General features: G+C 71.2%; 106 protein-coding genes and 1 pseudogene (2 of these 107 running past the window's edge). 71 read left to right on the forward strand and 36 right to left on the reverse strand.

The features are described 5' to 3' along the window. The 14 genes from ACZ67T_RS05945 to ACZ67T_RS06010 all read left to right on the forward strand — a co-directional run. Positions 1–1,596: the 3' portion of a peptidoglycan D,D-transpeptidase FtsI family protein gene (locus ACZ67T_RS05945; RefSeq protein WP_469981757.1), read on the forward strand. 372 nt of this gene lie to the left of the window's left edge; only the last 1,596 of its 1,968 coding nucleotides appear in the window; its start codon lies off the left edge, out of view; it ends in the stop codon at positions 1,594–1,596. 31 nt (positions 1,597–1,627) lie between these two features. Then, entirely contained in the window at positions 1,628–3,292 is a 1,665-nt protein-coding gene (locus ACZ67T_RS05950; RefSeq protein ID WP_469981758.1) for a UDP-N-acetylmuramoyl-L-alanyl-D-glutamate--2,6-diaminopimelate ligase, read from the forward strand. A 4-nt stretch (positions 3,293–3,296) separates the two neighbouring features. Then, complete coding sequence (locus ACZ67T_RS05955; protein WP_469981759.1) at positions 3,297–4,724, forward strand: UDP-N-acetylmuramoyl-tripeptide--D-alanyl-D-alanine ligase; 1,428 nt, start codon at positions 3,297–3,299, stop codon at positions 4,722–4,724. Further along, positions 4,721–5,794, forward strand: a complete 1,074-nt coding sequence (mraY, locus tag ACZ67T_RS05960; protein ID WP_100592220.1) for a phospho-N-acetylmuramoyl-pentapeptide-transferase — start codon at positions 4,721–4,723, stop codon at positions 5,792–5,794. The genes ACZ67T_RS05955 and mraY overlap by 4 nt, the downstream gene beginning before the upstream one ends. Next, complete coding sequence (gene murD / locus ACZ67T_RS05965) at positions 5,776–7,215, forward strand: UDP-N-acetylmuramoyl-L-alanine--D-glutamate ligase (protein ID WP_469981760.1); 1,440 nt, start codon at positions 5,776–5,778, stop codon at positions 7,213–7,215. The genes mraY and murD overlap by 19 nt, the downstream gene beginning before the upstream one ends. Positions 7,216–7,301: 86 nt before the next feature. After that, complete coding sequence (gene ftsW, locus ACZ67T_RS05970; protein ID WP_469981761.1) at positions 7,302–8,615, forward strand: putative lipid II flippase FtsW; 1,314 nt, start codon at positions 7,302–7,304, stop codon at positions 8,613–8,615. 6 nt (positions 8,616–8,621) lie between these two features. Beyond that, positions 8,622–9,716: an undecaprenyldiphospho-muramoylpentapeptide beta-N-acetylglucosaminyltransferase gene (murG, locus tag ACZ67T_RS05975; protein WP_356283418.1), complete on the forward strand. Its 1,095-nt coding sequence runs from the start codon at positions 8,622–8,624 to the stop codon at positions 9,714–9,716. 91 nt (positions 9,717–9,807) lie between these two features. Next, the gene (locus ACZ67T_RS05980; protein ID WP_469981762.1) at positions 9,808–10,650 is read left to right on the forward strand and encodes a cell division protein FtsQ/DivIB; all 843 of its coding nucleotides are present in this window, start codon (positions 9,808–9,810) and stop codon (positions 10,648–10,650) included. 285 nt (positions 10,651–10,935) lie between these two features. Further along, positions 10,936–12,147, forward strand: coding sequence for a cell division protein FtsZ (ftsZ, locus tag ACZ67T_RS05985; protein WP_469981763.1), 1,212 nt, complete (start codon positions 10,936–10,938; stop codon positions 12,145–12,147). 35 nt (positions 12,148–12,182) lie between these two features. After that, positions 12,183–12,914 carry a peptidoglycan editing factor PgeF gene (gene pgeF / locus ACZ67T_RS05990; protein ID WP_469981764.1) on the forward strand — a complete coding sequence of 244 codons (732 nt, stop codon included), beginning with the start codon at positions 12,183–12,185 and terminating at the stop codon, positions 12,912–12,914. A gap of 6 nt (positions 12,915–12,920) precedes the next feature. After that, entirely contained in the window at positions 12,921–13,640 is a 720-nt protein-coding gene (locus ACZ67T_RS05995; RefSeq protein ID WP_469981765.1) for a YggS family pyridoxal phosphate-dependent enzyme, read from the forward strand. Positions 13,641–13,767: 127 nt separating this feature from the next. Beyond that, positions 13,768–14,406, forward strand: coding sequence for a cell division protein SepF (locus ACZ67T_RS06000; RefSeq protein WP_127832995.1), 639 nt, complete (start codon positions 13,768–13,770; stop codon positions 14,404–14,406). A 74-nt stretch (positions 14,407–14,480) separates the two neighbouring features. Continuing rightward, a complete protein-coding gene (locus ACZ67T_RS06005; protein ID WP_033318070.1) occupies positions 14,481–14,765 on the forward strand; it encodes a YggT family protein in 285 nt (94 codons plus the stop codon). Between the two features lie 46 nt (positions 14,766–14,811). Further along, positions 14,812–16,017, forward strand: a complete 1,206-nt coding sequence (locus tag ACZ67T_RS06010) for a DivIVA domain-containing protein (RefSeq protein WP_469981766.1) — start codon at positions 14,812–14,814, stop codon at positions 16,015–16,017. A 189-nt stretch (positions 16,018–16,206) separates the two neighbouring features. Here the strand turns inward: ACZ67T_RS06010 and ileS are convergent, their stop codons facing one another. Next, positions 16,207–19,335 carry an isoleucine--tRNA ligase gene (gene ileS / locus ACZ67T_RS06015; RefSeq protein WP_469981767.1) on the reverse strand — a complete coding sequence of 1,043 codons (3,129 nt, stop codon included), beginning with the start codon at positions 19,333–19,335 and terminating at the stop codon, positions 16,207–16,209. A 384-nt stretch (positions 19,336–19,719) separates the two neighbouring features. Continuing rightward, the gene (locus ACZ67T_RS06020) at positions 19,720–19,911 is read right to left on the reverse strand and encodes a DUF1059 domain-containing protein (RefSeq protein WP_100592229.1); all 192 of its coding nucleotides are present in this window, start codon (positions 19,909–19,911) and stop codon (positions 19,720–19,722) included. Between the two features lie 318 nt (positions 19,912–20,229). On the opposite strand from ACZ67T_RS06020, the gene ACZ67T_RS06025 reads away from it, so the two are divergent. From ACZ67T_RS06025 to ACZ67T_RS06050, 6 genes are all read left to right on the forward strand, one after another. Beyond that, positions 20,230–21,261 carry a TraR/DksA family transcriptional regulator gene (locus ACZ67T_RS06025; protein ID WP_469981768.1) on the forward strand — a complete coding sequence of 344 codons (1,032 nt, stop codon included), beginning with the start codon at positions 20,230–20,232 and terminating at the stop codon, positions 21,259–21,261. 102 nt (positions 21,262–21,363) lie between these two features. Then, positions 21,364–21,945 (forward strand): signal peptidase II, encoded by a 582-nt coding sequence (gene lspA, locus ACZ67T_RS06030; RefSeq protein WP_469981770.1) that lies wholly within the window; start codon positions 21,364–21,366, stop codon positions 21,943–21,945. 62 nt (positions 21,946–22,007) lie between these two features. Further along, positions 22,008–22,949 (forward strand): RluA family pseudouridine synthase, encoded by a 942-nt coding sequence (locus tag ACZ67T_RS06035; protein ID WP_389475015.1) that lies wholly within the window; start codon positions 22,008–22,010, stop codon positions 22,947–22,949. Continuing rightward, positions 22,946–23,452: a GNAT family N-acetyltransferase gene (locus ACZ67T_RS06040; RefSeq protein WP_469981772.1), complete on the forward strand. Its 507-nt coding sequence runs from the start codon at positions 22,946–22,948 to the stop codon at positions 23,450–23,452. Before ACZ67T_RS06035 ends, ACZ67T_RS06040 begins: the two co-directional genes overlap by 4 nt. A 125-nt stretch (positions 23,453–23,577) precedes the next feature. Further along, positions 23,578–25,164, forward strand: coding sequence for a Na+/H+ antiporter (locus tag ACZ67T_RS06045; protein WP_469981774.1), 1,587 nt, complete (start codon positions 23,578–23,580; stop codon positions 25,162–25,164). A 52-nt stretch (positions 25,165–25,216) separates the two neighbouring features. Continuing rightward, on the forward strand, positions 25,217–25,786 hold the full coding sequence (locus tag ACZ67T_RS06050) for a dienelactone hydrolase family protein (protein WP_469981775.1): 570 nt from the start codon (positions 25,217–25,219) through the stop codon (positions 25,784–25,786). A gap of 81 nt (positions 25,787–25,867) precedes the next feature. Here ACZ67T_RS06050 and ACZ67T_RS06055 read toward each other — a convergent pair whose 3' ends face one another. The 5 genes from ACZ67T_RS06055 to ACZ67T_RS06075 all read right to left on the reverse strand — a co-directional run bounded on the left by ACZ67T_RS06055 (position 25,868) and on the right by ACZ67T_RS06075 (position 31,964). Beyond that, the gene (locus ACZ67T_RS06055; RefSeq protein WP_469981777.1) at positions 25,868–26,866 is read right to left on the reverse strand and encodes a zinc metalloprotease; all 999 of its coding nucleotides are present in this window, start codon (positions 26,864–26,866) and stop codon (positions 25,868–25,870) included. Between the two features lie 318 nt (positions 26,867–27,184). After that, positions 27,185–28,882 carry an alkaline phosphatase D family protein gene (locus tag ACZ67T_RS06060; protein WP_469981778.1) on the reverse strand — a complete coding sequence of 566 codons (1,698 nt, stop codon included), beginning with the start codon at positions 28,880–28,882 and terminating at the stop codon, positions 27,185–27,187. Positions 28,883–28,990: 108 nt separating this feature from the next. Continuing rightward, positions 28,991–29,800 carry a thioredoxin domain-containing protein gene (locus ACZ67T_RS06065; protein WP_469981779.1) on the reverse strand — a complete coding sequence of 270 codons (810 nt, stop codon included), beginning with the start codon at positions 29,798–29,800 and terminating at the stop codon, positions 28,991–28,993. Positions 29,801–29,860: 60 nt separating this feature from the next. Next, entirely contained in the window at positions 29,861–30,550 is a 690-nt protein-coding gene (locus ACZ67T_RS06070) for a hypothetical protein (RefSeq protein ID WP_469981781.1), read from the reverse strand. A gap of 88 nt (positions 30,551–30,638) precedes the next feature. Next, the gene (locus ACZ67T_RS06075) at positions 30,639–31,964 is read right to left on the reverse strand and encodes a DUF2252 domain-containing protein (protein WP_469981782.1); all 1,326 of its coding nucleotides are present in this window, start codon (positions 31,962–31,964) and stop codon (positions 30,639–30,641) included. Between the two features lie 225 nt (positions 31,965–32,189). Between ACZ67T_RS06075 and dnaE the strand changes: the two genes are divergently transcribed. After that, positions 32,190–35,729 carry a DNA polymerase III subunit alpha gene (gene dnaE / locus ACZ67T_RS06080; protein WP_469981784.1) on the forward strand — a complete coding sequence of 1,180 codons (3,540 nt, stop codon included), beginning with the start codon at positions 32,190–32,192 and terminating at the stop codon, positions 35,727–35,729. A gap of 117 nt (positions 35,730–35,846) precedes the next feature. On the opposite strand, the gene ACZ67T_RS06085 is transcribed toward dnaE, so the two are convergent. Next, positions 35,847–36,026: a hypothetical protein gene (locus ACZ67T_RS06085; RefSeq protein WP_469981786.1), complete on the reverse strand. Its 180-nt coding sequence runs from the start codon at positions 36,024–36,026 to the stop codon at positions 35,847–35,849. 307 nt (positions 36,027–36,333) lie between these two features. On the opposite strand from ACZ67T_RS06085, the gene ACZ67T_RS06090 reads away from it, so the two are divergent. The 4 genes from ACZ67T_RS06090 to ACZ67T_RS06105 all read left to right on the forward strand — a co-directional run bounded on the left by ACZ67T_RS06090 (position 36,334) and on the right by ACZ67T_RS06105 (position 40,692). After that, positions 36,334–37,659 (forward strand): NYN domain-containing protein, encoded by a 1,326-nt coding sequence (locus ACZ67T_RS06090; protein WP_469981787.1) that lies wholly within the window; start codon positions 36,334–36,336, stop codon positions 37,657–37,659. Between the two features lie 482 nt (positions 37,660–38,141). Next, positions 38,142–39,113 (forward strand): ABC transporter ATP-binding protein, encoded by a 972-nt coding sequence (locus ACZ67T_RS06095; protein WP_469982274.1) that lies wholly within the window; start codon positions 38,142–38,144, stop codon positions 39,111–39,113. A 60-nt stretch (positions 39,114–39,173) separates the two neighbouring features. Continuing rightward, a complete protein-coding gene (locus ACZ67T_RS06100) occupies positions 39,174–40,007 on the forward strand; it encodes an ABC transporter permease (RefSeq protein WP_469981789.1) in 834 nt (277 codons plus the stop codon). A 34-nt stretch (positions 40,008–40,041) separates the two neighbouring features. Further along, positions 40,042–40,692, forward strand: a complete 651-nt coding sequence (locus tag ACZ67T_RS06105; RefSeq protein ID WP_469981791.1) for an AAA family ATPase — start codon at positions 40,042–40,044, stop codon at positions 40,690–40,692. Between the two features lie 9 nt (positions 40,693–40,701). On the opposite strand, the gene ACZ67T_RS06110 is transcribed toward ACZ67T_RS06105, so the two are convergent. The 5 genes from ACZ67T_RS06110 to ACZ67T_RS06130 all read right to left on the reverse strand — a co-directional run bounded on the left by ACZ67T_RS06110 (position 40,702) and on the right by ACZ67T_RS06130 (position 44,835). Beyond that, positions 40,702–40,776 carry a 50S ribosomal protein bL37 gene (locus ACZ67T_RS06110; protein WP_468979776.1) on the reverse strand — a complete coding sequence of 25 codons (75 nt, stop codon included), beginning with the start codon at positions 40,774–40,776 and terminating at the stop codon, positions 40,702–40,704. 75 nt (positions 40,777–40,851) lie between these two features. Then, positions 40,852–41,352 carry a Cys-tRNA(Pro) deacylase gene (gene ybaK, locus ACZ67T_RS06115; protein WP_469982275.1) on the reverse strand — a complete coding sequence of 167 codons (501 nt, stop codon included), beginning with the start codon at positions 41,350–41,352 and terminating at the stop codon, positions 40,852–40,854. Between the two features lie 36 nt (positions 41,353–41,388). After that, on the reverse strand, positions 41,389–42,171 hold the full coding sequence (locus ACZ67T_RS06120; RefSeq protein ID WP_329574149.1) for an LON peptidase substrate-binding domain-containing protein: 783 nt from the start codon (positions 42,169–42,171) through the stop codon (positions 41,389–41,391). 11 nt (positions 42,172–42,182) lie between these two features. After that, complete coding sequence (locus tag ACZ67T_RS06125; RefSeq protein ID WP_469982277.1) at positions 42,183–43,178, reverse strand: hypothetical protein; 996 nt, start codon at positions 43,176–43,178, stop codon at positions 42,183–42,185. A gap of 142 nt (positions 43,179–43,320) precedes the next feature. After that, positions 43,321–44,835: an oxidoreductase gene (locus tag ACZ67T_RS06130; protein WP_469982279.1), complete on the reverse strand. Its 1,515-nt coding sequence runs from the start codon at positions 44,833–44,835 to the stop codon at positions 43,321–43,323. A gap of 277 nt (positions 44,836–45,112) precedes the next feature. Between ACZ67T_RS06130 and hisD the strand changes: the two genes are divergently transcribed. From hisD to ACZ67T_RS06180, 10 genes are all read left to right on the forward strand, one after another. Continuing rightward, positions 45,113–46,435: a histidinol dehydrogenase gene (gene hisD / locus ACZ67T_RS06135; protein ID WP_469981793.1), complete on the forward strand. Its 1,323-nt coding sequence runs from the start codon at positions 45,113–45,115 to the stop codon at positions 46,433–46,435. Further along, a complete protein-coding gene (locus tag ACZ67T_RS06140) occupies positions 46,414–47,547 on the forward strand; it encodes a histidinol-phosphate transaminase (protein ID WP_469981795.1) in 1,134 nt (377 codons plus the stop codon). The genes hisD and ACZ67T_RS06140 overlap by 22 nt, the downstream gene beginning before the upstream one ends. Then, positions 47,544–48,137: an imidazoleglycerol-phosphate dehydratase HisB gene (hisB, locus tag ACZ67T_RS06145; protein ID WP_100592249.1), complete on the forward strand. Its 594-nt coding sequence runs from the start codon at positions 47,544–47,546 to the stop codon at positions 48,135–48,137. The genes ACZ67T_RS06140 and hisB overlap by 4 nt, the downstream gene beginning before the upstream one ends. A gap of 3 nt (positions 48,138–48,140) precedes the next feature. Further along, a complete protein-coding gene (locus ACZ67T_RS06150; protein ID WP_165914440.1) occupies positions 48,141–48,305 on the forward strand; it encodes a hypothetical protein in 165 nt (54 codons plus the stop codon). 20 nt (positions 48,306–48,325) lie between these two features. Next, on the forward strand, positions 48,326–48,988 hold the full coding sequence (gene hisH / locus ACZ67T_RS06155; protein ID WP_469981797.1) for an imidazole glycerol phosphate synthase subunit HisH: 663 nt from the start codon (positions 48,326–48,328) through the stop codon (positions 48,986–48,988). Further along, on the forward strand, positions 48,988–49,716 hold the full coding sequence (gene priA, locus ACZ67T_RS06160) for a bifunctional 1-(5-phosphoribosyl)-5-((5-phosphoribosylamino)methylideneamino)imidazole-4-carboxamide isomerase/phosphoribosylanthranilate isomerase PriA (RefSeq protein ID WP_469981798.1): 729 nt from the start codon (positions 48,988–48,990) through the stop codon (positions 49,714–49,716). Before hisH ends, priA begins: the two co-directional genes overlap by 1 nt. Beyond that, on the forward strand, positions 49,713–50,114 hold the full coding sequence (locus ACZ67T_RS06165; RefSeq protein WP_469981800.1) for a RidA family protein: 402 nt from the start codon (positions 49,713–49,715) through the stop codon (positions 50,112–50,114). Before priA ends, ACZ67T_RS06165 begins: the two co-directional genes overlap by 4 nt. After that, positions 50,111–50,866 (forward strand): imidazole glycerol phosphate synthase subunit HisF, encoded by a 756-nt coding sequence (gene hisF, locus ACZ67T_RS06170; RefSeq protein ID WP_469981801.1) that lies wholly within the window; start codon positions 50,111–50,113, stop codon positions 50,864–50,866. The genes ACZ67T_RS06165 and hisF overlap by 4 nt, the downstream gene beginning before the upstream one ends. 129 nt (positions 50,867–50,995) lie before the next feature. Then, positions 50,996–51,583: an ArsR/SmtB family transcription factor gene (locus tag ACZ67T_RS06175; RefSeq protein WP_469981803.1), complete on the forward strand. Its 588-nt coding sequence runs from the start codon at positions 50,996–50,998 to the stop codon at positions 51,581–51,583. A 14-nt stretch (positions 51,584–51,597) separates the two neighbouring features. Beyond that, positions 51,598–52,848 (forward strand): MFS transporter, encoded by a 1,251-nt coding sequence (locus tag ACZ67T_RS06180; RefSeq protein ID WP_469981805.1) that lies wholly within the window; start codon positions 51,598–51,600, stop codon positions 52,846–52,848. A 7-nt stretch (positions 52,849–52,855) separates the two neighbouring features. Here ACZ67T_RS06180 and ACZ67T_RS06185 read toward each other — a convergent pair whose 3' ends face one another. Continuing rightward, positions 52,856–53,491 (reverse strand): TIGR03085 family metal-binding protein, encoded by a 636-nt coding sequence (locus ACZ67T_RS06185; protein WP_469981807.1) that lies wholly within the window; start codon positions 53,489–53,491, stop codon positions 52,856–52,858. 83 nt (positions 53,492–53,574) lie between these two features. Between ACZ67T_RS06185 and hisI the strand changes: the two genes are divergently transcribed. The 11 genes from hisI to lgt all read left to right on the forward strand — a co-directional run bounded on the left by hisI (position 53,575) and on the right by lgt (position 62,418). Further along, positions 53,575–53,949: a phosphoribosyl-AMP cyclohydrolase gene (gene hisI / locus ACZ67T_RS06190; RefSeq protein ID WP_100592257.1), complete on the forward strand. Its 375-nt coding sequence runs from the start codon at positions 53,575–53,577 to the stop codon at positions 53,947–53,949. 75 nt (positions 53,950–54,024) lie between these two features. Next, entirely contained in the window at positions 54,025–55,506 is a 1,482-nt protein-coding gene (locus ACZ67T_RS06195) for an anthranilate synthase component I (RefSeq protein ID WP_469981809.1), read from the forward strand. A 22-nt stretch (positions 55,507–55,528) separates the two neighbouring features. Then, positions 55,529–56,185, forward strand: a complete 657-nt coding sequence (locus ACZ67T_RS06200) for a TIGR02234 family membrane protein (RefSeq protein WP_469981811.1) — start codon at positions 55,529–55,531, stop codon at positions 56,183–56,185. A gap of 143 nt (positions 56,186–56,328) precedes the next feature. Beyond that, positions 56,329–56,571 carry an HGxxPAAW family protein gene (locus ACZ67T_RS06205; protein WP_469981813.1) on the forward strand — a complete coding sequence of 81 codons (243 nt, stop codon included), beginning with the start codon at positions 56,329–56,331 and terminating at the stop codon, positions 56,569–56,571. Between the two features lie 141 nt (positions 56,572–56,712). After that, positions 56,713–57,135, forward strand: a complete 423-nt coding sequence (locus ACZ67T_RS06210) for a DUF2752 domain-containing protein (RefSeq protein WP_469982280.1) — start codon at positions 56,713–56,715, stop codon at positions 57,133–57,135. Between the two features lie 145 nt (positions 57,136–57,280). Then, entirely contained in the window at positions 57,281–58,090 is an 810-nt protein-coding gene (trpC, locus tag ACZ67T_RS06215; RefSeq protein ID WP_376258609.1) for an indole-3-glycerol phosphate synthase TrpC, read from the forward strand. Positions 58,091–58,098: 8 nt separating this feature from the next. After that, entirely contained in the window at positions 58,099–58,245 is a 147-nt protein-coding gene (trpM, locus tag ACZ67T_RS06220; protein ID WP_199841672.1) for a tryptophan biosynthesis modulator TrpM, read from the forward strand. A 137-nt stretch (positions 58,246–58,382) separates the two neighbouring features. Continuing rightward, a complete protein-coding gene (gene trpB, locus ACZ67T_RS06225) occupies positions 58,383–59,672 on the forward strand; it encodes a tryptophan synthase subunit beta (protein ID WP_469981815.1) in 1,290 nt (429 codons plus the stop codon). Beyond that, a complete protein-coding gene (gene trpA / locus ACZ67T_RS06230; protein ID WP_469981817.1) occupies positions 59,669–60,484 on the forward strand; it encodes a tryptophan synthase subunit alpha in 816 nt (271 codons plus the stop codon). Before trpB ends, trpA begins: the two co-directional genes overlap by 4 nt. 93 nt (positions 60,485–60,577) lie before the next feature. Further along, positions 60,578–61,357 (forward strand): DsbA family protein, encoded by a 780-nt coding sequence (locus tag ACZ67T_RS06235; protein WP_469981819.1) that lies wholly within the window; start codon positions 60,578–60,580, stop codon positions 61,355–61,357. An 89-nt stretch (positions 61,358–61,446) separates the two neighbouring features. Next, entirely contained in the window at positions 61,447–62,418 is a 972-nt protein-coding gene (gene lgt / locus ACZ67T_RS06240) for a prolipoprotein diacylglyceryl transferase (RefSeq protein WP_469981820.1), read from the forward strand. 74 nt (positions 62,419–62,492) lie between these two features. Here the strand turns inward: lgt and ACZ67T_RS06245 are convergent, their stop codons facing one another. The 7 genes from ACZ67T_RS06245 to ACZ67T_RS06275 all read right to left on the reverse strand — a co-directional run bounded on the left by ACZ67T_RS06245 (position 62,493) and on the right by ACZ67T_RS06275 (position 70,895). Further along, on the reverse strand, positions 62,493–63,329 hold the full coding sequence (locus ACZ67T_RS06245) for an HpcH/HpaI aldolase/citrate lyase family protein (RefSeq protein WP_469981822.1): 837 nt from the start codon (positions 63,327–63,329) through the stop codon (positions 62,493–62,495). After that, the gene (locus ACZ67T_RS06250) at positions 63,326–64,534 is read right to left on the reverse strand and encodes a CaiB/BaiF CoA transferase family protein (RefSeq protein WP_469981824.1); all 1,209 of its coding nucleotides are present in this window, start codon (positions 64,532–64,534) and stop codon (positions 63,326–63,328) included. The genes ACZ67T_RS06245 and ACZ67T_RS06250 overlap by 4 nt, the downstream gene beginning before the upstream one ends. After that, complete coding sequence (locus ACZ67T_RS06255) at positions 64,531–65,946, reverse strand: ADP-ribosylglycohydrolase family protein (protein ID WP_469981826.1); 1,416 nt, start codon at positions 65,944–65,946, stop codon at positions 64,531–64,533. Before ACZ67T_RS06255 ends, ACZ67T_RS06250 begins: the two co-directional genes overlap by 4 nt. Continuing rightward, positions 65,946–67,154 (reverse strand): ADP-ribosylglycohydrolase family protein, encoded by a 1,209-nt coding sequence (locus ACZ67T_RS06260; protein WP_469981828.1) that lies wholly within the window; start codon positions 67,152–67,154, stop codon positions 65,946–65,948. Before ACZ67T_RS06260 ends, ACZ67T_RS06255 begins: the two co-directional genes overlap by 1 nt. Further along, positions 67,151–68,365: an ADP-ribosylglycohydrolase family protein gene (locus ACZ67T_RS06265; RefSeq protein WP_469981829.1), complete on the reverse strand. Its 1,215-nt coding sequence runs from the start codon at positions 68,363–68,365 to the stop codon at positions 67,151–67,153. Before ACZ67T_RS06265 ends, ACZ67T_RS06260 begins: the two co-directional genes overlap by 4 nt. A gap of 348 nt (positions 68,366–68,713) precedes the next feature. After that, entirely contained in the window at positions 68,714–69,823 is a 1,110-nt protein-coding gene (locus ACZ67T_RS06270; protein ID WP_469981831.1) for an ADP-ribosylglycohydrolase family protein, read from the reverse strand. A gap of 34 nt (positions 69,824–69,857) precedes the next feature. After that, a complete protein-coding gene (locus ACZ67T_RS06275; protein ID WP_469981833.1) occupies positions 69,858–70,895 on the reverse strand; it encodes a LacI family DNA-binding transcriptional regulator in 1,038 nt (345 codons plus the stop codon). 273 nt (positions 70,896–71,168) lie between these two features. Between ACZ67T_RS06275 and ACZ67T_RS06280 the strand changes: the two genes are divergently transcribed. From ACZ67T_RS06280 to ACZ67T_RS06290, 3 genes are all read left to right on the forward strand, one after another. After that, entirely contained in the window at positions 71,169–71,900 is a 732-nt protein-coding gene (locus ACZ67T_RS06280) for a VIT1/CCC1 transporter family protein (RefSeq protein WP_326713469.1), read from the forward strand. Positions 71,901–72,247: 347 nt separating this feature from the next. After that, on the forward strand, positions 72,248–76,843 hold the full coding sequence (gltB, locus tag ACZ67T_RS06285; protein ID WP_469981835.1) for a glutamate synthase large subunit: 4,596 nt from the start codon (positions 72,248–72,250) through the stop codon (positions 76,841–76,843). Then, positions 76,836–78,296 carry a glutamate synthase subunit beta gene (locus ACZ67T_RS06290; protein WP_469981837.1) on the forward strand — a complete coding sequence of 487 codons (1,461 nt, stop codon included), beginning with the start codon at positions 76,836–76,838 and terminating at the stop codon, positions 78,294–78,296. Before gltB ends, ACZ67T_RS06290 begins: the two co-directional genes overlap by 8 nt. A gap of 313 nt (positions 78,297–78,609) precedes the next feature. On the opposite strand, the gene ACZ67T_RS06295 is transcribed toward ACZ67T_RS06290, so the two are convergent. The 4 genes from ACZ67T_RS06295 to ACZ67T_RS06310 all read right to left on the reverse strand — a co-directional run bounded on the left by ACZ67T_RS06295 (position 78,610) and on the right by ACZ67T_RS06310 (position 82,394). Then, on the reverse strand, positions 78,610–79,524 hold the full coding sequence (locus ACZ67T_RS06295) for a rhomboid family intramembrane serine protease (RefSeq protein ID WP_469981839.1): 915 nt from the start codon (positions 79,522–79,524) through the stop codon (positions 78,610–78,612). Between the two features lie 73 nt (positions 79,525–79,597). After that, positions 79,598–80,548 carry an alpha/beta hydrolase gene (locus tag ACZ67T_RS06300; protein ID WP_469981841.1) on the reverse strand — a complete coding sequence of 317 codons (951 nt, stop codon included), beginning with the start codon at positions 80,546–80,548 and terminating at the stop codon, positions 79,598–79,600. After that, positions 80,545–81,273, reverse strand: coding sequence for a glucose 1-dehydrogenase (locus tag ACZ67T_RS06305; protein WP_469981843.1), 729 nt, complete (start codon positions 81,271–81,273; stop codon positions 80,545–80,547). Before ACZ67T_RS06305 ends, ACZ67T_RS06300 begins: the two co-directional genes overlap by 4 nt. Continuing rightward, a complete protein-coding gene (locus ACZ67T_RS06310) occupies positions 81,270–82,394 on the reverse strand; it encodes an LLM class flavin-dependent oxidoreductase (RefSeq protein ID WP_469981845.1) in 1,125 nt (374 codons plus the stop codon). Before ACZ67T_RS06310 ends, ACZ67T_RS06305 begins: the two co-directional genes overlap by 4 nt. 88 nt (positions 82,395–82,482) lie before the next feature. On the opposite strand from ACZ67T_RS06310, the gene ACZ67T_RS06315 reads away from it, so the two are divergent. After that, entirely contained in the window at positions 82,483–83,088 is a 606-nt protein-coding gene (locus ACZ67T_RS06315; RefSeq protein WP_100592279.1) for a PadR family transcriptional regulator, read from the forward strand. Here the strand turns inward: ACZ67T_RS06315 and ACZ67T_RS06320 are convergent. Beyond that, a complete protein-coding gene (locus tag ACZ67T_RS06320) occupies positions 83,013–83,564 on the reverse strand; it encodes a flavin reductase family protein (protein ID WP_469981847.1) in 552 nt (183 codons plus the stop codon). The genes ACZ67T_RS06315 and ACZ67T_RS06320 overlap by 76 nt on opposite strands. Before the next feature lie 109 nt (positions 83,565–83,673). On the opposite strand from ACZ67T_RS06320, the gene ACZ67T_RS06325 reads away from it, so the two are divergent. Genes ACZ67T_RS06325 through ACZ67T_RS06335 form a run of 3 tightly spaced genes read left to right on the forward strand, consistent with a single transcriptional unit; the run spans position 83,674 to position 86,904 of the window. Next, positions 83,674–85,257, forward strand: a complete 1,584-nt coding sequence (locus ACZ67T_RS06325; protein WP_469981849.1) for a FadD3 family acyl-CoA ligase — start codon at positions 83,674–83,676, stop codon at positions 85,255–85,257. Continuing rightward, positions 85,254–86,294 (forward strand): acyl-CoA dehydrogenase family protein, encoded by a 1,041-nt coding sequence (locus ACZ67T_RS06330; protein ID WP_469981851.1) that lies wholly within the window; start codon positions 85,254–85,256, stop codon positions 86,292–86,294. Before ACZ67T_RS06325 ends, ACZ67T_RS06330 begins: the two co-directional genes overlap by 4 nt. 43 nt (positions 86,295–86,337) lie before the next feature. Next, positions 86,338–86,904: a HutD/Ves family protein gene (locus tag ACZ67T_RS06335; protein ID WP_469981853.1), complete on the forward strand. Its 567-nt coding sequence runs from the start codon at positions 86,338–86,340 to the stop codon at positions 86,902–86,904. A 555-nt stretch (positions 86,905–87,459) separates the two neighbouring features. Here ACZ67T_RS06335 and ACZ67T_RS06340 read toward each other — a convergent pair. From ACZ67T_RS06340 to ACZ67T_RS06350, 3 genes are read right to left on the reverse strand one after another with little or no spacing between them, the layout of a single operon-like run. Continuing rightward, positions 87,460–88,437, reverse strand: a complete 978-nt coding sequence (locus ACZ67T_RS06340) for an acyl-CoA dehydrogenase family protein (RefSeq protein ID WP_469981855.1) — start codon at positions 88,435–88,437, stop codon at positions 87,460–87,462. Beyond that, complete coding sequence (locus tag ACZ67T_RS06345) at positions 88,437–89,579, reverse strand: acyl-CoA dehydrogenase family protein (RefSeq protein WP_469981857.1); 1,143 nt, start codon at positions 89,577–89,579, stop codon at positions 88,437–88,439. Before ACZ67T_RS06345 ends, ACZ67T_RS06340 begins: the two co-directional genes overlap by 1 nt. Then, the gene (locus tag ACZ67T_RS06350; RefSeq protein WP_469981858.1) at positions 89,579–90,481 is read right to left on the reverse strand and encodes an enoyl-CoA hydratase; all 903 of its coding nucleotides are present in this window, start codon (positions 90,479–90,481) and stop codon (positions 89,579–89,581) included. The genes ACZ67T_RS06345 and ACZ67T_RS06350 overlap by 1 nt, the downstream gene beginning before the upstream one ends. A gap of 47 nt (positions 90,482–90,528) precedes the next feature. On the opposite strand from ACZ67T_RS06350, the gene ACZ67T_RS06355 reads away from it, so the two are divergent. The 6 genes from ACZ67T_RS06355 to ACZ67T_RS06380 all read left to right on the forward strand — a co-directional run bounded on the left by ACZ67T_RS06355 (position 90,529) and on the right by ACZ67T_RS06380 (position 96,545). After that, positions 90,529–91,677 carry an acyl-CoA dehydrogenase family protein gene (locus ACZ67T_RS06355; protein WP_469981859.1) on the forward strand — a complete coding sequence of 383 codons (1,149 nt, stop codon included), beginning with the start codon at positions 90,529–90,531 and terminating at the stop codon, positions 91,675–91,677. Further along, positions 91,674–92,459, forward strand: coding sequence for an SDR family oxidoreductase (locus tag ACZ67T_RS06360; RefSeq protein ID WP_469981860.1), 786 nt, complete (start codon positions 91,674–91,676; stop codon positions 92,457–92,459). The genes ACZ67T_RS06355 and ACZ67T_RS06360 overlap by 4 nt, the downstream gene beginning before the upstream one ends. Positions 92,460–92,495: 36 nt before the next feature. After that, a complete protein-coding gene (locus ACZ67T_RS06365; protein WP_100592289.1) occupies positions 92,496–93,116 on the forward strand; it encodes a TetR/AcrR family transcriptional regulator in 621 nt (206 codons plus the stop codon). Positions 93,117–93,129: 13 nt separating this feature from the next. Further along, a complete protein-coding gene (locus ACZ67T_RS06370) occupies positions 93,130–94,287 on the forward strand; it encodes an acetyl-CoA C-acetyltransferase (protein WP_469981861.1) in 1,158 nt (385 codons plus the stop codon). 199 nt (positions 94,288–94,486) lie between these two features. After that, entirely contained in the window at positions 94,487–94,690 is a 204-nt protein-coding gene (locus ACZ67T_RS06375) for a cold-shock protein (RefSeq protein ID WP_005318814.1), read from the forward strand. A gap of 154 nt (positions 94,691–94,844) precedes the next feature. Beyond that, complete coding sequence (locus ACZ67T_RS06380; RefSeq protein WP_469981863.1) at positions 94,845–96,545, forward strand: DEAD/DEAH box helicase; 1,701 nt, start codon at positions 94,845–94,847, stop codon at positions 96,543–96,545. Between the two features lie 94 nt (positions 96,546–96,639). Here the strand turns inward: ACZ67T_RS06380 and ACZ67T_RS06385 are convergent, their stop codons facing one another. From ACZ67T_RS06385 to ACZ67T_RS06405, 5 genes and pseudogenes are all read right to left on the reverse strand, one after another. After that, positions 96,640–97,551 carry a tyrosine-protein phosphatase gene (locus ACZ67T_RS06385; RefSeq protein WP_469981864.1) on the reverse strand — a complete coding sequence of 304 codons (912 nt, stop codon included), beginning with the start codon at positions 97,549–97,551 and terminating at the stop codon, positions 96,640–96,642. A 27-nt stretch (positions 97,552–97,578) separates the two neighbouring features. Beyond that, positions 97,579–98,628 (reverse strand): NAD(P)H-dependent flavin oxidoreductase, encoded by a 1,050-nt coding sequence (locus ACZ67T_RS06390; protein ID WP_469982282.1) that lies wholly within the window; start codon positions 98,626–98,628, stop codon positions 97,579–97,581. A gap of 11 nt (positions 98,629–98,639) precedes the next feature. Further along, positions 98,640–99,350, reverse strand: coding sequence for a CoA-transferase subunit beta (locus ACZ67T_RS06395; RefSeq protein WP_469982283.1), 711 nt, complete (start codon positions 99,348–99,350; stop codon positions 98,640–98,642). Between the two features lie 111 nt (positions 99,351–99,461). Continuing rightward, positions 99,462–100,313, reverse strand: a pseudogene (locus ACZ67T_RS06400) (CoA transferase subunit A); the annotation flags it as partial. Continuing rightward, positions 100,310–101,119, reverse strand: a complete 810-nt coding sequence (locus ACZ67T_RS06405) for an enoyl-CoA hydratase family protein (protein ID WP_469981866.1) — start codon at positions 101,117–101,119, stop codon at positions 100,310–100,312. The pseudogene ACZ67T_RS06400 and the gene ACZ67T_RS06405, both read right to left, overlap by 4 nt. 88 nt (positions 101,120–101,207) lie before the next feature. Here ACZ67T_RS06405 and ACZ67T_RS06410 point away from each other — a divergent pair, with 88 nt between their 5' ends. The 8 genes from ACZ67T_RS06410 to ACZ67T_RS06445 all read left to right on the forward strand — a co-directional run bounded on the left by ACZ67T_RS06410 (position 101,208) and on the right by ACZ67T_RS06445 (position 108,188). After that, positions 101,208–101,963 carry an SDR family oxidoreductase gene (locus ACZ67T_RS06410; RefSeq protein WP_469981868.1) on the forward strand — a complete coding sequence of 252 codons (756 nt, stop codon included), beginning with the start codon at positions 101,208–101,210 and terminating at the stop codon, positions 101,961–101,963. Position 101,964: 1 nt separating this feature from the next. Continuing rightward, on the forward strand, positions 101,965–102,912 hold the full coding sequence (locus ACZ67T_RS06415; protein WP_469981870.1) for an SDR family oxidoreductase: 948 nt from the start codon (positions 101,965–101,967) through the stop codon (positions 102,910–102,912). Between the two features lie 180 nt (positions 102,913–103,092). Further along, positions 103,093–103,875 carry a 2-keto-4-pentenoate hydratase gene (locus ACZ67T_RS06420; RefSeq protein WP_469981872.1) on the forward strand — a complete coding sequence of 261 codons (783 nt, stop codon included), beginning with the start codon at positions 103,093–103,095 and terminating at the stop codon, positions 103,873–103,875. 34 nt (positions 103,876–103,909) lie between these two features. Continuing rightward, a complete protein-coding gene (locus ACZ67T_RS06425; protein ID WP_469981874.1) occupies positions 103,910–104,809 on the forward strand; it encodes an acetaldehyde dehydrogenase (acetylating) in 900 nt (299 codons plus the stop codon). Beyond that, entirely contained in the window at positions 104,806–105,831 is a 1,026-nt protein-coding gene (dmpG, locus tag ACZ67T_RS06430) for a 4-hydroxy-2-oxovalerate aldolase (protein WP_326776245.1), read from the forward strand. The genes ACZ67T_RS06425 and dmpG overlap by 4 nt, the downstream gene beginning before the upstream one ends. 17 nt (positions 105,832–105,848) lie before the next feature. After that, the gene (locus ACZ67T_RS06435; RefSeq protein WP_469981876.1) at positions 105,849–106,982 is read left to right on the forward strand and encodes a Rieske 2Fe-2S domain-containing protein; all 1,134 of its coding nucleotides are present in this window, start codon (positions 105,849–105,851) and stop codon (positions 106,980–106,982) included. Next, positions 106,982–107,209, forward strand: a complete 228-nt coding sequence (locus ACZ67T_RS06440) for a hypothetical protein (protein ID WP_469981878.1) — start codon at positions 106,982–106,984, stop codon at positions 107,207–107,209. The genes ACZ67T_RS06435 and ACZ67T_RS06440 overlap by 1 nt, the downstream gene beginning before the upstream one ends. After that, positions 107,202–108,188 carry a 2Fe-2S iron-sulfur cluster-binding protein gene (locus tag ACZ67T_RS06445; protein WP_469981880.1) on the forward strand — a complete coding sequence of 329 codons (987 nt, stop codon included), beginning with the start codon at positions 107,202–107,204 and terminating at the stop codon, positions 108,186–108,188. Before ACZ67T_RS06440 ends, ACZ67T_RS06445 begins: the two co-directional genes overlap by 8 nt. Before the next feature lie 81 nt (positions 108,189–108,269). On the opposite strand, the gene ACZ67T_RS06450 is transcribed toward ACZ67T_RS06445, so the two are convergent. Then, entirely contained in the window at positions 108,270–109,139 is an 870-nt protein-coding gene (locus tag ACZ67T_RS06450) for an IclR family transcriptional regulator (protein WP_469981882.1), read from the reverse strand. A gap of 294 nt (positions 109,140–109,433) precedes the next feature. Next, positions 109,434–110,141 (reverse strand): HAD family hydrolase, encoded by a 708-nt coding sequence (locus tag ACZ67T_RS06455; protein WP_469981884.1) that lies wholly within the window; start codon positions 110,139–110,141, stop codon positions 109,434–109,436. A 251-nt stretch (positions 110,142–110,392) separates the two neighbouring features. On the opposite strand from ACZ67T_RS06455, the gene hsaA reads away from it, so the two are divergent. The 4 genes from hsaA to ACZ67T_RS06475 form a co-directional block, all read left to right on the forward strand. Then, positions 110,393–111,577 (forward strand): 3-hydroxy-9,10-secoandrosta-1,3,5(10)-triene-9,17-dione monooxygenase oxygenase subunit, encoded by a 1,185-nt coding sequence (hsaA, locus tag ACZ67T_RS06460; protein ID WP_469981885.1) that lies wholly within the window; start codon positions 110,393–110,395, stop codon positions 111,575–111,577. Continuing rightward, on the forward strand, positions 111,574–112,434 hold the full coding sequence (gene hsaD, locus ACZ67T_RS06465) for a 4,5:9,10-diseco-3-hydroxy-5,9,17-trioxoandrosta-1(10),2-diene-4-oate hydrolase (protein ID WP_469981887.1): 861 nt from the start codon (positions 111,574–111,576) through the stop codon (positions 112,432–112,434). Before hsaA ends, hsaD begins: the two co-directional genes overlap by 4 nt. A gap of 116 nt (positions 112,435–112,550) precedes the next feature. Next, complete coding sequence (locus ACZ67T_RS06470) at positions 112,551–113,447, forward strand: VOC family protein (protein ID WP_469981889.1); 897 nt, start codon at positions 112,551–112,553, stop codon at positions 113,445–113,447. Next, positions 113,435–113,522: the start of a flavin reductase family protein gene (locus ACZ67T_RS06475; protein ID WP_469981891.1), read on the forward strand. 401 nt of this gene lie beyond the right edge of the window; the window shows 88 of its 489 coding nt (coding positions 1–88); it begins with the start codon at positions 113,435–113,437; the stop codon falls past the right edge of the window. The genes ACZ67T_RS06470 and ACZ67T_RS06475 overlap by 13 nt, the downstream gene beginning before the upstream one ends.

The raw sequence follows: 113,522 nt of genomic DNA on the forward strand, positions 1-113,522 counted from the left end.
ATGTTCCGGCCGGCGGACACCGTGTCCGGCAAGAACACCCCGTCCCCGGTGGTGCCGGGGGACGCGCCCGAGCAGGCCGCGGCGCTCCTCGCCCCGATCCTCGGCATGGACGCCGACGTGGTCGCGAAGAAGCTGCGGACCCCCAGGACGCGCTACGTCCTGCTGGCCCGCCGCCAGACCCCCCAGGTCTGGAAGCAGATCAAGGACCTAAAGAGCACGCTCGCGGAGAAGGCGGACCGGGAGAAGTCGGCGAGCGTCATCGCCGGAGTCTTCGCCGACCCCAGCAGCAAGCGCGTGTACCCGAACGGCGATCTGGCCGCCGGGATACTGGGCTGGGTCAACGCGGACGGCAAGGGCGGCGGCGGTGTCGAGCAGCAGCTGAACAAGGATCTCGCGGGCAAGCCCGGCAAGATCAAGTACGCCCAGTCCGGCGGCCGCCAGGTGCCCACGGCCGGCAGCAACGAGCAGCCCGCCGTGCCCGGTTCGGAGGTCGAGCTCACCATCGACCGCGACATCCAGTGGGCCGCCCAGAAGGCCATCACCGACCAGGTGAAGAAGTCGGGCGCGGACCGCGGCTACGTGATGGTGCAGGACACCCGGACCGGTGAGGTCCTGGCGATGGCCAACGCGCCAGGCTTCGACCCCAACGACCTCTCGCAGGCCAACTCCACGGCCATGGGCAACGCCGCGCTCCAGGACGCGTACGAGCCCGGCTCCACGGCGAAGGTCATGTCGATGGCCGCCGTTCTCGAGGAGAACGCGGCCACGCCTGACACACACGTCACGGTGCCCAACCGGCTGCACCGCGGCGACCGGCTCTTCCAGGACGACATCGACCACCCCACCTGGCACCTCACGCTGAACGGCGTGCTCGCCAAGTCCAGCAACATCGGCACCATCCTGGCCACGGGCCAGCTCGGCAAGACCCAGCCCCAGGCCAACCGGGTGCTCTCGTCGTACCTGCGCAAGTTCGGCATCGGCCGCCCCACCGGGCTCGACTTCCCGGGCGAGACGCCGGGCATCCTGGCCCCCGCCGACAAGTGGTCGACCTCGCAGCAGTACACGATCCCTTTCGGCCAGGGTTTCTCCATCAACGCGATGCAGGCGGCCTCCGTCTACTCGACCATCGCCAACGGCGGCGTACGCGTGGAGCCCACCCTCGTACGCGGCACCAAGGGACCCGACGGCAGGTTCACCCCGGCCCCGAAGCCCAAGGAGAACCGGGTCGTCAGCGCGAAAACGGCCAAGAGGGTCGCGCAGATGCTCGAGTCCGTCGTGGACGACGAGGAGGGCACCGGCGCCAAGGCGCGCATCCCCGGCTACCGCGTCGCCGGAAAGACCGGCACCGCCAACCGAGTAGATCCGGCCACCGGCAGATACAAGGGCTACACCTCGTCCTTCGCCGGTTTCGCCCCCGCCGACCAGCCCCGCGTCACCGTCTACTGCGCGATCCAGAACGCCACCAAGGGCGGCTACTTCGGTGGTCAGATCTGCGGCCCCATCTACAAGCAGGTCATGGAGTTCGCCCTCAAGACGCTCCAGGTCCCGCCCACCGGCGCCGGGCCCGCCCGGCTGCCCGTCAGCTTCCAGCCCTGACCCGAGCCCCGAGAGTGACCAGGTACAGCCCGTGACAACGATCACCCCGGACCCCGGGAACCAGCCCGCGCCACGCCCCTCACTTCGCTCCATGGGTGGTGCGCCCGGTACGCTCACCGCCGTGCCACAAGCTGATCAGTCCCAAACCACGCAGAAGGGCGCTCCCGTGACCTATCCGGGACCGCCGCGACCGGTGCAGGTCACCGCGACGCGACTTGCCGATCTCGCAGATCAGCTGGGTGTCCCCGCGCCCGAAGAGCCCACGGCGTCGACGGGGAGCACCGGCATCACGCACGACTCGCGCGCCGTGCGCCCCGGCGACATCTACGCGGCCCTGCCCGGCGCCCGCTTCCACGGTGCCGACTTCGCCGCCCAGGCCGCGAGCCTCGGCGCCGTCGCCGCCCTCACCGACCCGTCGGGCGCCGCACGCGTCGAGGCGGCCGGTCTGCCGGCCCTCGTCGTGGAGGACCCGCGCGGCCGGATGGGCGAGCTGGCGGCCACGATCTACGGCCACCCCGGCCGCGATCTGCTCCAGATCGGGATCACCGGTACCTCCGGCAAGACCACGACGGCCTACCTGATCGAGGGCGGCCTGCGCACGATGCGCAGCACCGGACTCATCGGCACGGTCGAGATGCGCATCGGCGACGAGCGCATCAAGTCGGAGCGCACCACCCCCGAAGCCACCGACCTCCAGGCGCTGTTCGCGGTGATGCGCGAGCGCGGCGTGGACGCGGTCGCCATGGAGGTCTCCAGCCACGCCCTCGTGCTCGGCCGGGTCGACGGCTGCGTCTTCGACGTGGCGGTCTTCAACAACCTCAGCCCGGAACACATGGAGTTCCACTCCGACATGGAGGACTACTTCCGGGCCAAGGCACAGCTGTTCACGCGTGCACGCAGCAAACAGGGCGTCGTGAACTTCGACGACGAGTACGGCCGCCGCCTGGTCGGCGAGTCCGAGGTGCCCGTCGTGACCTTCTCCGCCGAGGGCCACCCGGACGCCGACTGGCGCGCCGAGGACGTCGAGGTCGGCCCGTTCGACTCCGCCTTCGTGGCCGTCGGCCCCAAGGGCGAGCGGATCACCGCCAAGTCCCCGCTCGCCGGGCCGTTCAACGTGGCCAACGCGCTCGCCGCGATCGTCGCGCTCACCGTCGCGGGCATCGACCCGCAGCAGGCCGCGGACGGCGTCGCCGCCGTGCCGGGCGTCCCCGGCCGCCTGGAGCGCGTCGACGCCGGCCAGCCGTACCTCGCGGTCGTCGACTACGCGCACAAGACCGACGCCGTCGAGTCCGTGCTGCGCGCGCTGCGCAAGGTCACCGAGAACAAGCTGCACATCGTGCTCGGCTGCGGCGGCGACCGTGACATCACCAAGCGGATGCCGATGGGCGCCGCCGCCGCCCGGCTCGCCGACACCGCCGTACTGACATCGGACAACCCCCGCTCCGAGGACCCCCTCGCGATCCTCGCCACGATGCTCGCCGGCGCCGCCGAGGTGCCGGCCCACGAGCGCGGCGAGGTCCAGGTCTTCGAGGACAGGGCGGCGGCCATCGCCGCCGTGGTCGCCCGCGCGCAGCCGGGCGACACCGTCCTGATCGCGGGCAAGGGCCACGAGCAGGGCCAGGACATCGCCGGGGTGGTGCGTCCCTTCGACGACCGCCTGGTGCTTCGCGAAGCTATCCAGCAAACCCAGGGATGAAGTTGTGATCGCCCTCTCCCTCGCCGAGATCGCCACAGTCGTCGGCGGGCAGACGTACGACATACCGGATCCGTCCGTCGAGGTCACCGGACCGGTCGTCAGGGACTCCCGTGAAGTGGAGCCCGGCAGCCTCTTCGTCGCCTTCGTCGGCGAGCGCGTCGACGGCCACGACTACGCGGCCGCCGTGGTGGACGCCGGAGCGGCCGCCGTGCTCGCCTCGCGCCCGGTCGGGGTGCCCGCCATCGTTGTCGACGACGTGCAGGCCGCCCTCGGCGCGCTGGCGCGCAGCGTCGTCGAACGGCTCGGCGTCACCCTCGTCGCGCTCACCGGTTCCGCTGGCAAGACCAGCACCAAGGACCTGATCGCCCAGGTCCTGCGCCGCAAGGCGCCCACGGTCTTCACGCCGGGCTCGTTGAACAACGAGATCGGCCTGCCGCTGACCGCGCTGAGCGCCACCGACGACACCCGCTACCTCGTCCTGGAGATGGGCGCGCGCGGCAAGGGCCACATCCGGTACCTCACCGGTCTGACCCCGCCGAGGATCGGCGTCGTCCTCAACGTCGGGACCGCGCACATCGGCGAGTTCGGCGGCCGCGAGCAGATCGCCGAGGCCAAGGGCGAGCTCGTCGAGAGCCTGCCGGCCGACGGCACCGCGATCCTCAACGCCGACGACCCGCTGGTCCGCGCGATGGCCTCCCGCACGAAGGCGAAGGTGCTGCTCTTCGGAGAGGGCGACGACGCCGACGTACGCGCCGAGAATGTCCGGCTCACGGAGAACGGACAGCCTTCCTTCAGCCTTCGCACACCCTCCGGGTGCAGCGACGTGACCTTGCGCCTGTACGGTGAGCACCACGTGTCGAACGCGCTCGCCGCGGCCGCCGTCGCCCATGACCTTGGCATGTCCGTGGACGAGATCGCCCTCGCGCTCTCCGAGGCGGGCACGCTGTCCCGCTGGCGTATGGAGGTCACCGAGCGCCCGGACGGCGTGACGGTCGTCAACGACGCCTACAACGCGAACCCCGAGTCCATGCGAGCCGCTCTGCGAGCGCTCGCAGCGATGGGCAAGACCCGGCGGGCAAAGGGGGGCCGTACATGGGCGGTGCTCGGTCTTATGGCCGAGCTCGGGGACGAGGCGCTGGCCGAGCACGACGCGGTCGGACGGCTTGCCGTCCGGCTCAACGTCAGCAAGCTCGTGGCAGTCGGGGGCAGGGAAGCGTCCTGGCTGCAACTGGGCGCCTATAACGAGGGTTCGTGGGGTGAGGAGTCGGTGCACGTGTCCGACGCACAGGCGGCTGTCGACCTGTTGCGCAGCGAGCTGCGCCCGGGTGACGTCGTGCTCGTGAAGGCCTCGAGGTCGGTGGGCCTGGAGAGTGTCGCGCAGGCGCTGCTCGCCGTCGACGGCGACAACGTGGGCGAGGTTGCTGCCCGATGATGAAGCAGATCCTCTTCGCGGGTGTGATCGGGCTCTTCCTGACCCTGATCGGGACGCCCCTGCTGATCAAGCTCCTTGCGCGCAAGGGCTATGGCCAGTACATCCGTGACGACGGCCCGCGCGAGCACCATGCCAAGCGCGGTACGCCGACGATGGGTGGTATCGCCTTCATCCTGGCGACGTTCATCGCGTACTTCATGAGCAAGATCATCACCGGCGCCGCGCCGACCCTGTCGGGCCTGCTGGTGCTCGGTCTGATGGGCGGCATGGGCCTGGTCGGCTTCCTCGACGACTACATCAAGATCGTCAAGCGCCGCTCGCTCGGCCTGCGGGCCAAGGCGAAGATGGCCGGACAGCTGACCGTCGGCATCGCCTTCGCGGTGCTCTCCCTCCAGTTCGCCGACAACCGCGGCAACACCCCTGCCTCCACGAAGCTCTCCTTCGTGCAGGACTTCGGCTGGACGATCGGCCCGGTCCTGTTCGTGGTCTGGGCGCTGTTCATGATCCTCGCGATGTCGAACGGCGTGAACCTCACGGACGGCCTCGACGGCCTCGCCACCGGCGCCTCCGTGATGGTCTTCGGCGCGTACACCTTCATCGGTGTCTGGCAGTTCCAGGAGTCCTGCGCCAACGCGCAGACCCTCACCAACCCCGCCGCCTGTTTCGAGGTCAGAGACCCACTCGACCTGGCGGTCGTGGCATCCGCCCTGATGGGCGCCTGCTTCGGCTTCCTGTGGTGGAACACCTCGCCCGCGAAGATCTTCATGGGTGACACCGGCTCCCTCGCGCTCGGCGGCGCCCTCGCGGGTCTGGCCATCTGCTCCCGCACGGAGTTCCTGCTCGCCCTGCTCGGCGGCCTGTTCGTCCTGATCACCATGTCCGTGGTCATCCAGGTCGGCTCCTTCCGGCTCACCGGCAAGCGCGTCTTCCGCATGGCGCCACTGCAACACCACTTCGAACTCAAGGGCTGGTCCGAAGTCCTTGTGGTGGTCCGCTTCTGGATCATCCAGGGCATGTGCGTGATCGTCGGACTCGGCCTCTTCTACGCGGGATGGGCAGCCGACAAGTGACCACTGGGTCCGACTGGCAGAACAAGCGAGTCACCGTCGCCGGTCTCGGCGTGAGCGGCATCAGCGCCGCCCGCGCCCTGGCCGGCCTCGGCGCGTCGGTCACGGTCGTGGACGGCGGCGACAGCGAGTCGCACCGCGCCAGGGCGGCCGAGCTCGCGCGGCTCGGCGTCGAGGCCCGGCTCGGGGACGCCGAGACGCTCCCCGAAGGCACCGAACTCGTCGTCACGTCACCCGGCTGGAAGCCCTCGTCCCCGCTCTTCGCGGCGGCGGCACAGGCCGGCGTGGACGTCGTCGGGGACGTGGAGATCGCCTGGCGCCTGCGTGGCCCCGGCGCCGCCCCCTGGCTCGCCGTCACGGGCACCAACGGCAAGACCACCACGACGCAGATGCTCGCCTCGATCCTGGAAGCGGCGGGCCTGCGCACGGCCGCCGTCGGCAACATCGGCACGCCGATCATCGACGTCGTGCTCGAAGGCGACGACGCGTACGACGTGTTCGCCGTCGAGCTCTCCTCGTACCAGCTGCACTGGGCGCCCTCGTTGCGCGCCCACTCCGGAGTGGTCCTCAACCTCGCGCCCGACCACCTCGACTGGCACGGGTCCATGGAGGCGTACGCCGCCGACAAGGGCCGTATCTACGAGGGCAATCAGGTCGCGTGCGTCTACAACGTCGCCGACCCGGCCACCGAGGACCTGGTCCGCGAGGCCGACGTCGAGGAGGGCTGCCGCGCGATCGGCTTCACCCTCGGCACGCCCGGCCCGTCCCAACTGGGCGTCGTGGACGGCATCCTGGTCGACCGGGCCTTCGTCGACAACCGGCACAAGAACGCCCAGGAGCTGGCCGAGGTCGCGGACGTCAACCCGCCCGCCCCGCACAACATCGCCAACGCCCTCGCGGCCGCCGCCCTCGCACGGGCCTTCGGCGTCGAGCCCGCCGCCGTACGCGACGGACTGCGTGCCTTCACGCCGGACGCGCACCGCATCGCGCACGTCGCCGACGTCGACTCGGTCGCGTACGTCGACGACTCCAAGGCGACCAACACCCATGCCGCGGAAGCCTCTTTGGCCGCGTACGAGTCGATCGTGTGGATCGCGGGCGGGCTCGCCAAGGGCGCGACCTTCGACGAGCTCGTCACCAGGTCGGCGAAGCGGCTGCGCGGGGTCGTCCTGTTCGGCCAGGACCGCGCGCTGATCCGGGAAGCCCTCGCGCGACACGCCCCCCACGTCCCGGTGGTCGACCTCGACCGGACCGACACTGGTGCGATGTCGCAGGCGGTCCGGGAGGCCGCGCGGCTCGCCCGGCCGGGGGACACCGTGCTGATGGCCCCGGCCTGTGCGTCGATGGACATGTTCACCAACTACAACAAGCGTGGCGACGCGTTCGCGGAAGCGGTCCGCGAACTCGGCTCCACGAGCGTCTGACGGGGCCTTCGGGTGCCCGGTGACGCCGGGCACCCTCGGGAGGGGATCGTGGCAGCGTCATCGTCGTACAGCGGTGGGGTGAGCTGATGCCCGGCAGCAGCGCGCGGGCGGCCCGGCGGTCCCCGGCGGCGCGACCCCCGAGGAAACCGGCCGGGCCGGCCCGCGTCAGCCCCGTACGGCGCCTCTACACCCGGGCCCGCCGGGCCTGGGACCGCCCTCTCACCGCCTACTACCTGATCCTCGGCTCCAGCCTCCTGATCACCGTGCTCGGCCTGGTGATGGTCTACTCGGCCTCGGTGATCACGGCCCTGCAGAACGGGCTGCCCAGCTCGTACTACTTCCGCAAGCAGTTCCTCGCGGCGGTGATCGGCGGGGCACTGCTGTTCGCCGCCATGCGGATGCCGGTGAAGCTGCACCGCGCGCTGTCCTACCCGCTGCTCGCCGTCAGCGTCTTCCTGATGGTCCTCGTGCAGGTGCCGGGGATAGGAGTCTCCATCGGGGGCAACCAGAACTGGATCTCGCTGGGCGGCCCCTTCATGCTCCAGCCCAGCGAGTTCGGGAAGCTGGCCCTCGTCCTGTGGGGCGCGGACCTCATGGCGCGCAAGCACGACAAGCGGCTGCTCACCCAGTGGAAGCACATGCTGGTGCCGCTCGTCCCGGTGGCCTTCCTGCTGCTCGGACTGATCATGCTCGGCGGCGACATGGGCACGGCGATCCTGCTCACCGCCATCCTCTTCGGACTGCTCTGGCTGGCCGGGGCGCCCACCCGTCTGTTCGTCGGTGTGCTCTCCGTCGCGGCCGCCATCGGCGTCTTCCTCATCAGGACCAGCCCGAACCGCATGGCGCGCCTGTCCTGCCTCGGCTCCACGGACGCGGGCCCCGACGACATCTGCTGGCAGGGACTGCACGGCATCTACGCTCTTGCTTCGGGCGGTTTCTTCGGATCCGGGCTCGGGGCAAGTGTGGAAAAATGGGGCCAACTCCCCGAAGCGCACACCGACTTCATCTTCGCCGTCACCGGTGAGGAACTGGGCCTTGCGGGGACGCTGTCGGTGCTCGCCCTGTACGCGGCTCTAGGCTATGCGGGTATCCGCGTGGCCGGACGCACGGAGGACCCCTTCGTGAGGTACGCCGCGGGTGGCGTGACCACCTGGATCACGGCTCAGGCCGTGGTCAATCTCGGTGCGGTGCTCGGTCTCCTGCCGATCGCCGGTGTCCCGCTCCCGCTGTTCTCGTACGGGGGGTCAGCGTTGCTGCCGACCATGTTCGCCGTAGGACTTCTGATCGCGTTCGCGCGGCAGGAACCCGCGGCGCGGGCGGCCCTGGCCATGCGGCAGCCTCGGATGAGATGGAACACGATGCGACGGCGCGCCACGGCGCGTACGTCCGGAGAGCGGTGAATTTCGGTGCATGTCGTACTCGCCGGCGGGGGGACCGCCGGCCACATCGAGCCCGCGCTCGCCCTCGCGGACGCCCTGCGCAGGCAGGACCCGACCGTGGGCATCACGGCCCTCGGTACGGAGAAGGGGCTCGAGACGCGGCTCGTACCCGAGCGCGGATACGAACTCGCGCTGATCCCCGCCGTACCGCTGCCGCGCAAGCCAACCCCTGAACTGATCACCGTCCCGGGCCGGCTGCGCGGCACGATCAAGGCGGCCGAGCAGATCCTGGAGCGCACCAAGGCGGACTGCGTCGTCGGCTTCGGCGGCTATGTCGCCCTGCCCGGCTACCTCGCGGCCAAGCGTCTCGGTGTGCCGATCGTCGTGCACGAGGCCAACGCCCGCCCCGGCCTCGCCAACAAGATCGGTTCCCGCTACGCCGCGGGCGTCGCGGTCTCGACGCCCGACAGCAAGCTGCGCGGCTCCCGCTACATCGGCATCCCGCTGCGCCGCACCATCGCCACGCTCGACCGGGCGCGCGTACGGCCCGAGGCGCGCGCCGCCTTCGGCCTCGACCCGAACCTGCCGACGCTCCTCGTCTCCGGCGGCTCCCAGGGCGCCCGCCGCCTCAACGAGGTCGTCCAGCGGGTCGCTCCGCTGCTCCAGCAGTCCGGCATCCAGATCCTGCACGTCGTCGGCCCGAAGAACGAACTGCCGCACGTCCAGCAGATGCCGGGGATGCCCCCGTACATCCCGGTACCGTACGTGGACCGGATGGACCTCGCGTACGCCGCGGCCGACATGATGCTCTGCCGCGCGGGCGCGATGACCGTCGCCGAACTCTCCGCCGTCGGGCTCCCCGCCGCCTACGTCCCGCTGCCCATCGGCAACGGCGAACAGCGGCTCAACGCCCAGCCGGTGGTCAAGGCCGGCGGCGGACTGCTGGTCGACGACGCGGAACTGACGCCCGAGTGGATCATGGGCAACGTCCTGCCCGTGCTCGGCGACCCGCACCGGCTGTACGAGATGTCCCGCGCCGCCTCCGAGTTCGGCCGCCGGGACGCCGACGAGCTGCTCGTCGGCATGGTGCGCGAGGCGATCGCCTCGCGCCACCGCCAATAACACACCGGCGAGTGAGCCGAAGGGGCGCGCCGGGCTCTCGCCACCGGTCGAGGCGCCCCGGAGGTGAACCGAGCCAGGAACGGGAGTGCGCGTGGCCGGACCGACGACCGCAGACCGCGGCGAGCGGCACAAGCCGAAGTCCGGCCCGCCCCGGCCCCCTCGGGGCCGCCTGCGCCTGCCGCGCCTGCGTCTCCTGATCGTGACGGGGGTCGCGCTCCTCCTGCTCGGCGCCGGCGCCATCTGGCTCCTGTACGGCTCTCAGTGGCTGAGGGTGGAGCGCGTGACGACCTCGGGGACGGGGGTCCTGACGCCCGCTCAAGTGCGGGCGGCCGCAGCCGTTCCGGTCGGCGCCCCGCTGATTTCCGTCGATACGGGCGCTATTGAGGACCGTCTTCGGCGTGAATTGCCCCGGATCGACTCGGTTGAGGTCACGCGTTCCTGGCCGCACGGAATCGGATTGAAAGTGACCGAGCGCAAGCCGGTCCTCATTGCCGAAAACGGTAAAAACGGTAATAAGGGCGGAAATGGTGAAGGGGGCACCAGTGTGGGCAAGTTCGTCGAAATTGATGCCAAGGGTGTCCGTTTCGCGACCGTGCAGAAGGCGCCCCGGGGCGTTCCCCGACTGGAATTGACGCCGAATCAGTCGGGCGCCGCGGCAAGCCTTCGGCGCTTCGGGCCCGACCGTCTGGTGCGTGAGGCGGTCCGCGTCACGGGCGATCTGCCCCCGGCCGTGGCCCGTGACACCCGTGCGGTCAGGGTCCGTTCATACGACGATGTGTCCCTGGAGTTGAGTGGTGGCCGCACCGTCGCATGGGGAAGCGGCGAGAAGGGCGACATCAAGGCGACCACGCTCACCGCCCTCATGAAAGCGGCCCCGAAGGCGCGGCACTTCGACGTAAGTGTCCCCACCGCCCCTGCGTCATCGGGGAGTTGACGCGCATCAGCGCAGGCCAGCACCCTGGTTGGGCACTGCTACGGCTGATCACATAGGGTGAAAAGAAAAACGGGAGGTTCGGCGTGTTCGTTGAACGTGCGCCACTTGTCGACTTAGTGTCCTGTTCGGAAGAGTCCAGGGAACAGACACACTGGTAACCCTAAACTTCAGCGTTAGGGTTCGGGTCGGCAGACAAGCAGTCCGGGCCGCCCCAATTCGGCATCAGTCGTCGCAACGTACCAATGCGAGGCGGCGACACGTAACTCGAGGCGAGAGGCCTTCGACGTGGCAGCACCGCAGAACTACCTCGCAGTCATCAAAGTCATCGGTGTCGGCGGCGGTGGTGTCAATGCCATCAACCGGATGATCGAGGTCGGTCTCAAGGGCGTCGAGTTCATCGCCATCAACACCGACGCGCAAGCCCTGTTGATGAGCGACGCGGACGTCAAGCTCGACGTCGGCCGTGAACTCACCCGCGGACTCGGCGCCGGAGCCAATCCGGCCGTCGGACGCAAGGCGGCCGAGGATCACCGCGAGGAGATCGAGGAGGTCCTCAAGGGGGCCGACATGGTCTTCGTCACCGCCGGCGAAGGCGGTGGCACCGGCACCGGCGGCGCACCTGTCGTCGCCAACATCGCACGCTCGCTGGGCGCCCTGACGATCGGTGTGGTCACCCGGCCGTTCACCTTCGAGGGCCGGCGCCGGGCGAACCAGGCGGAGGACGGCATCGCCGAGCTCCGCGAAGAGGTCGACACCCTCATCGTCATCCCCAACGACCGTCTCCTGTCCATCTCGGACCGGCAGGTCTCCGTCCTCGACGCCTTCAAGTCGGCCGACCAGGTCCTGCTGTCCGGTGTCCAGGGCATCACCGACCTGATCACCACGCCCGGCCTGATCAACCTCGACTTCGCCGACGTCAAGTCGGTCATGTCCGAGGCCGGTTCGGCGCTCATGGGCATCGGCTCCGCCCGCGGCGACGACCGCGCGGTGGCCGCCGCGGAGATGGCGATCTCCTCGCCGCTCCTCGAAGCGTCCATCGACGGCGCCCGCGGCGTGCTGCTCTCCATCTCCGGCGGCTCCGACCTCGGTCTCTTCGAGATCAACGAGGCGGCGCAGCTGGTCAGTGAGGCCGCACACCCCGAGGCCAACATCATCTTCGGTGCCGTCATCGACGACGCCCTGGGCGACGAGGTGCGGGTCACGGTCATCGCGGCCGGCTTCGACGGCGGACAGCCGCCGTCCAAGCGGGACAACGTGATCGGCGGCGCGTCCGCCAAGCGCGAGGAGCCGGCGCCGCGAGCCACCGAGGCCCGACCGTCCTTCGGCAGCCTCGGCAGCGTCACCCCGCGCGACGAGCCGAAGGCTCCGGAGCCCGTCGAGGCCGCCCCGGTGAACGAGATGCCGTCCGCCCCGGTCGCCCCGCCGCAGATTCCGCCGGCCCGTCCCTACCAGGACAGCCAGGCCGAAGAGCTGGACGTGCCGGACTTCCTGAAGTGACCGGCACAAGTGACCTGCAGAAGTGACCTCCTGAAGTGATAGGACAGCGCGACCACGCGAGCGGCGCCCACTTCGCCTTCACCGACCGGTGGGGCGGGGTGAGCGCCGCTCCGTACGAGGAGCTCAACCTCGGCGGCGCGGTCGGCGACGACCCGGCCGCCGTCCGTGCCAACCGCAGGAGTGCGGCGCAGTCGCTCGGCCTCGACCCGGCGCACGTGGTCTGGATGAACCAGGTGCACGGCCCGGACGTCGCGGTGGTGGACGGGCCCTGGGGTACGGCCGCCGACATCCCGTCCGTCGACGCGATCGTCACCGCACGGCGCGGACTCGCTCTCGCCGTGCTCACCGCGGACTGCACCCCGGTCCTGCTCGCCGATCCCGTCGCGGGAATCGCCGCCGCCGCCCACGCCGGACGCCCCGGCATGGTCGCCGGAGTCGTCCCCGCGGCGATCGCGGCGATGGTGGAACTCGGCGCCGAACCCGCCCGCATCGTGGCCCGCACCGGCCCCGCCGTCTGCGGGAAGTGCTACGAAGTCCCGGAGGGGATGCGCGCCGAGGTGGCCGCCGTGGAACCCGCGGCGTACGCCGAAACCAGCTGGGGCACCCCTGCCGTCGATGTGACCGCGGGAGTGCATGCCCAGCTGGAGCGGCTCGGGGTGCGTGACCGGCAGCAGTCGCCGGTGTGCACCCTGGAGTCGCACGACCACTTCTCGTACCGCCGCGACCGCACCACCGGTCGGCTCGCAGGCTATGTCTGGCTGGACTGATGGGACATGACGGACCGTAAGGCTCAACTCGCAGCAAATCTGGCACAAGTGGAGGAACGTATCGCTTCGGCGTGCGTCGCCGCAGGCCGTAAGCGCGAGGAAGTGACCCTGATCGTGGTCACCAAGACGTATCCCGCGAGCGATGTGCGGATCTTGTCGGAACTCGGTGTGCGCGATGTCGCCGAGAATCGCGACCAGGACGCGGCGCCCAAGGCGGCGGAGTGCGCGGACCTGCCGCTCCGGTGGCACTTTGTCGGTCAGCTGCAGACCAACAAGGTTCGCTCCGTGGTCGGTTATGCCGATGTCGTGCAGTCCGTCGACCGCTCGAAGCTCGTCACGTCGCTGTCGACGGCGGCCGTGCGCGCGGAGCGTGAACTCGGATGCCTGATCCAGGTCGCGCTCGACGCCGGGGAGAACGGGCGGGGCGAGCGCGGGGGCGTGGGGCCGGGCGGAATCGGGGAGTTGGCGGCACTTGTGGCGGACGCTCCCGGTTTGCGCCTCGACGGTCTGATGACGGTCGCACCACTGACCGGCCCGTACGCGGACCGCCAACAGGCCGCGTTCGAGTGGCTGATGGATTTGTCGACTGACCTGCGCCGGGCTCATCCGGCTGCGAACATGGTGTCAGCAGGGATGAGTGCGGACCTCGAACAGGCCGTGGCGGCCGGAGCGACACATGTGCGCGTCGGTACGGCGGTACTCGGAGTCCGACCCAGGCTCGGGTAACGTCGCCAAGAAGTCGGACCACAGCAGAAAATATGGTCATTCTCGCTGATGGGCGGGGAGATCGCGTGGATCGCAGGCACTTTGGTTGACGTCAGCCGATCCACCACAGAGCGGAGGACTCAGAGCAATGGCCGGCGCGATGCGCAAGATGGCGGTCTACCTCGGCCTCGTGGAGGACGATGGGTACGACGGCCGGGGCTTCGACCCCGACGACGACTTCGAGCCCGAGCTGGACCCCGAGCCCGAGCGGGACCGCAGGCGGCACGAATCGTCGCATCAGTCGCACAACACTCATCAGCCACATCAGTCCCAACGGGACGAATCGGTACGAGTGGTACAGCCTCCCGCCCAGCGCGAACCGGCCCCGCTGCCCGCGGAATCCGGACGTCCGGCGCGAATCGCCCCCGTGGCATCCATCACACCTGAACGCCAGAGTCTGGAGAAGAACGCACCGGTGATCATGCCCAAGGTTGTGTCCGAGCGGGAGCCCTACCGCATCACGACGCTGCACCCCCGGACGTACAACGAGGCCCGTACCATCGGGGAACACTTCCGTGAGGGCACTCCTGTGATCATGAATCTGACGGAGATGGACGACACCGACGCGAAGCGACTTGTCGACTTTGCCGCCGGTCTTGTCTTCGGTCTGCACGGCAGCATTGAGCGGGTGACGCAGAAGGTGTTCCTGTTGTCGCCTGCTAACGTCGATGTCACGGCAGAGGACAAGGCCCGCATCGCAGAGGGCGGGTTCTTCAATCAGAGCTGAGACGCAGCACCGGTGAAGTGCCGGTGCAGCACTGGCAACGAGGCACGGGACACAGGGGAGAGGGAACCGCGGACATGAGCGTGGTTTTGGATGTTGTCTACATCGCGCTGATGTGTTTCCTCATCGTGCTGATCTTCCGGCTGGTCATGGACTACGTCTTCCAGTTCGCCCGCTCGTGGCAACCCGGCAAGGCGATGGTGGTCGTACTTGAGGCCACCTACACTGTCACTGATCCACCGCTCAAGCTTCTGCGGCGGTTCATTCCGCCGCTGCGTCTCGGGGGCGTGGCGCTCGACCTGTCCTTCTTCGTACTGATGATCATCGTCTACATCCTGATCTCCGTCGTGAGCCGGCTGTGAACGATACGGTCTTGCCGAATGCCGACGACTACGTTGAGGTGAAGAGATGCCGTTGACCCCCGAGGACGTGCGGAACAAGCAGTTCACGACCGTCCGCCTCCGAGAAGGCTATGACGAGGACGAGGTCGATGCCTTCCTCGACGAGGTCGAAGGCGAACTGACTCGCCTTCTCCGAGAGAACGAGGACCTGCGCGCGAAGCTCGCCGCAGCCACCCGCGCCGCTGCGCAGAACCAGCAGCAGGGAGGCATGCGCAAGCCTCCGGAACCGCAGGACCAGCGCGGTCCCGGTGCGCCGGTGCCCGCCGCAATATCGGGTCCGCAGCCGGTGCAGCCGCAGCAGCAGATGGGTGGCCCCATGGGCGGCCCGCCCCAGCTGCCCAGCGGTGCGCCGCAGCTGCCCGCAGGCCCCGGTGGACACGGTCCGCAGGGTCCCGGCCAGCAGGGTCCCGGTCCGATGGGCCAGGGTCCGATGGGCCAGGGTCCGATGGGCCAGGGTCCGATGGGTCAGGGTCACCCCGGCCAGAACCAGCTCGGTCAGGGCCAGATGGGCCAGGGCCAGCTGCAGCAGCAGATGGGCGGCCCGATGGGCGGTCCCATGGGTGGCCCCATGGGCGGTCACGGTCCGCAGATGCCGCAGCCCGGTCAGGGTCCCGGTGGCGACAGCGCCGCCCGTGTCCTCTCCCTTGCGCAGCAGACCGCCGACCAGGCGATCGCGGAGGCCCGTTCCGAGGCCAACAAGATCGTCGGCGAGGCCCGCAGCCGCGCCGAGGGTCTCGAGCGTGACGCCCGTGCCAAGGCCGACGCCCTGGAGCGGGACGCGCAGGAGAAGCACCGCGTCGCGATGGGCTCCCTGGAGTCCGCCCGCGCCACGCTGGAGCGCAAGGTCGAGGACCTGCGTGGCTTCGAGCGCGAGTACCGCACGCGTCTGAAGTCCTACCTCGAGTCGCAGCTGCGTCAGCTGGAGACTCAGGCCGACGACTCGCTGGCTCCCCCGCGGACGCCCGCGACCGCGTCGCTGCCGCCGTCGCCCGCGCCTTCCATGGCGTCGGCCGGTGCGGGTGCCCCGTCCTACGGCGGCAACCAGACCATGGGCGGCAACCAGCCTCCGGCCGGTCCGTCCTACGGCGGCCAGCAGCAGATGTCACCGGCGATGACCCAGCCGATGGCGCCGGTGCGGCCGCAGGGTCCCGCGCCGATGCAGCAGGCTCCGTCGCCGATGCGCGGTTTCCTCATCGACGAGGACGACAACTGACGGGCGTGACCACGCCTTAGGCGTCGGCAGCGTTCAAGGGCCGGGCCCCCGGATTTCCGGGGGCCCGGCCCTTTGCCGTGTTCAGGGTGCGCCGGCGAGGTGCAGAAACGTTCATCTGTGCGTGAGTACGAAACGCCGAAGGCCCGGTCCCGCCAAGATCTTTGGCGGGACCGGGCCTTCGGTCGTGGGCTACGCCTTGCGCAGGCGGAACGTGAGGGCGAGCGGCTCGTCCGTGAACGTCTCACCGTAGGTGTCGTCGGCCTCGCCCTGGGCGAAGTCCGTGGCGAGCACCTCGTCCGCGATCAGCGTGGCGTGCTCGGACAGGGCCGAGACGACCGCGGGCTCCGTGGACGTCCACCGCAGGGCGATCCGGTCCGCGACGTCCAGGCCGCTGTTCTTACGGGCCTCCTGGATCAGGCGGATCGCGTCACGGGCAAGGCCCGCCTGACGCAGCTCCTCCGTGATCTCCAGGTCGAGCGCCACCGTCGCGCCGGAGTCCGAGGCGACGGACCAGCCCTCGCGCGGGGTCTCCGTGATGATGACCTCGTCGGGGGCCAGCGTGATCGTCTCGCCGTCGACCTCGACCGACGCCGTGCCTTCGCGCAGACCGAGCGAGAGCGCGGCGGCGTCCGCTTCCGCGACCGCCTTCGCGACCGCCTGGACGCCCTTGCCGAACCGCTTGCCCAGGGCGCGGAAGTTCGCCTTGGCGGTCGTGTCGACCAGGGAGCCGCCGACCTCGGAGAGCGACGCCAGCGAGGAGACGTTGAGTTCCTCGGTGATCTGGGCGTGCAGCTCCGGGTTGAGCGTCTCGAAGCCCGCGGCCGCGACCAGCGCGCGGGACAGCGGCTGACGGGTCTTGACGCCCGACTCCGCGCGCGTGGCGCGGCCCAGCTCGACGAGGCGGCGGACGAGGACCATCTGCCGTGACAGGTCCGGGTCGATGGCGGAGAGGTCCGCCTCCGGCCAGGTGGACAGGTGGACCGACTCGGGGGAGTCCGGCGTGACCGGGACCACCAGGTCCTGCCAGACCCGCTCGGTGATGAACGGCGTCAGCGGCGCCATCAGACGCGTGACCGTCTCGATGACCTCGTGCAGGGTGCGCAGGGCCCCCTTGTCGCCCTGCCAGAAGCGGCGGCGCGAGCGGCGCACGTACCAGTTCGACAGGTCGTCGACGAACGAGGAGAGCAGCTTGCCGGCGCGCTGGGTGTCGTACGCCTCCAGCGCCTGCGTCACCTGGTCGGTGAGCGCGTGCAGTTCGGAGAGCAGCCAGCGGTCGAGCACGGTGCGGTCGGCGGGGGCCGGGTCGGCCTCACTGGGCGACCAGTCCGACGTACGGGCGTACAGGGCCTGGAAGGCGACCGTGTTCCAGTACGTCAGGAGGGTCTTGCGGACGACTTCCTGGATCGTGCCGTGGCCGACGCGGCGCGCCGCCCAGGGGGAGCCGCCGGCGGCCATGAACCAGCGCACGGCGTCAGCGCCGTGCTGGTCCATCAGCGGGATCGGCTGGAGGGTGTTCCCCAGGTGCTTGGACATCTTGCGGCCGTCCTCGGCGAGGATGTGGCCGAGGCACACGACGTTCTCGTAGGACGACTTGTCGAAGACGAGCGTGCCGACCGCCATGAGGGTGTAGAACCACCCGCGGGTCTGGTCGATGGCCTCCGAGATGAACTGCGCCGGGTACCGGCTCTCGAAGAGCTCCTTGTTCTTGTACGGGTAGCCCCACTGCGCGAACGGCATCGAACCCGAGTCGTACCAGGCGTCGATGACCTCGGGCACGCGCGTGGCCGTCTTCTCGCACTGGGGGCACGCGAAGGTGACCTCGTCGATGAAGGGGCGGTGCGGGTCGAGGTCCGCCAGGTCGGTGCCGGTCAGCTCGCCGAGCTCGGCCAGCGAGCCGATGCAGGTGAGGTGGTCGTCCTCGCAGCGCCACAGCGGGAGGGGAGTGCCCCAGTAGCGGCTGCGGGACAGCGCCCAGTCGATGTTGTTGTTCAGCCAGTCGCCGAAGCGGCCGTGCTTCACGCTCGAAGGGAACCAGTTGGTCTTCTCGTTCTCCTGGAGAAGACGGTCCTTGATCTCCGTGGTGCGGATGTACCAGGACGGCTGCGCGTAGTAGAGCAGCGCCGTGTGGCAGCGCCAGCAGTGCGGGTAGCTGTGCTCGTACGGGACGTGCAGGAAGAGCAGGCCGCGGTCCTTGAGGTCCTCGGTGAGCTTTTCGTCCGCCTTCTTGAAGAAGACACCGCCCACGAGCGGGACGTCCTCCTCGAAGGTGCCGTCAGGACGGACCGGGTTCACCACCGGCAGGCCGTACGACTTGCAGACCTTGAGGTCGTCCTCACCGAACGCGGGGGACTGGTGGACGAGACCGGTGCCGTCCTCGGTCGTGACGTAGTCGGCGTTGACCACGTAGTGGGCCTCGGCCGGGAACTCCACGAGCTCGAACGGGCGTTGGTACTTCCAGCGCTCCATCTCGGCGCCGGTGAAGGACTCGCCGGTCTTCTCCCAGCCCTCGCCGAGCGACTTCTCGACGAGGGGCTCGGCGACGACGACCTTCTCGTTGCCGTCCGTCGCGACGACGTAGGTGACGTCGGGGTGCGCGGCGACCGCCGTGTTCGAGACGAGCGTCCAGGGGGTCGTCGTCCAGACGAGGAGTGAGGCCTCGCCGGCCAGCGGACCGGAGGTGAGCGGGAAACGGACGTAGACGGAGGGGTCGACGACCGTCTCGTAGCCCTGTGCCAGCTCGTGGTCCGAGAGCCCGGTGCCGCAGCGGGGGCACCAGGGGGCGACGCGGTGGTCCTGGGTCAGCAGGCCCTTGTTGAAGATCTCCTTGAGCGACCACCACACGGACTCGATGTACGCGGGGTCCATCGTGCGGTACGCGTCGTCGAGGTCGACCCAGTAACCCATGCGGGTCGTCAGGTCGGTGAACGCGTCGGTGTGCCGGGTCACGGACTCGCGGCACATGGCGTTGAACTCGGCGATGCCGAACGCCTCGATGTCCTTCTTGCCGTTGAAGCCGAGCTCCTGCTCGACCGCCAGCTCCACGGGCAGGCCGTGGCAGTCCCAGCCGGCCTTGCGGGCCACGTGATAGCCGCGCATGGTGCGAAAGCGCGGGAAGACGTCCTTGAAGACGCGGGCCTCGATGTGGTGAGCGCCCGGCATGCCGTTGGCTGTGGGCGGGCCCTCGTAGAACACCCACTCGGGGCGTCCCTCGGACTGCTCCAAGCTCTTGGCAAAGATCTTCTGCTCGCGCCAGAAGTCGAGCACGGCGTGCTCGAGGGCGGGCAGGTCGACCTGGGCGGGCACCTGGCGGTACGTCATCGATCTTCCTCCGGCGGACACTGTTTCTTCCGTCTCCGTCGGAGGGACGAGAGCTTCGTCTGTGACGTACGCCGTGTGCGGCGCGCTCCCGCGGTACCACCCTCCTTGGCCCTCCGGGGCGCTGACTGCTCCGGTGAGCCCCCTCATTGGGGTCGCGATGCCGGTTCTACTCGCCCCGCGAGCGGGGCTTTCTTCCGGCGGCTCCGGGGTGATCTTCGCGTCGCGCTCGCCCCCGGGCTTCCACCGTCCCCGGGTCGCTCTTGGCTGCGTACGCCGCTACTCGGCCCCATCCACGCTTCTCGCTCCGCCCAGTGTACGGGGCGTGAGCACACGCGGCCGACCGGTTTTGGGGCGGGCGGCGGCAGGGACCCGGGGCAGCCGGTGTCAGGCGTGCTGGGGGATCTCGTCCTTGAGGTTGCTGCGGATCATGTTCCGCAGTTCGGGGGTATCGGTGTGACCGTGGACCGACACGGAGTGCTCGGCCGCCGCGCGGACCACTTCGTCCTCCTCGCCCGTGATGGCGAGGGTGCAGTTCGTCTCGCTCGGCACGTCACGGCAGTCGACTACTTTGCGCATGATGATGCACCTTCTTTGTTTATGCCTCAGTTTATTCCTCTGAGGTGGTGCCGTACGGGCTCGTCAGGGGCTCTTGCCGGGCTGGTCACGGCCTCGCGGGCTGACCCGAATGGCGACACGGGGCCCGACGGATCGCGGGGCCGGGCGCCTCGGCGGATTACCGGGCGGGGAGCTGGGCACAACGCTTGCAAGTCTGCCGCGCGGGACGTGCGGGGCGGGCGCATCGGGCGGTGTGCCCCGTTGCCGCGGGTCAGAAGTCGATTTATCGTCCCAGCACGATTCGCGTGCAAGATCACAAAATGTGAAGGGGCCGCGGCCATGGTGGCGAAAAAGAGTCCGGCGGGGGTGCGTGAGGCATCCGCCGGCGTGAAGGCCGCGGTCGAGGAGGCGGTGCCTGCGAAGGCGGCGGCCGACGCGGCCCCGGCCGCGAAGAAGCCGGCCGCCGGGAAGAAGAGCATCGCGACGAAGACGGCCTCCAGGAGGAGCGCGGCGGCCACGAAGGCCACTACGAAGAGCACGGGTACGAAGAGCGCGGCCGCCAAGAAGACGGCGAAGGCTTCGAAGGCGGCGGCCGGGACCGTGACCGAGGCCGCCGGTCCCACCAGGACCACCAAGACCACCAAGACCGCCGACAGGACCGCTCAGTCGGCAAAGGCTGCGAAGTCCGCGAAGAGTGCGAAGTCCGCGCACGCCTCCTCCGAAGAAGAGGAACCGGAAAGCGTCGTCGCCGAGAAGGGCGCGGCCGGGAGAACGGGCGCGAGGAAGAGCGTGGTCAAGAAGGCCACGGGCCACAAGAGCGCGGAGAAGAAGACGGTCGCGTCCGCGGCCGATGGCGCGGCGTCGGCCGCGAAGACGACGGGAGCCACGACTGTGGTTGCGAAGAAGAACCCCGGCACGGCCACGGCGAAGAAGTCCCGCGCGGTGCCGAATGCGCGGATCGCGGCCGTGGAGCCGGGCGAGCTCGCGGTACGGCCGGGCGAGGACCCCTGGACCCCGGCCGAGGCCGCGGAGGCGCGGGCGGAGCTCCAGAGCGAGGCGCTGCGCCTGAACAGCGAGATCGAGTCGTCGGAGAAGGCACTCGTCGGGCTCATGAGGGACTCCGGGGACGGCGCCGGCGACGACGAGGCGGACACCGGCACGAAGAACATCACGCGGGAGCACGAGCTGTCGCTGGCCGCGAACGCCAGGGAGATGCTCCAGCAGACCGAGCGCGCGCTGGAGCGGCTCGACGCGGGCACGTACGGGATCTGCGAGAACTGCGGGAACCCGATCGGCAAGGCGCGGATGCAGGCCTTCCCGCGGGCGACCCTGTGCGTCGAGTGCAAGCAGAAGCAGGAGCGCCGTTACTGACCCGGCGGCGCGCTCCGTCACGCAGTCGCTCCTGGGCTGCTGGGGGCGTACGTGTGTGCCGTACTCTCGTCCTCAGTCAGGTACCTAGGTTGAGGGACTCACGTGGCAGAGGCGGAGCGCGTCATCGGTACTCCGGACACCCCGGATGCGGGGGGAGAAGGGCCGGACAACGGCGGGGAGACCCAGGAGCGGCCCAAGGGCAAGCGGAAGATCGCCGTGCTGTTCGCGGTGGCCGCCCTCGCGTACGCCCTCGACCTGGTCAGCAAGATGATCGTGGTCGCGAAGCTGGAGCACCACGAGCCGATCGAGCTCCTCGGTGACTGGCTGCGGCTCGAGGCGATCAGGAACGCGGGCGCCGCGTTCGGCATCGGCGAGGCCTTCACGATCATCTTCACCGTGATCGCCGCGGCCGTGATCGTCGTGATCGCCCGGCTCGCCCGCAAGCTCTACAGCCTGCCCTGGGCGATCGCGCTCGGGCTGCTCCTCGGCGGGGCGCTCGGCAATCTCACAGACCGGATCTTCCGTTCGCCCGGCGTCTTCGAAGGGGCCGTGGTCGACTTCATCGCGCCGAAGGACTTCGCCGTGTTCAACCTCGCCGACTCGGCGATCGTGTGCGGCGGCATCCTGATCGTGCTCCTGTCGTTCCGGGGCCTCGACCCGGACGGGACCGTCCACAAGGACTGAGCGACCAGGGGCTTTCTCCTCGCGCGGTCCGGAGTGTCGGCGGGCTCCTGCATACTCAATGGGTGAGCACGATTCCCGAGATCCGAACCCTGCCCGTGCCCGACGGCCTGGAGGGCGAGCGCGTAGACGCCGCCATCTCCCGCATGTTCGGCTTCTCCCGCACCAAGGCCGCCGAGCTCGCCGCGGCGGGGAAGGTCGCGGTCGACGGCTCGGTGGTCGGGAAGTCCGAGCGGGTGCACGGCGGTGCGTGGCTCGAGGTGGAGATGCCGCAGGCGCCCGCCCCGGTGCAGATCGTCGCCGAGCCCGTCGAGGGCATGGAGATCGTCCATGACGACGACGACATTGTCGTGATCATGAAGCCGGTCGGCGTCGCCGCCCACCCCAGCCCCGGCTGGACCGGGACGACCGTGATCGGCGGCCTCGCCGCCGCCGGGTACCGGATCTCCACGTCCGGTGCCGCCGAGCGCCAGGGCATCGTCCACCGGCTCGACGTCGGCACCTCCGGCCTCATGGTCGTCGCCAAGTCGGAGCGCGCGTACACGACGCTGAAGCGGCAGTTCAAGGAGCGCGTCGTCGACAAGCGCTACCACTCGCTGGTCCAGGGCCACCCGGACCCGATGAGCGGCACGATCGACGCCCCCATCGGGCGCCACCCGAACCACGACTACAAGTGGGCCGTGACCGCCGAGGGCAAGCCCTCCGTCACGCACTACGACCTCATCGAGGCGTTCCGTGCCGCCAGCCTTCTCGACATCAAGCTGGAGACGGGGCGCACGCACCAGATCCGCGTGCACATGTCCGCCCACCGGCACCCCTGTGTCGGCGACCTGACGTACGGCGCCGACCCGACGCTCGCCAAGCGGCTCGGCCTCACCCGGCAGTGGCTGCATGCCGTGCGCCTCGGCTTCGAGCACCCGGCCGACGGCGAGTGGGTCGAGTTCTCCAGCGACTACCCCGAGGACCTGCAGACGGCCCTCGACCGCGTCCGGGCGGAGAGCTCGTGACCGCGCCGCAGCCCCCTTCCGCGTACGTGGTGCGCGTCGCCGACAGCGAGGCCGACCGCAAGGCGTGCTTCGCCGTGCGCCAGGAGGTCTTCGTCGTCGAGCAGCGGGTTCCCCAGGAGCTCGAGTACGACGAGTACGACGCCGGGGCCGGCACGGTGCACGTGCTGGCGCTGCGCGCCGACGGCGAGCCGCTCGGCACGGGGCGGCTGCTGACCGGCGCCGCCGCAGTGGCGAAGAACGGCGGGGACGCCGGGGTCGGCGCGCTCGGCCGGCTCGCGGTGGCGAAGGCCGCGCGCGGGCTCGGCGTGGGCGCGGCCCTCGTGCGGGCCATCGAGGACGCCGCGGCGGAGCGTGGGCTCGTCGCCGTGGACCTGCACGCGCAGACGCATGCGCTGGGGTTCTACGAGCGTCTCGGCTATGCCGTGTACGGACCGGAGTTTCCCGACGCGGGGATTGCGCACCGGGCGATGCGGAAGGCGCTGGGGCAGCCGGACACCCCCTAGGGCCGCGCGGCCCGGTTCCAACGGCGCCGACTCGCGCCACAAATCACCACAGAGCGATGTGCGTGGCACGCTGGGGACCTGATCGTCCGATGGCTTGACCGCCGTTACTCGCCGGGGTGCGCACCGTGGATCAGTTGGCCCTGCTGTTCGTGCTGTTGCTCGGGGCCGTACTGAGCGTGCCGCTCGGAGACAAGCTCGGGCTGCCCGCGCCCGTGCTGATGACGCTTCTCGGCATCACCCTGGCGCTCCTCCCCTTCGTGCCGAACGTCGAGGTCCCGCCCGACCTGATCCTCCCGCTCCTGCTGCCGCCCCTGCTCTACGCGGCCGTGAAGCGCACGTCATGGCGCCAGTTCGCCGCGAACAAGAGACCGATCTTCCTGCTCGCCGTGGCCCTGGTCTTCGTCACCACGGCGGCGGTCGCGTTCGTCGCCAACGCCATCGTGCCGGGCCTGCCGATCGCCGCGGCCGTCGTGCTCGGTGCCCTCGTCGCACCGCCCGACCCCGTCGCCGCGACCGCGGTGGCCGGCCAACTCGGCCTGCCCCGCCGCCTGGTGTCGACCCTGGAGGGCGAGGGCCTGTTCAACGACGTGACCGCCATCGTGCTCTACCACGTGGCCGTCGCCGCCGTCGTGAGCGGCAGTTTCTCCTGGCCGGAGGCCGTCGTCTCGCTGCTCCTGTCCGCCGTCGTGGCCCTCGTCGTCGGGCTCGTGATCGGCTGGACCGCGAACAAGCTGATGAACTTCCTCGACGACTCCACGCTCCAGATCGGCCTGACGCTCCTGATGCCGTACGCCTCGTACGTGCTGGCCGAGGAGCTGCACGGCTCCGGGGTGCTCGCCGTACTCGTCACGGCGCTCTTCCTCGCCGAGTACGCCTTCGACGCGGACGACGTCATGACCCGGCTGACCGGCCGCGCCTTCTGGGACATCGTCGACACACTCGTCACGGGCGTCGCCTTCGGCCTCATCGGCCTCGAACTGCACAACGCGATCAGGACCGCGTCCGGCCGCTGGGGCGAGATGCTCGGCTGGGCCGGCACCGTCGTGGCGGTCGTCGTCTTCGTACGCCTGCTGTGGCTGCTTCCGGCGACCTGGCTGACGCTGCGTCTGCATGCGCGGCGGGATCTCGACGAGGACATCCCGATCTCCTGGCGCGAGACCGTGATCATGTGGTGGTCCGGAATGCGCGGGGTCGCCTCCGTCGCGCTGGCCCTCGCCATCCCGTTCACGATGGACGACAAGTCACCGTTCCCCGACCGCGACGAGATCGTCTTCATCGCGTTCGGCGTCATCATGGGCACCCTCGTGCTCCAGGGGCTGAGCCTGCCCTGGCTGGTGAAGAAGCTGGGGGTCAAGGCGGACGCCGAGAAGGAGAAGGAGTTCGAGCAGCAACTCGCGTTCCGCGCGGCCAGGGCCGCCAAGCGTCGCCTCAAGGAGATCGAGGAGGTCGAGGAGCTGCCCGACGACCTCTCCGACCAGATGGTCCGCAGAGCCCACGAGATCGGGCTGCGCATCAACCCCGAGCTGGGCAGCGAGGAGCGCAAGGAGGCCCACGCCAAGCGCTTCTCAAGGATCAAGCGGGTGCGCCACATCCAGAACGAGATGCTCTCCGCCGCCCGGCACGAGGTGCTCGCGGCGCGCAGCGAGCCGGGCGCCGACCCCGAGATCGTGGACCGCGTGCTGCGCCACCTCGACGTGCGCAGCCTGCGCTGAGGATCGCGGCCGCTGACGGTGACGGGCGCCCCCGGATGGCACCATGGGCCCCATGAACATCATGCTTTTCCACTCGACGTACGGCCTGCGTCCCGCCGTCCGTGACGCGGCCGACCGGCTGCGGGCAGCCGGACACGAGGTGTGGACCCCGGACCTCTTCGAGGGCCGCACCTTCGACACCGTCGAGGACGGCATGGCCTTCAACGAGGAGATCGGCAAGGACGAGCTGCTCAAGCGCGCCATCCTCGCCGCCGCTCCCCTCTCCGAGCGCGGGCTCGTCTACGCCGGGTTCTCCCTCGGCGCCTCGATCGCGCAGACCCTGGCCCTCGGCGACGACAAGGCGCGCGGCCTGCTGCTCCTGCACGGCACCTCGGACATCGCCGAGAACGCCTCCGCGGACGAGCTGCCCGTACAACTGCACGTCGCCGAGCCCGATCCGTTCGAGACGGACGACTGGCTGAGCGCCTGGTACCTCCAGATGGGGCGGACCGGCGCCGACGTGGAGGTCTACCGGTACCCGGGCGCCGGCCACCTCTACACGGACCCCGAACTGCCGGACTACGACGCGGAGGCGGCCGAGGCCACCTGGCGGGTGGCGCTCGGCTTCCTCGATTCGCTCTAGGGCCTCGTCTTCGAACTCCCGCCGTCCGCCCTCGGGGCAGGCGGGATTCTGAAGACAGGACCGAGGCGGTACCGCGGTCCGCTAGCCCGCGCGGTACGCCGTCCAGCTGTCCTTCATCCGCTGCACCTGGCCCGCGGTGAACTGGTACATGCAGGAGTCGTACGTGTAGTCCATGAAGTTGTGGATCGGGTCGACCCCCGTCTTGTTGGTGCAGGTGTCGCGCCCGGTCGGGCACTCGAAGGCGGCGCTCTTCTCGGCCGGGGTGTCGGAGACGTAGTCACCGTTGCCGTTACAGCCGCCCTGGAAGGTGTGGTACAGCCCCATCCAGTGGCCGATCTCGTGGGTGCCCGTGTCGCCCTGGTTGTAGTTGGTGGCCGAGCCGCCCGGCAGCGAGGTGTCGAGGACGACCACGCCGTCGTCGGACGGGTTCGACTTGTACGAGGACGGGAACGTCGCCCAGCCGAGCAGGTCCTGGCCGAGGTTGGCCGTGTAGAAGTTCAGCGCGCCCGCGCCGCCCTTGCGAAGCGTGGACTTCATGGACTTCTCGGCGGCGGAGCCCGGCGTGATGCCGTTGTACCAGGCCGCGTTGTCCGTGTAGTCGGTGCCGGCCAGCTGGAACTGGAAGCCGGAGTCGATGTTGCCGGTGCCCTGGCCGCTGTAGGCCGCGTTCAGGACGTCGATCTGCTGGGTGATGTCGGTCGACGTGAGCTTGCCGGTCGCGCCGTCGTGGATGACGTGGACGTAGACCGGGATCGTGGTCGACGCGGCGGCGATGCCTCTGGAGAGTGTGCCGTCGGCGCGCATTCTGTCGAGTCTGCGCTGCATGTCCGCGTCCATGGACTTGGCCTTCGCCGCGCTGACCTCGTTCGGCTCCTGCGCGTGGGCGGCGCCGGTGGGCTTCTTCTCGCGGGCCACGGCGTTGCCGCTGTCGGCGCACTTCTCCGCGGAGGCCGACGCCTTGGCGGTCGCGGCGCTGCCCGACGGGGCGGACAGCGGGGCGACGGCCAGGGTTCCGGCCACCAGTGCGGTGCCGATCAGCCGACGGCGCATCAGCGGAGATATTCGGGCAAGCGTGGTCATGCGGACTCCTCGCGGACGGGTGGGGGGAGGGACTTCCTCGCCGCCGCGGGGAGATTACGTGGCCATGTCAGACCTTGAAGAGCGATGTTCTGGCCCAATCAACTACCGTTCTTCCTCCGGCAATTCGGGACAACGGGAAGAAATTTTCGTGTGGCGTCCGGAGTTTGAGATCTGCACGTAACGGGAGCGGTTACCGCGACGGGTGGTGTGTCCGTATTCGATCCGCGGACAGCACCACCCGCCGTAGTGGTGTGATCTGTTCTTAACGCATCGGAGGGTGGCCGGAATTGGCCCCTCGTGCGCGATCCGAGGTGTGGGTCAGCGCACCGGCGCGTTCACCCGCTCGACCTTCTGCGTACCGCTGAGCGTGCGGTAGGAACGGGCCCAGGAGGTCGTCGCGGCCGGATCCTTGCGGTCGGAGACGACGTAGTAGTCCATCTGCGAGCGCTCGGCGGTGACATCGAGGACGCCGTAGCCGTGCGCGTCCATGTCCAGCCACTTCACATGGCGGTTGGCCGCCTTGATCGCGCCTTCCGCCACCGTCGAGATGGTGTTGGGGGCCACGTGCAGGATGTCGTCGAGGTTGTCGGAGGTCACCGACGTGACGACGAACTCGGTGGCCGCGGACGGGGAGAGCGGATATGTGCCGGCCGTCACCGGTACGTCGTTCGCCCAGGCCATGTGGATGTCGCCGGTGAGGAAGACCGTGTTGCGGATCGCCTTGTCCCGCAGGTGCCCGATCAGCTCCTTGCGGTCGTGCGTGTAGCCGTCCCACTGGTCGACGTTGATCGCGAGGCCGCCGGTCGGCAGGCCGAGCAACTCGGCGAGCGGCTCCAGCAGATGGGCCGGCAGCGAGCCGAAGGCGACCGGCGAGATCATCACCGAGGTGCCGACCAGCTTCCACGAGGCGTCGGATGCGGCCAGGCCCGCCTTCAGCCAGTCGAGCTGGGCGCGGCCGGTGATCGAGCGCTCGGGGGAGTCCACGTCGCCGTTGCCGACGGTCGACTGCTTGGAGCGGAACGAGCGCAGGTCGAGCAGGTGCAGATCGGCCAGCTTGCCGAAGCGCAGCCGGCGGTAGACGGTGCCCGCGGTGGACGGGCGCACCGGCATCCACTCGAAGTAGGCCTGCTTGGCGGCCTGCTGACGCGCCGCCCAGTCGCCCTCCGTGTCCGGCGTGTGGTTCTCGGCGCCGCCCGACCAGGCGTCGTTCGCGAACTCGTGGTCGTCCCAGATGGCGATCAGCGGGTGCGCGGCATGGACGGCCATCACGTCGGCGTCGGTCTTGTGCAGGCCGTGGCGCACGCGATAGTCGGCGAGCGTGAGGATCTCGTGCCGCGGCTCGTGCTGCCGTACGACGTACTTGGCCTCGGGGTACTCGCCGCTCTTGTACTCGTAGATGTAGTCGCCGAGATGGAGGACCGCGTCCAGGTCGGTGCGGGCGGAGAGATGGCGGTAGGCCGAGAAGTAGCCGGCCTCCCAGTTGGAGCACGAGACCACGCCGAACCGGACGCCCGAGGCCTGCGCGTCGAGCGCCGGGGCCGTGCGCGTGCGGCCCACGGGGGAGACGGCGCCCTGAACGCCCTCCACGGAGAAGCGGAAGTAATAGACGCTCGCCGGGAACAGGCCCCTTACATCGGCCTTGACGGTGTGGTCGGCGGACGCCCGGGCCGTGGTGGTGCCGTGGGCGACTACCTGGCGGAAGTCCTTGTCCTGTGCGACTTCCCAGCGGACGTCCGTGGCGGGGCCCTTTCCGGAACCGGGCACGGCGTCAGGGGTGGGCGTCACGCGCGTCCACAGGAGGATCCCGTCGGGCAGCGGGTCGCCCGACGCGACGCCGTGCAGGAAGGCGGGCCCGTCGGCCGCGTGTGCGGCGGGCGCGCCGGCGAGCGGGGCGAGGGCGGCCGCGCCTGCCGTGGCAGCGGCGGCCTTCACGACCGAACGGCGGCGCGGGGCAAGGGAGTCGGCCGTCCCGGCGGCGGTGGCGAGAGGGCTGTCTGTGTTGAGTCGACTGGTCACAGGTGATCACATTACTGACCAGTAAGAGCAAAGTGTGGGCGAACTCCGAAGAGTTCGCCCACACTTCGACGGCGCGTCGACCAACCGGCCCGCCGGACCGTCGGCGGGTCAGGCCTTGAGGGCCTTGTCGATCGCGGTCGTGTAGTCGGCCACCGTCATCGGGGCGTTCCCGTCGGGCCCGGTGAGGGCCTTGCCGTCCATCTTGAGGGTCGGCGTGCCCTTGACGTCGCTGTCGTCGAACTTCTTCGACATGGTCAGCGCCCACTTGTCGTAGGTGCCGTCCTTGACGTCCTTCTGGAACGCCTTGTTGTTCTTGAGGGCGTCGACGGTGTCCGCCACCTTGATCAGGTAGGCGTCCTTCTTGAACTTGTCGTCCGTCTCATCGGGGTGGTTCGCCTTCGAGTACAGCGCGGTCTTGTACTCGAGGAAGGCCTCGGGGCTGACGTTCAGCGCGGCGCCCAGGGCGCTGAGGGCGTTCTTGGAGCCCTCGCCGTTGTCGCTGTTGTCGATGAAGGTCGCGCCGATGTACTGGATCTTGTACTTGCCGGCCTCGACGTCCTTGTCGACGTTCGAGCCGACGGTCTGCTCGAAGCTGGCGCAGATCGGGCAGCGCGGGTCCTCGTACATCTCGAGGGTCTTCTTCGCGCTGTCCTTGCCTATGACGACCGTGGTCCCGTTCTTGCCCGACGTGTTCGCGGGCGTGACCAGCTTGTCGTCCTTGGCGGCCTCCCAGTAGCCGGGCTTGTTGGCCTGCATCACGGCGTAGCCGACACCGCCGGCGATCGCCAGGACGGCGACGATGGCACCGGCGACCTTCACCTGCCGCTTCGCCTTGTCCTTCTTGGCCTGCCGCTCGCGCTCGGCGCGCAGCCGCTCGCGGGCGGCCGTCTTCGCGGCCTGGCTGTTCCTCTGGCTCATGATCGTTCTCCGTGTGGGTTCTGCGAAGTCATCGGGGGGACTGCTGTGCCGGCCCGGGCCTCAGGCGGCCAGGGCCACGTACGGCGGTCCGCGCCGTCCCACGGAGTGCGCCCACAGCTGCGTACGCGCGGCCCGCATCCGGCGCGCGGGGCGTCGCGGCAGGCGGCGTACGGGCTCCAGGTGGGCCCGTACGGCGGCGCAGGCGATCAGCAGTGGCCGGAAGGTGAACCCGGCGACCGCGCGCAGCAGCTGGGCCAGTGCCTGCTCGCCGCGGCGCAGCCAGGCGGCGGCGAGGAGGCCCACGGCGACATGCGCGCCGAGGAGCAGCCAGGCGGCGGCCGGATCGGTGTGCGCCAGCAGCGCGGCCGCCTTGTCGGTGTGGCCGCCGGTCATGCGGGCCAGTGGCGCACCGACGCTGCCGCCGCACAGGACGTCGAGGCCGACCGCGCGCAGCGGCCCGGCGACGGGCCCGCCCGCCTCGCCGTAACAGACGTGCTGGCCCGTGGTGAACACCGTGTCGGCGGCCAGCTCCAGCGGCACGAGCAGGGCCGCGATCCGGCCGAAGCTCCGCTCGCGCCCCGCCAGCGCGTACGCGAGGACGAAGACGGCGAAGGCCGTGGCCGCCACCGTCACCACCGGAAGGGGGACCCGGGACAGCAGGACGTGCGACGCGGCGGAGAGCGTCACGACGAGCGCCGTGAAGAGTGCCGCGCGCACGGCTCTGAGCTGGGTCCCGGATATGTCGTCCATCGCGGAGGAGTGTCCCATGCGTTCCTGTAAAGGACCCCTAAAGGGTCGCTGTGAGTTACGGGAGCGGGGCCTGGCCGGCCCCTGCTGCCTACAGGCCGGGGATGCGGCCGTTGCGGAAGAGGTCCACGAAGATCTGGTGGTCCGCACGCGCGCGTGCGCCGTAGTCGTGCGCGAAGTCGACCAGGAGGCCCGCGAAGCCGTCCTCGTCCGCCGCGATCGCCGCGTCGATGGCCCGCTCCGTGGAGAAGGGCACCAGGGACTGCCCGGACAGGTCGTCGGCCGCCGCGTGCATCGTCGCCGTGGCCCGCCCGAGGTCGGCGACGACCGCCGCGATCTCGTCCAGGTCGTCGATGTCCGACCAGTCGAGGTCCACCGCGTACGGCGACACCTCGGCGACCAGCTGCCCCGAACCGTCCAGCTCGGTCCAGCCCAGCCACGGGTCCGCGTGTGCCTGGAGCGCGCGCTGCGAGATCACCGTGCGGTGGCCCTCGTGCTGGAAGTAGTCGCGGATCGCCGCGTCGGTGATGTGCCGCGAGACGGCGGGCGTCTGCGCCTGCTTGAGATAGATCACGACATCGTTCTCCAGGGCGTCGCTGTTGCCCTCCAGAAGGATGTTGTACGAGGGCAGGCCCGCGGAGCCGATGCCGATGCCGCGCCGCCCCACGACGTCCTTCACGCGGTACGAGTCGGGACGGGTCAGGGACGAGTCGGGGAGCGTCTCCAGATACCCGTCGAAGGCCGCGAGGACCTTGTAGCGCGTGGCCGCGTCGAGCTCGATGGAGCCGCCGCCGGGCGCGAAACGGCGCTCGAAGTCACGGATCTCGGTCATCGAGTCGAGCAGCCCGAAGCGCGTCAGGGAGCGGGCGTCGCGCAGTGCGTCCAGGAGCGGGCCCTCGGCGGTGTCCAGGGTGAAGGGCGGCACCTCGTCGGTCTTCGCGCCCGTCGCCAGCGCGTGGATCCGCTCGCGGTACGCGCCCGCGTACGTGCCCACCAGCTCGGTGATCTGCTCGTCACTGAGCGCCTTGGAGTAGCCGATCAGCGCCACGGAGGCGGCGAAGCGCTTGAGGTCCCAGGTGAAGGGGCCGACGTACGCCTCGTCGAAGTCGTTCACATTGAAGATCAGGCGGCCCGTCGAGTCCATGTACGTGCCGAAGTTCTCCGCGTGCAGATCGCCGTGGATCCACACCCGGCCCGTGCGGTCGTCCAGGTACGGGCCGCCGTGCCGCTCGCGCTCCAGGTCCGCGTAGAACAGGCACGCCGTGCCGCGGTAGAACGCGAAGGCGGACGAGGCCATCTTCCGGAACTTGACCCGGAACGCCGCGGGGTCGGCGGCCAGGAGCTCGCCGAACGCGGTGTCGAAGACGGTGAGGATCTGCTCGCCGCGCTGCTCAGCGGTGGGCTGCGGGACCGACATCGCGGGGTGCCTCCTGGTGCGGGCCGTGCCGTCGGGGGTGACGGCGGATGGTGACCGTGGATCGTGACATGGGGGACAGCTGTGCTGCTGTGTCCAACGCACGACCGTACCCCCGAGTGCCCGCGGGTTGTCACTGCCCACCCGTAGACTTCCAAGCTGTCCCCCGAGACCGACCGCTGCCCGTCACCGGTCCGTTTCCGTCCGTTTTCGTTGGAGGCCGAAGTCGTGTCGAAGCCGCCGTTCACGCACCTGCACGTCCACACCCAGTATTCGCTGCTGGACGGTGCCGCGCGGCTCAAGGACATGTTCAACGCCTGCAATGAAATGGGCATGACGCACATCGCCATGTCCGACCACGGCAACCTCCACGGGGCGTACGACTTCTTCCACACGGCGAAGAAGTCCGGGGTCGTCCCGATCATCGGGATCGAGGCGTACGTCGCCCCCGAGTCCCGGCGCAACAAGCGCAAGATCCAGTGGGGCCAGCCGCACCAGAAGCGGGACGACGTCTCCGGTTCGGGTGGTTACACCCACAAGACGATCTGGGCGGCGAACAGCACGGGCCTGCACAACCTCTTCAAGCTGTCCTCGGACGCGTACGCGGAGGGCTGGCTGCAGAAGTGGCCGCGCATGGACAAGGAGACGATCTCCCAGTGGTCGGAGGGGCTCATCGCCTCGACCGGCTGTCCGTCCGGTGAGCTCCAGACGCGCCTTCGCCTCGGCCAGTTCGACGAGGCGGTCAAGGCGGCGGCCGAGTACCAGGACATCTTCGGCAAGGACCGGTACTTCCTGGAGCTGATGGACCACGGCATCGACATCGAGCGCCGGGTCCGCGACGACCTGCTGCGGGTCGGCAAGAAGCTCGGCATCCCGCCCCTGGTGACGAACGACTCGCACTACACGTACGCGCACGAGGCGACCGCGCACGACGCCCTGCTCTGCATCCAGACCGGCAAGAACCTCTCGGACCCGGACCGCTTCCGCTTCGACGGCACGGGCTACTACCTCAAGACGACCGACGAGATGTACGCCATCGACTCCTCGGACGCCTGGCAGGAGGGCTGCGCCAACACGCTCCTGGTCGCCGAGCAGATCGACACCACGGGCATGTTCGAGAAGCGCGACCTGATGCCCAAGTTCGAGATCCCGGACGGCTTCACCGAGGTCACCTGGTTCCAGGAGGAGGTCCGGGTCGGCATGGGCCGCCGCTACCCGGGCGGTGTCCCCGAGGACCGGCAGAAGCAGGCCGAGTACGAGATGGACATCATCATCCAGATGGGGTTCCCCGGGTACTTCCTGGTCGTCGCCGACTTCATCATGTGGGCCAAGAACAACGGGATCGCGGTGGGCCCGGGCCGTGGTTCGGCGGCCGGTTCGATCGTCGCGTACGCCATGGGCATCACCGACCTCGACCCGATCACGCACGGACTGATCTTCGAGCGGTTCCTCAACCCCGAGCGCGTCTCCATGCCCGATGTCGACATCGACTTCGACGAGCGCAGGCGCGTCGAGGTGATCAGGTACGTGACCGAGAAGTACGGCGCCGACAAGGTCGCCATGATCGGCACCTACGGAAAGATCAAGGCCAAGAACGCGATCAAGGACTCCGCGCGCGTCCTCGGTTACCCGTACGCGATGGGCGACCGCCTCACCAAGGCGATGCCCGCCGACGTCCTCGGCAAGGGCATCGACCTGTCGGGCATCACCGACCCCGCCCACCCGCGCTACAGCGAGGCGGGCGAGATCCGGGGGATGTACGAGAACGAGCCGGACGTCAAGAAGGTCATCGACACCGCCAAGGGCGTCGAGGGCCTGGTCCGGCAGATGGGCGTGCACGCCGCCGGCGTCATCATGTCCAGCGAGCCCATCGTCGACCACGCCCCGCTCTGGACGCGGCACACCGACGGCGTCACCATCACGCAGTGGGACTACCCGCAGTGCGAGTCGCTCGGCCTGCTGAAGATGGACTTCCTCGGCCTGCGCAACCTCACGATCATGGACGACGCCGTCAAGATGGTGAAGGCCAACAAGGGCGTCGACCTGGAGATGCTCTCCCTGCCGCTGGACGACCCCAAGACGTACGAGATGCTCTGCCGCGGTGACACGCTCGGCGTCTTCCAGTTCGACGGCGGCCCGATGCGCTCCCTGCTCCGCCAGATGCAGCCCGACAACTTCGAGGACATTTCCGCCGTCTCGGCCCTGTACCGGCCGGGCCCGATGGGAATGAACTCGCACACGAACTACGCGGAGCGCAAGAACGGGCGCCAGGAGATCACCCCGATCCACCCGGAGCTCGAAGAGCCGCTGAAGGAGACCCTGGGTCTCACCTACGGCCTCATCGTGTACCAGGAGCAGGTGCAGAAGGCCGCCCAGATCATCGCCGGATACTCGCTCGGCGAGGCCGACATCCTGCGCCGCGTGATGGGCAAGAAGAAGCCCGAGGAACTGGAGAAGAACTTCGTTCTCTTCCAGGCCGGCGCCAAGAAGAAGGGCTTCTCCGACGCGGCTATCCAGGCCCTGTGGGACGTCCTGGTGCCGTTCGCCGGATACGCGTTCAACAAGGCGCACTCCTCCGCGTACGGCCTCGTCACCTACTGGACCGCCTACCTCAAGGCGAACTACCCGGCCGAGTACATGGCCGCGCTGCTCACGTCGGTGAAGGACGACAAGGACAAGTCCGCGGTCTATCTCAACGAATGCCGCCGCATGGGCATCAAGGTCCTCCCGCCGAATGTGAACGAGTCCGAGCACAACTTCGCCGCCCAGGGCGACGACGTGATCCTCTTCGGCCTCTCCGCCGTCCGTAACGTCGGTACGAACGTGGTCGAGTCGATCATCCGCAGCCGCAAGGCGAAGGGGAAGTACGCCTCCTTCCCCGACTACCTCGACAAGGTCGAGGCCACCGCGTGCAACAAACGCACCACTGAATCGCTGATCAAGGCAGGCGCGTTCGACACGATGGGGCACACCCGCAAGGGCCTCACCGCACAGTACGAGCCGATGATCGACAACGTCGTACAGGTCAAGCGCAAGGAGGCCGAGGGCCAGTTCGACCTCTTCGGCGGCATGGGCGAGGAGGACAGCAGCGAGCCGGGCTTCGGGCTCGACGTCGAATTCTCCGAGGACGAGTGGGAGAAGACGTATCTCCTCGCCCAGGAGCGCGAGATGCTCGGCCTGTACGTCTCCGACCACCCGCTGTTCGGACTCGAACACGTGCTGTCCGACAAGGCGGACGCGGGCATCGGCCAGCTCACCGGCGGCGACTACTCGGACGGGTCGATCGTCACCATCGGCGGCATCATCTCCGGCCTCCAGCGCAAGATGACCAAGCAGGGCAACGCCTGGGCCATCGCGACCGTCGAGGACCTGGCCGGCTCCATCGAGTGCATGTTCTTCCCGGCGACGTACCAGTTGGTGTCGACCCAACTCGTCGAGGACGCCGTCGTGTTCGTCAAGGGCCGCCTCGACAAGCGCGAGGACGTGCCGCGCCTCGTCGCGATGGAACTCATGGTCCCCGACCTGTCGAACGCCGGGACCAACGCGCCCGTGACGATCACCATCCCCACGGTGAAGGTGACCCCGCCGATGGTCAGCAGGCTCGGCGAGATCCTGAGCCACCACAAGGGCAACAGCGAGGTGCGGATCAAGCTCCAAGGGGCCCGTAAGACAACGGTGCTGCGGCTCGACCGGCACCGCGTGCAGCCCGATCCCGCGCTCTTCGGAGACCTCAAGGTGCTGCTCGGGCCGTCCTGTCTGGCGGGCTGAGGCGGCGGGCCGCGAGGCCTGAGGCGTCGGTGGTCACGTGAGTGAGGGGCGTTCCCGGAAGATTCCGGGAACGCCCCTCACGGTGTGCCCAAAGGGCTACCTGCCTTGCGGAAGGCGTCAGTTGTGGCCGAAGCGGCGCTGGTGCTTGCGGGCAACATCCGCGGGGGTGCCCTGAGCCTGCGACTGCATCTCCGACTGGGCTTCCATACCGGCCGACTTGGCCTGCTCGGACGCTCGCTCGGAGGCGGACGCGCGGCTGCGCTGGTCGCTCTGCTTGCGGTTCTTGTTCTTGGCCATGGTGACTGCCTCCTGCGGGGGGTGTAGGGGCCAGGGCCGGATTCAGATTCACATATGCTGACGAGGCACGCATTTCAGAGAATTACCGTGCGTAATAAGCGCTGTCAGGGCGTTGTCGGAGCCGTATCGGGAGTTCTGTGAGCGGGCCGCTTCGGGAATTCGTCCGATCCGCCACGCCGAAGATCGAGTTCGGGCCGTTAACCTCCGCGTGGTCGGGCAGACTCGAAGGAAACCCGAAGCGAACCCGCGATCGTCGACACCGTGGGACCTCCGGACGCCGGTAATTCAGCGAAAGAGGGTGGATCGCGTGGACCGTTGCATCGTCCTGGTGGACGCCGGTTACCTGCTGGGGGCCGCCGCGAGTCTCCTCGCGGGGGAGCCGTCCCGGTCCCGGATCACCGTCGATCACGTCGCCCTCATCCAGGGGCTGCGTGAGCGCGCCGAATCCGACACCGAGCGGCCACTTCTGCGGATCTACTGGTTCGACGGGGCACCGGACCGGGTGCCCCAGCCCGAGCACCGCCGGCTCCGCGTGATGCCCCGCGTGACCGTGCGGCTCGGTGCGCTGACGCGGAGCGACGGGCGGTGGGCGCAGAAGGGGGTCGACGCGGCGATGCACGCCGAGCTGACCGAACTCGCCCGTAACCGCGCCTGCTCCGACATCGTGCTCGTCACCGGCGACGGTGATCTGCTGCCCGGCATGATGGCCGCGAAGGAGCACGGGGTCGCCGTGCATCTGTGGGCCGTGCAGGCCGCCGACGGCGACTACAACCAGTCCGAGGACCTCGTCGCCGAGGCCGACGAGCGGCGCGTGCTCGACCGGGCCTGGATCACCAAGGCCGTGCGGGCCAAGGAGGTCAGCGGGATCTGTGCGCCGCAGCCCGCTCCGCGGCCGGAGATCGCGGCGATTCTGTCCGCGCCGCTGCCCGAGTCGGCGCTCGCCTCCGCGGCGGGGCACTCCGCGGATCTGTCCGATGTGCCGGGGGGCGGTGGCGCCTCCGTCTCCGGCGGGGGGCCGGGGGGCGCGCCGGGTGCTGACGCCGTCGATCACGGAGTTGCCGCGCGTGAAGGCGACGGTGGAGGGGTCGAGGACGAGCGGGCCGGCGTGGGGAAGGGTGTGCCCACGCCCAAGGACCTCGCGGCACTGCGGGGGCCCGGCGCCGCTCCTGGGCTCGGCGCGCATCCTCATGTCCATCCCGCGCAGCACCCCGCCAACGCGACGCTGCGGTGGTCGTCCGACAAGGGGTGGGTCGAGCGGCCCGGGGTCGTGGGGGAGTCCGCGGACGCGGCGTCCCTGCCGACGCTGGCGCAGCTGACCACCGCCGAGCAGCGGTGGGCCGACCGCGAGGAGGACATCACCACCGTCGGGGGTGACCCCTTCGAGGTGGGGCAGGTGTTCGCCCGGCGGTGGATGGAGCGGCTGGGGGACCGGGTGGAGTTGCAGAAGCTGTCCAGCATGTATCCCCGGGTGCCGCATCGCATCGACGGGGAGCTGCTGCGGTATGCCGCGCGGTTCGGGCTCCTTGCGCATAAGGACGATCAGATCGACGAGCACGATCGGTATGCGATCCGGGCCGGGTTCTGGCGTGAGGTTGATGTGCGCAGCGCTGCGGAGCGGGTGGCTGCGGAGTAGTGGGGGCGGGGGGGGGTGCCCCCCGGGTGAGGGTGCGCGGTGTCGGAACTGATGCCGGGTGACCCATGTCGGGTGCCGGCTTGGTCTGGGCTCCTGCTCGCGCCGGTGGGGGGTGCGGGGCCGGTCCGGTATGTCCGTCCTCGCTTGGATGGTTCGGCGTCGGATTTCGTGCGGGTCAGTGGTGTGTGCCGACTCCGGGCGGACATACCGGCCCGGCCCCTTCCGTTCGGTTGCGGGTGCGGCGTCCGTTCGGTTGTGGGTGCGTGGGGCGTGCGGTGCGTGTCGGTTTCGGTGGGGGCCGGGGCGGGTCCTTCGTGCGGGTGGGGCGAAGGTCTCGGGTCTGTGTGCGTGGGTGGGGCGCGTTCCGTTTTCGGTGGCATGTCCCTACCCGGGCGTCGTCCGGAGGGGTCGACCCCGTAGTCTCGTCCTTCGTGAGTACGCGCACGGCACAGGCGGCCCCCAGAGGGCGACGGGGGGATGTGGTGTGCGTCGTGCGGGATCTCGTGCGTACGTATCCCGCCACCCGCGGGCGTCGCGGAGCGCCCGGGAGCGCTGCGGTCCGGGCCACCGACGGGGTGTCCCTCGAGATCCGGCGCGGGGAGATCTTCGGGCTGCTCGGGCCGAACGGCGCCGGTAAGTCCACCCTCGTACGGCAGCTGACCGGGCTGATGCGGCCCGACGGCGGGAGCGTCGGGATTCTGGGGCACGACATCGTCCGGTACCCGGAGCGGGCCTCGCGGCTTCTGGCCTATCTGGGGCAGGAGTCGAGCGCTCTGGACGAGCTGACCGTGTCGCTCGCCGCCGAGACGACCGGGCGGCTGCGGGGCCTCGATCTGCGTACGGCCCGCGCCGAGCGGGACGCCGTCATCGAGGAGCTGGGGCTCGGGGCGATCGCGTCGCGGCCCCTGAAGAAGCTCTCCGGCGGGCAGCGGCGGCTTGCCTGCTTCGCTGCTGCGCTTGTGGGGGAGCGGCCGCTGTTGGTGCTCGACGAGCCGACCACGGGGATGGATCCTGTCGCCCGGCGGGCCGTCTGGGCCGCCGTCGACCGGCGGCGGGCCGAGAACGGCGCCACCGTTGTGCTGGTCACCCATAACGTCATCGAGGCCGAGACCGTGCTCGATCGCGTCGCTGTTCTGGACCGTGGGCGCGTCATCGCGTGCGACACCCCGGCCGGGCTGAAGGAGAAGGTCGCCGGCGAGGTGCGTGTCGAGCTCGTGTGGCGGGAGCGGGCACCGCTCGATGTGCCTGCCGTCGCCGCGCTGCGGGCTCACGCTGTCGAGTCCGGGCGCCGCTGGTCGCTGCGGCTCGGCCCCGACGAGGCGCGGGCCGCCGTTGCCGCCGTCACCGGCGGCCCCGCCTTCGCCGCCCTGGACGATTTCTCCCTGACCACGCCGAGCCTGGAAGATGTGTATCTGGCTCTCGGCGGCGAGGCCAAGGGGCTGGTGAAGTCTTGAACACGGCGGCCCCCATGGACGTAGTACCCGACGGAACAGTCACGACAGGAGTCGCGCACCGTGAGTGTCGTACCCGCTGAGGTCCTTCAGGGCGGCGCCCGGGCGGGCGCGAGCGGGCTGAGCGCCGAGGTTGACGCCGTCGGCGAGCTCGCCCCGAGGGCCCGGCTCCTGCCGTCCCTCGCGGCCGTGTACCGCGCTCAGCTCTCGCGGGCGCGCGTCGCCAGGGTCCCGCTGCTCTTCGTCGCCACCTTCCAGTCCGTCGGCATCATGATCCTGATGCGGGGCGTGGTGGACGGGGGCCGGGAGGCCCAGGCCGTTGTCGCCGGGTCCAGCGTGCTGGTCGTGGCGTTCGTGGCTCTTAATCTGCTCGCGCAGTATTTCGGGCAGCTGCGGGCCGCCGGCGGGCTCGACCACTACGCGACACTGCCCGTGCCGCCCGCCGCCGTGGTGCTGGGCGCCGCCGGTGCGTACGCCTCCTTCACCGTGCCGGGGACCGTGGTGACCGCCGTCGTCGGCTGTGTCATGTTCCAGCTCCCGCTCGCGCACCTGTGGGTGCTCGCCGCCGTCATCCCGCTCGCCGGTGCCGCGCTCTCCGGGCTCGGCGCCGCACTCGGGCTGCTCGCGCCGCGGCCCGAACTGGCCACACTGCTCGGCCAGTTGGGCATGTCCGCGGCGCTTCTGCTCGGCGTCCTGCCGGCCGACCGGATGCCGGGGATCATCCAGTACGCGCGCGATCTGCTGCCGTCGACGTACGGCGTCGAGGCCTTCGCCCGCACCTTCGGGGCGCATCCGGACTGGGGCGTCGTGCTCCTCGATCTGGGTGTCTGCGCGGGCGTCGGCATCGCCTCGCTGGCCCTCGCGACCTGGGCATACCGCCGGGCGGCCGTCCGGTGACGCGCGGTTCGCGGGCGCCTGGCACGATGGCAGAGTGACCGCACCGCTGACGCCACGACCCCAGCAACCCCAGCACGACCCCTGGCAGGCCTCCGGGCCCGCGGGTGCTGTGCCGTCGCACGCTCACGAGCACCAGGAGGACGGGCCAGGGATGAGGACCGAGTTGCGGGAGGCCGCCGTCGTCACGGTCACGCTGGCCGTGTGCGGGCTGCTCCTGGGCGCGCTGTGGATGTGGCTCGCGCCGCACGTGCCGCTCATCGCGGACGCGCAGGCCGTCTACCTCAAGGACACCGAGGGCGAGCAGGCCGTCGGCGTCGACGGGACGTTCACCCTGCTCGGCGTCGCGTTCGGCGTGGTCAGCGCGGTCGCCGTTTTCCTGTGGCGCAAGCGCGGCGGCGTACCGCTCGTCGTCGCCCTGGCCCTCGGCGGACTCCTCGGCGGGCTTCTCGCCTGGCGGTTCGGAATCTGGCTCGGCCCGACGCAGGACGTGGCGGCGCACGCCAAGGAGGTCGGCAAGGGCGTCACGTTCGACGCTCCGCTCGAACTCAACGCGAAGGGCGCGCTCCTCGCCTGGCCGCTCGCCGCGATGATCGTCCACCTCGGCCTGACCGGCCTGTTCGGGCCCCGCGATCCCGACCCGTACTTCGACATCCACTACCCGCAGGACAACCCTCCGGCTCCCTGAGGGCGGCGCTCAGGCGGGCCTGCGCCCGTGATTGGCCTTGTGCTTCCTGACCCGCCACTTCCGCTTGCGCGTCCTCTTCGACATGTCCTCGGTATTTAGCCGAGGACATGTCGTGCGTCGAGAGGTGGCGGGGATTCCGGGTTGCCGGAGGCCGGCGGCTCAGGCGCGGCCGATGGGGGCCAGGACCGCGGACGTGAGCGTCGCCAGGTCCGTGGGGGTCAGCTCCACCTCCAGGCCGCGGCGGCCCGCCGAGACGCAGATCGTGTCGTGCGCCCGCGCCGAGTCGTCCAGGACCGTACGCAGCTTCTTGCGCTGGCCCAGCGGGGAGATGCCGCCCCGCACATAGCCCGTGGTGCGCTCCGCCGCCGCCGGGTCGGCCATCGCGGCCCGCTTGCCGCCGACCGCCGTGGCCAGGGCCTTCAGGTCGAGCTGGCCGGCCACGGGCACGACGGCGACGGTCAGCTCGCCGTCCACGTCGGCGACGAGCGTCTTGAACACCCGGTCGGGGGAGACGCCCATCGCCTCCGCCGCCTCGTCCCCGTACGAGGGACGGGCCGGGTCGTGCTCGTACGCGTGCGTCGTGAAGGGCGTGCCCGCGGCGGTGAGCGCCACGGTCGCGGGAGTTCCCCCGGACTGCTGCTTCTTGGACTTCTTCGCCAACGTCCTCATGCCTTACGTCAGTCGGGACCGGCCACGTCAGTTGAGGCTGGTCGCCTGCCGGGTCAGGTCGCCGGCCGGCAAGGACGGCAGATTACGGATGATCGCCGTCTCGGCGCGAAGGAGTTTCAGCTCGTCGCGCAGGCGCGACGCCGTGTCCGGGGCCTGGAGGAGGCGCTGCTTCGTCGGCACGTCGAGGACGGCCGCCGCGGCCACCAGGTACGACACGACGGACGGGTCGTCCGGCAGGTCGGCGCCCGTGGCCAGGGAGCGCTCACGGGCGCCCGCGAGCCGTTTCTGGTAGGAGCGGAAGGCGCGCAGCACCCCTTCGGCGAGGGCGCCCGCCTCGTCGCCCGGCTCCTCGGGCAGTTCCTCGACCTCGGCCGTCAGATAGGCGCCCGACGCGTCGACCGAGTGCACCTTCACGCGGGTCGTGCCGGTGGCGAGCACCTCGAAGCTGCCGTCGGCGCGCTCGCGGATCGTCGCGGCGTCGGCGATGCAGCCCACGCCGTGCAGGGCCTTGATCGGGTCGTCGCCGAAGCCCGCGGCCGGGCCCGCCTCGGCGGCGGTCTTCGCTGCCTGGTCCGGCATGCCGGGGGCACTGGGCGCGACCTCGTGGCCGTCGCGGATCGCCACGACGGCGAACCGCCGCGGCTCGTCGGAGTCGGCGGGGTCGCCGGAAGCCTCGGAACCCCCGGAGGAGGTCTTCAGCAGGTCGCGCATCATGGCGCGATAGCGCTCCTCGAACACGTTCAGCGGAAGCACGAGCCCCGGGAACAGCACCGAGTTGAGCGGAAAGAGCGGAAGCCGGACGGTGGTCACGACGGTCAAGCCTAATGGGAGCCGGAGGCGAGAGGTCCGCGACCGGTGTCGCGGCCGCCGAGCGTACGGGCCGCGGCGACCTCGATCCGCACGCCGTCGCGCAGTTCCAGGAACTGTCCGAGCGGGTCGTCCGAGATCCGGTCCCAGGGGAACGACGTCGCGTACGGGCCGGTCAGGCGCAGCTGTTCCAGGGCGTCGGACCAGCGCTCCAGGCGGACCAGCACGTAGGTCAGGAGGTTGCGGACCTCGGCCGGCCAGGGGTCGTCGGCGGTGTACTCGCGGGACAGGGCGATCGCCAGATCGGCGGCCTCGTCCAGGCGCTCGCGGGGCACCTTCGCGGCCGGCCCCTGGCCCTCCTCGCTCGTCAGGTACGCGAACGCGGCCCGCGCCGGGAGTGCCTGCACCAGCGAACCGGGCAGGGCGTCCTGCGCCGCGCGCTCGGCGAAGTCGAAGCACTCGCGGTGCGAGCCGTACCAGGCGGCCGACAGGTACTGGAGCGCCGACACATGGCAGCCGTAGTGGTGCGGGGAGCGGCGCACGGCCTCGGCCCAGAGCTTCTCGAAGACGGTGTGCGAGGCGTTCGTGCCGCGCGCGTGGTCGAGGGCGACCCGCCATGGCACCGGGTCGCCGGGGTCGCCCTCGGCGGCGGCGGTGATCAGCGGCGTCACCTCGCGCAGCAGCTCGGCGCGGGCGGGCGACTCCCAGCCGCGCGCGACTTCCAGCTCGGCCTTGACGAGGAGGGCGTCCGGGTCGTGGGGCGCCGCGAACCGCCAGTCGTCGAACCATTCGCCGCGCGATCTGGCGAAGGCGGCGAGCCGGGTGACGTAGCGGTCCCTGTTCTCCCACTCGCCGGCCTCGCGGGTGGCGGCGAGCAGCTTGGCGGCCGCCTCGTACTCGCCCCGGCCCGCGGCGACGAGCGCGGGCGCGAGGCGTTCGTCGGGGACATCGAGGAGGACGTCGTCGTCAGCGGGCAGGCCGGCCGCGAGACCCGAGGTGTGGCGGACCATCCGCGCGGTGCGGATGAGGGCGCGCAGCAGTGCCAAGGTGTGGACCCCGCTCCCCGTCGCTCGGTTGATGGTTGCGCTGGGATGACGGCTGGAATGCGCCCATGGTTGCCCGTGGTCCGGCAAAAATTGCGAGGGTGCCCGGTCAGTTTCTGCGGAGCAGCCGGGTGGCCCCCGCGGCGACCGTCGTGGCGAGGATCCAGCCGAGCAGGATCAGCGCGGTCGCGGCCCACTGCCAGCCGCCCCGCAGCTGCCAGTAGCCGTCCTGGCCCAGGTCGATGACGGGCAGGATGAGATCGAGCGAGAAGAGTGCCGGACTCCAGTTCGGCGACTCGCCCGGTTTGATGGGCGGATGCGACGAGTGGGAGAAGGCCAGCGTGCTCGCCGCCCACAGCACGGCCATCCACACCGCGGCCCGCCCCGGGCGGTACCCGTAGGCGACCGTCCAGTCCTGGATGTATCCCCAGATCTTCGCGGCGGGCGGCAGCGTCTCGCGGCGGCGGCGCTGCTTGGCGAGCAGCACCTCGCGCGCGTCGGCGTCCTCCCCGCTGTTGCGCAGCACGGCCGCGAGCTTCTCGTACGGCTCCGGGCTGTACTCCGGAGTCGCGGCCGACAGCCACTCCAGGCGCCGCGACAGCGGGAACGAGCCGGAGGGGATCAGGTTCTCGTACGTGAAGCCGCCCACGCGCAGACCGCCGGGGCCCGGCCAGCTCGCCGCCTTGTCGACGAGGTTGACGACCTTCGCGCCGGACAGGACGATCCGCCCGCGCTGCGGCCGCTCGCACAGGAAGCGCAGCTCGGGCGTCTGGATGCGGCGCAGCGACACCTCCTGGTCGTTCTCCAGGTGGAAGCGCGCCTGGTCGAGGTCGACGGCGTCGCCGAACCGGCCGTCGTCGAGCCGGACCCCGCCCTGGCACTCGAAGCGCTGCACGCGGGTGCCCTGGGCCGGTGTCGTGCCGCTGGTCTGGAGCGGATTGCCGACACCGGCGGGGGTCAGATACAGGGACCGCTCGACCGTCAGCTGCGGCGCGTTGAGCGCGCGGTGCCCGTACGCGTTGGAGAGCCGGCTGCCGCGCAGGCTGAGCGACACGCCGACCTGCGCGCCGCGCAGGCTCACCTCGCCGTGCGTCTCCAGCATCTCGGCCTGGAGGTCCTGACCGACGGACATGCCGTCCGCCATGATCGACTTGCCGCGCCGGTCGCGGTACACGACGGCCTGGTTGAGCAGCAGGTCCGTGCCGATGTGCGCGTCGGTGAGGCGTACGCCGCTGTGGAAGCGGCAGCGCGGCAGATGCAGATCGCCCTCCGTGTGGACGCGGGCGCCCTCCAGGCGGGGGATCGAGCAGTCGACCAGGCGCAGGGTGGTGAACCGTGCCTCGGGAAGCAGGATCTCCTTCTCGAAGCGGCACTGCTTCATCTCGACGTACGGCACGACCCCGCCGCCCGCGACGTCGAGCACGTCGGTGATCTGTACGCCCTTGAGCTTGAGTGACGCGACACGCCCCGACAGCGCGGGCGGTCCGTCGAGCAGCAGCCAGGCCACGATCCGCGCCCGCACGCTGCGGCCGGGCCCCCAGGCGTGTCCGCCGTGCGGGTCGTCCACGTCCGGGTCGCCCGAGCTCAGGTCGTAGACACTGCCGTTGCGGAAGGCCTGCCACATGCCGATCTCGGCGCCCGTGAGACCGTCCGGTGGATCACCGGAGCCGGTACCGTCGACCACGACTCGTCTTCCTCCCCGTAGACCCCCGGATCCTCACGGAGCCCCGCACGTCCCGGTACGGCTCCGCTACTCGCGGGTTTAGTACAACTGTTCATGCCCGCTGAGTGACGGCCTGAACGCTACTGGTGAAGGTCGTCCTCCGGTCTCGGGCGGTGGTCCGTATCAGCCATTGATACGGACGTCGGGCGCTGATGTGACGTCTGCGAGAATTGAGCACGTGATCTCCCGAATCGATCTGCGCGGCGACGCCCTCCCTGAGGGCCCTGCCCTGCGCGACCTGCTGCCCCGAGCCGACTTCGACGTTCAGGCCGCCCTCGAGAAGGTGCGTCCGATCTGCGAGGCCGTGCATCATCGTGGCGACGCGGCGCTGATCGACTACGCGGAGCAGTTCGACGGCGTGAAGCTGGAGTCCGTACGGGTTCCCGCCAAGGCCCTCCAGAACGCCCTGGAGCAGCTCGACCCGGCCGTGCGCGCGGCCCTGGAGGAGTCGATCCGCCGGGCCCGCATCGTCCACCGCGAGCAGCGCCGCACCACCCACACCACGCAGGTCGTCCCCGGCGGCTCGGTCACCGAGAAGTGGGTGCCCGTCGAGCGCGTCGGCCTGTACGCGCCGGGCGGCCGCTCCGTCTACCCGTCCTCCGTGATCATGAACGTGGTGCCCGCGCAGGAGGCCGGGGTCGAGTCGATCGCCCTCGCCTCGCCGGCCCAGGCCGAGTTCGGTGGCCTCCCGCACCCGACGATCCTGGCCGCGTGCGCGCTGCTCGGCGTCGACGAGGTGTACGCCGCGGGCGGCGCCACGGCCGTCGCGATGTTCGCGCACGGCACCGAGTCCTGCGCCCCCGCGAACATGGTCACCGGCCCCGGCAACATCTGGGTCGCCGCGGCCAAGCGCTACTTCACCGGTCTCATCGGCATCGACGCCGAGGCGGGCCCGACCGAGATCGCGGTCCTCGCGGACGCCACCGCCGACCCCGCGCACGTCGCGTCCGACCTGATCAGCCAGGCCGAGCACGACCCGCTCGCCGCCGCCGTCCTCGTCACCGACTCGGTCGAGCTCGCGGACGCCGTCGAGAAGGAGCTGGAGCCGCAGGTCGCGGCCACCAAGCACATCGACGACCGGATCCTCCCGGCCCTGCGCGGCAGGCAGTCCGCGATCGTCCTGGTCGACGGGGTCGACGAGGGCCTGCGCGTCGTCGACGCATATGGCGCCGAGCACCTGGAGATCCAGACCGCCGACGCCGCCGCGGTCGCCCAGCGCGTGAAGAACGCCGGCGCGATCTTCGTCGGACCCTGGGCGCCGGTGTCCCTCGGCGACTACGCCGCGGGCTCCAACCACGTGCTGCCCACCGGCGGCTGCGCCTGCCACTCGTCCGGTCTGTCCGTCCAGTCCTTCCTGCGCGGCATCCACATCGTGGACTACACGCGCGACGCGCTCGCCGACGTCGCCCACCACGTGGTCACGCTCGCCGAGGCGGAGGACCTGCCCGCGCACGGCGCGGCGATCAAGGCAAGGTTCGAATGGAAGGTTCCCGGCCAGTGACCGGCATCGACGATCTGCCCGTACGGGACGAGCTGCGCGGCAAGTCCCCGTACGGCGCCCCCCAGCTCGACGTACCCGTACGCCTGAACACGAACGAGAACCCCTATCCGCTGCCCGAGGCGCTCGTCGAGCGGATCGCGGAGCGGGTCCGCGAGAGCGCCCGCGACCTCAACCGCTACCCCGACCGGGACGCGGTCCAGCTGCGCACCGAGCTCGCCGGCTATCTCACGCGCACCGGCGGCCACCACGTCGGCATCGAGAACGTCTGGGCCGCCAACGGCTCGAACGAGGTCATCCAGCAGCTGCTGCAGACCTTCGGCGGCCCCGGCCGCAGCGCGATCGGCTTCGAGCCCTCGTACTCGATGCACGCCCTCATCGCGCGCGGCACCGGCACCGGCTGGATCTCCGGACCGCGCAGCGCGGACTTCACCATCGACGTGGAAGCGTCCGTGAAGGCCATCGCCGAGAACCGCCCGGACGTCGTCTTCATCACGACGCCCAACAACCCCACCGGCAGCGCGGTCCCGCCCGAGACGGTCCTCGCCCTGTACGAGGCCGCGCAGGCCGCCAAGCCGTCCATGGTCGTCGTCGACGAGGCCTACATCGAGTTCAGCCACGGGAAGTCCCTTCTCCCGCTGCTCGAAGGCCGGCCCAACCTCGTCATCTCGCGCACCATGTCGAAGGCGTTCGGCGCGGCGGGCCTGCGCCTCGGCTACCTGGCCGCCGACCCCGCCGTCGTGGACGCCGTCCAGCTGGTGCGCCTGCCGTACCACCTGTCGGCCGTCACCCAGGCGACGGCGCTCGCCGCCCTGGAGCACACCGACACGCTCCTCAAGTACGTCGAGCAGCTCAAGGACGAGCGCGACCGCCTGGTGACCGAACTGCGGGCGGCAGGCTATGAAGTGACCGACTCGGACGCCAACTTCGTGCAGTTCGGCCGGTTCGAAGGCGAAGGCGCCGCGCACGCGGTGTGGCAGCAGATCCTCGACCGGGGCGTCCTGGTCCGGGACAACGGCGTACCCGGGTGGCTGCGTGTCTCCACGGGCACCCCGGACGAGAACGACGCGTTCCTCGATGCGGTACGCGCAATCAAGAAGGAGCGGAGCGCATGAGTCGCGTAGGCAGGGTGGAGCGCACCACCAAGGAGACCTCGGTCCTCGTCGAGATCGACCTCGACGGCACCGGCAAGGTCGAGGTGTCCACCGGCGTGGGCTTCTACGACCACATGCTCGACCAGCTCGGCCGCCACGGCCTCTTCGACCTCACGGTCAAGACCGAGGGCGACCTGCACATCGACACGCACCACACCATCGAGGACACCGCCCTCGCGCTCGGCGCCGCGTTCAAGCAGGCGCTCGGCGACAAGGTCGGCATCTACCGCTTCGGCAACTGCACCGTCCCGCTGGACGAGTCGCTCGCCCAGGTCACGGTCGACCTCTCCGGCCGCCCCTACCTGGTGCACACCGAGCCCGAGAACATGGCCCCCATGATCGGCTCGTACGACACGACGATGACCCGGCACATCCTGGAGTCGTTCGTCGCGCAGGCCCAGATCGCGCTGCACGTCCACGTCCCGTACGGGCGCAACGCGCACCACATCGTGGAGTGCCAGTTCAAGGCGCTGGCCCGCGCGCTGCGTTACGCCTCCGAGCGGGACCCGCGCGCCGCGGGCATCCTTCCGTCCACGAAGGGTGCTCTCTAACCCATGAACGGCCTCAACACCGTCCTCATCGTCGTCGGTCTCTTCCTGATCGGCGGCGTCATCTCCTTCGTCAAGCAGGGCTTGCCCAAGGGCCTGATCGCGCTGCTCTCCATCGCCGCGGCCATGTGCCTGGTCTCCGGCGTCCTGCGGCTCGACTACTGGAACTGAGGGGCAGGGAGCAGCCAGCCATGACTTCAGCCAAGCCCGCCGGCACGGCCGGCAAGAAGGTCGTCGTCTTCGACTACGGGTTCGGCAACGTCCGCTCCGCCGAGCGGGCCCTGGCCCGCGCGGGCGCGGACGTCGAGATCACCCGCGACTTCGACACCGCCCTCAACGCCGACGGCCTCCTCGTCCCCGGCGTCGGCGCCTTCGCCGCCTGCATGAAGGGCCTCAGGGAGGCGCGCGGCGACTGGATCATCGACCGCCGCCTCGCCGGCGGCCGCCCCGTGATGGGCATCTGCGTCGGCATGCAGATCCTCTTCGCGCGCGGCATCGAGCACGGCGTCGAGGCCGAGGGCCTCGACGAGTGGCCCGGCACGGTCGAGCCCCTCAAGGCCGAGATCGTCCCGCACATGGGCTGGAACACGGTCCGCCCGCCGCAGGACACCGAGCTCTTCGCCGGTCTCGACAGTGACGCCCGCTTCTACTTCGTGCACTCCTACGCCGTGCAGCAGTGGGACTTCGAGGTCGGCAACGTCCACATGCGCCCGCCCAAGGTCACCTGGGCCACGCACGGCGAGCCGTTCATCGCCGCCGTCGAGAACGGCGCACTGTGGGCGACACAGTTCCACCCCGAGAAGTCCGGCGACGCCGGAGCCCAGCTCCTCACGAATTGGATCGGAACCCTCTGATGTCCCGCACGCTCGAACTCCTCCCCGCCGTCGACGTCCGCGACGGCCAGGCCGTACGTCTCGTGCACGGCGAGTCCGGCTCGGAGACCTCCTACGGTTCCCCGCTGGAGGCGGCCCTCGCGTGGCAGCGCTCCGGCGCCGAGTGGCTGCACCTCGTGGACCTGGACGCCGCGTTCGGCACCGGCGACAACCGCGCGCTGGTCCGCGAGGTCACCGGCGCCATGGACATCAAGGTCGAGCTGTCCGGCGGCATCCGCGACGACGCCACGCTCGCCGCCGCGCTCGCCACCGGCTGCACCCGCGTCAACCTCGGCACCGCCGCCCTGGAGACCCCCGAGTGGGTCGCCAAGGTCATCGCCGAGCACGGCGACAAGATCGCGGTGGGCCTGGACGTGCGCGGCACCACGCTGCGCGGCCGCGGCTGGACCCGCGACGGCGGCGACCTCTACGAGACGCTCGCGCGCCTCGACTCCGAGGGCTGCGCCCGCTACGTCGTCACCGACATCGCCAAGGACGGCACGCTGCAGGGCCCGAACCTGGAGCTCCTGCGCAACGTGTGCGCCGTGACCGACCGGCCCGTCGTCGCCTCCGGCGGCGTCTCGTCGCTCGACGACCTGCGCGCCATCTCCGAGCTCGTCCCGCTGGGCGTCGAAGGCTCGATCGTCGGCAAGGCGCTGTACGCGAAGGCCTTCACGCTGGAAGAGGCGCTCGCCGCCGTGGCGTCATGAGCGACGACGTACGCAGGGTCAGGTCTGACGGGCCGTGGGAGGAGGCCGTGGGCTACTCGCGCGCGGTCGAACTGCCCAACGGCCTTGTCCTGGTGTCCGGTTGTACGTCCGTGGTGAACGGCGTCATAGACGCGGGAACGCCGTACGAGCAGACGCTCAACGCGTTCCAGGCCGCGTTCGACGCCCTCAAGACCCTGGGGCTCGGGAGCGAGCATGTGGTGCGCACCCGTATGTACATCACCCATGCGCGCGATGTGGACGACGTGGGCCGGGCCCACAAGCAGCTGTTCGACGCCGTCCGCCCCGCCGCATCCATGATCATCGTCTCCGGCTTCATCGACCCGAGCCTGGTCGTCGAGGTCGAGGTGGAGGCGTACCGAGGAGACACACCGTCATGACGCTGGCCGTACGGGTCATCCCCTGCCTGGACGTGGACAACGGCCGGGTCGTCAAGGGCGTCAACTTCCAGAACCTGCGCGACGCGGGCGACCCCGTCGAGATGGCGAAGGTGTACGACGCCGAGGGCGCCGACGAGCTGACGTTCCTCGACATCACCGCGTCCTCCGGCAACCGCGAGACGACCTACGACGTGGTGCGCCGCACCGCCGAGCAGGTCTTCATCCCGCTCACCGTCGGCGGCGGCGTCCGCACGGCGGACGACGTGGACAAGCTGCTGCGGGCCGGTGCGGACAAGGTGGGCGTGAACACGGCCGCCATCGCCCGCCCCGAGCTGATCCGCGAGATCGCCGAGCGGTTCGGCCGCCAGGTGCTGGTCCTGTCCGTCGACGCGCGCCGCACGCAGTCCGGCACGTTCGAGGTGACGACGCACGGCGGCCGCAAGTCCGCCGGGATCGACGCCGTCGAGTGGGCGCACGAGGCCGCCGAGCTCGGCGCGGGCGAGATCCTGCTCAACTCGATGGACGCCGACGGCACGAAGGACGGCTACGACATCGAGATGATCGCCGCCGTCCGCAAGCACGTCACCGTGCCGGTGATCGCGTCCGGCGGCGCGGGGCGCCTGGAGCACTTCCCGCCGGCGATCGGCGCGGGCGCCGACGCGGTGCTCGCCGCGTCCGTCTTCCACTTCGGCGATCTGCGGATCGGCGAGGTCAAGGAGACGCTGCGCGAGGCGGGGCACCCCGTCCGCTGACGCCGGGAGCGCACGCTCTCGGGCCCCGGTCGCCCTCAGGGCGGCCGGGGCCTTTTTCTCGGCCCGACGCACAGGAAATATTGCGCAATTTCTGTTGCGCAATATTTCTTTCGTATCTAGTCTCGGGCCATGGCTGACGAACAGACCCGCCGCATCACGGACCTCGGCACCCTCAAGGCGCTCGCCCACCCGCTGCGCTCGCAGCTCTACCGCGCCCTGGTCGTCGCCCGCACGGCCACCGCGTCGCAGCTCGCCGAGCAGGTCGACGGAGCTGTCTCCCTGGTCAGCTATCACCTGCGCAAGCTCGCCGACGCCGGGCTCATCGAAGAGGCGCCCGGGACACAGCGGGACGGCCGCGAGCGCTGGTGGCGGCCCGCGTCCGACGGCGTCAGCATCCGCGAGGCGGACTTCGCCGACGCCCCCGAGAAGGCCGCGGCACACCAGGCGGCCACCCGGCTCTTCCACGAACAGCGCGGCGAGCTCTACCGCCGCTACCTCGACGAGCGCTCCACCTGGGCCCCCGAGTGGCGCGCCGCGTCCTCGGACTCCGAAGCCCTGATGCCTCTGACGGCGGCCGAACTGACCGAGCTGACGAGCGAGTTGCTCACCGTCATCAGGAAGTACGACGAGCAGGGCCGCGCCGCACAGGCCGCGGGCGACACCGAAGGGCGCGAGAACGTCGCGCTGCACATGCACGGCTTCCCGTTCCGCGCCTGAGAGGACCGTCTCCCATGACCGTGCCCGCGCCCCTGACCCGGCCACCCGCCCCCGAGAAGCCCGCCCACCGCGACGCCAACGTGCTGCGCTGGCTCGGGGCGTACGCCTCCTCGATGATCGGCGACAACATCTACTACGTCGCTCTGTCCTGGGCGGCCGTCCGGTCGGGCAGCCCCTCGCAGGCCGGGCTCGTCATGGCGGTGAGCGCGGCGCCCCGGGCCCTGCTGATGCTCGGCGGGGGAGTGGTCGCCGACCGGCTCGGGCCGCGCCGCATCGTCATAGCCGGCGACGCCGTGCGCAGCGCCGCGGTCCTCGGCGTCGCCGGGCTCTTCCTCGCGACGCAGCCGGGCCTGTGGCCGCTCACCCTCCTCGGACTCGTCTTCGGCACCGTCGACGCCCTCTTCCTGCCGGCCGTCGGCGCACTGCCCGCCCGCGTCACCGGGCGCGGCCAGCTCGCCCGGGTCCAGGGCATGCGCGGACTCGCCGTCCGCCTCGCCAATGTCGTGGGCGCGCCCCTCGGCGGTCTGGGCGTAGCGCTCGGCGGCCCGGCGGCGGCGTTCGGCGCGGCCGGACTGCTGTTCGCCCTCTCGCTGCCGCTCCTGGTGTCCCTGCGCATCCGCGACCTGCCCGGCAACGGGGGCGGCAAGAGCGACGCCCCCACGACGACCGGCCTCGCCGACGGCCTGCGGTACATCCGCCGCCACAGCGTCCTCGCCCCGCTGGTCGTCGTCATCGGCCTCAGCGACCTCGGCTTCGTCGGCCCCCTGAACGTCGGCCTGACCCTCCTCGCCGACCAGCGCGGCTGGGGCGCCTTCGGCATGGGCTCGGTGGTCGCCGGGTTCGGTGTCGGCGCGGGCGCGGCCTCACTGCTCCTGGCCGTCCGCGGCCGGGTGCCGCGCGCGGGTCTGGTCCTCGCCTGGACCATGGGAGGCGGTGCCGTCGCCATCGGCGCGCTCGCCTTCGTACCGCACCTCGCCGCCGCGGTCGCCGTGGCGCTGGTCATCGGGCTGCTCGCCGGACTCAGCGGTGCCCTGTGCGGAGCGCTCACGCAGACCCACGCGGACCCGGCCTTCATCGGCCGGGTCACCGCCGTCACGAGCCTGTCCAGCCTCGGCCTCGTCCCGCTCACCATGCCGCTGACCGGCACGGCCGTCGGCCTGTGGGGCACCGGCCCCGTCTTCGTGGCCAGCGCCGCGATCTGCGCCCTCGCCGGCGTCTACGGTCTGTGCCGCACACCCCTGCGCCGCGCCGAACTCCCGTCCTGAGCGCGCGTCAGATGCCCAGCTGCTTCGCCTCGTGCAGCTTCCCGATCGCGTCCTTCTCGCCCTCTGTCTCCACCCGCGCCGCGTCCTGCCGGCCGAAGGCGAACATCAGCAGCTCGGCGGGCTCGCCGGTCACCGTCACCACGGGCGCGCCCTTGTGCGCCACCGCCGTGCGGCCGTCCGGGCGGCGCAGGACCAGGCCGACCGGCGACTTGCGGCCGATCACACGGGCCATCCGCTCGAGGCGCGCCCACAGCACGTCCGCGAAGACCGGGTCGAGCTCGCGCGGCGTCCAGTCCGGCTGCGCGCGGCGCACGTCCTCCGTGTGGACGAAGAACTCGACCGCGTTCGACGCCTCGTCGATCTGCTTGAGGGAGAACGGCGAGAAACGCGGCGGGCCCGTCCTGATCAGCTGGATCAGCTCGCCGTAGGGCTTCTCGGCGAACTCTGCCTGCACCCGCTCCAGACGCTGCGCCAGCTGCTTGATCAGGATCCCGCCCGCGGCGTCAGCACGGCGCTCGCGCACCACCACATGGGCCGCGAGATCGCGTGCGGTCCAGCCCTCGCACAGGGTGGGGGCGTCGGGGCCCGCCGCCTCCAACAGATCGGCGAGGAGGAGTCGTTCACGCTTCGCATGGGTCGACATAGGGCCAGCCTACGGCCGTCCGACCGGTCCGCCCAGTGGACGCCCGCCCGAAACGGCCCGCGGGGCGCGGCACAATGGTCCCCATGACCAGCACGCCCCCGCCCAGCAGCCTCGACCCCGCCGTCGCCGCCCGCCTCAAGCGCAGCGCCGACGGCCTGGTCCCCGCGATCGCCCAGCAGTACGACACCGGCGAGGTGCTCATGCTCGGCTGGATGGACGACGAGGCGCTGCACCGCACGCTGACGACCGGCCGCTGCACGTACTGGTCCCGCAGCCGCCAGGAGTACTGGGTCAAGGGCGACACCTCCGGCCACTTCCAGCACGTGAAGTCGGTCGCCCTCGACTGCGACGCGGACACCCTCCTGGTGAAGGTCGACCAGGTCGGCGCGGCCTGCCACACCGGCGACCGCACCTGCTTCGACGCGGGCGAGCTGACGGTGACCGGCACGGGCGCCTGAGGCCACTGCCGCGCCGCCCGTTCCACGGACCGGGCGGCGCACCGGACCCGCCCGGACACGCCCTAAGCTCTTCCTATGGATCTCGAGACCTTCCGCAAGCTCGCGACCGACCGCCGAGTGATCCCCGTCAGCCGCAAGCTCCTCGCGGACGGCGACACCCCCGTCGGTCTGTACCGCAAGCTGGCCGGTGAACGCCCCGGCACGTTCCTCCTGGAATCCGCGGAGAACGGCCGCTCGTGGTCCCGCTACTCCTTCGTCGGCGTCCGCTCCGCCGGCACGCTCACCACCCGCGACGGCCAGGCCCACTGGCTCGGCACCCCGCCCGTCGGCGTCCCCACCCACGGCGACCCGCTCGCCGCCCTGCGCGCCACCGTCGAGACCCTGCACACCCCCCGCTACGAGGGCCTGCCCCCGTTCACCGGCGGCATGGTCGGCTACCTCGGCTACGACATCGTGCGCCGCCTGGAGAAGATCGGCCCCGGCGAGCGCGACGACCTGAAGCTCCCCGAGCTGACGATGCTGCTCACCAGCGACCTCGCCGTACTCGACCACTGGGACGGCTCGGTCCTGCTGATCGCCAACGCGATCAACCACAACGACCTCGACACCGGCGTCGACGACGCCTACGCGGACGCCGTGGCCCGCCTCGACGCGATGGAGGCCGACCTCTCCCGGCCCGTCGTCCAGGCCCCCGCCAAGCTCCCGCCCTCCGAACTGCCGGAGTTCACCGCTCTGTGGGGCGGCACGGACTACCAGGAGGCCGTCGAGGACGTCAAGGAGCGCATCCGGGCGGGCGAGGCCTTCCAGGTCGTGCCCTCGCAGCGCTTCGAGACGCCGTGCACGGCCGGCGCGCTCGACGTCTACCGGGTCCTGCGCGCCACCAACCCGTCGCCGTACATGTACCTCTTCCGCTTCGACGGGTTCGACGTGGTCGGCTCGTCGCCGGAGGCCCTCGTCAAGGTCGAGGACGGGCGCGCCATGGTGCACCCCATCGCCGGGACCAGGCACCGCGGCGCCACCCCTCAGGAGGACCAGGCGCTCGCCGACGAGCTCCTGGCCGACCCCAAGGAGCGCGCCGAGCACCTGATGCTCGTCGACCTCGGCCGCAACGACCTCGGCCGCGTCTGCGAACCGGGCTCCGTCGAGGTCGTCGACTTCATGTCCGTCGAGCGCTACTCGCACGTCATGCACATCGTGTCGACCGTCACCGGCCGGGTCGCCCCGGGCACCACCGCCTTCGACGTCCTCACCGCCTGCTTCCCCGCGGGCACCCTCTCGGGCGCGCCCAAGCCGCGCGCGATGCAGATCATCGACGAGCTCGAACCCTCCCGGCGCGGTCTGTACGGCGGATGTGTCGGATATCTCGACTTCGCCGGGGACTCCGACACGGCCATCGCCATCCGCACCGCGCTCCTGCGTGACAACACCGCATATGTGCAGGCCGGAGCGGGTGTCGTCGCCGACTCCGATCCCGTCGCCGAAGACACCGAGTGCCGCAACAAGGCGGCGGCCGTGCTGCGCGCCGTGCACACGGCCAACCGGATGCACGACGCCTGACGACGTGGGGGATAGTGGTGAGGTGACTTCCGCAGTGCCTTCCCCCCGAACCGAAGCCGGGACCGCCTCCCCGGAGACGGCCGCCGCGCGCACCGGCCGCCGCAGCCTCGCCGCAGCGCTCCTGTTCGGCGCCCTCGGCGCGGCGGTGGCCCTGCTCTCCTCGCGGCAGGAGTGGGCCTCCGGGTCCGCGACCGTGCCCGGCGGCAGCTTCCCGCTCGCCGCCAAGGGCAGCGACGTCACCGGAGTACCCGCGGCCCTCGCCATAGTGGGGCTCGCGGCCCTCGTCGCCGTCTTCGCGGTCCGCCGCGCCGGGCGCATGCTCGTCGCCGGACTCCTCGCGCTCAGCGGCGCGGGCGCCGTCGTCGCCGCCGTCCTCGGCGCGACCGACAGCGCGGCCCTCGACGAGAAGGCCGCAGAGGTCTCCGGCAACACCGCCGCCACCATCGGCTCCCTCGGTCACACCGTCTGGCCGTACGTCGGTGCCGCGGGCGGCGCGCTCATCCTCCTGGCCGGTCTGCTCGCCCTGCGCTACGGCCGCTCCTGGCCGTCGATGGGCGGACGCTACGAGCGAGACGGCACCCCGCGGCCCCGCAAGGCGGCCCGACCCGTCGATCCCGAGCGCCCCGAGGAGCTGTGGAAGGCCCTCGACCGGGGCGAGGACCCCACACACGAGGCATAGCGGGGCCCCGGACCCCGAGTGCCGCCCATGCCCGCGAGTGCGGGACAATGGGCAAGAGCGTCCGGCTCTCACCACCCAGCGCGGTGCCACGCGCGGGGTACGGGGCCGCGCATCAGCCACGCATTGAGCAACGAGGAGCAACCATGGCGGACAGCAGCCACGGACACACCCCGGCCGCCTGGACCGGTGTCATCATCGCCTTCATCGGTTTCTGCGTCGCGGGCGCCTTCATGGTGATGGGCGACCCCGTCGGCTTCTGGGCGGGCATGGCCCTGCTCGCCGTCGCCGCCGTCGTCGGCGGCGCCATGAGCGCCGCGGGTCTCGGCAAGCCGAAGCCGCAGTCGCTGCCGGCCGTCTCGCCCGAGGCCGTCCCCGCGGAGGCCTGAGCCTCGTCCACGTCGCGAGAGGCGGCCCGGCACCTGGTGCCGGGCCGCCTCTCGCGTGTTCTGCGCCGCCGACGGGCGGACCCGGCAGGCCCGTTGCACAATTCACGGGTGAACGCCGAAACGGACACCTCCGCGGCCACCCTGACGAGCGGCGCCGACAGCGCCGGCGGTTCACTGCGGCGACTGGCCGTCCCCCTCGGCGTCCTCGCCGCGGTCGGCGCGGGCTTCGCGTACGTCGGGTCCGTCGACCCGAACGAGCCGGGCCACTACCCCGCCTGTCCGCTGCTCCACTACACGGGCATCTACTGCCCCGGGTGCGGCGGCCTGCGCAGCGCCCACGCGCTCGTGCACGGCGATCTCACGGCCGCTCTCGGGGACAACGCGCTCGCCGTCGCGGGCTACGCCGTCTTCGCCGTCCTGTGGGTCGTATGGGCCGTACGGGTGGTACGGGGACGGCCGGTGCGGATCGATCTCGGACGCCCCCAGCTGTGGGCCGTGGGCGCCGTGGTCCTTGTCTTCACGGTTGTCCGGAACCTGCCCTCAGGTGGCTGGCTCCATCCTTGATCAACAGTATTTGTCCAGGTAGTGGGACCGGCGTCAACCGGATGCGGAGCCTTCGCCCTCCTCCGGATATCATCGCTGTCAACAGTGGATTGCTCTCTGGGCAATCAGCTTCCACCGCTCCACCGTCAGGAAGGGGGCCGCTCGCGTGAGTGTGCTCGACGAGATCATCGACGGAGTCCGTGCCGACCTCGCGGAGCGGCAGGCGCACGTCAGCCTCGACGAGCTCAAGGAGCGCGCGGCCAAGGCACCCGCCGCCAAGGACGGAGTGGCCGCCCTGCGTGGCGACGGCGTCAAGGTGATCTGCGAGGTCAAGCGCTCGAGCCCGTCCAAGGGCGCGCTCGCGGCGATCGCGGACCCGGCCGGCCTCGCCGCCGACTACGAGGCGGGCGGCGCCGCCGTCATCTCCGTACTGACCGAGCAGCGCCGCTTCGGCGGTTCGCTCGCCGACCTGGAGGCCGTGCGCGCCAAGGTCGACATCCCGATCCTGCGCAAGGACTTCATCGTCACCTCGTACCAGCTGTGGGAGGCCAGGGCGTACGGCGCCGACCTCGCGCTGCTGATCGTGGCCGCCCTGGAGCAGCCCGCCCTCGAATCGCTCATCGAGCGCGCGGAGTCCATCGGGCTCACGCCGCTCGTCGAGGTGCACGACGAGGACGAGGTCGAGCGCGCCGTGGACGCGGGCGCCCGCATCATCGGCGTGAACGCGCGCAACCTCAAGACGCTCAAGGTCGACCGCGACACGTTCCAGCAGGTCGCCCCGGAGATCCCCGACCACATCGTCAAGATCGCCGAGTCGGGCGTGCGCGGCCCGCACGACCTCATCGCGTACGCCAACGCGGGCGCCGACGCCGTCCTCGTGGGCGAGTCCCTGGTGACCGGCCGTGACCCGCGCACCGCGGTCTCCGACCTCGTTGCCGCGGGCGCCCACCCGGCGCTGCGTCACGGCAGGAGCTGACCTCCCCGATGCCCATCGCCGCCCGCCTCGCACCCGGCTGCCGCCCCCGCGGCTGCCGGGCGCCGGCGCGGCGTGTGCACGGGCGCCGGGTGCGCTATGTCATCGGCGACGAGCCGGGTCAGGTCAACGGGATGCGATGGTGCGGGCGCGACTAGCGCCCACCGAGGCCCCCGACGCCGGCTCCCGGCACCGGGGGTTGTGCCCGTCCGTCCCGCCGTGCGGGACGCCTGCCCACAACGGGCGGGGGGCAGTGCCCCACCCAACTCGTCAGACCCAGACAGACAGGTCACCCATGTCCAGCAGCGAGTTCTTCATTCCCGACCCCGAAGGTCAAGTCCCCACCGCCGAGGGGTACTTCGGCGCGTTCGGCGGCAAGTTCATCCCGGAGGCGCTCGTCGCCGCCGTCGACGAGGTCGCCGTCGAGTACGACAAGGCCAAGAACGACCCGGCCTTCGCCGCCGAGCTCGACGACCTGCTCGTCAACTACACGGGACGGCCCAGCTCCCTGACCGAGGTGCCCCGGTTCGCCGAGCACGCCGGCGGCGTCCGGATGTTCCTCAAGCGCGAGGACCTCAACCACACCGGCTCGCACAAGATCAACAACGTGCTCGGCCAGGCGCTCCTCACCAAGCGCATGGGCAAGACCCGCGTCATCGCCGAGACCGGCGCGGGCCAGCACGGCGTGGCGACCGCCACCGCCTGCGCGCTCTTCGGCCTCGAGTGCACCATCTACATGGGCGAGATCGACACCGAGCGCCAGGCGCTCAACGTGGCGCGCATGCGGATGCTCGGCGCCGAGGTCGTCGCCGTGAAGTCCGGCAGCCGCACCCTCAAGGACGCCATCAACGAGGCGTTCCGCGACTGGGTCGCCAATGTCGACCGCACGCACTACCTGTTCGGGACCGTGGCGGGACCCCACCCCTTCCCGGCGATGGTCCGCGACTTCCACCGCGTCATCGGCGTCGAGGCCCGCCGCCAGATCCTGGAGCGCGCCGGACGCCTGCCCGACGCGGCCATCGCCTGTGTCGGCGGCGGCTCCAACGCCATCGGCCTGTTCCACGCCTTCATCCCGGACGCCGACGTCCGCCTCATCGGCTGTGAGCCGGCCGGCCACGGCATCGAGACCGGCGAGCACGCCGCGACGCTGAGCGCGGGCGAGCCCGGCATCCTGCACGGCTCACGGTCGTACGTCCTCCAGGACGACGAGGGCCAGATCACCGAGCCGTACTCGATCTCGGCGGGCCTCGACTACCCGGGCATCGGCCCCGAGCACGCCTTCCTCAAGGACAGCGGCCGCGGCGAGTACCGCGCGGTCACCGACGACGCCGCCATGCAGGCCCTGCGCCTGCTCTCGCGCACCGAGGGCATCATCCCGGCCATCGAGAGCGCCCACGCGCTCGCCGGCGCCATCGAGGTCGGCAAGGAGCTCGGCAGGGACGGACTGGTGATCGTCAACCTGTCCGGGCGCGGTGACAAGGACATGGACACGGCCGCCCGCTACTTCGGCCTGTACGACACCGATGCCGCCGTCGCGGCGGACGCGGCCGGGACCGGCGCGGAGATCGAGGGAGACGCCAAGTGAGCGGCAACATCCAGCTGTTGAACGACACCCTCGCGGCCGCGCGCGCCGAGGGCCGCTCCGCCCTCATCGCCTACCTCCCGGCCGGGTTCCCGACCGTGGACGGCGGCATCGAGGCCATCAAGGCCGTCTTCGACGGCGGCGCCGACGTCGTGGAGGTCGGGCTGCCGCACAGCGACCCGGTCCTCGACGGTCCCGTCATCCAGACCGCGGACGACATCGCGCTGCGCGGCGGCGTCCGGATCGCCGACGTGATGCGCACGGTCCGCGAGGCCCACGAGGCGACCGGCAAGCCGGTCCTCGTCATGACGTACTGGAACCCCATCGACCGGTACGGCATCGAGCGGTTCACCGCCGAGCTGGCCGAGGCGGGCGGCGCGGGCTGCATCCTGCCCGACCTGCCCGTCCAGGAGTCGGGGACCTGGAGGGAGCACGCGGACAAGCACGGTCTCGGGACCGTCTTCGTCGTCGCCCCCAGCAGCAAGGACGAGCGCCTCGCGACGATCACCGCCGCGGGCTCCGGCTTCGTGTACGCCGCCTCCTTGATGGGTGTCACCGGCACCCGCGAGTCCGTCGGCAACCAGGCCCAGGACCTCGTGCGCCGCACCAAGGCCACCACCGACCTGCCGGTCTGCGTCGGCCTCGGCGTCTCGAACGCGAAGCAGGCGGCCGAGGTCGCCGGGTTCGCCGACGGGGTCATCGTGGGCTCGGCGTTCGTGAAGCTGATGCTCGACGCCGACGACGAGGCCGCCGGCCTCGCCGCCGTGCGGGCGCTCGCGGCGGACCTCGCGGACGGGGTGCGCGCCACGGCGTGACCCGTCGCGTCGTCCCCCATCGCGTTGTAGCCCGTATGGGTGGACCTGGGGCCGGGGAGGCACGCTGGTGCCTCCCCGGTTCGTTTGGCGGGTGTGAGCGAGAAGAACCGTGACGGAAAGCGCACCGCCCGTGACCGGCTGGCGGAGGAGCGCGAGAAGCAGAGAGCCAAGGACAGGCGCCGAAGGGGCCTGATCGTGGGGGGCGCCGTCGTGGGCGTCCTCGCGCTGGCCGCCGTGATCGGGGTGATCGCGGCGAATTCCGGCGACGACAAGAGCGACGCCTCGGGTCCCGTCGTGGCCCCCCAGGGCGCGGTCGGCAAGGACAGCCTCGCGATCCCGGTCGGCAAGGACAGCGCGAAGTCGACGCTCACGGTGTGGGAGGACTTCCGCTGCCCGGCGTGCAAGGCCTTCGAGGACGCCTACCGCACGACGATCCACGAGCTGACCGGCTCCGGGCAGCTCAAGGTCGAGTACCACCTGGCCACACTCATCGACAAGAACATGGGCGGCACCGGCTCCCTGCGCGCGGCGAACGCGGCGGCGTGCGCCCAGGACGCCGGGAAGTTCTCCCCGTACCACGACGTCCTCTACGAGAACCAGCCGTCGGAGACCGAGGACGCCTTCGCGGACAACGGCAAGCTGATCGAGCTCGCCGGCAAGGTCGGCGGCCTCGTGACGCCGGACTTCAAGAAGTGTGTCGACGACGGCAGCCATGACAGCTGGGTCAAGAAGTCGGACCAGGCGTTCCAGGCCGGCGGTTTCCAGGGCACGCCGACCGTGCTCCTGAACGGGAAGAACGTGTTCGGCGACCAGGCCAACCCGCTGACCCCGGCGAAGCTGAAGCAGATGGTGCAGGCGGCCGACAAGTCGTAGGAGCAGCAGGAGACGCGGGGTCTCGTTATGGACCCGTAGCCGGGCTGATTGCCGCCGCCACGGCCCGGCACGGTAGCGTCGACATCGCCATGACTCTTGCCTACATCCCCAGCCCGTCACACGGAGTGTTCCATCTCGGATTCATTCCGCTGCGCGGCTACGCGTTCTGTATCATTATCGGCGTCTTCGTGGCCGTCTGGCTCGGCAACAAGCGCTGGATCGCCCGCGGCGGGCGGTCCGGCACCGTGGCCGACATCGCGGTCTGGGCCGTGCCGTTCGGCCTCGTCGGCGGCCGGCTCTACCACGTGATCACGGACTACGAGCTGTACTTCAGCGAGGGCCGTGACTGGGTGGACGCCTTCAAGATCTGGGAGGGCGGCCTCGGGATCTGGGGAGCCATCGCGCTCGGCGCGGTGGGTGCGTGGATCGGGTGCCGTCGGCGCGGCATCCCGCTCCCGGCCTACGCCGACGCCATCGCTCCCGGCATCGCCATCGCGCAGGCCATCGGCCGCTGGGGCAACTGGTTCAACCAGGAGCTGTACGGCAGGCCCACCGACCTGCCGTGGGCCCTGAAGATCACGTCGTCGGCGGACGGGCGCGTGCCGGGCACGTACCACCCGACCTTCCTGTACGAGTCCCTGTGGTGCATCGGTGTCGCGCTGCTCGTCATCTGGGCGGACCGCCGCTTCAAGCTCGGCCACGGGCGCGCCTTCGCGCTCTACGTCGCCGCGTACTGCGTGGGCCGCTTCTGGATCGAGTACATGCGCGTCGACGACGCGCACCACATCCTCGGCATGCGGCTCAACGACTGGACCGCGATGGGTGTCTTCCTGCTCGCGGTGATCTACATCGTGATCTCGGCGAAGATGCGCCCTGGGCGCGAGGCGGTCGTGGAGCCGGGCGCCGGTGACGATGGCGATGCCGATCCCAAGGACAAGGCCGACGACGAGGCCGGGGTCGAGTCCAAGGAGCCGGCCGTGTCCGAGGACGAGGCCGGGGAGCAGTCCGGCAAGGACGAGGCCAACGGCGAGTCAGGGGCGACCAAGGCCGGGAAGAGCTAGCTGAGCCTCACCGCCCGTACGTCGACGGGGGCGCCGGATCGCATCGATCCGGCGCCCCCGTCGCTCTGTCCCGGTCAGCCCCCGCGGCGGCGCGACGCCAGCGCAAGGACCCGGCGCGCGTCCGAGACGATCGCCGCGTCGACGAAGCGGCCGTCGGGCAGGGCCAGGGCCCCCGCCTCCGTGGAGGCGGCGCCGACCACCTCCGACGCCGCGTCGACCTCCGCCGCCGTCGGCAGGAACGTCGCCTCGATGACGGGAAGCTGGCGGGGGTGGATCGCCATGCGGCCGAAGAACCCGAGCGCCCGGCCCTGCGAGCAGGAGCGGGCCAGGCCCACCGTGTCGCGGATGTCGGGATAGACGGACTGCGGCGGCGGGGGCAGCGCCGCGGCGCGCGCGGCGACCACCGCCCGTCCCCGTGGCCACGCCAGACCTTCGCCGTTGGTCACGCCGAGCTCCGCCCGCAGATCCGACTCGCCCAGCGCGATGCCGCGTACGCCGGGATGCCGGGCGATCTCGTACGCGTGCTCGACGCCGAGCGCCGACTCCAGGAGGGCGTACAGGGGCGGCACCTCGACCGACCAGTCCGACACGCGGTCCAGGTCGGCGGGGCCGTGGACCTTGGGGAGGCGCAGGGCGCCGAGTCCGGGGAGCGGGGTGAGGCGTCTGACCTCGGACTCGGCGCGCGGCGAGTCGAGGGCGTTCACCCTCACATGCACCGGCACCGGGTGCTTCTCGGCGAGGAGCTCGGCGGTCGCGTCGAGGGCGTACGTCTTGCGGTCGGGGGCGACCGCGTCCTCCAGGTCGATCAGGACCACGTCGGCGCCCGAGTCGAGCGCCTTCGCCACGACCTCCGGCCGGTCGCCCGGGGCGTAGAGCCAGGTCAGGAATGTCTCGTAGGACTGGGCGGTCACAGCGCGCCCGCCTCGCGGAGGGTGGTGATCTCCGAGGGGGAGAGACCGAGGCCCGTGAGGATCTCGTCCGTGTCGGCGCCGTGCGGGCGGCCGGCCCACCTGATCGCGCCGGGGGTCTCGGAGAGGCGGAACAGCACGTTCTGCATCCTGACCGTACCCAGCTCGGGGTCGGGTACCTCGGTGACCGATCCGAGCGCCTGGTACTGCTCGTCCTCCATCACGTCGTGGATGTCGAAGACGGGGGCGATGGCGGCCTCCGCCTTCTCGAAGGCGGCGAGGACGTCGTCCCGCGAGTGCCGGGCGATCCATGAACCGACCGCCGCGTCGAGTTCTGCGGCGTGCCCCGCACGGCCCGATCCCGTCTCGAACCACGGCTCGTCGATCAGCTCGGGGCGGCCGACCAGGCGCATCACGCGCTCGGCGATCGACTGGGCGGACGTGGAGACCGCCACCCACTTGTCGTCGCTCGTGCGGTAGGTGTTGCGGGGGGCGTTGTTCGTGGAGCGGTTCCCCGTGCGCGGCTGGACGTAGCCGAGCTGGTCGTACCAGATGGGCTGCGGGCCGAGGACCGTCAGCATCGGCTCGATGATCGCCATGTCGACGACCTGGCCCCGGCCCGTCCGCTCGCGGCCCTGGAGCGCGGCCATCACCGCGTACGACGTGGAGAGCGCGGCGATCGAGTCCGCGAGGCCGAACGGGGGAAGCGTCGGAGGGCCGTCGGGCTCGCCCGTGAGCGCCGCGAAACCGCTCATCGCCTCGGCGAGCGTGCCGAAGCCGGGGCGGCGCGAGTACGGTCCGAACTGGCCGAAGGCGGTGACGCGGGTGAGCACCAGGCGCGGATTGGCGGCGCTCAGCTCCTCCCAGCCGAGGTTCCACTTCTCCAGGGTGCCGGGGCGGAAGTTCTCGATCAGGACGTCGGCGTCCGCTACCAGCTTGAGGAGGACCTCGCGCCCGCCCCGCGTGGAGAGGTCGAGTGTGATGTTCCGCTTGTTGCGGCCGAGGAGCTTCCACCACAGGCCGACGCCGTCCTTCGACGGGCCGTGGCCTCGGGACGGGTCCGGTTTACGGGGATGCTCGACCTTGATCACGTCGGCGCCGAAGTCGCCCAGCATCGTGGCGGCGAGGGGGCCGGCGAAGAGGGTGGCGAGGTCGAGTACGCGTAGGCCGTGCAGGGGGGCGGGGGTGTCGGGCGTGGCGGGTTTCATGTGCGGGCCTCCAGAGTGAGCCTGGCCAGTTCGTCGAAGCCGATCCCGTCGAAGTCGGCGACCGAGGTCGACAGACGGTTCTTGAGCGGAGCGGTCCAGCGGTCGTCGATCGCGTCGGGGGAGCCGGCGAGGAGTCCGGCGATCGAACCGGCCGTCGCGCCGTTGGAGTCGGTGTCCCAACCACCCGACACCGCACGGCAGATGGACCCCGTGAAGTCGCCGTCGGCGTGCGTGAGCGCGGCGGCGAGCAGCGCCGCGTTGGGCAGGACGTGCACCCAGTGGTGGTCGTGGGCGTAATGGGCGTGGAGCGTGTCGACGACTGACGCGAAGCCCGCCGGGGTGCCGGTGGGCTCGGCGCGGGCCGTCTCGATGCCGAAGCGGATCGCCCGGGCGTAGCGGGAGTCGGGTGGGATGACGCGGAGGGCTGCGTCGAGGGTCGTTCGGACGGTGGGGGCCGTGCCTGAAGGTGCCGATGCGTGGGCGATCGCCGCCGCTACGAACATCTCGCCGTAGACGCCGTTCGCCGTGTGCGTCAACGTCGCGTCCCTGTAGGCCAGTTCGGCCGCTCGGGCGGGGTCGCCCGGGTTCGTCCAGCCGAAGATGTCCGCGCGGATCTGGGCGCCGATCCACTCCCGGAACGGATTGTGATGCACGGCCGTGTCCGGGGGTTCGACGCCGTCCAGGAGATTGCGGTACGCGACGCGCTCCGCGGTGAACGTGCGGCCCGCCGGCAACTCGTCCAGCCAGAGCCGCGCCACGTCCGCGGTGGTGAAGCCGGCGCCGTGGCGCTGCAGCAGGAGCAGGCCGAGGAGCGGGTAGTTGAGGTCGTCGTCCTCGGGCATGCCGTCGATGTTCTCGGCGAGGGAGGTGAGGCGGGAGCGGCGATTCCAGGGGTAGCGCTGTGCCACGTCCTGGGGGAGGTTCCGGTGCGTGAACCAGGTGTTCAGGGGCCAGTTGGACGTGGATCTCGCGATCGCCCGGATGCCGCGCAGGGGGAGTTTCTCGACGGGTTTGCCGAGGAGGCAGCCGACGGCTCTGCCCAGCCAGGACGCGTGCAGGCTGTGCGTTCCGCGGTTTTCCGGGGGCCCTGCCCCCAGGCCCCCGCGTTCCTCGTCCTCGGGCGCCGGGCGGGCCGGCTGGGGGGTCAGCTGTTTGATTTCCGGCAAGGACGTCGGCTCAAGTTCCCTCAACGGGCTCTGCGTCGCGGCCAGTTCGTCCAGGAGCTGCTGTGCCAGGGATCGTAGCTTCGGGTCCTGGGGCGGCGGTGAGGCGCCCGCGCGCTCGGGGGGCGGGAGGCCGCCCGCCTCGCGCCAGCGGCGCTCCACCCCGCTTGCGTTCCGGCCCTCCTGTGCCGCCTGGCGCAGCTCGTGGCCGAGCAGGTCCTCGGGCTGGACCCAGGTGAGGCGCAGCATCACGACCCCGCGGTGGCGGTGAGTTCTGCGAACGCCGCCTCGTGGGACCGGCGGCGGGCCGTGTCCTTGGCGAAGACCTCACGCGTGACCCGGGCCAGTGAGGACGCCGGCGTGTGCAGGTCGAGCCTGCTCGCGCGGGCCACCTCCCCGCTCCACTCGCGCGGCACCGCCGGCTCCCCGTACAGCGCGCCCACGATCGCTCCGCTCATCGTCGCGATCGAGTCGCAGTCCCGGCCGTAGTTGACCGAGCCGAGAACCGTCTGCCGGAAGTCGCCCCGGCCGACCAGGAGCATCCCGAGCGCGATCGGGAGCTCCTCGATCGCGTGGAGGCGGGACGGGCGGCGCGCCCCGAGCGACGGCCTGCGGTACTCCGGGCCGACCGTGTCGAAGGGTGTGACCGCCTTCCGCAGCGGCCCCAGCGCGTCCTCGAAGTCCGTGTGGTCGCGCGCCACTTCGCACACCGCTTCGATCGCCGACCTCGTGCCGTCCTTCGCGAGCGCCAGCGCCTCCTCCACCACCGACTCCGGCGTCGCGCCCGGCCTGAACGCCGCGGCCACCGCTGCCGCGAAGACGCCCGCCGCCTCCTTGCCGTACGACGACTGGTGCGCGCCCGCCACGTCCAGCGCCTCCTCGTACGCCTTGGCCGGGTTGCCCGCGTTCACCGCTCCGACCGGAGCCATGTACATCGCCGCGCCGCAGTTCACGATGTTGCCCACGCCCGCCTCGCGCGGGTCGACATGGCCGTAGTGGATACGCGCCACGATCCACTTCTCCGCCAGGAAGATCCGTTGCAGCGGGAGCGCCTCCGCCTCCAGCTCCGGGATCCAGCGCGTGTTGGTGATCAGGTCGGGGACGAGGTGGTCCGCGACCGCGTACGCGTCCAGGTGGTCCCGTACGTTCTCGTAGACCCTGATCAGCGCGTGCGTCATCAAGGTGTCGTCCGTGACGTGACCGTCACCCTTGTGGTACGGGGCGATCGGGCGCGCCGTTCGCCAGTCGTCCCTGTGGAACGGCTCCACGATGCCGCGGACCCGGCCGCCGTGGCGCTCCGCGATTGCCTCCGGCGTCCAGCCCTCCACGGGGCCGCCCAGCGCGTCGCCCACCGCCGCGCCCACGAGGGCTCCTGTGGTGCGGTCCTCCAGGGAGAAGGTGGTCGAGGTCGAGGCTGGGGTTGGGGTGTGGGTGCGGGCTGTTGTGGGGGTTGTCATTGGGCGCCTTTCGGTGTGGTTGCCCGGGTCAGGTCTGCTGCGATGGCTACGAGGTCCGTTCCTGCCAGGCGCGGCAGCGCGCAGCCCGCGAGCCTGCGGCAGGCGTCCCGCCAGCTCGCCGGGAGCGTGTCGGCTCCGCCGATCGCGCCCGTCAGCGCGCCCGCCAGCGCCGGCGCCGAGTCCGCCACCCGCGAGAGGCACGCCGCCGTGGGCACCGCCTCCGTCACGTCGCCGCCGGCCGCGGTCGCCACGGCCAGGGCCACCGGGACCGTTTCCGCTGCCGCGATGCCGTAGCTGTAGACGTGGTCGACGATCTCGTGCTCCAGGATCGGGACCAGCGCGAACGCGTTTCCCGGCAGGCCTGGGCGGGCCGCTGCCGACCTTCGCGCGAGGTCGACCGCGTGCAGGGCGTTGCGGCGGATCTCGGTCCCCTCGGGCAGCTGGGCCAGCGCCGCGTCCACGCAGGAGTCGACCGGGGCGCCGCCCAGCGCTGCCGCTACGGCTGCCGCCATCGCTCGCGCGCCGTGGACTCCGTCGCCGTCCTGGGTGTAGCGGGCGTCGAACTCCGCCAGTTCCGCGGCCGGTTCGGGGTCGCCCGGGTGGACGGAAGCCAGTACCGCCGCGCGTACACAGGCCGCGTCGTCGAAGTAGTGCGGGTTGTCGTGTCCTGTGGCCGGGGGGCTCAGGCCCGCCGCCAGGTTGCCGAGGCCCGCTCTTACGGAGATGCGTGCCCGCATCGGCATGCGCGCCGACTCGATCTCGTCCGCCCGGGCCGTCGCTTCGGCCACCTCGGCGGCGAGGGTGTTCCAGGCGAGGGCCAGCGCCGTGCGTACGTGTTCGTCCCGGAGGACGTTCGTGCTTCCGGCTCCCGCCTCGGTGGCGTTCAGGATCGACGCCGCTGTGAACGCCGCCCATTCCGCGTCGTCCGACGGGCCCAGGCGCAGGGGTTCCGGGGGCTGGTTCAGCGCGATCGGTACGGGGAGTGTCGTCGTCGCGTTCTGCTCCGCGAACGTGTCCAGTTCTCGGGTCAGGCGGCGGGTCCAGTCGGGGAGGCGGGCCGCGCGGTGTCTGCCCGAGGGCCAGCCCGCGGCGTCGCCCGCGGCGATGCCCAGCAGGAGGCCCTCGATGCGGTGGGGGGTGGTGGGGGTTCCGGTGGTGGGGGTTTCGGTGGTGCGGGGGGTTGTGCGGGTGGTGACGGTTGGTGGCGTCATCCTGTGCTGGCCTCTCTGGGGGGAGGAGGGGGCGGGTGCCGGCTTGGTCTGGGCTCCTGCTCGCGCCGGTGTGGGGTGCGGGGCCGGTCCGGTATGTCCGTCCTCGCTTGGATGGTTCGGCGTTGGGTTTCGTGCGGGTCAGTGGTGTGTGCCGGCTCCGGGCGGACATACCGGCCCGGCCCCTCCCGTTCGGGCGCGGGTGCGGCTCCTTGGGGGCCGGGGGCGATCTGCGCTTGTACGTGGATGGGTGCGGGGGTCAGGGTGTTGCCCCCTTCGGGGGTGGGAGGGGCGGGTCGGCCGCTCTGTGTGGGCTGCGAGGGCGGGCGGGTGTGTGTTGGGGGGTGGGGGTCACGGTGTGGCCCCCTTCGGGGGTGTGGGTGGGAGGGGCGGCGTGGGGGTCAATGTGGCGGCGATGTCCAGGATGTGACGTCCTTTCATCGACGGGAGGCAGCTGCCCCGGACCGGGCCGATGGTCGTCGCCCAGTCGGCGGGGATCGTTCGTTCGCCGCGCAGTGCGCCGGCCAGGGCGCCCGCCACCGCGGCCGTCGTGTCCGCGTCGCGGCCCATGTTCACCGCCATCAGGACCGACTCCCGGAACTCGCCACGGGCCGCCGCGAACGCTCCGAAGGCCAGGCCCACCGCCTCCGGGGCCAGGTCCGGCCAGGGGTAGCCGCCGATCACCACGGCCCGGCGTACCTCTCGTTCCATGGAGAGTTGCGTGCCCTCGGCGTCGCGGCGGGCGCTGCGGGCCGCCGCCACCGCGCGGTGCAGGGAGCGTGCTGTCCAGGAGTCCTCGGGGACCACGGACAGGGCTGCCTGGACGACTGTGTCCGGGCTGTGGCTCACCATGGCCGCCGCGACCCCGGCCGCCACCGCCCGGCCTCCGTGGATGCCCTCCCCGTCGTGCGACACCGTGCCGTCCACGGCCACGAGGCGTGCCGCCTCCGCCGGGCGGCCCGCCGCGTACACCCCGAACGGGGCCGCCCGCATGGCCAGTCCGTCGCTCCACGCGTGGCGGTGCTGCGCCGAGATGGGTGCCGCCAGGCCGCGGCGCAGGTTCTCCAGAGTCCCTCTCTCGCTGAAGCCCGCGCCTCGGAACGGGCCCTCGTCGCGGTCGGCGATCCATGTGTGCCAGGCCGCCTCGACATGTCCCACGGTGAGCGCCGAACCGTGCTCCGCCAGGAGGAGGCCGGAGAAGATCGCGTACTCGGTGTCGTCCGTGCCCGCCGGGTCCGGCGAGACGAACCCCTCGATACGGCCCCATCGTTCGCGGATCTGCGACGGCTTCATGTTCTCCGCGGGCGCGCCGAGCGCGTCGCCCACCGCGAGGCCGAGCAGCGCTCCGCGGGCACGGTCCCGCAGGGAGATCGCGGCCGGTGGCCGGCGGTGCGGGACCGTGCCGAGCCTTCGCGGACCTTCCGCGCCCGCCGACGGGTCGGGGTCGAGGCTGACGCTCATGGCGTGTTCGGGCTCTGCGAGGTGCGGTGGGCGCTCATGTGGACCTCGTGTTCTCGGTCGGTGCTGTGGATGCGCGGACCACCAGGCGGGGTGGGGCCGTGGCCGTGGTGCCGCGGGGGGTCGGGGCCCTGCCGTCCAGGCGTTCCACCAGGAGTTCGGCCGCGCGCCGCCCGCGTTCTGTCGAGCCCAGGTCGACGCTGGTCAGCGGGGGCCAGACCGACTGGGCGAGCACGCTGTCGTCCATCCCCGCGACCGCTACGTCCTGCGGTATGCGCAGGCCACGCGAGTGCAGGGCGCGGGCCGCGCCGAGCGCCAGCTGGTCGTTGGCGCAGAAGACGGCGTCGGGGCGCCGGGCGAGCAGTTCCGCGGCAGCCAGGGCCCCCGCCTCGATGCCGCATCCGGTCTCGACGACCAGCGTGTCGTCGTATACGAGTCCGCACTCGGCGAGAGCCGCGCGGTAGCCCTCCTCACGGTTGCGGCCCGGGACCGTGTCGGAGGGGCCGTTGATGAACGCGATGCGGCGGCAGCCGGTGTCGTGCAAATGGCGTACGGCCAGGGCCGCGCCCGTCACCGAGTCGGCGCGGACGCTGTCCACGGGCACCCCGGACGGCAGGGATCCCATGACCACGACGGGGCCCGCCGCGCAGGTCAGCGCCTCGATGTGGTCGTCGGTGATGCGGATGGGGCAGATGATCAGGCCGTCGCTGGTGCGGTCGCCGAGGCTGCGCAGGACGGCCAGTTCGTCGTCGACGACCGCGTCCGTGGAGTGCAGGAGCAGGCGGTAGCCATGGTCCTTGGTGACGCCCTGGACGGCGCGGACCATCGCCACGTAGGCCGGATCGCCGATGTCCGGCAGCGCGAACGTGAGTTGCCGGGTCCTGCCGTCCTTGAGGGAGCGGGCCACGGCGTTGGGTACGTAGCCGAGCTCCGAGGCGGCGCGTTCCACCCGTTCGACGGTCTCCCGCCGCGCGCCCAGGCCGTTGAGGACGCGGGAGACCGAGGCGATGGAGACCCCGGCGCGCCGCGCGATCGACACGATCGTCGGCTGGCCGCCGCCCGGCACCGGAGACATGGGGTCGCTCCTCACCGCATCTGGAAACGTTTACAGGTGTTGCGGCGATGTTTCCCCCGTCCGTCAACGCTCCGATCATGTGATCCATCTCTCGGGTGACGGTGAGGGCCGTTCGAGTGGGTGGGCAAAGCGGTCGAAAGCCCTGGTAAGTACGGCCTTCCTTGCTGGCGGGGGCCCGGATCCGTGCGTACTTTCGACTGTGTTGAGGGGGGAGTCCGGGCCCGTGGGAACGCCGCGTGGCATCGGCTCCGTACGAGAGGAGCACAGGGCGACATGGCCATCATCGAGACCGAAGCGACGCTGCACGACGCGCACCGCGACAACCACACGCACCGCGATGTCAACGGTGGCTGGCTGCGCCCCGCGGTGTTCGGCGCGATGGACGGGCTCGTCTCGAACCTGGCCCTGATGACCGGTGTCGCGGGCGGCGCCGTGTCACAGCAGACGATCATCATCACCGGGCTCTCCGGCCTGGCCGCCGGTGCCTTCTCCATGGCCGCCGGCGAGTACACCTCCGTCGCCTCCCAGCGCGAGCTGGTCGAGGCCGAACTGGACGTCGAGCGACGGGAGTTGAGGAAGCACCCCGCGGACGAGGAGCGGGAGCTCGCCGACCTCTACATGTCGCGCGGCGTGGAGCCCGACCTCGCCCGCGAAGTCGCGCGCCAGCTCTCGAAGGACCCCGAGCAGGCTCTTGAGATCCACGCGCGCGAGGAGTTGGGCATCGACCCGGGCGACCTGCCGTCGCCGACCGTCGCCGCCGTCTCCTCCTTCGGGTCCTTCGCGCTCGGCGCCCTGCTTCCGCTGCTGCCCTATCTGCTCGGCGCGAGCGCCCTGTGGCCCGCGGTCCTGCTCGCGCTCGTCGGCCTCTTCGCCTGTGGGGCGATCGTGGCCAAGGTGACGGCGCGGTCCTGGTGGTTCAGCGGGGTGCGCCAGTTGGCTCTCGGTGGTGCCGCGGCGGGTGTGACGTATCTCCTGGGCAACCTGTTCGGTACGGCCGTAGGATGACGAACCGGTGATGGCTATACGGGTCTCCGTATAAGTAGCCGTTACCCGGCGGTTTCGATCGCTTAACGGCGGGGCATGAGCCGTAAGCGCTGCGGGCAATGACGCCCGCCTCGCTCATGGACCCGCGGACATCGATCTGCCCGTGAAGGTCCCCTTGATACGTCGCCGTTCCGCCATGGGAGCGGCACCGCCACCGCCACCACGGTGTCCGCATGATGGAACGCAGTGTCCGGTTCCCGAGAACCGATACATCATGTAACTTGTTCGAAATTTGCACCCCCAGCAGAGGGCCAACGTCGTCCCTCGGTAGATGTCATATGCCACGAAAATCGACGACGGGAGAGCCGATGCGCACGCCGCGCCAGCCGTCCCAGCACTCCATGAACCAGCCGTTCATGGATGCTCGCCCTGCCGCCCAGGGCATGTACGACCCCCGCAACGAGCACGACGCCTGTGGCGTCGGCTTCGTGGCCACCCTCACCGGCGAGGCGAGCCATGCGCTGGTCGAACAGGCGCTCACGGTTCTGCGCAACCTGGAGCACCGAGGTGCCACCGGTTCCGAGCCCGACTCGGGTGACGGAGCGGGCATCCTCTCCCAGGTCCCGGACGCCTTCCTGCGTGCCGCGGTCTCCTTCGATCTGCCCGACGCCGGCGCGTACGCGGTCGGCATCGCCTTCCTGCCCGTCGACGAGGCCGACAACGCCGCCGCCGTCTCACAGCTCGAGACGATCGCCGCCGAGGAGGGCCTCACCGTCCTCGGCTGGCGCGAGGTGCCGGTGGCCCCGCAGCTCCTCGGCGCCACCGCCCGCTCGACGATGCCGGCCTTCCGCCAGGTCTTCGTCTCGGACGCCGACGGCACCGCGAAGGACATCGCGCTCGACCGCAAGGCCTTCGTCCTGCGCAAGCGCGCCGAGCGCGAGGCCGGCGTGTACTTCCCGTCGCTCTCCGCCCGCACCATCGTCTACAAGGGCATGCTGACCACCGGCCAGCTGGAGCCCTTCTTCCCCGACCTGTCGGACCGCCGATTCGCATCTGCGATCGCTCTCGTCCACTCGCGGTTCTCCACGAACACCTTCCCGAGCTGGCCGCTCGCGCACCCGTACCGCTTCGTCGCGCACAACGGTGAGATCAACACGGTCAAGGGCAACCGGAACTGGATGAAGGCGCGCGAGTCGCAGCTCGCCTCCGACCTGTTCGGCGCCGAGGACCTGTCGCGGATCTTCCCCGTCTGCACGCCCGACGCCTCGGACTCGGCCTCCTTCGACGAGGTGCTCGAACTGCTGCACCTCGGCGGCCGCTCCCTGCCGCACAGCGTCCTGATGATGATCCCGGAGGCCTGGGAGAACCACGCCTCCATGGCGGCCGACCGCCGCGCCTTCTACCAGTTCCACTCCGCGATGATGGAGCCCTGGGACGGCCCGGCGTGCGTGACCTTCACCGACGGTACGCAGGTGGGTGCCGTTCTCGACCGCAACGGTCTGCGCCCCGGCCGCTACTGGGTCACCGACGAGGGCCTCGTCGTCCTCGGCTCCGAGGTCGGCGTCCTCGACATCGACCCCGCGAAGGTCGTCCGCAAGGGCCGCCTCCAGCCCGGCAAGATGTTCCTCGTCGACACCGTCGAGCACCGCATCATCGAGGACGACGAGATCAAGGCCGGCCTGGCCGCCGAGCAGCCGTACGCCGAGTGGCTGGAGGCCGGTGAGATCGAGCTCGAGGACCTCCCCGAGCGCGAGCACATCGTCCACACCCACGCCTCGGTCACCCGCCGCCAGCAGACCTTCGGCTACACCGAGGAAGAGCTGCGCGTCATCCTCACGCCGATGGCCAAGACCGGCGGTGAGCCGCTCGGCTCCATGGGCACGGACTCGCCGATCGCGGCGCTCTCCGCCCGCCCGCGGCTGATCTTCGACTACTTCACCCAGCTGTTCGCGCAGGTCACGAACCCGCCGCTGGACGCCATCCGCGAGGAGCTCGTCACCTCGCTGCGCTCCACCCTCGGCCCGCAGGGCAACCTGCTCGAGCCGAGTGCGGCCTCCTGCCGTTCGGTCACCCTGCCCTTCCCGGTGATCGACAACGACGAGCTGGCCAAGCTCATCCACATCAACGCCGACGGCGACATGCCCGGCATGAAGGCCGCGACCCTGTCCGGCCTGTACCGGGTCTCCGGCGGCGGCGACGCGCTCGCCGCCCGCATCGAGGAGATCTGCGCCGAGGCCGACGCCGCCATAGAGGCCGGCGCCCGCCTGATCGTGCTCTCCGACCGGCACTCCGACGCCGAGCATGCGCCGATCCCGTCGCTCCTGCTCACCGCGGCCGTCCACCACCACCTCATCCGCACGAAGCAGCGCACCGAGGTGGGACTGCTCGTCGAGGCGGGCGATGTGCGCGAGGTCCACCACGTGGCCCTCCTCATCGGCTTCGGCGCCGCGGCCGTCAACCCGTACCTGGCGATGGAGTCCGTCGAGGACCTGGTCCGCGCCGGCACGTTCCTGCCCGGTGTCGAGGCCGAGCAGGCCATCCGCAACCTGATCTACGCGCTCGGCAAGGGCGTCCTCAAGGTCATGTCCAAGATGGGCATCTCGACCGTCGCCTCCTACCGCGGCGCCCAGGTCTTCGAGGCCGTCGGCCTCGACGAGGCCTTCGTCGAGAAGTACTTCAACGGCACGGCCACCAAGATCGGCGGCGCCGGTCTCGACGTCATCGCCAAGGAGGTCGCCGCCCGCCACGCGAAGGCGTACCCGGCGAGCGGCATCGCGCCCGCGCACCGCGCCCTCGACATCGGCGGCGAGTACCAGTGGCGCCGCGAGGGCGAGCCGCACCTGTTCGACCCGGAGACGGTCTTCCGCCTCCAGCACGCCACGCGCAACCGCCGCTACGACATCTTCAAGCAGTACACCGGCCGCGTGAACGAGCAGTCGGAGCGTCTGATGACGCTGCGCGGCCTCTTCGGCTTCAACAGCGACCGCGAAGCGATCTCCATCGACGAGGTCGAGCCGGCCAGTGAGATCGTCAAGCGGTTCTCGACCGGCGCCATGTCGTACGGCTCCATCTCCAAGGAGGCGCACGAGACCCTCGCCATCGCCATGAACCAGCTGGGCGCCAAGTCCAACACCGGTGAGGGCGGCGAGGACGCGGACCGGCTGTACGACCCGGCGCGCCGCTCCAGCATCAAGCAGGTCGCCTCCGGCCGCTTCGGTGTCACGAGCGAGTACCTGGTCAACGCGGACGACATCCAGATCAAGATGGCGCAGGGCGCCAAGCCCGGCGAGGGCGGCCAGCTGCCCGGCCACAAGGTCTACCCGTGGGTCGCCAAGACGCGTCACTCGACGCCGGGCGTCGGGCTCATCTCGCCGCCGCCGCACCACGACATCTACTCCATCGAGGACCTGGCCCAGCTGATCCACGACCTGAAGAACGCGAACCCGCAGGCGCGGATTCACGTGAAGCTGGTCTCCGAGGTCGGCGTCGGCACGGTCGCCGCGGGTGTCTCCAAGGCCCACGCCGACGTGGTGCTCATCTCCGGCCACGACGGCGGTACGGGCGCCTCGCCGCTGACCTCGCTGAAGCACGCGGGCGGTCCCTGGGAGCTCGGTCTCGCCGAGACCCAGCAGACCCTGCTGCTCAACGGCCTGCGCGACCGCATCGTCGTCCAGACCGACGGCCAGCTGAAGACCGGCCGCGACGTCGTCATCGCCGCGCTGCTCGGCGCCGAGGAGTTCGGTTTCGCGACCGCGCCGCTCGTCGTCTCCGGCTGCGTCATGATGCGCGTCTGCCACCTGGACACCTGCCCGGTCGGCATCGCCACGCAGAACCCCGTTCTGCGCGAGCGGTTCTCCGGCAAGGCCGAATTCGTCGTGAACTTCTTCGAGTTCATCGCCGAAGAGGTCCGTGAGCTGCTCGCCGAGCTCGGCTTCCGCACCATCGAGGAGGCCGTCGGCCACGCCGAACTCCTCGACACCGAGCGGGCCGTGGACCACTGGAAGGCGCAGGGCCTCGACCTCGAGCCCCTCTTCTACGTCCCCGAGCTGCCCGAGGGCGCCGTGCGCCACCAGGTGATCACTCAGGACCACGGCCTGGAGAAGGCCCTGGACAACGAGCTGATCAAGCTGGCCGCCGACGCGCTCGACGCGAACGCCCAGGCCGACGCCCAGCCGGTCCGCGCCCAGGTCGCGATCCGCAACATCAACCGCACGGTCGGCACCATGCTCGGCCACGAGGTGACGAAGAGGTTCGGTGGCGCGGGTCTGCCCGACGACACCATCGACATCACCTTCACCGGCTCCGCGGGCCAGTCGTTCGGCGCGTTCGTGCCGCGCGGTGTGACCCTGCGCCTGGAGGGCGACGCCAACGACTACGTCGGCAAGGGCCTGTCCGGCGGCCGCATCGTGGTCCGCCCGGACCGCGGCGCCGACCACCTCGCCGAGTACTCCACGATCGCGGGCAACACGATCGCGTACGGCGCGACGGGCGGCGAGCTGTTCCTGCGCGGCCGCACCGGCGAGCGCTTCTGTGTCCGCAACTCGGGTGCGACGGTCGTCTCGGAAGGCGTGGGCGACCACGGCTGCGAGTACATGACCGGCGGTCGCGCGGTCGTCCTCGGTGAGACCGGGCGCAACTTCGCGGCCGGCATGTCCGGCGGCATCGCGTACGTCATCGACCTGGACCGCGACAACGTCAACTCCGGGAACCTGTCGGCCGTCGGGCCCCTCGACGACACCGACAAGCAGTGGCTGCACGACGTCGTGCGCCGCCACGCGGAGGAGACCGGCTCGACGGTCGCCGAGAAGCTCCTCGCGGAGTGGCCGGCGGCGGTGGACCGCTTCAGCAAGATCATCCCCAGCACGTACAAGGCAGTGCTCGCCGCCAAGGACGCCGCCGAGCGAGCCGGACTCTCCGAGTCCGAGACCACCGAGAAGATGATGGAGGCGGCGACCAATGGCTGATCCCAAGGGCTTTCTCAACCATGGCCGCGAGGTCGCCAAGACCCGTCCGGTCGGCGAGCGCGTGCGGGACTGGAACGAGGTCTACGTTCCCGGCTCCCTGCTCCCCATCATCAGCAAGCAGGCCGGCCGCTGCATGGACTGCGGCATCCCGTTCTGCCACAACGGCTGCCCGCTCGGGAACCTGATCCCCGAGTGGAACGACTACGCGTACCGCGAGGACTGGTCGGCGGCGCAGGAGCGGCTGCACGCCACCAACAACTTCCCGGAGTTCACCGGCCGCCTCTGCCCGGCGCCCTGTGAGTCGGCGTGCGTGCTCGGCATCAACCAGCCGGCCGTCACCATCAAGAACGTCGAGGTCTCGATCATCGACCAGGCGTGGGACCGCGGCGACGTCGCGCCCCAGGCCCCGGAGCGCCTCTCCGGCAAGACCGTCGCCGTCATCGGCTCGGGCCCGGCGGGCCTCGCCGCCGCCCAGCAGCTGACGCGGGCCGGTCACACGGTCGCCGTCTACGAGCGAGCCGACCGCATCGGCGGCCTGCTCCGCTACGGCATCCCCGAGTTCAAGATGGAGAAGCGCCACATCAACCGCCGCATCGAGCAGATGCGCGCGGAGGGCACCAAGTTCCGTACGGGCGTGGAGATCGGCCGCGACATAGACGCCGCGAAGCTGCGCAAGCGCTACGACGCCGTGGTCATCGCCGCCGGTGCCACGACCGCACGCGACCTGCCGGTCCCGGGGCGTGAGCTCAAGGGCGTCTACCAGGCGATGGAGTACCTGCCCCTGGCCAACAAGGTCCAGGAGGGCGACTACGTCACCACGCCCGTCTCCGCCGAGGGCAAGCACGTCGTCGTCATCGGCGGCGGCGACACCGGCGCGGACTGCGTGGGCACCGCCCACCGGCAGGGCGCGGCCTCGGTCACGCAGCTGGAGATCATGCCGCGGCCCGGCGAGGACCGGAACGCGGGCCAGCCCTGGCCGACGTTCCCCATGCTCTACAAGGTGACGTCCGCGCACGAGGAGGGCGGCGAGCGGGTCTACTCCGTCTCGACCACCCACTTCGAGGGCGACGAGGACGGCAACGTCCAGTACCTGCACCTCGTCGAGGTGGAGTTCATCGACGGCAAGCTGACGCAGAAGCCGGGCACGGAGCGCAAGATCCCCGCCCAGCTGGTCACGCTCGCGATGGGCTTCACGGGCACGGACCAGGACAACGGCCTCGTCTCCCAGTTCGCCCTGGAGCTCGACGCGCGCGGCAACGTGGCGCGCGACGACGAGTTCCAGACCAACGTCCCCGGCGTCTTCGTCGCCGGTGACGCGGGCCGCGGCCAGTCGCTCATCGTGTGGGCCATCGCGGAGGGCCGCTCGGCCGCCCGCGGGGTCGACCGCTTCCTGACCGGTGCCAGCGAACTGCCGGCCCCGATCCGCCCGACGGACCGCTCCCTGACCGTCTGACCGACGCGACGGCGGCCTGACGGCCCTCACAAGACGTCCCGTACAAAGGCGTGCGGAACTGAACACGGCGCCCGCCCCACTGTCCCCGACCGGACGACTGGGCGGGCGCCGTGGCGCGTCGGCTCTCTTTCGTGGCGCGGTCGCTCACCGCGTGACGAGCCGAGCGGGTGGGTCAGAGATCCTGGGGGCACACGGCGACGGTCAGGCGCGCGTGGCCGGGGGAGACGTGGGTCGGGAGGGGCGGATCCTCGAACTCCCGGTGTTCCAGGAACAGGCGGGGAAGGGCTCGTAGGAGTTGCGGCCGCCCGTCCTGCTACGGCTGCTTGAGGAGCGTCAGCGCCACAAGGAGCACGAGCAGCGCCGCGCACGCCGAGCCCTGCACCAGGGTGCGGCGGGCGCGGGGCGCGTACGCGAGGGCGAGGGTGGCCGCGCCGCCTGTGAGCAGGCCGCCCAAGTGGCCCTGCCAGGAGGCGAATCCGGCCGAGATCAGCATCCACAGCAGGAAGTACGCCATGAACCGGTTGACGCCGCTCATGTCCGCGCCCAGACGCCGCGCCATCACGTAGTACGCGGCGCCGAGCCCGAAGATCGCGCCCGACGCGCCGACCGTGAGGGTGCCCGGGGCGATCAGGTAGACGAGCACGGAGCTGCCGAACGCGGACAGGAAATAGACGGCGAGGTAGCGCACGCGGCCCAGCTGCGTCTCGACGACACGGCCGAGGTTCCACAGCGTGTACATGTTGAACAGGATGTGCAGGATCCCGAAGACGCCCTCGGTGGCCGGCATGTGGAGGAAGGCGCCGGTGATCATCCGGTACCACTCGCCCGCCACCACCCCCTCCGCGTGGAAGCCGGCCGGGAACCCGTCCTGGTACACGTAATGCCCGCCGTCAGGACCGACGAGCCCGGCGCCCAGCATCCCGAACCGGTCCACTACGGCCGGGCGCAGCAGCTCGGCGAGGTAGGCCACGATGTTCAGGCCCATCAGGACGTACGTGACGAGCGGGACGGCCGAGACCCGTCCGCCGAAGACCGTGCGGGCCTGGCGGACCGAGCGGACGCCCTCCTTCACGCAGTCGGGGCAGTGGTGGCCGACGGCCGCCGACCGCATGCAGTCGGGGCAGATCGGCCGCTCGCAGCGGGTGCAGCCGACGTAGGTCTCCACCTTGGGGTGGCGGTAACAGGTGGTGACCGCGGGGGTCGTGGCGGGCTGGGACTCGGCTTCCACGGCCGGCTCCTCTGTGGTTCGGGGAGGGGGACAGAGCCGGTGGGGACGGCGCCGAACAAAATAGCGAACGCCGTCAGGCCGCGGTGCCCGGGGTGCGGGTCAGCCAGGCGGCGGCCCACGCGAGCGCCGCGTCCGCCTCGGGCAGGAACCCGGCCGCGCCCAGGAACCCGTGGAACACCCCGGGATACAGCGCCACCTCCGCCCGCACTCCCGCCCGCGCGAGCCGCCGCGCGTACGCGAGCCCCTCGTCACGCAGCGGGTCGCAGTCCGCGAGGAGCACGAGGGCGGGCGGCAGACCGTCGAGGTCGGGCGCGAGCCCGGGGGACGCGGCGACGGGATCGCCCCCGGCCCCGAGGTACTGCTCCCAGTACCAGCGCATATGGGCCGTCGTGTGGAAGAACCCCCGCTCGAACGCCACCGGGGACTCGCCGCCGAGCCGGTGGTCGAGCACCGGGTACAGCAGCAGTTGGCCGGCGACCGCCGGCCCCTCGGGATCGCCCTGGGCCCGTTGCGCGACGGCGGCGGCCAGGTTCCCGCCGCTGGAGTCCCCGGCGACGAACAGCCGGTCCGGGTCGCACCCCAGCTCCCGCGCGTGCGCGGCGGCCCACCGCGCGACGGCGTACGCGTCGTGGGAGGCGGCGGGGAACGGGTGCTCGGGCGCGCATCGATAGTCGACGGAAACCACCGACGCACCGGCCAGTGCGGCGAGTCGACGGCAGAGTCCGTCGTGCGTGTCGAGGTCGCAGAGCACCCACCCGCCGCCGTGCAGGAACACCACGAGCGGGCGCGGGCCGTCGGCCTCGGGCTCGTAGATCCGTACGGGCACGGGTGCGTCGAGGTCCTGCGCCGGCACAAGGCGCTCGGTGACCGACCGCATCGGCACGGACGGCTTCCCGAGCCCCGCCCGCGCGGCGGCCCGCAGGGTGTCCGCGTCGAGGGGGCCGTCGGCCGGGTCGGGGAACGCGGCCGACATGGCGTCGCACAGGGTGCGCGCCGGCGGGGTGAGCGGATCGTGCGTCGTCATCCGGCCGTCGACCCCCCGTCCACCGTGAACTCCGTGCCGGTGATGTACGAGGACGCGTCCGACGCCAGGAACAGGACCAGCTCACCGACCTCCTCGGGGCGGCCCATCCGGCCCAGCGGCAGATGCGACCAGTCCTTGCCCGAGACTCCGGCGATCATCGGGGTGTCGATGGCGCCCGGGTGCACGGAGTTGACGCGTATCCCGTACCCCGCCAGATCGAGTGCCGACGACCGGGTCAGGCCGCGCAGGCCGAACTTCGTGGAGCCGTACGCCGCGTGCCCGGGTATGCCGACGAGACCCGCGGTCGACGAGACGTTGACGACCGATCCGCCGCCCGCCTCCCTCATCGCGGGCACCACGGCCTGGATGCCGAGGAACGGGCCGAGGAGATTGACGCGGATCAGTTGCTCGAAGTTCTCCAGCGTCTCCCGCTCCACCGGCGCGGTGCGCCACAGCGCCGCGTTGTTGACCAGCGCGTCGATCCGCCCGAAGGCGCCGAGCGCGGCACCGACGACCTCGCCCCAGCTGTCCGGGTCCGACACGTCGTGCCGCACGAACAGCCCCTGGTCGCCGAGCGACTTGGCGACCTCGGCGCCCTCCTTCTCCCGCACGTCCGTGACCACGACCCGCGCGCCGGCCGCCGCGGCGAGAGCGGCTTCCGCCGCGCCCTGCCCGCGCCCCGCGCCCGTGATGACGACGACCTTGCCGTCCAGTGAGACCGTCACTTCTCCTCCAGTGCCCGGAAGTGCGGGATGACCTTCTCGCCCCACTGGCGGATGGTCTCCATGCACGCTTCCTGCGGGACCGTGCCCATCTGGATCAGGCACATCACCTCGTCCACGCCGATCTCGCGCAGCTGCTCGACGTACGAGATCGCGGTGTCCGCGGAGCCGTAGGCGTGCTCCGCGTTGTAGGTGCCGGTGTCGACCGGGCGGGCCGGGATGTTCGCCTCGTGCAGCTTGGCGACGAGCTCCTCCCGGTCCTTGGCCATCGCCGCCACGTGGTCCTCATCCTCCGCGTAGGAGGTGGGCGCGGGGGCGTTCCCGTACCAGTGCGCGATCGACTCGGCGAAGAAGCGCTGGCCGCGCGTGCCGAGGCGCAGGGCGAGGTCCGCGTCGTCGAGGACGATCGTCGGGCAGAGCGCCGAGAGGTGGTCGTTGACCTCGGTGGACACGAAGCGCTCGCCGGTGCGGGTCGCGATGGCCTCGTCGTAGACCTTGCGCATCGTGCGGACGTCGTCGGCGCCGGCGAAGCCCATCACCAGGGCCCCGATGCCGAGTTCGGCCGCGAGCTTGAGCGTGTCGTGCTTGGAGCAGGCCATGAAGAGCGGCGGGTGCGGGGTCTGCACCGGGCGGGGCAGGATCGCGCCGGGCCCGATGTCGATCGAGCCGTGCCACTCGAACTGCTCCTCGCGCCACGCCGAGGAGAAGATCCGCAGGGCCTCCTCCATCTGCGGATACGTGTCCTCGGGGCGGACCCCGTACATCCGCATCTCCTGCTTGGTCGCGCCGCGCCCGGCGCCGATGTCGACGCGGCCGCCGGTCAGCGAGTCGAGCATCGCGGCCCGCTCGGCGACGCGGACGGGGTGCTGGTAGCCGAAAGGCATCGTGACGACGCCGTGCCCGATGCGGATCCGGGACGTCCTGGCCGCGACCCAGGTCAGGAAGATCTCGGACGCGCTCATGTGCGCGTACTGGGTGAGGGAGTGGTGCTCGACCGCCCAGATGCGGTCGAAGCCCATCTCCTCGGCGAACACGGCCTGTTCGACGCAGTCCTTGAGGACCTGGCGCTCGTTCTCTGGCGTCGGGTCGGCGAGCTGAGCCTCGAAGATCATGGAGAACTTCACGGGGATCCTCCCGAGTGATGTGTTTCTAATAGGAATACTTCTAGCAGGCATACACGGGCCGGGGGAAGGGGCTACGTAGACTGCGTGCGTGGTGAAGAAGAAGGCGGTAGACGACACGGCGGGCGCGGAGCGCCCCGCACTCCCGGCGACCAGCTGGGCGGTGCTCGGACTGCTCTCCTTCGGTGAGGAGCTCTCCGGCTACGACCTGAAGAAGTGGTCGGACTGGTCCCTGCGTTTCTTCTACTGGAGCCCGTCGTTCAGTCAGATCTACAGCGAGCTCAAGCGCCTGGAGAAGGCCGGTTACGCGACCTCGCGGATGGTCGCGCAGGAGACGGGAACCCGCGACAAGCGGGTCTACCGGATCACCGACGAGGGCATGGAGGCGGTGCGGACCTGGGCGCGCGAGGCGCCCGTGGACCCGCCCGTCCTCAAGCACGGGCCCATGCTGCGGCTCTGGCTCGGGCATCTGCTCGAAGCCGAGCAGATGCGTGAAGTGCTCGCTCGGCACCGGGAGTTCGCGGAGACGATGCGGCTGCGCGCGGAGGAGGACGTGGAGGGCGCGAAGGCCAGCGAGGCGTGGAGCTACCCGGCGCTCACGCTCAAGTGGGCCGAGCGGTACTACGCCTCCGAACGCGACCTCGCCGACGCCATGCTGGCGGACATCGAGGAGCTGGAGCGCGGCAAGCGCCCGTAGGTGCGCCGGAAGTAGAGCAGTGGCCCCGCGTCGCGGTGCGTGGTCAGTGAGGTGACCCGGCCGAGCGCGATGGCGTGGTCGCCGCCGTCGAGCACGTCGGTGAGTTCGCACTCGATCGTGGCGAGCGCTCCGTCGAGCAGGGGCGCGCCGTTGCCGCCCGGCCGCCAGGGTGTGCCCGCGAACTTGTCGCCGCCCGTGACCGCGAAGCGCCGGCACAGCTCGCGCTGGTCCTCGGCGAGGACGTTGACGGCGAACCGGCCCGCCGCCCTGATCCGTGGCCAGGTCGTCGAGGTGTGCGCCGGACAGAAGCAGACCAGGGGCGGGTCGAGCGAGACCGACGAGAACGACTGCACGGCCATGCCCGTGGGCCGGCCGTCTCCGTCGAGTGCGGTGATGACCGCGACGCCCGTACAGAAACCGGCGAGGGCGGACTTCAGGTCCTCGGCCGAGGTGGCGGGGTGGGTGGGGATCGGCATGCGAGGCCTCCAAGGAATGTGCCTACTAGGTATATGCCTAACCGAAACACCTGTGATTGGATACCGGCCACGCTCGCACGTCAAGTACCCCTGATCACAGGGAGGGTTCGTGACCAGCACCACCCCACCGCGTACGCTCGCCCAGCTCCCCGAGTACGCCGCCGCCGCGTACGGCGACCGGGAGGCACTCGCCGACGGCGAGGTCCGCTGGACCTTCAGCCGGCTGCGCGACGAGATCGCCGCGGCCTCGCGCGCCGCCGTCGCACACGGCATACGCCCCGGCACCCGCGTCGCGATCTGGGCCGCCAACAGCCGCCAGTGGATCCTCGCCGCACTCGGCGCGGTCGGCGCCGGGGCGGTCCTCGTCCCGGTCAACACGCGCTACAAGGCGGCCGAGGCAGCCGACATCATCCGCCGCAGCGGCGCCGAGATCCTTTACACGGAACGCGGCTTCCTCGGCACCGACTACGTCCGCACCTTGACGGCGGGCGGAGAAGACCTGGGCGCCCTGCGCTCCATGGTCGTCCTCCGCGGCGAGGCGCACGACGACGCCATCGCCTGGGACGCGTACCTGAAGGCGGGCGAAGGTGTCACGGACACCGAACGCCTGGCCCGCGCCGCCACCGTGGGCCCCGACGACCTCAGCGACATCCTCTACACCTCCGGCACCACCGGCCGCCCCAAGGGCGTGATGACCACGCACGGACAGACCGTCCGCCTCTACGAGGAGTGGTCGCGCCAGGTCACGCTGCGCACCGGAGACCGTTACCTCCTGGTGAACCCGTTCTTCCACACGTTCGGCTACAAGGCGGGCATCATCGCCTGCCTGCTGCGCGGCGTCACGATGCTGCCGGAGGAGGTCTACGACACGGACCGTGTCCTGGAGCGCATCGCCACCGAACGCGTCTCCTGCCTGATGGGCCCGCCCACGGTCTTCCACGGCCTGATCCACCACCCCCGCCGGCATGAGACCGACCTCGCAGCGCTACGGCTCGCGGGAACGGGCGCCGCGGCCGTCCCGACGGAACTGGTAGAACTCATCCGCACCGAACTCGGCGCCCCCGACGTGTTCACGGCGTACGGACTCACCGAGTCGGGCGGCGTCGTCTCCGTCTGCCCCACGGACGCCGACGCGTGGACGGTCGCGCACACGGTGGGCCGCGCGCTGCCCGGCACCGAGATCCGGATCGCCTCACCGCTGGGCGACGAACTGCCCGCGGGCGAACCGGGCGAGGTGCAGGTGCGCGGCTACCACGTGATGCGCGGCTACCTGGACGACGCAACAGCAACCCGGGAGGCAGTCCCCCAAGACGGCTGGCTCCGCACGGGCGACATCGGCAAGCTCGACGACCGTGGCTTCCTCACCATCACGGACCGGCTCAAGGACATGTACGTGGTGGGCGGCTTCAACGCCTACCCGGCCGAGGTGGAGAACACCCTGCTCGGCCACGAACTGATAGTCGACGCCGCCGTAGTGGGCGCCCCGGACGAACGGCTCGGCGAGGTGGGCGTCGCCTTCATCGTCGTGTCCGGACCCGTGGACGCGGAGCAGCTCACCGCGTGGACGCGCGAGCGCCTGGCGAACTTCAAGGTCCCACGCCGCTTCGTGACCGTCCGCGAGCTCCCGCGCAACGCGGGCGGCAAGCTCCTGAAAGGCGCGCTGCGCAGCAAGGCAAGAGGAGACCGGGGATGAATTTCACCAGCGAACAGGACGAACTGCGCTCGGCCGTACGGGCGGTGCTGACCCGGCACGAGGGCGCGGCCGCGTGGGGCCCGCTCACCGAGGCGGTCGGCGCGGCGGGCCTCGGGGTGCCGGAGGAGTACGGGGGGTGCGACGGCGGCACGGTGGAGACGTACGTGGTCATGGAGGAACTGGGCCGCACCCTCAGCCCGGTCCCGTACCTGGCCTCCACCGTCCTGGCCACACAGGCGCTGCTCGCGTCCGGCGACGCGCAGGCCTGCGCAGAGCTGCTTCCCGGGCTCGCCGACGGCACCGCGGTGGGGGCGCTGGCCTGGGCGGAAAACGGAAGCTGGGAGCCGGACGCGATGAACGCCCGGGTCCGAGCGGGCCGGCTCACCGGAGTGAAGGAGCACGTCCTGACGGGTCCAGGGCGCCCGGACGCCCTGCTGGTCCTGGCCCGAGGAGACGACGGACTCGCCCTCTACCAGGTCCCCACCGCACAAGCCGAGTTCACGCCCCTCCCGACCATGGACCAGACGCGCCCCCGAGCTCGCATCACGTTCGACGCGACCCCCGACGCCAAGCTCCTGGCCACCGACGGAGAACGCATCCTGTCCCGAGTGCGGGACCTCGCCTGCACAGCGCTGGCAGCCGAACAGACGGGCGCCGCAGCCCGGGCACTCGAGGACACCGTCCAGTACGCCAAGGACCGAGTGCAGTTCGGGCGGCCCATCGGCTCGTTCCAGGCGGTCAAACACCGGATAGCCGACCTGTACGTCCAACTGGAGGCGGCACGCTCACTGGCACTGGCAGCCGCGCACGCCGACGCCGCACCCGACCTGGCGGCAGCGGCAAGAGCCGCCTGCTCCCAGGCGTACACGCACATCGCCGGCGAGATGATCCAGCTCCACGGAGGCATAGGCATCACCTGGGAACACGAGGCCCACCGCCACCTGAAGCGGGCCCACTCGGGCCGCCACCTGTTCGGCACCCCGTCAACACACCGCCAACGGCTCGCCTGCAGGCTGGGCCTGACCCCAGTGGCGTAGCCTCGGCACTCCCGCCACACGACAGCACCATCGGAGCCGCCCAATGCCCGGGATCACTGACAACGGCGTACGGCTGCTGCCCGCGGCGGAACGGACCGCTGCGCCCTGGAAGAACGGTGGCGGGGTCACCCGCAACATCGCTGCGTCGCCACCGGACGCGGGGACGGACGACTTCGTGTGGCGGGTGAGCCTCGCGGACGTCGAGGGCGACGGCCCGTTCTCGTCGTTCCCCGACGTCGACCGGACCCTGACGATGGTCGAGGGCGCGGGCATGGAACTGACGCTCGGTGGCGAACACACCACCGTGGACGAGCGCTACGTGCCACAGGACTTCCGCGGAGACGTGCCGACCGACTGCCACCTCATCGACGGCCCGGTGGTGAACTTCAACGTCATGTGGCGCAGGGGAGCGGGCTCGCCCCCATCGGTGGCCGTGGTCCAAGGCCGCCTCACCCTTACCGGCAAGGCCCTGGTGGTAGCCCTCGACGAACAGGGCGCCGACATCGCCGACGTCACGCTCGGCCACTACGACGCGGCGCTGATGGACTCCACCACGGGTAGGGCGGCCCTGCACGCCAGGGGACGCACCGCCGTGGTCACGTTCCACTGAGCGCCCCACCCTCGGCGGCGTACGAGCCGACCGCAGCCGAGAGGGAAACCCCACCGGCCGTCAGCCGCCCCCGACGGAAGGGGACGCGGCGGAATGCGCGCGCGGAGCCACCCCAGGAAGCGCTCGGAAGGCAACGCTCCGGCGCCCGGACCCCGCAGAACGGCGAGCACGCACACGCGGTGGTCACCATCCCTGAGCGCCTCCCGTCGGCGGCGAACGAGCCGACCGCAGCCGAGAGGAAAGTCCCACCGGCCGGCAGCCGCCCCCGACGGGAGGGGACGCGGCGGAATGCGCGCGCGGAGCCACGTGCGGGAGCGCTGGGGCCCACGTTCCGATGCCCAGAACCCATAGAACAGCGAGCACGTACATCCCGGCGCGGCCCGCACCCGCGAACGGTGAGACGCAGCAGACGCGGTGCCGCACCCCCGGACGGTGAGACACAGCAGACGCGGCCCCGCAGCCCCGCACGCTGAACGGCGAGTGCCCCCACGACCGAGGCCGCGAGGCGCACCGAACCGGAACCGAACCGGAACCGAACAGACCCTCAGGGCGCAGTCAGCCGCCGACCCCCTCCGCCAGCACCCGAGCCCGGCAAGCCGCAGGCGTCCCCCAAGCGTCCCGCAGCGGCCGGGCCTTGCGCAGCCACAGTGACAGGTCCAGCTCCTGCGTGTACCCGATCGCCCCATGGAGCTGAAGCGCAGCCCGCGCCGCCGCGTAAGAAGCCTCACCCGCAGCGACCTTCGCCGCCGCGATGTCCCCTGGCGCCATCGAGAGCGCCGCCCCGAACACCAGCGGCCGCGCGAACTCCAGCCCCGTGAGCGCGTCCGCGAGCCGGTGCTTCACGGCCTGGAAGGAGCCGATGGGGACGCCGAACTGGGTGCGCTGCGTGACGTATTCGACGGTCCGGTGCAGCAGAGAGAGCCCCACGCCGAGCGACTGCGCGGCGGTGAGAAACGCGGCAAGATCGATGGCCCGCGCGGCAGCCTCCCGCACGTCCGGCCCCCGCGCGAGCAACGTCCCACCCTCCACAGCCGGGGCGTAGAGCCGGCGCGCAGGATCGGCGGACGGCAACAGGAGCCCGTGACCGCCGGAGGCGAGCCGCAGCTCGTCGGCGCTGACGACGAAGACGGCGTCGGCGGCATCGGCATCAAGGACGTACGACGAGTCCACACCGAAGGACACCATCACATCCCCGGAGGCAATCCCGGGAAGCCACTCCTTGCCGACATCGGGCAGGCAGTCCAGCAGCCGAGCAGCAGCGGCGGTTTCCACCACGGGCCCGGGCATCCCGTGCCGCCCCAACTCCACGTACGAGACGGCCAGTTCTACGGGCAGGAACCCGGCCCCGTCACAGGCCTCCGGAACGCCGAGTGCAAAGACCCCCGTCCCGCCCAGCCGCTCCCACAAAGCCCGCCCGGGCCCGTGATCGCCGGACGACCAGGCCCGGATCACGCCAGGCGTGTCCGCCGCGCCCAGCAACCGATCGAGCGTGCGCCCGAACTCGGCCTGCTCCGTGTCGAGGAGGAACCTCATCAGCGCCGTCCCTTCGGCAGGCCGAGCAGCCGCTCGGCGATGATGTCGCGCTGGATCTCATTGGTGCCCGCATAGATGGGCCCGGCGAGCGAGAAGACGTACCCCTCGCCCCACCCGCTCTCATCGGCCAACTCCCCCTCCGGGCCGAGAAGATCGAGCGCGGTCTCATGCAGAGCGATGTCGTACTCCGACCAGAACACCTTGTTCAGACTGGACTCGGCCCCGATCGTCTGACCGGCGGCGAACCGCGATGCATTGGCGTACGTGAACAACTGATACGCCCGCGCCCCGATCAGGGCATCGGCAACGCGATCGCGCGTCCCGGCATCCTCCCCCCGCTCCCTCCACAGCCGTACGAGCCGATCGGCGGCAGCGAGGAAGCGCCCGGGTGACCGGAGCGTGAGCCCCCGCTCGTTCCCCGTGGTCGACATGGCGATACGCCACCCGTTGCCCGGCTCGCCGATGACGTCCTCGTCGGGTACGAAGACCCGGTCGAGGAACAGCTCGGCGAACGCCGGCTTCCCGTCGAGCCGCCCGATGGGCCGCACGGTCACCCCGGGCGCCCGCAGGTCGAACATCAGGTAGGTCAGCCCCTGATGGGGCTTGGGCGCGTCAGGATCCGTACGGAAGATCCCGAAGGCCCGGTCGGCGAAGGCGGCCCGCGACGACCAGGTCTTCTGCCCGGACAGCAGCCAGCCCCCCTCCGTGCGCACGGCCCTGGACTTGAGGGACGCCAGGTCGGACCCGGCCTCCGGCTCGGACCAGGCCTGCGCCCAGATCGTCTCGCCGCTCGCCATGGAGGGCAGTACCCGGGCGCGCTGCTCAGGTGTGCCGTGGTCGAAGAGGGTCGGCGCGAGCAGGTTGATGCCGTTCTGCGAGACACGCCCAGGGGCGCCCGCGGCGTAGTACTCCTCCTCGAAGAGCAGCCACGAGAAGATGTCGGCGCCCCGCCCCCCGTACTCCTCGGGCCAGGACACCACCGACCAGCGCCCGGCGTGCAGCTGCGCCTCCCACGCGCGATGTGCGGCGAACCCTTCCTCGGTCTCGAGCGAAGGCAGTGGCTCGCCCGGAACGTGCCCGGCGAGCCACTCACGGGCCTCGGCCCGGAACGCGTCCTCGGTGGGCGTGAAGTCGAGGTCCATCAGGCGTTCGCCTCCTTCATCGCGCGTACGTCCATGCCGCCGAGGGAGTCCTTCGCGGTCTCCGCGTTGTGCGCGTGGGCGAGGTGGTGCAGGCCGAACACGGAGTCCATGCCGGCGTGCAGGCCCTGCAGGTCCTCGGCCTGGTTCACCGCCCGCTTGGTGAGGGCGAGCCCGAGCCGTGGCATCTCGGCGACGCGCAGCGCCAACTCGTCCGTCGCCCCGGCCAGTTCGCCGCGCCTCACGACGCGGTTGACCATCCCCACCTCGTAGGCCCGGCGGGCGCTCATCCGGTCGCCGGTGAACAGGAACTCCTTGGCGACGCGAGGCGGCATCACCCAGGGGTGCGCGAAGTATTCGACGCCGGGGATCCCCATGCGCACGACGGGATCGGCGAAGAACGCGTCGTCGGAGGCCACGATCAGGTCGCAGACCCACGCGAGCATCAACCCGCCCGCCACGCAGGCCCCGTGGACCGAGGCGATCACCGGCTTCGGCAGTTCGCGCCAGCGCCGGCACATGCCGAGGTACACCTCCGACTCGCGGGCGAACCGCGATTCGGCGCCCTGCTTGTCGGAGTGGTCCCACCAGAGCCCGGCCCGCCGCTCGAAGGGCAGGTGCGCGTCCCGCTCCGGGGTGCCGATGTCGTGCCCCGCGGAGAAGTGGTCACCCGCGCCGGCGAGCACCACGACCTTGACGTTGGGGTCGTCGGCCGCGCGGTAGAAGGCGGCGTCCAGGGCGTAGGTCATCGCCGAGTTCTGCGCGTTGCGGTACCGCGGACGGTTCATCGTCACGTACGCGACCGGTCCGCGGCGCTCGTACAGAACCGGCTCAGGACCCGTGGGCGGGACGGGCTCGGGACCCTCGTGCGGGGCGGGTTCAGGACTGTCGTGGGCTGCGGGCATCGGAAACATCCTTCCCTAACAAGTGTTTGGTAGGTTAACGTACGTCCATGAGCAGCGTCGAGGAGTTTCGCGCCGAGATCCGGGCCTGGCTCGCGGACCATCTCGTAGGGGAGTTCGCCGAGTTGAGGGGCCGTGGCGGGCCGGGCCGTGAGCACGAGGCGTTCGAAGGGCGGCTCGCCTGGGAGCGGCACATGGCGGCGCACGGGTGGACCTGCGTCGGCTGGCCCGTCGAGCACGGCGGCCGCGGCGCGAGTCTCGAGGAGCAGATCGCCTTCCACGAGGAGTACGCGCTCGCGGACGCGCCCGCCCGGGTCAACCACATAGGGGAGCAGCTCCTCGGCCCGACGCTCATCGCCTTCGGCACCGAGGGACAGAAGAAGCGCTTCCTGCCGCCGATCGTCGCGGTCGAGGAGCTGTGGTGCCAGGGCTACAGCGAGCCGGACGCGGGCTCCGACCTGGCGAACGTCCGCACGAGAGGCGCCCTTTCACCCGACGGGTCGCAGTGGGTCGTGGACGGGCAGAAGATCTGGACCTCGCTCGCCCATGAGGCCCAGTGGTGCTTCGTCGTGGCCCGCACCGAATCCGGCTCGCGACGGCACGCGGGCCTGTCCTACCTCCTCGTACCCCTGGACCAGCCGGGCGGCCGGGTCGACGTACGCCCCATCGTGCAGCTCACGGGCACCAGCGAGTTCAACGAGGTGTTCTTCGACGGTGCCCGCACCGACGCGTCCCACGTCGTCGGCGAGCCCGGCGACGGCTGGCGGATCGCGATGGCCACCCTCGGCTTCGAGCGCGGCGTCTCCACCCTCGGCCAGCAGGTCGGATTCCGCCGCGAATGGGACGCGCTCGCGGAGCTGGCCAGGAAGAACGGCGCGATCGCCGACCCTCTGATTCGCGACCGCCTCGTCCAGGCCTGGATCGACCTGGAAGCCATGGCGGCCTCCGCGCGGCGCGGCGTCGATCCCTCCGTCGGCAAGCTCCACTGGGCGGCCTGGCACCGCGGCCTCGGCGAGCTCGCCATGGACGTGTGCGGCGCCGCGTCCACGATCGCCGCCGGCGAACCCTACGAACTCGACGACTGGCAGCGGCTGTTCCTCTTCTCCCGCGCCGACACCATCTACGCCGGATCCGACGAGATCCAGAAGAACATCGTCGCCGAGCGCCTGCTCGGCCTGCCCAAGGAGGCGCGGGTATGAGCGCGAAGCCCGAGTACGTGCCCGGCCACGGCCTGCTGAAGGAGCGGACGGCCGTCATCACCGCGGCCGCCGGAGCGGGGATCGGCGGGGCGACGGCACGCAAGTTCCTCGAAGAGGGCGCCCGCGTCGTCATCAGCGACGCGCACGCCCGCAGGCTCAAGGAGAGCGAACAGGCGCTCGCCGACGAGTTCGGCGCGGCGAACGTCGCCTCACTGCCCTGTGACGTCACCGACGAGGAACAGGTCGGCGCCCTGTTCGCGCTGGCCGCCGAGGTGCACGGCGGCCTCGACATCGTGGTCAACAACGCCGGTCTCGGCGGTACTTCGGACCTCGTCGAGATGACCGACGACCAGTGGTCGCGCGTCCTCGACGTCACCCTGAACGGCACGTTCCGGTGCACGAGAGCCGCCCTGCGCGCCTTCCGCGACACCGGCCGCCACGGCGTCGTCGTGAACAACGCGTCCGTCGTCGGGTGGCGCGCCCAGGCCGGACAGGCCCACTACGCCGCCGCCAAGGCCGGCGTCATGGCCCTCACCCGCTGCGCCGCGATCGAGGCCGCCGAGTTCGGCGTCCGGGTCAACGCGGTCTCGCCCAGCCTCGCCATGCACCCCCACCTCGTGAAGGTCACCTCCGCCGAACTCCTCGCCGAACTCACCGAGAAGGAGGCCTTCGGCCGGTACGCCGAACCCTGGGAAGTCGCGAACGTGATCGTGTTCCTGGCGTCCGGCTACTCCTCGTACATGACGGGTGAGATCGTCTCCGTCAGCAGCCAGCATGCGTAGCACCGCGGGCGCGCCGGTGAGGACGACAATGGACCCGTGCCTACCAAGAAGAAGCCCCAGGTGACCGCCTCGCCCGAGCGCCGCCGCGAACTCCTCGACACCGCGGCCGAGGTCTTCGCCGCCCAGGGGTACAACGCCACCACCGTCCGCAAGATCGCCGACCACGCGGGCATGCTCGCGGGCAGCCTCTACTACCACTTCGACTCCAAGGAGTCGATGCTCGAAGAGATCCTGCGGACCTTCCTCGACGAGCTGTGGCACGGATACGACTCCGTCCTCGACTCCCGGCTCGGCCCCAGGGAAACCCTGGAGGCCCTCGTCACCGAGTCCTTCCGCGAGATCGACCGGCACCGCGCCGCCGTCGCCATCTACCAGAAGGAGTCCAAGCACCTCGCCGTCCAGGAGCGCTTCGAGTTCCTGGCCGCCTCCCAGCGCAAGTTCGAGAAGGCGTGGCTCTCCACCCTGGAGCGCGGCGTCGCCGCCGAGGTGTTCCGCGCCGACCTCGACATCCGGCTCACCTACCGGTTCGTCCGCGACACCGTCTGGGTCGCCGCGTCCTGGTACCGCCCCGGCGGACAGCACAGCCCCGAGGAGATCGCCCGCCAGTACCTCTCGATGGTCCTGGACGGCATCGCCGTACGCGCCACCCAACCCTGAAGGGAAACCCGTCATGGCCGAGGCCTACATAGTCGAAGCGGTCCGCACCCCCGTAGGACGGCGCAAGGGAGGCCTCGCGGCCGCCCACCCCGCCGACCTCGGCGCGCACGTCCTCAAGGAGCTCGTCGCCCGCTCCGGGATCGATCCCGCCGCCGTCGAGGACGTCGTCTTCGGCTGCCTCGACACGGTGGGCCCGCAGGCCGGTGACATCGCGCGGACGGCCTGGCTCGCCGCCGGTCTCCCCGAGGAGGTCCCGGGTGTGACCATCGACCGCCAGTGCGGTTCGTCACAGCAGGCCGTGCACTTCGCGGCGCAGGGCGTCCTGTCCGGCACCCAGGACCTCGTCGTCGCCGGCGGCACCCAGAACATGACGCAGATCCCCATCGCCTTCGCCTCCCGCCAGGCCGCCGAGCCCCTCGGCCTCACCGACGGGCCGTACGCGGGCAGCGAGGGCTGGCGGGCCCGCTACGGCGACCAGCCGGTGAACCAGTTCCACGGCGCCGAGCTCATCGCCCGCAAGTGGGGCATCACCCGCCGTGACCAGGAGGAGTGGGCCCTGCGCTCCCACGAGCGCGCGATCCGCGCCATCGACGAGGGCCGCTTCGCCCGCGAGAGCGCCGCCTACGGCGACGTCACCGTCGACGAGGGCCCCCGCCGCGACACCACCCTGGAGAAGATGGCGGGCCTCAAGCCCGTCGTCGAGGGCGGCACGATCACCGCGGCCTGCTCCTCGCAGGTCTCCGACGGCGCCGCCGCGCTGCTCCTCGCCTCGGAGCGCGCCGTACGCGAGCACGGCCTGACCCCGCGCGCCCGCGTCCACCACCTCTCCGTACGCGGCGAGGACCCCATCCGCATGCTCTCCGCGCCGATCCCCGCGACGGCGTACGCGCTGAAGAAGACCGGCATGTCCATGGACGACATCGACCTCGTCGAGATCAACGAGGCGTTCGCCCCCGTGGTCCTCGCCTGGCTCAAGGAGACGGGCACGGACCCCGAGAGGGTGAACGTGAACGGGGGAGCGATCGCGCTGGGCCACCCTCTCGGCGCGACCGGCGCGAAGCTGATGACGACCCTGCTGCACGAGCTGGAGCGCACAGGCGGACGCTACGGACTGCAGACGATGTGCGAGGGAGGGGGCCAGGCGAACGTCACCATCATCGAGCGTCTCTAGTCCCGTGACGGTCGTGCTAAGGTCGATGACGTTGCAGTTTTGGTACCCATAGACTTTATGTGCGCCTGACGGGAATGTTCCTCAGGCGCATTATTGTTTTCCGGCCGGTCCTCCGGGCCAACTCCGGATGGGGCTCAATGGTGCGACTGGAGATTCGAAGGACTCGGATTTCCGTACCGCCCCAGTAAAGGAGATTGTTATGGCCACCGGAACCGTGAAGTGGTTCAACTCGGAAAAGGGCTTCGGCTTCATCGAGCAGGACGGCGGCGGCGCCGACGTCTTCGCCCACTACTCCAACATCGCCACCTCGGGCTTCCGTGAGCTCCAGGAAGGCCAGAAGGTGACGTTCGACGTCACGCAGGGCCAGAAGGGCCCCCAGGCGGAGAACATCCTCCCCGCCTGAAACACCGCTTGATCCCAAGGATCACGCACCCCACGGCCGGGGTCCGCACCGCGAAGGTGCGGGCCCCGGCCCGTGCTGTCCCCAGGCCGGCGGCCCGCAGACGCGTCGATGGCCACCGGCTCCCGGCCGCCCAGGCCCAGGAAGGCATGCCCGCATGGCTAACCCCGCACGTCCGCCCCGCCCGACCCGCAACCGGTCCGCATCCGCTTCAGGAAACGCGGGCGCCGGAAACGCCGGAAGGAATTCCCGGGGCGGAAGGTCCGGCGGAAAGGGCCGCGTTCCCGAGCGCAGGCCCACGCCGCCGCAGGAATTCACGATGCCGGAGAACACGACGCCCGCGCTGCCCGCGGCCGCGACGTTCGCCGAGCTCGACATGCCGGCCGGCCTCCTGAAGACGCTCACCGAGCAGGGCGTCACCGAGCCGTTCCCCATCCAGGGCGCCACCCTTCCCAACTCCCTCGCGGGACGCGACCTCCTCGGCCGCGGCCGCACCGGCTCCGGCAAGACCCTCGCGTTCGGACTGCCGATGCTCGCCCGCACCGCCGGCCGCAAGGCCGAGCCGCGCATGCCGCTGGCCCTCGTCCTCGTGCCGACCCGTGAGCTCGCCCAGCAGGTCACCGACGCCCTCACGCCGTATGCGGGCGCCGTCAGGCTCCGTCTGGCCACCGTCGTCGGCGGCATGTCGATCTCCCGCCAGGCGTCCTCCCTGCGCCGCGGCGCCGAGGTCGTCGTGGCGACGCCCGGCCGCCTCAAGGACCTCATCGAGCGCGGCGACTGCGACCTGTCCGAGGTGCGGATCACCGTCCTCGACGAGGCCGACCAGATGGCCGACATGGGCTTCATGCCGCAGGTCACGGCGCTCCTCAAGCAGGTCGCCCCGGGCGGCCAGACCATGCTGTTCTCGGCGACGCTCGACCGGAACGTCGATCGGCTCGTCCGGCAGTTCCTGACCGACCCGGTCGTCCACTCCGTGGACCCGTCGGCCGGCGCCGTCACCACGATGGAGCACCACGTCCTGCACGTGCTCGACGAGACGGACAAGAAGGCCGTCACCGCGCGCATCGCCGCCCGCGAAGGCCGCGTGATCCTCTTCGTCGACACCAAGCGGTCCGCCGACCGGCTCGCCAAGCGGCTCCTCGCCAGCGGAGTCCTCGCGGCGCCGCTGCACGGCGGCCGCTCCCAGCCGCAGCGCAACCGCACCCTGGAACAGTTCAAGGACGGCCGGGTCACGGCCCTCGTCGCCACGAACGTCGCCGCCCGCGGCATACACGTCGACGACCTCGGCCTCGTCGTGAACGTCGACCCGCCGACCGAGCACAAGGACTACCTGCACCGCGGCGGCCGCACCGCCCGCGCAGGCGAGTCCGGCAGCGTCGTCACGCTGGTCCTGCCCGAGCAGAAGCGCGACGTCACGCGCCTCATGCGGGACGCGGGCATCCGCCCGGAGACCACCCAGGTCAAGTCCACCGACGAAGAGCTCGTCCGCATCACCGGCGCGCGGGAGCCCTCCGGCGTCCCCGCCGTCATCGAGGTCCCGGAGCCGACCGCTCCGGCCGCCTCCGGTGCCCGCAAGCCGCGGCGCAGCCGTGGCGGCAGCGGACGCGGCCAGGGCGGCGGCCAGGCAGGGCGCGCCCAGGGCGGGCGTGCGCAGGCCGGGCGCGGCGAAGGCGGCGGCCAGGGCGGCGGGCGCGGCCAGGCCGTCCAGGGCGGCCGCTCCCAGGGCGCCGGTGGCCGAGGCCAGGGCGGCCGTGGCCAGGGCGGTCCCGGGCAGGGCGGCGCCGGTCAGAGCGCCGGCGGGCGCGGCGGCCGGGCGCGGCGCGGTCCGCGTGACGCCGGGCGCGGCGCGGCCGCGTAAGCGGTACTCCAGCTGAGCGGCGGGGCGGTGGGACGAGGCGAACAGCCTTGCCCCACCGCCCCGCTTCGCGTTCGCGTCGCTCTTCGCGTTCGCGTCAGTCGAGCAGCCGGTGGCGCAGGGCCGCGACGGTGTCCAGGTCGAGGCCGAGCCCCTGCGAGACGTACCGGCCCAGGCTTCCGTAGTCCGCCCGCGCCTGGCCGACGGCCGCCGACAGATACTCCGTGCGGACCTCCTGGAGGGGGATCAGCAGGTCCGGGTCGAGCATCATGCCGGACTGCCTCAGCCCGTCGCGCACCTTCGCGTCGTACGCGGCGCGGAAGGTGTTCGACGCCAAGTAGTCGTCCACGGCGGTCCGTTCGGGCACGCCGAGCAGGAGCAGCAGGACGTACGTCGTCCAGCCTGTGCGGTCCTTCCCCGACGTGCAGTGGTACAGGAGCGCGCCCCGGCCGCCGGTGCCGTACGCGGCGTCGCGCAGTGTGGCCGCGAACCGCGCGCGGTTGTTCGCGTCCGACACGAACCGCGGATACACGCTCCGCATGAAGGCGGCCGCCCGGCCGCCGCCGAGCATCTCCTCCTGCCGCACGGGGTCCTTGGAACCGATGGCGGCCATCATCTGCGCGTACAGGCCGTTGTCGGACACCGGTCGCGAGTCCGGGGTGAGGCCGGCGGGGAGGCGGTCCGCGCCGTCGTACTGGACCTCCACCGGCACCCGGTAGTCGACCACCCGGCGCAGACCGAGGCCCGAGAGTGTCGTGATGTCGGCGTCGGTGAGCTTGGACAGGGCATCGGCGCGGTAGACGAGCCCGTGGCGGACGCGACCGCCGCCGAGGGTCCGACAGCCGCCCACATCGCGCACGTTGACCGCGCCCTGGAGCGGGATGTGCCGGATCGGCGGGTCCTGGTACGGACGCCGGCCGGCCGCGGCGGCACCGGGCGCGACGGCCGCGGCCGTCAGGGTGGTGAGCGCGGCGCCGACCACGGCGCGTCTGGACACAGTGCGTGGCATCGCTGAACTCCCTTGCGGGAAGCGGGATCACCCTGGGGTAGGCAGGGTGCCGAGCACGTGCCGGGCCTCGGTCATCACGCGGGTGACGAGCTCCTCGCAGCTCGGGAGGTCCTCGATCACCCCCGCGACCTGGCCCGATGCCATGACGCCGAGGTCGGTGCGGCCCTCGACCATGGACGCCTTGAGGAGCATGGGGGTGTTCGCGGCGAGCAGGACCTGGCTCCACGACAGTTCCTTGCCGTGCTTCATCGCCAGCCCGTCGCGGACCATCTGCGGCCAGCTCAGGCCCGACAGCTTCCTGAACCCGGCGGCCCGCCGCACCGCCTGCACGAGCGCGCGCGTACGCCCCGCCCGTTCCAGCGAGTCGACGAGATCGGTGCGCAGCATGCGGTGCGGCAGACCGTCCACGGCCGTCGTCACCGTGACGTCCTTGACCGTGGCCGCCAGATATCTCGCCTTCACCGCGTCCGGGACGGTCGAGTCGGAGGTGAGCAGGAAGCGGGTGCCCATGGCGACGCCGGCCGCGCCGTACGCGAGGGCCGCGACCAGGCCGCGCCCGTCGTGGAACCCGCCCGCGCCGATCACGGGGATGTCCACGGCGTCCACGACCTGCGGCAGCAGCACCGTCGTCGCGACGTCCCCCGTGTGCCCGCCGCCCTCGCCGCCCTGCACGATGACGGCGTCCGCGCCCCACGCGGCGACCTTCTCGGCGTGCCGCCGGGCACCGATGGAGGGGATGACGACGACGCCCGCGTCCTTCAGCTCGGCGATCAGGTCACGGGACGGCGCGAGCGCGAACGAGGCGACCCGCACCCCCTCGTCGATGATCACCCGCACGCGGTCCCGCGCGTCACCGGCGTCCGCGCGCAGATTGACCCCGAAGGGTTCGCCCGTACGGGACTTCACCTCGCGCACGGCCGACCTGAGCTGGTCGAGGGTCATGGTGGCGGAGGCGAGGATGCCGAGCGCCCCGGCGTTCGCCGCCGCCGACACGAGGCGCGGGCCCGCGACCCAGCCCATGCCGGTCTGCACCAGCGGGTGGCGCACGCCGACCAGCTTGGTGAACGCCGTCTCGATGGCCGCGTCGCTCATGCGGGCCTGACCTCGCGGTCGCGCAGGCCCTTCGGGTCGATGACTTCGCGGATCAGCCGGAGTTCCTCCGGGGTGGGCTCGCGGGTCTGCGGCACGTCGCCCCCGTCCGGCAGGACCAGCGGGAAGCCCGTCGCCGCGACCACCTCGTCGACGGTGACGCCGGGGTGCACGGACGCGAGCCGCATCGAGCGGTCCGGCGTCTCGAAGTCGAAGACGCCGAGGTTCGACACGACGCGCGGGATGCGGTGGTAGCGCGTCGCCGACGGTCCCGCCGCGGCGGCGCTGTCGTACCCGACCCCGCTGATCATGTCGACCTTCTCGACGAACACGCGCGCGGAGTGCTTCGGGACCCAGTAACTCACCGGATTGTTGAGGGTGTTGACGGGTGCGCCGCGGACCCCGAGGAGCTGGCGGGCGGGGCGGTCCCAGTCGCCGATGCACGAGATGTTCTGGTTTCCGTGCCGGTCGATCTGGCTCGCGCCCATCATCACGTGGCGCCTGCCGCCGGTGACCATGGTGAGGTGCTGACGGTACGGAAGCCAGCCCTCCGGCTCCCCGTCGAGACGCACGGTCATCGCCTCGCCGTCGGTGAGGAGAAGATCGGGGGAGAAGGTGCGCTTGGCGAGGCGGGCCCCGACGGACGGGATCAGGCCCATGGGGCTCGCCAGGATCTCACCGCTGTCGCGCCAGGCGTCGGCGCATGCGATGACGCAGTATTCGGCGCGGGTGGGGGTGGTGGTCGTCCCTGGGGTGGTTGCCGTCGCCGTTACGGTCGCAGGTGTGTGCGTGGCCGCGCCGGTGGCCGGCCCCGCGTGCTCCTCCTGCTCCGCGTGCCAGGCCCGTACGGCTTCCTGGTAGCTCTTCTCGTCTCCGCGCGCCGGCAGGAAGCGCTCGGCGAACTCGGGCCAGGGCGTCGTCGCGTACAGCTTCTGGAATGCCTCGTCCCGCCCGTAGTCGGGGGCGCACGACGTGAAGTGCGCGCCGTTCGGCGTCTCGACCACGCCGGTGACCGCGTGCCGCTTGACGAGGAGGGTCTGCGGAACGGCGTCCCCGACGTCGCCGAATCCCTCCACCAGCTCCTCGCACGACACGTACGCCGTGTCGGCCGCCTCGCAGAACAGGTCGTCGAAGTACGGGTCGGGGCCGAGGTACTGGCCGTTTCCGTGCCGGTCCGCGCGGTTCATGTGGACGAGCGCCGCGTCCATCCGCAGCGCAGGCATCGCGACCAGCGTCTCCCCGTCCTCGTACGGCGAACCGACCGTCCTCAGCGCGGGGTTGACCCGCATGACGTCGGAGCCGATGCCGGCCCGCACCGGGATGAACGGGAGCCGGTTCGCCGCGGCGTGCAGGCCCCACATGAACATCGCCTCGTCGACCTCCGTCAGCTCGAACGCGCCGCGCTGGCGGGCCTCGCGGAAGTGCGGTTCGAGCGGGATCGAGTCGAGGGTCACGAAGGCGGTGACCAGCTTGCGGATCTTCCCGGCGGCGGCGAGCAGGCCGACGTCCGGGCCGCCGTACGCGACGACGGTGAGATCCGTGACGTCGCTGCGCAGCAGGGCCCGCACGAGGGCCATGGGCTTGCGGCGCGAGCCCCAGCCGCCGATGCCGATGGTCATGCCGCTGCGCAGGCGGGCGACGACGTCCTCGGGCGTCATGGTCTTGTCCGTCACTTGGCTTCCCCCTTGGTTGCCGTGTCCGTGCCTGCGGCAGTGTCCGTGCCTGTGCCTGCGTCGGTGCCGAACGTGTCGCGGATGCGGTCCGCGACGCCGCTGAGGTTCGCCTCGAAGGTGAAGCCCTGCTCGAAGCGGTAGCTCCGGCGTACGTCGACGGGGTCGATGCCGTTGATCGCGGCCTTGGCGAGGCGGATGAGCGAGCCGTCCTTGCGGGCGATCTCGCGGGCCAGGTCCAGTGCGGCGGCCCGGAGTCCGGCCCGCGGCACGACCTTCCAGACGGAACCGTGCGCGTGCAGTTCCTGCGCCGTCGCCGTGCGCGAGGTGTAGTACAGGGCGCGCATCAGGTGCTGCGGCACGAGCCTGGCGAGATGCGTCGCGGCGCCGAGCGCTCCGCGGTCGAGCTCGGGGAGGCCGAACGTGGCGTCGTCCGAGGCGACGATCGCGTCCGCGTTGCCCACGAGGCCGATGCCGCCGCCCAGGCAGAAGCCGCCCACCGCGGCGACGACCGGCACCTCGCACTCGTACACGGCCGCGAAGGCCTCGTAGCAGCCGCGGTTGGCGCCGATGAGGGCGCTGTGGCCGCCGGACGCCGTGTCGCGCTGCATCTCCTTGATGTCGACGCCCGCGTTGAACCCCCGGCCCTCGGAGGCGAGGACGACGCAGCGCACGTCCGGGTCCCGGCCCGCGGCGCGCAGGGCGTCGGCCAGGTCGTACCAGCCCCGCACCGGCAGCGCGTTGACCGGAGGGAAGTCCACCGTGACGACGGCGATCCCCTTTTCGGGTGAGGAGGTGGAGACACCCATGGCGTTCAGCTACCTTTCCACCTAACGTTTGTTTGGTAGGAAGGTAGCAGGCGATGGGGACGAGCGGAATGGACCTGGGGTGGATGACATGAATCTGAGCTCAAGGCCCCTGAGAGGGAAGGTCGCGGTCGTCACCGGGGGCACGCGGGGCGTGGGGGCCGGGATCGCGGCGGCGTTCGTGCGGGCGGGGGCGGATGTCGTGGTGTGTGCGCGCAGACCCCCCGAAGAGCCGCTGCCCGGCTGCGAGTTCATACCGGTCGACCTGCGGGACGGTCCGGCCGTACGGCGCTTCTTCGCGGGCCTCGACCGGGTGGACGTGCTGGTGAACAACGCGGGAGGCACGCCGTACCGGCTGCTCGGCGAGTCCGACGCGGAGCGGCACGCGCGCGTGGTCGAGCTCAACCTCACGGCGCCGATGACCGCGTCGCTGGCCGCGCGGGAGCAACTGCGGCGCACACGCGGCGCCGTCGTGATGATCGGCAGCGTGAGTGGCGCGAGACCCTCGCCGGGCACGGCGGCCTACGGGGCGGCCAAGGCGGGCCTGGAGAACCTGGCGCGCTCGATGGCGGTGGAGTGGGCGCCCGAGATACGGGTGAACACGCTGGTCCTCGGGATGGTGCGCACCGAGCTGTCCCATCTGCACTACGGGGACGAGGAAGGCGTGGCGGCGGTGGGGCGCACGGTGCCGATCGGCCGCCTCGCCGAGCCGTCGGAGATCGGGGACGCGGCGGTGTTCCTCGCCTCGGACGCGGCGTCGTACATCACGGGGGCGAGCCTCCTGGTGCACGGAGGCGGGGAGCGACCGGCGTTCCTGGACGCGGCAACTGTCAACAAGGAGGCGTGACATGGAGAAGGGCACGGGAGCGGACATGGGTGCGGGTGCAGGTTCGGGGCTGTGCGCGGGGCGAGTCGTGATCGTCACGGGGGCCGGGCGTGGCCTGGGGCGCGCGCACGCGCTGGCGTTCGCCGCCGAGGGCGCACGCGTCGTGGTCAATGACCTGGGGGTGGGCCTGGACGGGGCTCCGGCGCCGGACAGTCCGGCGGCCCAAGTGGTCGAGGAGATACGGGCCCTGGGCGGCGAGGCGGTCGCCCACGGCGGGGACATCGCGACCACGGAGGGCGCCGCGTCCCTCGTCGCCACGGCCCTCGACACCTTCGGGCGCCTGGACACGCTGATCAACAACGCCGGCTTTCTCCGCGACCGGATGCTGGTCAACCTCGACGAGGACGACTGGGACGCGGTCATGCGGGTGCATCTCAAGGGCCACTTCCTGCCCTTGAAGCACGCGGCGGCGCACTGGCGCGCGGAGGCGAAGGCGGGCAGGACACCCTCGGCCCGGGTCGTGAACACGTCCTCGGGGGCGGGGCTGCTCGGCTCCGTGGGCCAGGGCAACTACAGCGCGGCGAAGGCCGGCATCGTGGGCCTGACCCTGGTCGCCGCGGCGGAGATGGGGCGGTACGGGGTGCAGGTGAACGCGGTCGCCCCGGCGGCCCGCACCCGCATGACGGAGCGCACGTTCGCCGACACGATGGCCGCCCCCGAGGACGGCTTCGACGCGATGGCCCCGGAGAACGTGTCGCCGGTGGTGGTGTGGCTCGGCTCCGCCGCGAGCGACGGCGTGACCGGCCGCGTCTTCGAGGCGGAGGCCGGCCGCATCACGGTCATGGAGGGCTGGCGTCCGGGCCCCACCGCAGACAAGGCGGCACGCTGGACCCCGGCCGAGGCCGGGGAGGCGGCGAGGGAACTCCTCGGCAGGGCGGAGGTTCCGGGGGCGGTGTACGGGAGCGGGTGAAGCCGCCCCCGTAGGGGCGTGCCCCCGCCCCTACGGGCCCGCCGGCACCTTCCCGCTGAGCCGCGTCACCTTCCCGCTGAGCGGGAATCCGGCCTCCCTCCACGTCCCGGCTCCGACCTACCGTCTGGCCCACCGCGGTGCACCGCACCGCGGGTCAGACCGCCACCCCAAGGAGCCGAGATGCTTGACGTCCGCAGTCGGCAGGAGGCCGCCGCGCGCTTGCGTCGCGCCGAGCTCGGCCGCAGTCCCGTCGCGCCCCTGGCCGGCGCGTTCGAAGGCATCGGCACCGAGGACGCGTACGAGATCCAGCTGATCAACATCCGGCACAGGACCGCCCTGGGTGCCCAGGTCACCGGGCACAAGGTGGGCCTCTCGTCGCCGGTGATGCAGCGCATGATGGGCGTCGACGAGCCCGACTACGGTCATCTCCTCGACGACATGGAGCTGCGCGAGGACCAGCCCGTGGACACCGTCCGCTACTGCGCGCCCCGTGTCGAGGTCGAGATCGGATTCGTGCTCGGCGACGACCTGCCGGGCGAGGGCTGCACCCCGGCCGACGTCCTCGCCGCGACCGAACGCGTCGTGCCCGCCCTGGAGTTGATCGACAGCCGGATCGCCGACTGGCGCATCACGATCGCCGACACGATCGCCGACAACGCCTCGTCCGCCGGATATGTCATCGGCGAGGGACGCGACCCGAGCGGCCTCGACCTGAAGGCCGTCGAGGCGCGGCTCACCTGTGACGGCGACGAGCTCGCACAGGGCCGCGGTGACGCCGTGCTCGGTGACCCCGCCGTCTCCGTCGCCTGGCTGGCCCGCACCGTCGCCCGCTTCGGCGTGCCCCTGCGCAAGGGGCACGTCATCCTGCCCGGCTCCTGCACCCGCGCCGTCGATGTCGAAGCGGGCCGCACCTACACCGCCGAGTTCACCGGACTCGGCGCCGTATCGCTCTCGTTCCGATGACCCCGACGGGTCCGCTGACTCTGCTGAGGTACGTATGACTGCGAAGAAGGCCACCGCCGCGATCGTCGGCTCCGGGAACATCGGCACCGACCTGCTCCACAAGCTCCACCGCTCCCCGTACATCGAGCCGCGCTGGATGATCGGCGTCGATCCCGACAGCGCGGGCCTCGCGCGGGCGCGGAAGCTGGGGGTCGAGGCGAGCCACGAGGGCGTCGAGCATCTGCTCGCCCAGGACGAGCGGCCCGACCTCGTCTTCGAGGCGACGAGCGCCTACGTCCACCGCGCCAACGCCCCCCGTTACGCCGAACTCGGCATCAGGGCCATCGACCTGACCCCGGCCGCCGTCGGCCCCGCCGTGGTCCCGCCCGCGAACCTCACCGCGCATCTCGACGCGCCCAACATCAACATGATCACCTGCGGCGGCCAGGCCACCATCCCCATGGTGTACGCGGTCTCACGCGTCGTGCCCGTCGCGTACGCGGAGATCGTCGCCTCCGTCGCCTCGGTGTCCGCGGGGCCCGGCACCCGCGCGAACATCGACGAGTTCACCCGTACGACGTCCCGCGGCATCGAGGAGATCGGCGGCGCCGCGCGCGGCAAGGCGATCATCATCCTCAACCCGGCCGAGCCGCCCGTCATCATGCGCGACACCGTCTTCTGCGCCATCCCCGAGGACGCCGACCGGGACGCGATCACCCTCTCGGTGAAGGAGATCGCCGAGAGCGTGGCCACATACGTACCCGGCTACCGGCTGCGCACGGAACCGCAGTTCGACGACCCCTCACCCATGAACGGCGGGATGGCGCGCGTCGCGATCTTCCTGGAGGTGGAGGGCGCGGGCGACTTCCTGCCGCCGTACGCAGGAAACCTCGACATCATGACCGCCGCCGCGACAAAGGTCGGCGAGGAGCTCGCGAAGGGGATCCGCAAGTGAAGCCGTACTCCGAGACGCTCGACATCCGCGTCACCGACTCCTCGCTGCGCGACGGTTCGCACGCGAAGCGGCACCAGTTCACCGCCGACGACGTACGCAGCATCGTCGGCGCCCTCGACGGCGCGGGCGTCCCCGTCATCGAGGTCACGCACGGCGACGGCCTCGGCGGCTCGTCCTTCAACTACGGGTTCTCGAAGACGCCCGAGCAGGAGCTCATCAAGGCCGCCGTCGACACGGCGCGGCAGGCGCGCATCGCGTTCCTGATGCTGCCCGGCCTCGGCGTGAAGGACGACATCAGGGCCGCGCACGCGAACGGCGCGAGCGTGTGCCGCATCGCGACGCACTGCACGGAGGCCGACATCTCCGTCCAGCACTTCGGCCTCGCGCGGGAGATGGGCCTGGAGACCGTCGGATTCCTGATGATGGCGCACTCCACAACCCCGGAGCGGCTCGCCGCCCAGGCCAGGATCATGGCCGACGCCGGCTGCCAGTGCGTGTACGTCGTCGACTCGGCCGGCGCCCTGGTGATGGACGACGTCACCGACCGGGTGTCCGCGCTCGTCGCCGAGCTGGGCGACGACGCGCAGGTCGGCTTCCACGGACACGAGAACCTCGGCCTGGGCGTGGGCAATTCCGTGGCCGCCGTGCGCGCCGGAGCGCTGCAGATCGACGGCTCGACGCGGCGGCTCGGCGCGGGCGCCGGCAACACGCCCGTCGAGGCGTTCGCCGCCGTCTGCCACAAGATGGGCCTGCGCACCGGCATCGACGTACTGAAGATCATCGACGCGGCCGAGGACGTCGTGCGGCCCGTCATGGACGACGAGTGCCTGCTCGACCGGATGTCCCTCCTGATGGGGCACGCCGGCGTCTACTCCAGCTTCCTCAAGCACGCCTACCGGCAGGCGGAGCGCTACGGCGTCTCCGGCGCCGAGATCCTGCTGCGCGCCGGGGAACGCCGCCTCGTCGGCGGCCAGGAGGACCAGCTCATCGACATCGCCGTCGAACTCGCGGCACGCGACTGAAGGGCAGGACACGCGACATGACCGCACAGCAGCAAGAGGTCCGCGTCATCGAGGCCGCCGCACCGCCGGCCCGCTACGCCCGCGGCTGGCACTGCCTGGGCCTGACCACCGCCTTCCGTGAGGGCGGCCCGCACGAGATCGAGGCGTTCGGCACGAAGCTCGTCGTATTCCGGGGGGAGGACGACGACTGCCTGCACGTCCTCAACGCGTACTGCCCCCACATGGGCGGCAATCTCGCCCACGGCACCGTCAAGGGCGACGCCGTCGCCTGCCCGTTCCACGACTGGCGCTGGGCGGGCGACGGGCGCTGCGCCGGCATCCCGTACGCGCGACGCGTCCCGCCGCGCGCCAGGACCCGCGCCTGGACCACCCTCGAACGCAACGGCCAGCTCTACGTGTGGCACGACCCCGAGGGCGATGAGCCCCCGCCCGGCGTCACCATCCCGGAGATCGAGGGCTTCGGCAGCCCCGAGTGGTCCGACTGGTCCTGGAGCGCGCTGCGCGTCGAGAACTCCAACTGCCGCGAGATCGTGGACAACGTCGTCGACATGGCGCACTTCTTCTACGTCCACTACGCGTTCCCGAACTACTTCAAGAACATCTTCGACGGCCATGTCGCCACCCAGTACATGGAGTCCACGCCGCGCGGCGACGTCGAGCTCGGCACGCTGTCGACCGGCGGCGGCCTGCGCTCCGACGCCTCGTACTTCGGCCCCTCATACATGATCGACAAGCTGTGGAGCGATGTCGGGGGAGGCGTCGAGATGGAGTCCGTCCTCATCAACTGCCATTACCCGATCGACGAGAACAGCTTCATGCTCATGTACGGCGCGATCGTCAGGAAGCTGCCCGGCATGACGGACGAGCAGGCCGCCGACGCCGCCCGGCTCACCTCCGAGGGCCTCGCGGTCGGCTTCGAGCAGGACGTCGAGATCTGGCGGAACAAGACCCGCATCGACAACCCCCTCCTCACCGAGGAGGACGGCCCCGTCTATCAACTGCGGCGCTGGTACGAGCAGTTCTACGTGGATGCCGGCGACGTCAAGGACGAGATGGTGCGGCGCTTCGAGTTCGAGATCGACACCGAGCGCGCGACCGCCGCCTGGCGCGCGGAGGTCGAGGAGAACCTCGCCCGGCGGGAGGCCGACTGATGCGGCCGGTGCAGTGCGGGGCCTGCGGAAACCAGGTCCTGTGCGAGAAGTTCAGCGCCGCCCACACGCAGATCCAGTGGACCGAGGAGGCGGCCGCGGTCTGCCCGATCATCGCGGAGCGCGTCGCGGCCGGCGAGCTGAGCGCGCGGGTACGGGGCTGTGCGCCGCTGCGGGCGAGCATCGACGTGGCGGTCGCGAGCGGGCTCCTGGAGGTCGCGGATGCCTAGCGTGAGGGTCCGGGTCGCCGAGGTGATACGGGAGACGGCCGATGCGGTCTCCCTCGTCCTGGACGCGCAACTCCCTTACAGCCCCGGTCAGTTCATGACCGTACGGTTGCCGGGTGGCGGGGCTCGCTGCTACTCGCTGGCCAGCTCCCCGCACACCGGCGAGCCCATGAAGGTGACGGTGAAGAGGGTCGCCGGGGGAGTCGGGTCGGGCTGGATGTGCGAACGTGTCGCACCCGGCGACGAACTGGAGGTCCTGCCGCCCGCCGGCACGTTCACGCCGCCCGACCTCGACGGGGACCTGCTGCTCGTGGCGGGCGGCAGCGGCATCACCCCCGTCGTCTCCATCGCCAAGTCGGCCCTCGCCGCGGGCCGCGGCCGGGTCGCCCTCCTGTACGCCAACCGCGACGAGGAGTCGGTCGTCTTCCGCGAGGAACTCCGGCTCCTGGGAGTCGAGTTCGCGGGCCGGCTCACCGTCGTGCACTGGCTGGAGACCCTCCAGGGCCTGCCCACGGCCGCCGCCCTGCGCGCACCCCTCGCCCCGTACGCGGGCCGAGACGCCTATCTGTGCGGCCCTGCGCCCCTGATGGACGCGGCCGAGCAGGCGCTACGGGCGGTGGGCGGCCGGTCCGTGCGCAGGGAGCGGTACTTCTCGCTCGGCGACGACGTGTTCGCCGAGCGGGCGGACCCGGTCGAACCGGCCGGTGACGGTCACCGGCTGCACGTGGAACTCGACGGCGAGGAGCGGGAAGTGGCGTGGCCCGCCGGTACGCCCCTGCTCGACGCACTGCTCGCCGCCGGCGTCGACGCCCCCTTCTCGTGCCGCGAGGGCGCGTGCAGCGCCTGCTGCTGCCGGGTCACCAAGGGGGAGGTCACGATGGCGCGCAACGAGGTGCTCGACCGGCGGGACCTCGACGAGGGGTACGTACTCGCGTGCCAGGCACTGCCGGTGTCGGACGCGGTGGGGGTCACGTACTCCTGAGGCGCGCGGGCCGGGTCCGCCTCTGAGGCGCCCGGCCCGCGCGGACGAGGCGGGCCGGCCCCTCAGGAGCGGACCCGCCCGCTACATCCACTCGCTCGTCCGCAGCCACCCCATCATGTTGTCCATCGCCTGTTCGGAGACGCCCGGTGCGCAGCTCGGGGGCGGCGCCGAGCGGGTCGCACGCCCGGGCCCGTACAGGTCGCGCCAGACCGTGCGGGCGCAGGCGAGCACGGCGGGCGCGAGGCGTTCCAGGTCGCGCTGGGCCGCCAGGCCCTTGCCGGACAGCGAGATCGCGGCGACGGCCCGGCCCGCGCCGCGCAGCGGGGCCGCGACACAGACGACGTCGCGGTGGCTCTCCTCGTGGTCGAAGGCGACGCCACGGTCGCGGGCCGCGGCGAGCGCGGAACGCAGCGCGGTCGGATGGGTGAGGGTGCGCGGTGTGCGGGGGCGCAGCCCGTGCGCGAGGACGCTTTCGACGGTGGCCGGGTCGCTGAACGCGAGGACCGCCTTGCCGGCGGCCGTGCAGTACGCGGGCATGCGGCCGCCGACCCGTGAGGGCACCGACGTGTCGTGCAGGCCGCCGATCCGCTCCAGGCAGACCACGTCGGCGCCGTCGAGGACGTACAGGTGCACCAGATGCCCGGTCGACTCGTGCAGCGCGTGCAGCCGGGGGAGCGCCGCCCGGCGCAGCCGGTTGTGGTGGGCGGCGAGCGCGCCCAGTTCGAGCATCCCCATGCCCATCCGGTAGTCCCGGCCCTCCCGGTCGAGCCAGCCCAGCCGCACCAGCTGGTCGAGGATGCGGTGGGCGGAGGACCGGGGGATTCCGGAGCGCCGGATCACCTCGGTGAGGGAGAGGCGCGGCTGCGCGCCGTCGAAGGCGCCGAGCACCTTCGCGGCCTTCTCCAGGAGCGAGGGCGCGGCGCCCCCGACGAACCCGGTCTGCTCGGGCATGGTTGAACCCCCAGGACAACAGGGCGCATCCGCGACATTGCGGGCGCGTTGACGACCTCGCGCCGACCTTGCCATGCGCCCGCGACCCAGGGGAAGAGCCGGGAGCTATGTATTTCGGTTCGGCATACCTCTGGGTGTATCCACGGGCAGACCTTCAGGCGCATCTCCGGGCGTGCCCGGAGATGCGCCTGTCGCCGTGGCGCGGCCCTCGCGAGGTATGCCTGTCGCCGTGGCGCGGCCCCCGCGAGGTACGCCTGTCGCCGTCGCGCCGCCCCTTCGGCGCGCCCGTCGCCGTTACGCCGCGCCCGCCACGAGCGAGCGCAGCAGCCCCACATCGGCCCCCGTGAGATCGGCGACGACCGTGCGGCCGGGGGCCGGGGCGATCGGCCGCACCGACGGGACCGCGAGGACCGCGCACCCCGCCGCCTCCGCCGACGCCACCCCCGTCGGGGTGTCCTCCACCGCGACGCACCGCGCGGGCTCCGCGCCGAGGGTCGCCGCCGCCGCGAGATACGGGTCCGGCGCCGGCTTCGTGCGCGGCGTGTCCTCGGCCCCGTACACCGCGTCGAAGACGTGTCCGTCGAGGGACGCGGCGATCCGGCGCACCACCGCGCGAGGCGACGCCGACACCAGGGCGGTCGGGACCCCCGCCGCGCGCAGTGCGGCGAGCAGCCCGAGCGCGCCGGGCCGCGGCGGCGCGCCCTCGGTGATCCGGGCGGTGAAGTCCCTGCCCAGCTCGTCCGCGAGGTCCTCGCGGGGCGCGCCCAGGGACTCGTACAGAAGGTCCGCCGCGTCCTCGACCGAGCGTCCGAGCACCGCGGCGCGGCCCTCCTCGTCCAGGGGGCGGCCGTGGCGCACGGACACGGCCTCGACGACCTCGAGCCACATGTCCTCGGTGTCGACGAGCGTGCCGTCCATGTCGAAGAGCACCGCCTGGAGAGCGGAGGGTTCGACAGGCAGCGCGCGGGTGGGCGCGCCGGCGTGGGCGCGAGGGGTGTTCACAGTGCTCCAGAAGCCGAAGGGACAGGCCGACGTGAAAGCCGACCGGAAAGGCCGACGGGAAGGCCGACCCTCTCATTACGGTCGCCCGGCATGACAGGTCGGTGAACGGGGCGCGCCATCCGGGCAGCCCACAGGCGACAGCAGGGGAACCCGCCGTGGTTCCCGCTCAGCGGGAACCACCCGTTCTCGGCCCGCGGGAGGCGGGCGTACGGTCCAGCCACTCGAACCCGCACCCAGGAGAGGGCTCCCGCATGAGCGAATCCCCGGCCACCGCAGCAGCCGTACTCGAAGCGGTCCGCGCCCTCGCGCCGGCGCTGCGTGAACGCGCCGCCGAGGCGGAGGCGCTGCGCAAGGTGCCCGACACGTCGGTCAAGGACCTTGAGCAGACCGGCTTCTTCCGGCTCCTCCAGCCCCGGGCCCACGGCGGATTCGCCGCCGACCCGGCCGTCTTCTACGCCGCCGTCCGCGAGATCGCCCGGGCCTGCGGCTCCACCGGCTGGGTCGCGTCCGTCGTAGGCGTCCACCCCTGGCACGTCGCGCTCTACGACCCGCGCGCCCAGGAAGAGGTGTGGGGCGCCGACCCGTCGACCCGGATCTGCTCCTCGTACGCCCCGACCGGCAAGGTCACCCCCGTCGACGGCGGCTTCCGCATCAGCGGCTCCTGGAGCTTCTCCTCCGGCTGCGACCACGCGGACTGGGCGCTGCTCGGCGGCCTCGTCATGGACGCGGACGGCCGGCCCGTCGACATGCGGACGTTCCTCGTGCCGCGCGCCGAGTACCGCATCGACGACGTGTGGGACACCGTCGGCCTGCGCGGCACCGGCTCCAACAACGTCGTGTGCGAGGACGTGTTCGTGCCCGAACACCGCGCCCTCAGCTTCGGCCCGGTCACGGCCCTGAACGTGCCGGGCCACGCGGTCAACCCGGAGCCGCTCTACCGCCTCCCGTACGCCGCCATCTTCACCACCACCATCTCCACCCCCATCGTCGGCATCGCCGAGGGCGCCCTCGACTCGTACGTGGAGGCCACCCGCAAGCGCTTCCGCGTCTCCTACGGCCAGCAGGTCGCCGAGGACCCCTTCGCACAGGTCCGCATCGCCCGCGCCGCCTCCGACATCGACGCCGCGGGCCTTCAGCTCCAGCGCAACATCGCCGAGTTGTACGCCTGCGCGGAGCGCGGCGAGGAACTCCCGATGCCGCTGCGCGCCCGCGCCCGCCGCGACCAGGTCCTCGCCACCGAACGCGCCGTCGCCGCCGTCGACCTGCTCATGGAGAACGCGGGCGGCGGCGCCATGCGCACCGGCCCCAACCCGGTGCAGCGCGCCTGGCGCGACGTCCACACCGGCCGCGGCCACGCCGCCAACGACCCCGAGCGCGCCCTCCTCCTCTCCGGCCAGAGCGCCCTCGGCCTCGACATCCAGGACACGATGCTGTGAACACCCTGACTGCCCAGAGCACTTCGCGGACCGTCAAGGCGGCGGGCCTCACGCTCCACTACCACGAGGCGGGCCCCGACGCCCCGGACGCCCCCGTCGTGATCATGCTGCACGGCGGTGGCCCCGGCGCCTCGGGCTGGTCCAACTTCGGCCGCAACCTGCCCGTGTTCGCCGAGCACTTCCGTACCCTCCTGATCGACCAGCCCTGCTACGGCGCCTCCGGCAAGCCCGAGCTCACCAAGGACTTCTTCTCCTTCGCGGCCGACGCCGTGGCCGCCCTCATGGATGAACTGGGCATCCCTCAGGCGCACTTCGTCGGCAACTCCCTCGGTGGCGGCACTGCGACCCGGATGGCCCTCGACCACCCGGACAAGGTCGGCAAGCTCCTCCTGATGGGCCCGGGCGGCATCTCCGTCAACCTGTTCGCGCCCGATCCGACCGAGGGCATCAAGAAGCTCTTCGCGTTCAACGGCTCGGGCGAGCCGACCCGCGCCATGATGCGCGACTTCCTCACCACCCTCGCGTACGACGCCTCGATCGTCACCGACGCGTTCGTCGAGGAGCGCTACGCGCAGGCCGTCGACCCCGAGGCCAAGCTCGGCAACGACCGCATGGCCGCGTCCTTCGCCAAGTGGCCCGCCGACACGATGCTGTGGCGCGAGGCCCACCGCATCACCGCGCCCACCCTCCTCACCTGGGGCCGCGAGGACCGCGTCAACCCGCTCGACGGCGCCCTGGTCGCCCTCAAGACCATCCCGGACGCACGCCTGCACGTCTTCCCGCACTGCGGCCACTGGGCGCAGACCGAGCGGTTCGACGAGTTCAACCGCCTCGCCGTCGACTTCTTCCGCAACTAGTCACCAGCCGCCGGTCGCCGGCCACACGTCACCAGCCGCTGGTCACGAGCCACCAGCCACCAGCCAAGCCACCAGTCACCAGTCACCAGTCACCAGCCTCCGAAAGGCCCGCAGCCATGGACATCCGCTCTCTGGGCTTTCTCCGCATCGAGACCGCGAAGCTCGCCGAGTGGCGTACCTACGCCATCGACATCCTCGGGATGACGGTGGGCGCCGACTCGACGGACACCGTCCTGCACGCCCGGATCGACGACCGCATCCGCCGCCTGTCCTTCGTGGCGGGCGAACACGACCGGCTCCTGTCCGCCGGCTTCGAGGTCGCGAACGCGCGAGCGCTCGCCGAGGCCGCCGCCGAACTCGAAGCGGCCGGCGTCGCCGTCAAGCACGCCGACGACGCCACCCTCGCCGACCGCCGTGTCCAGGGCCTCATCCACTGCGAGGACCCGGCCGGCAACCCCCTGGAGATCTACTGGGGCCAGGCCCAGGACCACACCCCGCTCGCCGCCCCGTACGGCAACCGCTTCGTCACCGGCGACCACCTCGGCCTCGGCCACGTCGTCATGCCCGCCCCCGACATGGAAGCCACCCTCGACTTCTACGAGAACCTCCTCGGCTTCCAGCTCCGCGACCGGATGAAGCTGCCGCCCGTCGCCGTGCCCACGGGGAAGCCGGGCCAGGACTTCTACTGGATGAACTTCCTCAGCCCCAACGCCCGCCACCACAGCCTCGGCCTGTACCCGGGCGAACTCCCGCCCGGCATCGTGCACTTCATGGTCGAGCTGGAGCGCCTCGACGACGTCGGCTTCTGCCTCGACCGCATGAACGCGGCGGGCATCCCGATCGCCTCCACCCTCGGCCGGCACTCCAACGACCACATGGTGTCCTTCTACGCGCAGGCCCCCGGCGGCTTCCAGGTCGAGTACGGCTGGGACGGTCTCATCGTCGACAAAGCGACCTGGGTGACGAAGGAGATCACGGCCGACAGCTTCTGGGGCCACCGGTGGAACGGCTGACCCCGGACGCGTTCCGTGACGTCCTGGGCCACTTCGCGTCCGGCGTCACGGTCGTCGCCGCCCTCGACGAGGACA

The sequence above is a fragment of the Streptomyces sp. NPDC107517 genome (assembly GCF_055582645.1).

What these genes read in the sequence shown, in the direction of transcription:
- mraY (WP_100592220.1), top strand. Translation starts at nt 4,721, where the DNA reads ATGATGAAGCAGATCCTCTTCGCGGGTGTGATCGGGCTCTTCCTGACC.
- murD (WP_469981760.1), top strand. Translation starts at nt 5,776, where the DNA reads ATGGGCAGCCGACAAGTGACCACTGGGTCCGACTGGCAGAACAAGCGA.
- ftsW (WP_469981761.1), top strand. Translation starts at nt 7,302, where the DNA reads ATGCCCGGCAGCAGCGCGCGGGCGGCCCGGCGGTCCCCGGCGGCGCGA.
- ACZ67T_RS05995 (WP_469981765.1), top strand. Translation starts at nt 12,921, where the DNA reads ATGACGGACCGTAAGGCTCAACTCGCAGCAAATCTGGCACAAGTGGAG.
- ACZ67T_RS06000 (WP_127832995.1), top strand. Translation starts at nt 13,768, where the DNA reads ATGGCCGGCGCGATGCGCAAGATGGCGGTCTACCTCGGCCTCGTGGAG.
- ACZ67T_RS06005 (WP_033318070.1), top strand. Translation starts at nt 14,481, where the DNA reads ATGAGCGTGGTTTTGGATGTTGTCTACATCGCGCTGATGTGTTTCCTC.
- ACZ67T_RS06010 (WP_469981766.1), top strand. Translation starts at nt 14,812, where the DNA reads ATGCCGTTGACCCCCGAGGACGTGCGGAACAAGCAGTTCACGACCGTC.
- ileS (WP_469981767.1), bottom strand. Translation starts at nt 19,335, where the DNA reads ATGACGTACCGCCAGGTGCCCGCCCAGGTCGACCTGCCCGCCCTCGAG.
- ACZ67T_RS06020 (WP_100592229.1), bottom strand. Translation starts at nt 19,911, where the DNA reads ATGCGCAAAGTAGTCGACTGCCGTGACGTGCCGAGCGAGACGAACTGC.
- ACZ67T_RS06025 (WP_469981768.1), top strand. Translation starts at nt 20,230, where the DNA reads ATGGTGGCGAAAAAGAGTCCGGCGGGGGTGCGTGAGGCATCCGCCGGC.
- ACZ67T_RS06050 (WP_469981775.1), top strand. Translation starts at nt 25,217, where the DNA reads ATGAACATCATGCTTTTCCACTCGACGTACGGCCTGCGTCCCGCCGTC.
- ACZ67T_RS06055 (WP_469981777.1), bottom strand. Translation starts at nt 26,866, where the DNA reads ATGACCACGCTTGCCCGAATATCTCCGCTGATGCGCCGTCGGCTGATC.
- ACZ67T_RS06065 (WP_469981779.1), bottom strand. Translation starts at nt 29,800, where the DNA reads ATGAGCCAGAGGAACAGCCAGGCCGCGAAGACGGCCGCCCGCGAGCGG.
- ACZ67T_RS06070 (WP_469981781.1), bottom strand. Translation starts at nt 30,550, where the DNA reads ATGGACGACATATCCGGGACCCAGCTCAGAGCCGTGCGCGCGGCACTC.
- ACZ67T_RS06075 (WP_469981782.1), bottom strand. Translation starts at nt 31,964, where the DNA reads ATGTCGGTCCCGCAGCCCACCGCTGAGCAGCGCGGCGAGCAGATCCTC.
- ACZ67T_RS06085 (WP_469981786.1), bottom strand. Translation starts at nt 36,026, where the DNA reads ATGGCCAAGAACAAGAACCGCAAGCAGAGCGACCAGCGCAGCCGCGCG.
- ACZ67T_RS06125 (WP_469982277.1), bottom strand. Translation starts at nt 43,178, where the DNA reads ATGGTCCGCCACACCTCGGGTCTCGCGGCCGGCCTGCCCGCTGACGAC.
- ACZ67T_RS06130 (WP_469982279.1), bottom strand. Translation starts at nt 44,835, where the DNA reads ATGTGGCAGGCCTTCCGCAACGGCAGTGTCTACGACCTGAGCTCGGGC.
- ACZ67T_RS06140 (WP_469981795.1), top strand. Translation starts at nt 46,414, where the DNA reads ATGGAAGGTTCCCGGCCAGTGACCGGCATCGACGATCTGCCCGTACGG.
- hisB (WP_100592249.1), top strand. Translation starts at nt 47,544, where the DNA reads ATGAGTCGCGTAGGCAGGGTGGAGCGCACCACCAAGGAGACCTCGGTC.
- ACZ67T_RS06150 (WP_165914440.1), top strand. Translation starts at nt 48,141, where the DNA reads ATGAACGGCCTCAACACCGTCCTCATCGTCGTCGGTCTCTTCCTGATC.
- hisH (WP_469981797.1), top strand. Translation starts at nt 48,326, where the DNA reads ATGACTTCAGCCAAGCCCGCCGGCACGGCCGGCAAGAAGGTCGTCGTC.
- priA (WP_469981798.1), top strand. Translation starts at nt 48,988, where the DNA reads ATGTCCCGCACGCTCGAACTCCTCCCCGCCGTCGACGTCCGCGACGGC.
- ACZ67T_RS06165 (WP_469981800.1), top strand. Translation starts at nt 49,713, where the DNA reads ATGAGCGACGACGTACGCAGGGTCAGGTCTGACGGGCCGTGGGAGGAG.
- hisF (WP_469981801.1), top strand. Translation starts at nt 50,111, where the DNA reads ATGACGCTGGCCGTACGGGTCATCCCCTGCCTGGACGTGGACAACGGC.
- ACZ67T_RS06175 (WP_469981803.1), top strand. Translation starts at nt 50,996, where the DNA reads ATGGCTGACGAACAGACCCGCCGCATCACGGACCTCGGCACCCTCAAG.
- ACZ67T_RS06180 (WP_469981805.1), top strand. Translation starts at nt 51,598, where the DNA reads ATGACCGTGCCCGCGCCCCTGACCCGGCCACCCGCCCCCGAGAAGCCC.
- ACZ67T_RS06185 (WP_469981807.1), bottom strand. Translation starts at nt 53,491, where the DNA reads ATGTCGACCCATGCGAAGCGTGAACGACTCCTCCTCGCCGATCTGTTG.
- hisI (WP_100592257.1), top strand. Translation starts at nt 53,575, where the DNA reads ATGACCAGCACGCCCCCGCCCAGCAGCCTCGACCCCGCCGTCGCCGCC.
- ACZ67T_RS06195 (WP_469981809.1), top strand. Translation starts at nt 54,025, where the DNA reads ATGGATCTCGAGACCTTCCGCAAGCTCGCGACCGACCGCCGAGTGATC.
- ACZ67T_RS06205 (WP_469981813.1), top strand. Translation starts at nt 56,329, where the DNA reads ATGGCGGACAGCAGCCACGGACACACCCCGGCCGCCTGGACCGGTGTC.
- trpM (WP_199841672.1), top strand. Translation starts at nt 58,099, where the DNA reads ATGCCCATCGCCGCCCGCCTCGCACCCGGCTGCCGCCCCCGCGGCTGC.
- trpB (WP_469981815.1), top strand. Translation starts at nt 58,383, where the DNA reads ATGTCCAGCAGCGAGTTCTTCATTCCCGACCCCGAAGGTCAAGTCCCC.
- lgt (WP_469981820.1), top strand. Translation starts at nt 61,447, where the DNA reads ATGACTCTTGCCTACATCCCCAGCCCGTCACACGGAGTGTTCCATCTC.
- ACZ67T_RS06250 (WP_469981824.1), bottom strand. Translation starts at nt 64,534, where the DNA reads ATGAAACCCGCCACGCCCGACACCCCCGCCCCCCTGCACGGCCTACGC.
- ACZ67T_RS06255 (WP_469981826.1), bottom strand. Translation starts at nt 65,946, where the DNA reads ATGCTGCGCCTCACCTGGGTCCAGCCCGAGGACCTGCTCGGCCACGAG.
- ACZ67T_RS06260 (WP_469981828.1), bottom strand. Translation starts at nt 67,154, where the DNA reads ATGACAACCCCCACAACAGCCCGCACCCACACCCCAACCCCAGCCTCG.
- ACZ67T_RS06265 (WP_469981829.1), bottom strand. Translation starts at nt 68,365, where the DNA reads ATGACGCCACCAACCGTCACCACCCGCACAACCCCCCGCACCACCGAA.
- ACZ67T_RS06270 (WP_469981831.1), bottom strand. Translation starts at nt 69,823, where the DNA reads ATGAGCGTCAGCCTCGACCCCGACCCGTCGGCGGGCGCGGAAGGTCCG.
- ACZ67T_RS06275 (WP_469981833.1), bottom strand. Translation starts at nt 70,895, where the DNA reads ATGTCTCCGGTGCCGGGCGGCGGCCAGCCGACGATCGTGTCGATCGCG.
- ACZ67T_RS06280 (WP_326713469.1), top strand. Translation starts at nt 71,169, where the DNA reads ATGGCCATCATCGAGACCGAAGCGACGCTGCACGACGCGCACCGCGAC.
- gltB (WP_469981835.1), top strand. Translation starts at nt 72,248, where the DNA reads ATGCGCACGCCGCGCCAGCCGTCCCAGCACTCCATGAACCAGCCGTTC.
- ACZ67T_RS06290 (WP_469981837.1), top strand. Translation starts at nt 76,836, where the DNA reads ATGGCTGATCCCAAGGGCTTTCTCAACCATGGCCGCGAGGTCGCCAAG.
- ACZ67T_RS06300 (WP_469981841.1), bottom strand. Translation starts at nt 80,548, where the DNA reads ATGACGACGCACGATCCGCTCACCCCGCCGGCGCGCACCCTGTGCGAC.
- ACZ67T_RS06320 (WP_469981847.1), bottom strand. Translation starts at nt 83,564, where the DNA reads ATGCCGATCCCCACCCACCCCGCCACCTCGGCCGAGGACCTGAAGTCC.
- ACZ67T_RS06330 (WP_469981851.1), top strand. Translation starts at nt 85,254, where the DNA reads ATGAATTTCACCAGCGAACAGGACGAACTGCGCTCGGCCGTACGGGCG.
- ACZ67T_RS06335 (WP_469981853.1), top strand. Translation starts at nt 86,338, where the DNA reads ATGCCCGGGATCACTGACAACGGCGTACGGCTGCTGCCCGCGGCGGAA.
- ACZ67T_RS06340 (WP_469981855.1), bottom strand. Translation starts at nt 88,437, where the DNA reads ATGAGGTTCCTCCTCGACACGGAGCAGGCCGAGTTCGGGCGCACGCTC.
- ACZ67T_RS06345 (WP_469981857.1), bottom strand. Translation starts at nt 89,579, where the DNA reads ATGGACCTCGACTTCACGCCCACCGAGGACGCGTTCCGGGCCGAGGCC.
- ACZ67T_RS06350 (WP_469981858.1), bottom strand. Translation starts at nt 90,481, where the DNA reads ATGCCCGCAGCCCACGACAGTCCTGAACCCGCCCCGCACGAGGGTCCC.
- ACZ67T_RS06355 (WP_469981859.1), top strand. Translation starts at nt 90,529, where the DNA reads ATGAGCAGCGTCGAGGAGTTTCGCGCCGAGATCCGGGCCTGGCTCGCG.
- ACZ67T_RS06360 (WP_469981860.1), top strand. Translation starts at nt 91,674, where the DNA reads ATGAGCGCGAAGCCCGAGTACGTGCCCGGCCACGGCCTGCTGAAGGAG.
- ACZ67T_RS06370 (WP_469981861.1), top strand. Translation starts at nt 93,130, where the DNA reads ATGGCCGAGGCCTACATAGTCGAAGCGGTCCGCACCCCCGTAGGACGG.
- ACZ67T_RS06375 (WP_005318814.1), top strand. Translation starts at nt 94,487, where the DNA reads ATGGCCACCGGAACCGTGAAGTGGTTCAACTCGGAAAAGGGCTTCGGC.
- ACZ67T_RS06380 (WP_469981863.1), top strand. Translation starts at nt 94,845, where the DNA reads ATGGCTAACCCCGCACGTCCGCCCCGCCCGACCCGCAACCGGTCCGCA.
- ACZ67T_RS06385 (WP_469981864.1), bottom strand. Translation starts at nt 97,551, where the DNA reads ATGCCACGCACTGTGTCCAGACGCGCCGTGGTCGGCGCCGCGCTCACC.
- ACZ67T_RS06405 (WP_469981866.1), bottom strand. Translation starts at nt 101,119, where the DNA reads ATGGGTGTCTCCACCTCCTCACCCGAAAAGGGGATCGCCGTCGTCACG.
- ACZ67T_RS06410 (WP_469981868.1), top strand. Translation starts at nt 101,208, where the DNA reads ATGAATCTGAGCTCAAGGCCCCTGAGAGGGAAGGTCGCGGTCGTCACC.
- ACZ67T_RS06415 (WP_469981870.1), top strand. Translation starts at nt 101,965, where the DNA reads ATGGAGAAGGGCACGGGAGCGGACATGGGTGCGGGTGCAGGTTCGGGG.
- ACZ67T_RS06420 (WP_469981872.1), top strand. Translation starts at nt 103,093, where the DNA reads ATGCTTGACGTCCGCAGTCGGCAGGAGGCCGCCGCGCGCTTGCGTCGC.
- ACZ67T_RS06425 (WP_469981874.1), top strand. Translation starts at nt 103,910, where the DNA reads ATGACTGCGAAGAAGGCCACCGCCGCGATCGTCGGCTCCGGGAACATC.
- ACZ67T_RS06435 (WP_469981876.1), top strand. Translation starts at nt 105,849, where the DNA reads ATGACCGCACAGCAGCAAGAGGTCCGCGTCATCGAGGCCGCCGCACCG.
- ACZ67T_RS06440 (WP_469981878.1), top strand. Translation starts at nt 106,982, where the DNA reads ATGCGGCCGGTGCAGTGCGGGGCCTGCGGAAACCAGGTCCTGTGCGAG.
- ACZ67T_RS06445 (WP_469981880.1), top strand. Translation starts at nt 107,202, where the DNA reads ATGCCTAGCGTGAGGGTCCGGGTCGCCGAGGTGATACGGGAGACGGCC.
- ACZ67T_RS06450 (WP_469981882.1), bottom strand. Translation starts at nt 109,139, where the DNA reads ATGCCCGAGCAGACCGGGTTCGTCGGGGGCGCCGCGCCCTCGCTCCTG.
- hsaA (WP_469981885.1), top strand. Translation starts at nt 110,393, where the DNA reads ATGAGCGAATCCCCGGCCACCGCAGCAGCCGTACTCGAAGCGGTCCGC.
- ACZ67T_RS06470 (WP_469981889.1), top strand. Translation starts at nt 112,551, where the DNA reads ATGGACATCCGCTCTCTGGGCTTTCTCCGCATCGAGACCGCGAAGCTC.